The 115,343-nt window shown below is 49.6% G+C and carries 103 protein-coding genes and 1 tRNA gene (2 of these 104 cut by a window edge); 33 read left to right on the forward strand and 71 right to left on the reverse strand.

Annotated elements, in window-relative coordinates; genetic code table 11:
• A protein-coding gene (gene metG / locus NDA01_RS10195; protein ID WP_348227862.1) for a methionine--tRNA ligase crosses the window boundary here: on the reverse strand, positions 1-547 show its start. Its footprint begins 1,055 nt before the window's first position; the window shows 547 of its 1,602 coding nt (coding positions 1-547); it begins with the start codon at positions 545-547; the stop codon falls past the left edge of the window.
• Positions 548-978: 431 nt separating this feature from the next.
• Here metG and NDA01_RS10200 point away from each other — a divergent pair, with 431 nt between their 5' ends.
• The 3 genes from NDA01_RS10200 (at position 979) to NDA01_RS10210 (ending at position 3,696) form a co-directional block, all read left to right on the forward strand.
• On the forward strand, positions 979-1,701 hold the full coding sequence (locus NDA01_RS10200; protein WP_348227863.1) for a lysophospholipid acyltransferase family protein: 723 nt from the start codon (positions 979-981) through the stop codon (positions 1,699-1,701).
• A 65-nt stretch (positions 1,702-1,766) separates the two neighbouring features.
• A complete protein-coding gene (locus NDA01_RS10205; protein ID WP_348227864.1) occupies positions 1,767-2,606 on the forward strand; it encodes an alpha/beta fold hydrolase in 840 nt (279 codons plus the stop codon).
• A gap of 781 nt (positions 2,607-3,387) precedes the next feature.
• Positions 3,388-3,696, forward strand: coding sequence for a DUF6679 family protein (locus NDA01_RS10210; RefSeq protein WP_190438310.1), 309 nt, complete (start codon positions 3,388-3,390; stop codon positions 3,694-3,696).
• Between the two features lie 129 nt (positions 3,697-3,825).
• Here NDA01_RS10210 and NDA01_RS10215 read toward each other — a convergent pair whose 3' ends face one another.
• Both NDA01_RS10215 and NDA01_RS32205 read right to left on the reverse strand, forming a co-directional pair.
• Entirely contained in the window at positions 3,826-5,619 is a 1,794-nt protein-coding gene (locus tag NDA01_RS10215) for an MBL fold metallo-hydrolase (protein WP_348227865.1), read from the reverse strand.
• A 267-nt stretch (positions 5,620-5,886) separates the two neighbouring features.
• Complete coding sequence (locus NDA01_RS32205) at positions 5,887-6,009, reverse strand: DUF8629 family protein (protein ID WP_255527350.1); 123 nt, start codon at positions 6,007-6,009, stop codon at positions 5,887-5,889.
• Positions 6,010-6,080: 71 nt separating this feature from the next.
• On the opposite strand from NDA01_RS32205, the gene NDA01_RS10220 reads away from it, so the two are divergent.
• Positions 6,081-6,773: a DNA-3-methyladenine glycosylase gene (locus tag NDA01_RS10220; protein WP_431193363.1), complete on the forward strand. Its 693-nt coding sequence runs from the start codon at positions 6,081-6,083 to the stop codon at positions 6,771-6,773.
• A gap of 12 nt (positions 6,774-6,785) precedes the next feature.
• Here the strand turns inward: NDA01_RS10220 and NDA01_RS10225 are convergent, their stop codons facing one another.
• On the reverse strand, positions 6,786-7,427 hold the full coding sequence (locus NDA01_RS10225) for a sporulation/spore germination protein (protein WP_348227866.1): 642 nt from the start codon (positions 7,425-7,427) through the stop codon (positions 6,786-6,788).
• 205 nt (positions 7,428-7,632) lie between these two features.
• Between NDA01_RS10225 and mgtE the strand changes: the two genes are divergently transcribed.
• On the forward strand, positions 7,633-8,979 hold the full coding sequence (gene mgtE / locus NDA01_RS10230) for a magnesium transporter (protein WP_190438307.1): 1,347 nt from the start codon (positions 7,633-7,635) through the stop codon (positions 8,977-8,979).
• Between the two features lie 98 nt (positions 8,980-9,077).
• Here mgtE and NDA01_RS10235 read toward each other — a convergent pair whose 3' ends face one another.
• The gene (locus tag NDA01_RS10235) at positions 9,078-12,614 is read right to left on the reverse strand and encodes a PAS domain S-box protein (RefSeq protein ID WP_348227867.1); all 3,537 of its coding nucleotides are present in this window, start codon (positions 12,612-12,614) and stop codon (positions 9,078-9,080) included.
• 404 nt (positions 12,615-13,018) lie between these two features.
• On the opposite strand from NDA01_RS10235, the gene NDA01_RS10240 reads away from it, so the two are divergent.
• On the forward strand, positions 13,019-14,008 hold the full coding sequence (locus tag NDA01_RS10240) for an aspartate carbamoyltransferase catalytic subunit (protein WP_190438303.1): 990 nt from the start codon (positions 13,019-13,021) through the stop codon (positions 14,006-14,008).
• Positions 14,009-14,090: 82 nt separating this feature from the next.
• Entirely contained in the window at positions 14,091-14,621 is a 531-nt protein-coding gene (locus tag NDA01_RS10245) for a molybdenum cofactor biosynthesis protein MoaE (RefSeq protein ID WP_431193364.1), read from the forward strand.
• 147 nt (positions 14,622-14,768) lie between these two features.
• Here the strand turns inward: NDA01_RS10245 and NDA01_RS10250 are convergent, their stop codons facing one another.
• Positions 14,769-15,908, reverse strand: coding sequence for a class I SAM-dependent methyltransferase (locus NDA01_RS10250; RefSeq protein WP_348227868.1), 1,140 nt, complete (start codon positions 15,906-15,908; stop codon positions 14,769-14,771).
• Positions 15,909-16,128: 220 nt separating this feature from the next.
• On the opposite strand from NDA01_RS10250, the gene NDA01_RS10255 reads away from it, so the two are divergent.
• The gene (locus NDA01_RS10255; protein WP_242016994.1) at positions 16,129-16,452 is read left to right on the forward strand and encodes a hypothetical protein; all 324 of its coding nucleotides are present in this window, start codon (positions 16,129-16,131) and stop codon (positions 16,450-16,452) included.
• 36 nt (positions 16,453-16,488) lie between these two features.
• Here NDA01_RS10255 and NDA01_RS10260 read toward each other — a convergent pair whose 3' ends face one another.
• From NDA01_RS10260 to NDA01_RS10270, 3 genes are all read right to left on the reverse strand, one after another.
• The gene (locus NDA01_RS10260) at positions 16,489-16,782 is read right to left on the reverse strand and encodes a DUF2103 domain-containing protein (RefSeq protein ID WP_190438647.1); all 294 of its coding nucleotides are present in this window, start codon (positions 16,780-16,782) and stop codon (positions 16,489-16,491) included.
• Between the two features lie 85 nt (positions 16,783-16,867).
• The gene (clpS, locus tag NDA01_RS10265) at positions 16,868-17,194 is read right to left on the reverse strand and encodes an ATP-dependent Clp protease adapter ClpS (RefSeq protein ID WP_190438295.1); all 327 of its coding nucleotides are present in this window, start codon (positions 17,192-17,194) and stop codon (positions 16,868-16,870) included.
• 94 nt (positions 17,195-17,288) lie between these two features.
• A complete protein-coding gene (locus tag NDA01_RS10270; RefSeq protein WP_348227869.1) occupies positions 17,289-19,316 on the reverse strand; it encodes an FAD-dependent oxidoreductase in 2,028 nt (675 codons plus the stop codon).
• A gap of 381 nt (positions 19,317-19,697) precedes the next feature.
• Here NDA01_RS10270 and NDA01_RS10275 point away from each other — a divergent pair, with 381 nt between their 5' ends.
• Together NDA01_RS10275 and NDA01_RS10280 are read left to right on the forward strand one after the other, a co-directional pair.
• Positions 19,698-20,267, forward strand: coding sequence for an NUDIX hydrolase (locus tag NDA01_RS10275; protein ID WP_348227870.1), 570 nt, complete (start codon positions 19,698-19,700; stop codon positions 20,265-20,267).
• Positions 20,268-20,484: 217 nt separating this feature from the next.
• Positions 20,485-20,862: a hypothetical protein gene (locus NDA01_RS10280; protein WP_190555362.1), complete on the forward strand. Its 378-nt coding sequence runs from the start codon at positions 20,485-20,487 to the stop codon at positions 20,860-20,862.
• Here the strand turns inward: NDA01_RS10280 and NDA01_RS10285 are convergent.
• From NDA01_RS10285 to NDA01_RS10310, 6 genes are all read right to left on the reverse strand, one after another.
• Entirely contained in the window at positions 20,859-22,961 is a 2,103-nt protein-coding gene (locus NDA01_RS10285) for a cation:proton antiporter domain-containing protein (protein WP_348227871.1), read from the reverse strand. The genes NDA01_RS10280 and NDA01_RS10285 overlap by 4 nt on opposite strands.
• A 125-nt stretch (positions 22,962-23,086) precedes the next feature.
• Positions 23,087-23,755 (reverse strand): HAS-barrel domain-containing protein, encoded by a 669-nt coding sequence (locus NDA01_RS10290; protein WP_348227872.1) that lies wholly within the window; start codon positions 23,753-23,755, stop codon positions 23,087-23,089.
• Between the two features lie 5 nt (positions 23,756-23,760).
• Positions 23,761-23,958 carry an NAD(P)H dehydrogenase subunit NdhS gene (locus NDA01_RS10295; protein WP_190438286.1) on the reverse strand — a complete coding sequence of 66 codons (198 nt, stop codon included), beginning with the start codon at positions 23,956-23,958 and terminating at the stop codon, positions 23,761-23,763.
• Between the two features lie 169 nt (positions 23,959-24,127).
• On the reverse strand, positions 24,128-25,396 hold the full coding sequence (gene rodA, locus NDA01_RS10300; protein ID WP_348227873.1) for a rod shape-determining protein RodA: 1,269 nt from the start codon (positions 25,394-25,396) through the stop codon (positions 24,128-24,130).
• A gap of 77 nt (positions 25,397-25,473) precedes the next feature.
• A complete protein-coding gene (locus NDA01_RS10305; RefSeq protein ID WP_348227874.1) occupies positions 25,474-26,541 on the reverse strand; it encodes an Mrp/NBP35 family ATP-binding protein in 1,068 nt (355 codons plus the stop codon).
• Positions 26,542-26,673: 132 nt separating this feature from the next.
• Positions 26,674-27,207, reverse strand: a complete 534-nt coding sequence (locus tag NDA01_RS10310) for an SRPBCC family protein (RefSeq protein ID WP_190438268.1) — start codon at positions 27,205-27,207, stop codon at positions 26,674-26,676.
• Positions 27,208-27,730: 523 nt separating this feature from the next.
• On the opposite strand from NDA01_RS10310, the gene hemF reads away from it, so the two are divergent.
• The 3 genes from hemF to psb29 all read left to right on the forward strand — a co-directional run bounded on the left by hemF (position 27,731) and on the right by psb29 (position 30,392).
• Positions 27,731-28,777: an oxygen-dependent coproporphyrinogen oxidase gene (gene hemF / locus NDA01_RS10315; protein WP_190438266.1), complete on the forward strand. Its 1,047-nt coding sequence runs from the start codon at positions 27,731-27,733 to the stop codon at positions 28,775-28,777.
• A 269-nt stretch (positions 28,778-29,046) separates the two neighbouring features.
• Positions 29,047-29,406, forward strand: coding sequence for an STAS domain-containing protein (locus NDA01_RS10320; RefSeq protein WP_190438263.1), 360 nt, complete (start codon positions 29,047-29,049; stop codon positions 29,404-29,406).
• A gap of 263 nt (positions 29,407-29,669) precedes the next feature.
• Positions 29,670-30,392: a photosystem II biogenesis protein Psp29 gene (psb29, locus tag NDA01_RS10325; RefSeq protein WP_190555357.1), complete on the forward strand. Its 723-nt coding sequence runs from the start codon at positions 29,670-29,672 to the stop codon at positions 30,390-30,392.
• Positions 30,393-30,440: 48 nt separating this feature from the next.
• On the opposite strand, the gene NDA01_RS10330 is transcribed toward psb29, so the two are convergent.
• The 17 genes from NDA01_RS10330 to NDA01_RS10410 all read right to left on the reverse strand — a co-directional run bounded on the left by NDA01_RS10330 (position 30,441) and on the right by NDA01_RS10410 (position 45,587).
• A complete protein-coding gene (locus NDA01_RS10330) occupies positions 30,441-31,436 on the reverse strand; it encodes a CBASS cGAMP-activated phospholipase (RefSeq protein WP_348227875.1) in 996 nt (331 codons plus the stop codon).
• Positions 31,437-31,634: 198 nt separating this feature from the next.
• Positions 31,635-32,393 carry a phycobilisome rod-core linker protein CpcG4 gene (gene cpcG4, locus NDA01_RS10335; RefSeq protein WP_190438259.1) on the reverse strand — a complete coding sequence of 253 codons (759 nt, stop codon included), beginning with the start codon at positions 32,391-32,393 and terminating at the stop codon, positions 31,635-31,637.
• Positions 32,394-32,518: 125 nt separating this feature from the next.
• Positions 32,519-33,262 carry a phycobilisome rod-core linker protein CpcG2 gene (cpcG2, locus tag NDA01_RS10340; RefSeq protein WP_348227876.1) on the reverse strand — a complete coding sequence of 248 codons (744 nt, stop codon included), beginning with the start codon at positions 33,260-33,262 and terminating at the stop codon, positions 32,519-32,521.
• A 65-nt stretch (positions 33,263-33,327) separates the two neighbouring features.
• The gene (locus NDA01_RS10345; RefSeq protein WP_348227877.1) at positions 33,328-34,173 is read right to left on the reverse strand and encodes a phycobilisome rod-core linker polypeptide; all 846 of its coding nucleotides are present in this window, start codon (positions 34,171-34,173) and stop codon (positions 33,328-33,330) included.
• Positions 34,174-34,235: 62 nt separating this feature from the next.
• Entirely contained in the window at positions 34,236-34,904 is a 669-nt protein-coding gene (gene cpcF, locus NDA01_RS10350) for a C-phycocyanin alpha-cysteine-84 phycocyanobilin lyase subunit CpcF (RefSeq protein WP_348227878.1), read from the reverse strand.
• An 86-nt stretch (positions 34,905-34,990) separates the two neighbouring features.
• Positions 34,991-35,845, reverse strand: a complete 855-nt coding sequence (cpcE, locus tag NDA01_RS10355) for a C-phycocyanin alpha-cysteine-84 phycocyanobilin lyase subunit CpcE (RefSeq protein ID WP_348227879.1) — start codon at positions 35,843-35,845, stop codon at positions 34,991-34,993.
• Positions 35,846-35,895: 50 nt separating this feature from the next.
• Positions 35,896-36,231 carry a rod-capping linker protein CpcD gene (cpcD, locus tag NDA01_RS10360; RefSeq protein ID WP_190555351.1) on the reverse strand — a complete coding sequence of 112 codons (336 nt, stop codon included), beginning with the start codon at positions 36,229-36,231 and terminating at the stop codon, positions 35,896-35,898.
• Positions 36,232-36,358: 127 nt separating this feature from the next.
• Positions 36,359-36,592: a rod-capping linker protein CpcD gene (gene cpcD / locus NDA01_RS10365; RefSeq protein WP_190438242.1), complete on the reverse strand. Its 234-nt coding sequence runs from the start codon at positions 36,590-36,592 to the stop codon at positions 36,359-36,361.
• A 126-nt stretch (positions 36,593-36,718) separates the two neighbouring features.
• Complete coding sequence (locus NDA01_RS10370) at positions 36,719-37,591, reverse strand: phycobilisome rod-core linker polypeptide (RefSeq protein WP_348227880.1); 873 nt, start codon at positions 37,589-37,591, stop codon at positions 36,719-36,721.
• 128 nt (positions 37,592-37,719) lie between these two features.
• Positions 37,720-38,208, reverse strand: coding sequence for a C-phycocyanin subunit alpha (gene cpcA, locus NDA01_RS10375; RefSeq protein ID WP_190438238.1), 489 nt, complete (start codon positions 38,206-38,208; stop codon positions 37,720-37,722).
• Positions 38,209-38,291: 83 nt separating this feature from the next.
• Positions 38,292-38,810 (reverse strand): C-phycocyanin subunit beta, encoded by a 519-nt coding sequence (gene cpcB / locus NDA01_RS10380; protein WP_190438236.1) that lies wholly within the window; start codon positions 38,808-38,810, stop codon positions 38,292-38,294.
• Positions 38,811-39,376: 566 nt separating this feature from the next.
• Positions 39,377-40,342: an RluA family pseudouridine synthase gene (locus NDA01_RS10385; RefSeq protein WP_348227881.1), complete on the reverse strand. Its 966-nt coding sequence runs from the start codon at positions 40,340-40,342 to the stop codon at positions 39,377-39,379.
• Positions 40,343-40,472: 130 nt separating this feature from the next.
• Positions 40,473-41,288, reverse strand: a complete 816-nt coding sequence (gene cobA / locus NDA01_RS10390; RefSeq protein WP_348227882.1) for a uroporphyrinogen-III C-methyltransferase — start codon at positions 41,286-41,288, stop codon at positions 40,473-40,475.
• Positions 41,289-41,452: 164 nt separating this feature from the next.
• Positions 41,453-42,334, reverse strand: coding sequence for a sirohydrochlorin chelatase (locus tag NDA01_RS10395; RefSeq protein WP_348227883.1), 882 nt, complete (start codon positions 42,332-42,334; stop codon positions 41,453-41,455).
• Between the two features lie 330 nt (positions 42,335-42,664).
• Positions 42,665-43,225 carry a DNA starvation/stress protection protein DpsA gene (gene dpsA, locus NDA01_RS10400; RefSeq protein ID WP_190555347.1) on the reverse strand — a complete coding sequence of 187 codons (561 nt, stop codon included), beginning with the start codon at positions 43,223-43,225 and terminating at the stop codon, positions 42,665-42,667.
• A 252-nt stretch (positions 43,226-43,477) separates the two neighbouring features.
• A complete protein-coding gene (locus tag NDA01_RS10405; RefSeq protein WP_348227884.1) occupies positions 43,478-45,037 on the reverse strand; it encodes a GUN4 domain-containing protein in 1,560 nt (519 codons plus the stop codon).
• A gap of 139 nt (positions 45,038-45,176) precedes the next feature.
• Positions 45,177-45,587 (reverse strand): DUF4359 domain-containing protein, encoded by a 411-nt coding sequence (locus tag NDA01_RS10410; protein WP_190438220.1) that lies wholly within the window; start codon positions 45,585-45,587, stop codon positions 45,177-45,179.
• Positions 45,588-45,736: 149 nt separating this feature from the next.
• Here NDA01_RS10410 and NDA01_RS10415 point away from each other — a divergent pair.
• A tRNA-His gene (locus NDA01_RS10415) sits at positions 45,737-45,809 on the forward strand.
• A gap of 92 nt (positions 45,810-45,901) precedes the next feature.
• On the opposite strand, the gene NDA01_RS10420 is transcribed toward NDA01_RS10415, so the two are convergent.
• The 8 genes from NDA01_RS10420 to NDA01_RS10455 form a co-directional block, all read right to left on the reverse strand.
• Positions 45,902-46,468, reverse strand: a complete 567-nt coding sequence (locus NDA01_RS10420) for a hypothetical protein (RefSeq protein ID WP_348227885.1) — start codon at positions 46,466-46,468, stop codon at positions 45,902-45,904.
• A 222-nt stretch (positions 46,469-46,690) separates the two neighbouring features.
• A complete protein-coding gene (locus tag NDA01_RS10425) occupies positions 46,691-47,284 on the reverse strand; it encodes a hypothetical protein (protein WP_348227886.1) in 594 nt (197 codons plus the stop codon).
• 325 nt (positions 47,285-47,609) lie between these two features.
• Positions 47,610-48,110: a hypothetical protein gene (locus NDA01_RS10430; RefSeq protein WP_348227887.1), complete on the reverse strand. Its 501-nt coding sequence runs from the start codon at positions 48,108-48,110 to the stop codon at positions 47,610-47,612.
• A 61-nt stretch (positions 48,111-48,171) separates the two neighbouring features.
• Positions 48,172-48,903, reverse strand: a complete 732-nt coding sequence (locus NDA01_RS10435) for a hypothetical protein (RefSeq protein WP_348227888.1) — start codon at positions 48,901-48,903, stop codon at positions 48,172-48,174.
• Between the two features lie 797 nt (positions 48,904-49,700).
• Positions 49,701-50,024 carry a thioredoxin gene (trxA, locus tag NDA01_RS10440; RefSeq protein ID WP_348227889.1) on the reverse strand — a complete coding sequence of 108 codons (324 nt, stop codon included), beginning with the start codon at positions 50,022-50,024 and terminating at the stop codon, positions 49,701-49,703.
• 184 nt (positions 50,025-50,208) lie between these two features.
• Positions 50,209-50,655, reverse strand: coding sequence for a response regulator (locus NDA01_RS10445; RefSeq protein WP_190562637.1), 447 nt, complete (start codon positions 50,653-50,655; stop codon positions 50,209-50,211).
• Positions 50,656-50,831: 176 nt separating this feature from the next.
• A complete protein-coding gene (locus tag NDA01_RS10450) occupies positions 50,832-53,528 on the reverse strand; it encodes an ATP-binding protein (RefSeq protein WP_348227890.1) in 2,697 nt (898 codons plus the stop codon).
• A 271-nt stretch (positions 53,529-53,799) separates the two neighbouring features.
• Positions 53,800-54,129 carry a YkvA family protein gene (locus NDA01_RS10455; protein WP_190438198.1) on the reverse strand — a complete coding sequence of 110 codons (330 nt, stop codon included), beginning with the start codon at positions 54,127-54,129 and terminating at the stop codon, positions 53,800-53,802.
• A 217-nt stretch (positions 54,130-54,346) separates the two neighbouring features.
• Here NDA01_RS10455 and NDA01_RS10460 point away from each other — a divergent pair, with 217 nt between their 5' ends.
• Both NDA01_RS10460 and NDA01_RS10465 read left to right on the forward strand, forming a co-directional pair.
• Positions 54,347-55,063 (forward strand): MotA/TolQ/ExbB proton channel family protein, encoded by a 717-nt coding sequence (locus NDA01_RS10460; RefSeq protein WP_190555340.1) that lies wholly within the window; start codon positions 54,347-54,349, stop codon positions 55,061-55,063.
• Between the two features lie 27 nt (positions 55,064-55,090).
• Entirely contained in the window at positions 55,091-55,795 is a 705-nt protein-coding gene (locus NDA01_RS10465) for an ExbD/TolR family protein (protein ID WP_348227891.1), read from the forward strand.
• A gap of 63 nt (positions 55,796-55,858) precedes the next feature.
• Here NDA01_RS10465 and NDA01_RS10470 read toward each other — a convergent pair whose 3' ends face one another.
• Positions 55,859-57,676 carry an aspartate kinase gene (locus NDA01_RS10470; protein ID WP_190438188.1) on the reverse strand — a complete coding sequence of 606 codons (1,818 nt, stop codon included), beginning with the start codon at positions 57,674-57,676 and terminating at the stop codon, positions 55,859-55,861.
• Positions 57,677-57,963: 287 nt separating this feature from the next.
• Here NDA01_RS10470 and NDA01_RS10475 point away from each other — a divergent pair, with 287 nt between their 5' ends.
• Both NDA01_RS10475 and NDA01_RS10480 read left to right on the forward strand, forming a co-directional pair.
• The gene (locus tag NDA01_RS10475; protein ID WP_190438185.1) at positions 57,964-58,614 is read left to right on the forward strand and encodes a ParA family protein; all 651 of its coding nucleotides are present in this window, start codon (positions 57,964-57,966) and stop codon (positions 58,612-58,614) included.
• Positions 58,614-59,432 (forward strand): hypothetical protein, encoded by an 819-nt coding sequence (locus NDA01_RS10480; RefSeq protein WP_348227892.1) that lies wholly within the window; start codon positions 58,614-58,616, stop codon positions 59,430-59,432. Before NDA01_RS10475 ends, NDA01_RS10480 begins: the two co-directional genes overlap by 1 nt.
• Before the next feature lie 288 nt (positions 59,433-59,720).
• Here NDA01_RS10480 and NDA01_RS10485 read toward each other — a convergent pair whose 3' ends face one another.
• Together NDA01_RS10485 and NDA01_RS10490 are read right to left on the reverse strand one after the other, a co-directional pair.
• Positions 59,721-61,280 (reverse strand): NAD(P)H-hydrate dehydratase, encoded by a 1,560-nt coding sequence (locus tag NDA01_RS10485; protein ID WP_348227893.1) that lies wholly within the window; start codon positions 61,278-61,280, stop codon positions 59,721-59,723.
• Positions 61,281-61,325: 45 nt separating this feature from the next.
• Positions 61,326-62,150, reverse strand: a complete 825-nt coding sequence (locus NDA01_RS10490; protein WP_348227894.1) for an SPOR domain-containing protein — start codon at positions 62,148-62,150, stop codon at positions 61,326-61,328.
• A 153-nt stretch (positions 62,151-62,303) separates the two neighbouring features.
• Between NDA01_RS10490 and mnmA the strand changes: the two genes are divergently transcribed.
• Positions 62,304-63,380: a tRNA 2-thiouridine(34) synthase MnmA gene (gene mnmA, locus NDA01_RS10495; RefSeq protein ID WP_190562621.1), complete on the forward strand. Its 1,077-nt coding sequence runs from the start codon at positions 62,304-62,306 to the stop codon at positions 63,378-63,380.
• 71 nt (positions 63,381-63,451) lie between these two features.
• On the opposite strand, the gene ndk is transcribed toward mnmA, so the two are convergent.
• Positions 63,452-63,922: a nucleoside-diphosphate kinase gene (gene ndk, locus NDA01_RS10500; RefSeq protein ID WP_242016992.1), complete on the reverse strand. Its 471-nt coding sequence runs from the start codon at positions 63,920-63,922 to the stop codon at positions 63,452-63,454.
• A gap of 190 nt (positions 63,923-64,112) precedes the next feature.
• On the opposite strand from ndk, the gene speA reads away from it, so the two are divergent.
• The 3 genes from speA (at position 64,113) to NDA01_RS10515 (ending at position 68,231) form a co-directional block, all read left to right on the forward strand.
• Entirely contained in the window at positions 64,113-66,140 is a 2,028-nt protein-coding gene (gene speA / locus NDA01_RS10505; RefSeq protein WP_348227895.1) for a biosynthetic arginine decarboxylase, read from the forward strand.
• 214 nt (positions 66,141-66,354) lie between these two features.
• Positions 66,355-67,344, forward strand: coding sequence for a metal ABC transporter substrate-binding protein (locus NDA01_RS10510; RefSeq protein ID WP_431193365.1), 990 nt, complete (start codon positions 66,355-66,357; stop codon positions 67,342-67,344).
• Positions 67,345-67,349: 5 nt separating this feature from the next.
• A complete protein-coding gene (locus NDA01_RS10515; RefSeq protein WP_431193366.1) occupies positions 67,350-68,231 on the forward strand; it encodes a metal ABC transporter ATP-binding protein in 882 nt (293 codons plus the stop codon).
• Between the two features lie 346 nt (positions 68,232-68,577).
• Here the strand turns inward: NDA01_RS10515 and NDA01_RS10520 are convergent, their stop codons facing one another.
• Positions 68,578-69,600, reverse strand: coding sequence for an Npun_R2821/Npun_R2822 family protein (locus tag NDA01_RS10520; protein WP_348227896.1), 1,023 nt, complete (start codon positions 69,598-69,600; stop codon positions 68,578-68,580).
• A 356-nt stretch (positions 69,601-69,956) separates the two neighbouring features.
• On the opposite strand from NDA01_RS10520, the gene NDA01_RS10525 reads away from it, so the two are divergent.
• Positions 69,957-71,321 (forward strand): cytochrome P450, encoded by a 1,365-nt coding sequence (locus tag NDA01_RS10525; RefSeq protein WP_348227897.1) that lies wholly within the window; start codon positions 69,957-69,959, stop codon positions 71,319-71,321.
• Positions 71,321-72,085 (forward strand): DUF429 domain-containing protein, encoded by a 765-nt coding sequence (locus NDA01_RS10530; RefSeq protein ID WP_431193367.1) that lies wholly within the window; start codon positions 71,321-71,323, stop codon positions 72,083-72,085. The genes NDA01_RS10525 and NDA01_RS10530 overlap by 1 nt, the downstream gene beginning before the upstream one ends.
• On the opposite strand, the gene glgP is transcribed toward NDA01_RS10530, so the two are convergent.
• The 3 genes from glgP to NDA01_RS10545 form a co-directional block, all read right to left on the reverse strand.
• Entirely contained in the window at positions 72,039-74,606 is a 2,568-nt protein-coding gene (gene glgP / locus NDA01_RS10535) for an alpha-glucan family phosphorylase (RefSeq protein WP_348227898.1), read from the reverse strand. The two genes, NDA01_RS10530 and glgP, sit on opposite strands and share 47 nt — an antisense overlap.
• Positions 74,607-74,766: 160 nt before the next feature.
• On the reverse strand, positions 74,767-75,000 hold the full coding sequence (locus NDA01_RS10540; protein WP_190438167.1) for a hypothetical protein: 234 nt from the start codon (positions 74,998-75,000) through the stop codon (positions 74,767-74,769).
• A 266-nt stretch (positions 75,001-75,266) separates the two neighbouring features.
• Entirely contained in the window at positions 75,267-77,081 is a 1,815-nt protein-coding gene (locus NDA01_RS10545) for a mechanosensitive ion channel family protein (protein WP_348227899.1), read from the reverse strand.
• 259 nt (positions 77,082-77,340) lie between these two features.
• Here NDA01_RS10545 and ribD point away from each other — a divergent pair, with 259 nt between their 5' ends.
• A complete protein-coding gene (gene ribD, locus NDA01_RS10550; protein ID WP_431193368.1) occupies positions 77,341-78,537 on the forward strand; it encodes a bifunctional diaminohydroxyphosphoribosylaminopyrimidine deaminase/5-amino-6-(5-phosphoribosylamino)uracil reductase RibD in 1,197 nt (398 codons plus the stop codon).
• A gap of 194 nt (positions 78,538-78,731) precedes the next feature.
• Positions 78,732-79,394 carry a hypothetical protein gene (locus NDA01_RS10555; RefSeq protein WP_348227900.1) on the forward strand — a complete coding sequence of 221 codons (663 nt, stop codon included), beginning with the start codon at positions 78,732-78,734 and terminating at the stop codon, positions 79,392-79,394.
• An 18-nt stretch (positions 79,395-79,412) separates the two neighbouring features.
• Here the strand turns inward: NDA01_RS10555 and NDA01_RS10560 are convergent, their stop codons facing one another.
• The gene (locus NDA01_RS10560) at positions 79,413-80,141 is read right to left on the reverse strand and encodes an amino acid ABC transporter ATP-binding protein (RefSeq protein WP_304940951.1); all 729 of its coding nucleotides are present in this window, start codon (positions 80,139-80,141) and stop codon (positions 79,413-79,415) included.
• Positions 80,142-81,434: 1,293 nt separating this feature from the next.
• On the opposite strand from NDA01_RS10560, the gene psaX reads away from it, so the two are divergent.
• Entirely contained in the window at positions 81,435-81,647 is a 213-nt protein-coding gene (gene psaX / locus NDA01_RS10565; protein ID WP_190438157.1) for a photosystem I protein PsaX, read from the forward strand.
• Here psaX and NDA01_RS10570 read toward each other — a convergent pair.
• The 7 genes from NDA01_RS10570 to NDA01_RS10600 form a co-directional block, all read right to left on the reverse strand.
• On the reverse strand, positions 81,644-82,840 hold the full coding sequence (locus NDA01_RS10570) for an amino acid ABC transporter permease (RefSeq protein ID WP_348227901.1): 1,197 nt from the start codon (positions 82,838-82,840) through the stop codon (positions 81,644-81,646). The genes psaX and NDA01_RS10570 overlap by 4 nt on opposite strands.
• Positions 82,841-82,848: 8 nt before the next feature.
• Positions 82,849-84,009, reverse strand: a complete 1,161-nt coding sequence (locus tag NDA01_RS10575; protein ID WP_348227902.1) for an amino acid ABC transporter permease — start codon at positions 84,007-84,009, stop codon at positions 82,849-82,851.
• Between the two features lie 9 nt (positions 84,010-84,018).
• A complete protein-coding gene (locus NDA01_RS10580; protein ID WP_348227903.1) occupies positions 84,019-85,050 on the reverse strand; it encodes an amino acid ABC transporter substrate-binding protein in 1,032 nt (343 codons plus the stop codon).
• Between the two features lie 191 nt (positions 85,051-85,241).
• Positions 85,242-85,466, reverse strand: a complete 225-nt coding sequence (locus NDA01_RS10585; RefSeq protein WP_190438140.1) for a hypothetical protein — start codon at positions 85,464-85,466, stop codon at positions 85,242-85,244.
• Positions 85,467-85,598: 132 nt separating this feature from the next.
• Complete coding sequence (locus NDA01_RS10590) at positions 85,599-88,067, reverse strand: caspase family protein (RefSeq protein WP_348227904.1); 2,469 nt, start codon at positions 88,065-88,067, stop codon at positions 85,599-85,601.
• Positions 88,068-88,247: 180 nt separating this feature from the next.
• Positions 88,248-89,426, reverse strand: coding sequence for a sulfate adenylyltransferase (gene sat / locus NDA01_RS10595; RefSeq protein ID WP_348227905.1), 1,179 nt, complete (start codon positions 89,424-89,426; stop codon positions 88,248-88,250).
• A gap of 180 nt (positions 89,427-89,606) precedes the next feature.
• The gene (locus NDA01_RS10600) at positions 89,607-90,341 is read right to left on the reverse strand and encodes a TerC family protein (protein WP_348227906.1); all 735 of its coding nucleotides are present in this window, start codon (positions 90,339-90,341) and stop codon (positions 89,607-89,609) included.
• A gap of 217 nt (positions 90,342-90,558) precedes the next feature.
• Between NDA01_RS10600 and NDA01_RS10605 the strand changes: the two genes are divergently transcribed.
• Complete coding sequence (locus NDA01_RS10605; RefSeq protein ID WP_348227907.1) at positions 90,559-91,680, forward strand: hypothetical protein; 1,122 nt, start codon at positions 90,559-90,561, stop codon at positions 91,678-91,680.
• Between the two features lie 94 nt (positions 91,681-91,774).
• On the opposite strand, the gene clpP is transcribed toward NDA01_RS10605, so the two are convergent.
• Positions 91,775-92,404: an ATP-dependent Clp endopeptidase proteolytic subunit ClpP gene (gene clpP, locus NDA01_RS10610; protein ID WP_348227908.1), complete on the reverse strand. Its 630-nt coding sequence runs from the start codon at positions 92,402-92,404 to the stop codon at positions 91,775-91,777.
• A gap of 145 nt (positions 92,405-92,549) precedes the next feature.
• On the opposite strand from clpP, the gene NDA01_RS10615 reads away from it, so the two are divergent.
• Positions 92,550-94,625 carry a thioredoxin domain-containing protein gene (locus NDA01_RS10615; RefSeq protein ID WP_348227909.1) on the forward strand — a complete coding sequence of 692 codons (2,076 nt, stop codon included), beginning with the start codon at positions 92,550-92,552 and terminating at the stop codon, positions 94,623-94,625.
• A gap of 150 nt (positions 94,626-94,775) precedes the next feature.
• Here NDA01_RS10615 and NDA01_RS10620 read toward each other — a convergent pair whose 3' ends face one another.
• Together NDA01_RS10620 and NDA01_RS10625 are read right to left on the reverse strand one after the other, a co-directional pair.
• Positions 94,776-96,707: a peptidoglycan D,D-transpeptidase FtsI family protein gene (locus NDA01_RS10620; protein WP_431193369.1), complete on the reverse strand. Its 1,932-nt coding sequence runs from the start codon at positions 96,705-96,707 to the stop codon at positions 94,776-94,778.
• A 54-nt stretch (positions 96,708-96,761) separates the two neighbouring features.
• A complete protein-coding gene (locus NDA01_RS10625) occupies positions 96,762-97,307 on the reverse strand; it encodes a hypothetical protein (RefSeq protein WP_348227910.1) in 546 nt (181 codons plus the stop codon).
• 416 nt (positions 97,308-97,723) lie between these two features.
• Between NDA01_RS10625 and NDA01_RS10630 the strand changes: the two genes are divergently transcribed.
• A complete protein-coding gene (locus NDA01_RS10630) occupies positions 97,724-98,017 on the forward strand; it encodes a DUF3288 family protein (RefSeq protein ID WP_348227911.1) in 294 nt (97 codons plus the stop codon).
• Between the two features lie 39 nt (positions 98,018-98,056).
• Here the strand turns inward: NDA01_RS10630 and NDA01_RS10635 are convergent, their stop codons facing one another.
• The 3 genes from NDA01_RS10635 to NDA01_RS10645 all read right to left on the reverse strand — a co-directional run bounded on the left by NDA01_RS10635 (position 98,057) and on the right by NDA01_RS10645 (position 100,950).
• Positions 98,057-98,743 carry a cadmium resistance transporter gene (locus tag NDA01_RS10635; protein WP_348227912.1) on the reverse strand — a complete coding sequence of 229 codons (687 nt, stop codon included), beginning with the start codon at positions 98,741-98,743 and terminating at the stop codon, positions 98,057-98,059.
• Positions 98,740-100,053: an MlaD family protein gene (locus NDA01_RS10640; RefSeq protein WP_348227913.1), complete on the reverse strand. Its 1,314-nt coding sequence runs from the start codon at positions 100,051-100,053 to the stop codon at positions 98,740-98,742. Before NDA01_RS10640 ends, NDA01_RS10635 begins: the two co-directional genes overlap by 4 nt.
• A gap of 66 nt (positions 100,054-100,119) precedes the next feature.
• Complete coding sequence (locus NDA01_RS10645) at positions 100,120-100,950, reverse strand: ABC transporter ATP-binding protein (protein ID WP_399314951.1); 831 nt, start codon at positions 100,948-100,950, stop codon at positions 100,120-100,122.
• Between the two features lie 482 nt (positions 100,951-101,432).
• Here NDA01_RS10645 and NDA01_RS10650 point away from each other — a divergent pair, with 482 nt between their 5' ends.
• On the forward strand, positions 101,433-102,800 hold the full coding sequence (locus NDA01_RS10650) for a gluconeogenesis factor YvcK family protein (RefSeq protein WP_190438105.1): 1,368 nt from the start codon (positions 101,433-101,435) through the stop codon (positions 102,798-102,800).
• A gap of 24 nt (positions 102,801-102,824) precedes the next feature.
• On the forward strand, positions 102,825-103,346 hold the full coding sequence (tsaE, locus tag NDA01_RS10655) for a tRNA (adenosine(37)-N6)-threonylcarbamoyltransferase complex ATPase subunit type 1 TsaE (RefSeq protein ID WP_348227914.1): 522 nt from the start codon (positions 102,825-102,827) through the stop codon (positions 103,344-103,346).
• Between the two features lie 63 nt (positions 103,347-103,409).
• Here the strand turns inward: tsaE and gyrA are convergent, their stop codons facing one another.
• Positions 103,410-105,977 (reverse strand): DNA topoisomerase (ATP-hydrolyzing) subunit A, encoded by a 2,568-nt coding sequence (gene gyrA / locus NDA01_RS10660; protein WP_190555310.1) that lies wholly within the window; start codon positions 105,975-105,977, stop codon positions 103,410-103,412.
• A 282-nt stretch (positions 105,978-106,259) separates the two neighbouring features.
• Here gyrA and NDA01_RS10665 point away from each other — a divergent pair, with 282 nt between their 5' ends.
• Positions 106,260-107,183, forward strand: coding sequence for a histone deacetylase family protein (locus NDA01_RS10665; RefSeq protein WP_348227915.1), 924 nt, complete (start codon positions 106,260-106,262; stop codon positions 107,181-107,183).
• Positions 107,184-107,280: 97 nt separating this feature from the next.
• On the opposite strand, the gene NDA01_RS10670 is transcribed toward NDA01_RS10665, so the two are convergent.
• From NDA01_RS10670 to NDA01_RS10705, 8 genes are all read right to left on the reverse strand, one after another.
• Positions 107,281-108,153: an alpha/beta fold hydrolase gene (locus tag NDA01_RS10670; protein ID WP_348227916.1), complete on the reverse strand. Its 873-nt coding sequence runs from the start codon at positions 108,151-108,153 to the stop codon at positions 107,281-107,283.
• Positions 108,154-108,418: 265 nt separating this feature from the next.
• Positions 108,419-110,236: a hypothetical protein gene (locus NDA01_RS10675; RefSeq protein ID WP_348227917.1), complete on the reverse strand. Its 1,818-nt coding sequence runs from the start codon at positions 110,234-110,236 to the stop codon at positions 108,419-108,421.
• 363 nt (positions 110,237-110,599) lie between these two features.
• Positions 110,600-112,117 (reverse strand): apolipoprotein N-acyltransferase, encoded by a 1,518-nt coding sequence (gene lnt / locus NDA01_RS10680; protein WP_431193370.1) that lies wholly within the window; start codon positions 112,115-112,117, stop codon positions 110,600-110,602.
• A 144-nt stretch (positions 112,118-112,261) separates the two neighbouring features.
• On the reverse strand, positions 112,262-113,233 hold the full coding sequence (mdh, locus tag NDA01_RS10685; protein ID WP_348227919.1) for a malate dehydrogenase: 972 nt from the start codon (positions 113,231-113,233) through the stop codon (positions 112,262-112,264).
• Positions 113,234-113,309: 76 nt separating this feature from the next.
• On the reverse strand, positions 113,310-113,567 hold the full coding sequence (gene ndhO, locus NDA01_RS10690; RefSeq protein WP_399314945.1) for an NAD(P)H-quinone oxidoreductase subunit O: 258 nt from the start codon (positions 113,565-113,567) through the stop codon (positions 113,310-113,312).
• 63 nt (positions 113,568-113,630) lie between these two features.
• On the reverse strand, positions 113,631-114,524 hold the full coding sequence (locus NDA01_RS10695; RefSeq protein WP_348227920.1) for a DNA-formamidopyrimidine glycosylase: 894 nt from the start codon (positions 114,522-114,524) through the stop codon (positions 113,631-113,633).
• 26 nt (positions 114,525-114,550) lie between these two features.
• On the reverse strand, positions 114,551-114,925 hold the full coding sequence (locus NDA01_RS10700) for a photosystem I reaction center subunit IV (protein WP_190438065.1): 375 nt from the start codon (positions 114,923-114,925) through the stop codon (positions 114,551-114,553).
• 104 nt (positions 114,926-115,029) lie between these two features.
• Positions 115,030-115,343: the 3' portion of a DUF6391 domain-containing protein gene (locus tag NDA01_RS10705; protein WP_348227921.1), read on the reverse strand. 337 nt of this gene lie beyond the right edge of the window; the window shows 314 of its 651 coding nt (coding positions 338-651); its start codon lies off the right edge, out of view; it ends in the stop codon at positions 115,030-115,032.

Raw genomic sequence — 115,343 nt, forward strand, 5'->3', positions numbered from 1 at the left:
GTTGGTAAAGCTCTTCTAATTTTGTTTGATAGTTCGATAGCCGAAAAAAGTAGTTTTGCTCGTCGCGCCACTCTGTTTCGCGTTGGTGAATGGAACAACGATGACCTTCTAATAAATCTCGCTCTTCTTTGAATTCTTCGCAGGAGACGCAGTACCAACCTTTCTGTTGGCCTAAATAGATGTCGCCGCGCTCCCACACCCGTTGAAAGAACTCTTTGACAATGGCGGCGTGACGTGGGTCAGTGGTACGAATAAAGCGATCGCACTGGACATTGAGTTGCTGCCAGAGCTGAGAGAACCCAGCTGAAACTTCATCACAATGTGCTTGCGGCGATCGCCCTAGCGCTTCAGCCGTACGCTGGATTTTCTGCCCATGTTCATCAGTACCTGTAATTAGTAAAACTGATTTACCTTGCAATCTTTGAAAGCGCGCAATTACATCTGCGGCGATCGTGGTGTAAGCGCTGCCAATATGCGGTAAATCATTTACATAATAAAGAGGTGTTGTAAGAGCAAATTTTTCTTTATTCGTATCGATAGAAATCATGGAAGAGAAAAATACAATACACTAAAGCCGTTTTTAATCATACATGAGCACCTGCAAATAAGTCCTTTATTTGCTCTTTGATCTAGGCTAATTAGCTTTAATTAATAAGTCTAGAATCAAACAAAAATATAATTAAGGTGACAAAGCTGAAGTTACTTACTATCTTAACCGTAAACTTTACTTAAAATAGGTTACAGAACCTTAAATCAATCGAAACAAAGCAACTATACCTTGCCACTTTACGCGACAAGGAGTTCTAGCTCGTAAGCGGATTAAGTTTTCAGTCTGCCTCGTTGGGTAGAAGCAGCAGGGCTAGCCGCAACTCTTTACTTAACTAGACTCGTTAGTTTCTACTCTAAGACATGTGTCAAGTCGAGTAAAGCAATGTTAACACTGTCATTAAGTAAGGATTGAGGCGTTTATTTTCTCCGATGTCTTCAGATAGCCCACTGCAAATTTCTCGCTGGCTGCTAACTGCCTTAGGAACTCGCATGTTTCTCTACCATGAGAATTTGGTTCCTCGGAATAGCGCTGTCTTGGTAGTGAGCAACCACCGTAGTTTTATGGATGCTCCGATCCTGATGGCCGCAGTTAATCGCCCCATTCGGTTTGCTTGCCATCACTATATGGACCAAGTGCCAGTGATGCGGGAGATCGTCAAACTATTAGGCTGTTTTCCTTTAGATTCGCTGGAACATCGACAACAGAGTTTCTTTCGGCAGGCTAGTCAACTACTCCAGTCCCCTCAAATGATTGGTGTGTTTCCTGAAGGAGGAGAGCCTATGGTGCAAGAGACTCATCCCCAAAAAACTGGAGAGTTCCATCGAGGCTTTGCTCACCTGGCTTTGCGGGCTCCGATTCAGAATTTGGCCGTGTTGCCTGTCGCGATCGCTTCCTGCGAGGAAAGCAATGGTGCAGGGGTTCCGCTGAAATTATTAAGCCTGATCGATCCGTCAGAGCCTTTATTTGACCAAAATGGTTGGCATCCTTTGGTAATCTACCATCGGGTCAACGTCTTCATTGGTCGGCCACACTGGGTCAAAACCTCCGAACGCCAACATTACCGAGGCAAGGATGCCAAAACAGTTGTTGCTGACTTAACCAACTACTGTCACACCGAAATTGACCAGTTACTTGCTCAAGGCTGCTATTAGAGCCGCCTACCTGAGGCTGCTCAACGCTCCAGCTTGAATTTACTGATTCTCATCTCCCTCAGAAAATGCAGGAAGTCAAGAGCCAAATCTGTTTTCTCACGCCCAGGCGGCTGAATCCTCACCATTCCCTGTTTGTGTTCCTACCGGGTATGGATGGGACTGGGCAACTTTTGCGATCGCAGACTTCAGGGCTAGAAACCAGCTTTGATATCCGCTGCTTAGCCATTCCTCCCGATGACTTAACCAACTGGGATGTCTTAGCCACCAAAGTCATCAATTTGATTCAAGAAGAAATTGCCAAACAGGAGCAACCACGCGCGGTCTATCTCTGTGGCGAATCCTTCGGTGGCTGTCTAGCGCTTCGAGTTGCCACTCAAGCTCCTCACCTTTTTGATCGGTTCGTGCTCGTCAATCCAGCTTCGTCCTTTAAACGGCGGCCTTGGATTCAGTGGGGTTCATCTTTGACCCGTTGGCTGCCAGAAACTTGGTACCAAATCTCATCGGTAGGATTGCTGCCGTTTCTAGCATCCTTTGGGCGCATACTACCGGAAGATCGCCAAGCGCTGCTCACGGCGGTGCAGTCAGTCCCACAAAAAACTTCCATCTGGCGTCTCTCTCTGCTCAATGAGTTTGACATTGCCGATGACCAACTGCGTTGTCTCACGCAACCTGTTTTACTTTTAGCCAGTGCCGCCGATCGCCTGCTACCTTCCTTAGCCGAGGCAGAGCGCTTAGCAGCAGTTTTGCCAAACGTCACAACGGTGGTTCTACCCGATAGTGGTCACGCCTGCCTTTTAGAAGCAAATGTCAATCTTTACGAGATTATGCGTCAGCATAATTTTTTGATGTATCAAGATGACCTGACTTTACCAGCCTCTATTTCAGGTTTGGGTGTGCAGTCCTAACTTTTAAGCTAAAAATCTGGATCTGCTTGGCAGTAGACTGAAGTTCATATTATGCGAGGATTGAGGCAGGTTAGTCTGCTACTACCTCAACTAGGGTGTATTGCTGGACTTCAAAGCGCAAGCTCAAGTGTCGGTCATGGCGATCGCATCAACCTCTTAAAGCTTGGTGTGGCTCTCGAATTCACCTCATTCCTGAAGGGAGAAAATATTCATGAAACCAATTCACTTTTCGCCTAAAGTGCAATTTTTTGGTAAATCCCTTCTGGAAACCGCAAACTCTGCTCAACAGTCGCTAGAATGATGGAAACTCAGTGCTCCAGATCACTGGCCAAGTTGCTGGTAAGAAGTTACGTTTGCCCCTCAGCAGCATTGACGGTTGAAACCATGATGTCTTTCAGCAGCTCCTCCACACCTCCTGGCAAACGGCTTCATTCGCGCTCTCGCTGAATTATTCCTTAACAACCTTGGATAATGACTGTAACAGGTACCATCCATCTCCAAGAACGTTTCCAAACTACTCTCTTCCATTTGATTCAGGCTCAACTTGCTAAATTTTCAAATCACATCAATCAAGGGCTACCTGCTATTAACTGCACTTTACAAGCAGGCAGGCAATAACTCAGAAATGCTCACTTCCAATTACCCATTGGACGCCTTCAAAGTCAGCCAGAACCGCTGTTAGGTTTGGGTGCTTCACGTTGAAGGCGACAGCATTGATTCGGGTAAAGCTACGGCAATTGATTAAGTATTCGAAGAGTTAGGTGCTCAGGAGAAACCAAACATGCTACACCGCAAGATCTATCAGCTCTGTTCAGATGGTCGCGAAGTCTGGATCTTCTTGCGGGACCAGCAGCGCTGGATTGAACGCGCACGCATTCTTGACATTGAGGGAGATTTGGTTACGCTCCGCTACGAAACTGAAGAAGAGGATGAAATGTGCTCCTGGGAGGAGATGGTGCGGCTAGAAAGCATTGGTGCTGTGACCCAGAAGCTAGCCACAGTCCCCAGAGGCGATGTCGAACCTTTAGTTTCCGATGACTGTCCTGAAGCGGAACAAATTCGTAATCATCCTGATTCCAACCCAGACTAGGACCTAACCTGATGTAGGTTTCTGATCAACTTTAAAACAGACTTTAAGGCAGGCTCCTCAGCCTGTCTTTTGCTTTAAACCACTGCTAATCCCTGGTTGCCAGCTTACCTGCGCACCTGATATATCGCCTTAGTTGAGTTCTGGTTCGTCGTCACTGTTTGGCCCTTCTAGATCTCCTGTCAAGGTGTTGCTCAGAGGCGAGCTAGAGCTAGGGGACTCAGGGTGAATGGGCTCAAAAACAGGGCAGTACCCTTCAGGGGCAACTTTGAAGTCGAACAGAGGCGAAGTTTGATTCCAGCACCGCTGACCTCGGTAGTGCTGACAGTTGCCACAACAATCTAGCGTCACTGGAGCAGGGCGATCGCTACCTTGGGTCAGCAGCTCCCATTGAGGCAAACCACGTAGTACGAGTTCCTCCCCCTGCCAACGAGCTTCAATCAGACCCGTATCGGCAAAATTGTGCCATCGAGTATCCACCGTGATGGCATCGGGTAGCGTAATAGTAACTACAGTGCCTAGCTCGGTTAGCTCACCCTCGTAACTGGTTTCGGGTGCGGCAGGTTGCAAAAACGTTTCGCCGACTGGCAACTCAACTACCGTGCCTGATGCGGGGGAATGTAGGTGATAGCGGTTATGCAGTTCATCCAGACTAGTCAGATCAGATAAATAAGTAGGAGAACTGTGTACAAACACCACATGCTGGGGCCGTAAATTGTGGATTAGCTGGGTAGTGCCTGGTCCATCGCAGTGGTCAGCCAGCAGGTAGGTTTCTACGGCTAGGCGACCCGCTCGGATCTCGGCTTGCAGTTTTTTTTCGACTGCCCTCGACTGCGACAATACCAATTGACGATGACGCTGCGATCGCTCAGCTAAGGATGGCTCGTCTGACGATGAGTGAATTGTGACTAACTGTTGGGGCAGCATTAGTAGCCAAGGGCCATTTCCAGGACGGCAGTACTGGCTTAAATCGGCAGTTGCGTCGGTGAGAATAATACAAGGAGGTTGTAAATCCCCGGTTCTCAACTCCTCAGCGGTGCCGATAGGATCGGTGTGCAGGCGTCGTACTCGTGGACGAACTCGCTCATCCCAAAACAAAGGTTGATGTTGAGCAAAATTCTGCACAGTCGTAGGCAGATGGGGCAGCAATTGAATATAAGCATCACAAGCCGCCGCCACAGTGCCACTGACCCAAATATTGAGGTCACGCCCCGTGAAGTGGTGATGGCTCCGTAGCAACATCAGCAACTCTTGCCCTAAGCCTAAAGTAGGCGTAGGCAGCAACACAGAATAGCCCTCTGTAATGGCTTGGCTGACTCGTTCGGCTAACTGATTTTCTTGCTGACGCCGACGTGGATGCCGCGAAGTTCCATAACTACCTTCAACAATCAACACGTCAGGCCGCAACCCCCGTAACTCTTCCAGCGGAAACCCTTCGACTAAACGAGAATTAGAGAGGAAGCAGTCTCCTGTGTAAAAAACCGTGTAGGTACGCTGTAGTGTGGTGTAGGTGAGTAAGAATGCTGCGGCTCCTGGAAGATGACCTGCGGGCCATAACTCAGCCGTCAGCCCTTCTTGAAACTCAATCGGCGATCGCCACGGCAAGGCTTGGCAGAAAGGTGGAATCTGAGCTGGATCTAGCTCTGGCCAGTTGAAGGGCAACAATTCGGTAGTAACTTCGCTAGCATAGATAGGAAGTTGTGGAAACGCCTGATGCAGCGCTAAGAGACCTCTGGCATGGTCTAGGTGGGCATGTGTGCATAACACCAAATCGGCAGGCAGCGAGCGAGCGGCATCTACGACCAGAGGCGAAACATCTTGCAGACCGCAATCTAGCAAAATCCGATAAGGTCCCATCCGTACTAGTAAGCAGACGCCTTCACCTGCTTGACCAGCACCATAGGGCAAACATTCCAGCTCAACCACGTCCGTATTACATCTCCGTAGAACCCAAAATCAGAGAAGTGTGCCGGATTGTCCGAGGGCAACCACTATTTCTTTAGCCACAAAAAATTAGCATGGTTGCAAACGTAGGGCAGATATAGCAAAACCTGGGTACTAACTAGGGAACGCTAAAAACCCCAATTCCATACTTCTACCCTCAGCTTAGGGCAACACACTCTGCCCTTACCTTGATGCTATCTCGTGCCAGTAAAACGTGAATTAAACCAACTTTATAGCAGCTAGCCGCTATTAGTGAGCGGAGCCATTCCCATGGTAGTCGTCTGAATCGTAAAAGCCGTTTTGGGTGCCAAAAAATAGGCAGGAAATGGTAAATACAACGGTGAGAACGGCCAAAATTAATTTAACGTCCATATTTATAAACCAGGTAAACAGCAATATCAGGCTTAAATTCAGTAACTTATGGAATGTGAAGTAGGAATTCAGTGACCAAACTTGACGGCATTGTAGAACAAACCAATCAAGATCTTAGCGATCGCAACATTTTTGACACAATCTCCCCAAGTTCGATTTCCACTGCCCAGTTTATTCAGCCTGCTTGGCTGGCTCGTCCTTCTACAGAGGTAGCCCCCGATCTCTTAGGCTGCACCTTGGTTAGACAAACTGCGGATGGTACCGTGTTGCGTGGCTTGATTGTAGAAACAGAAGCTTATGCACCCGGAGATCCTGCTTGTCATGCCTACCGACGACAGACCACTCGGAATTCTGTGATGTTTGGTCCCGCAGGGCTGAGCTATGTTTATCTGATTTACGGCATGTATCACTGTCTGAATGTGGTCACTGATCTAGATGGCGTCCCTAGCGCTGTATTAATCCGGGCTTTGCAGTTGGATGCTATGCCCCCGGGAATCAACCCGCTCAAAGAACGCAAACTAGATCGAGTAGCCGCCGGACCCGGAAAACTTTGCCGTGCCTTCCAAATTGACTTAAGTTTGACGGCTTTGCCATTCGCCCTAGGGCAACCCCTCTGGCTGGAGCATCGTCACCCTAACTGGCAACAAGATTTTGAGCAAGGGGCGATCGCGTTGGTACAAACCACCCGGATTGGCTTAACTCAAGGGATTGATCTCCCGTGGCGCTGGTATGTCAAACAGTGCCCTGCCGTCTCCAAACTCTAGAGTTTGCGCCTTCTAAAGCACCACTTCTTCTCCTTGCTCTGTAAAACGAACAGACTCAATTTTCCACTGCGGATTGGTAGTCAAGGTTTTATTGACTGCCCCCAGTAAGGCCAATTGCTCACAGCTAGAGAGCGACTCTAGTTGCCGTTTCGAGCTTGGGCTGACGCGCAGATCCACAGTCGCAACCCGACTGTCTGGATCAACGCTGACCCGGTAGCCTGTCAAACTAAAATCAGCAGTATCCCATTGCGCTAGGGTTTTACTAACTGCTGCCTCCATCGATTTCTGAGCTGACACCGTTACTTTTTGCGGCACCAAGTTTTGGCATTGACCATCCACCTTGTAGATTGTCACAGGGACTGTATTTTGAGTCTGAGCCGTTGTGGTTGCCGCCACGGTTTTAGTGGGTGCATTTAGCGGTTGGCTGCGAGCGGCTAGAGATGGAGTTGCTGAGGAAGGGCTAATTGTGGGGGTTGGCGTCGCTCTTGGAACGGAGGCGGCTGGTTGAATGGTTGAGTTCGCTGCGGTGGAGTTGGGCAGAGATGATCGGGTGCGATCGCCTTCTTCGCTGGGATGCGTGTCACAACTGCTGATGCCTAAACACAAACTACCAGCCAGCAAAAATATTAAAGATACTTTATAAAATTTCATCATCTTCTTACCTGTGATTCCATAAACTTCAACCGGACTCTACCGCCAGAAGCAGGAGAGGGTTAGCATAGAACGTAGCGATACCTGGTTTGGGTGTCGATGTTGAGTTTTATTGATTCCATGGACTCTAGTCCATTCCCTGGTAGTAGATATCTCCTCTAGCCTGGTGGCGTAAGTCTCCCAGCGCGGGGGAGACGTAGGAGGTTGTATGCTAACTCAGGAAAACCGTGCCTTGCTGTCCGATATTGCGGACTTAAACCAGCTCAAGTCTGAGCTGAATCAGTTACCTGCTGTGGATGTGGGGGACTACATTGTTGAACTCCCTCCTGAGCGGCGAGCGATCGCGTTTCGGTTGCTGAGGAAAGATCAAGCCACCGATGTTTTTGAATATCTCCCCTCTGAAGTGCAGGAAGAGTTGATTAATTCCATGCACGGTACCCAGGTCTGCCAGATCGTTGAATCGATGCGACCCGACGATCGAGCCGAGTTGTTTGACGAGTTGCCTGCTGGCGTGGTCAAGCGGCTCTTGCAACAGCTCAGCCCTACGGAACGCCAAGCAACAGCGACGATTCTAGGCTATCCCGAAGGCACTGCTGGACGGGTGATGACCACCGAGTATGTGCGGTTACGCCAAGGATTAACCGTCGAAGAAGCCATTCGCAAAATCCGCCTGACTGACCAAGACAAAGAAACGATTTACTACGCTTATGTGACTGACAACAACCGCAAACTGGTGCAGGTTGTGTCACTGCGCCAACTTCTCTTTTCACTGCCCAATGTCCTGATTCAGGATATTGCTAGCGATCGCGTCCTCAAAGCTCGCACCGAAATGCCTCAAGAAGAAGTGGCGCAGTTGATGAAGCGCTACGACCTGCTAGCTGTGCCTGTAGTCGATCGAGAAGACCGCTTAGTAGGCATTGTCACGATTGACGACGTGGTCGATATTTTGGAAGAAGAAGCCACGGAAGATATTCAAAAGCTGGCTGGGGTAAGTGGCGGAGATGAAGCAGCCTTGTCGGCTCCCCATGTCACAATTCGCAAGCGCTTGCCTTGGTTAATGGGCAACATTGTGCTTTACGTAGGTGCAGCCAGTGCGATCGCTCCTTTCCAAAAGACGATTGCGCTGGTGCCTGTTCTGGCTGTGATTATGCCAATTTTGTCTAACGCTAGCGGCAACGTAGCAATTCAAGCTTTGTCGGTTACCGTTCGAGGTTTAGGGGTGGGTGAGGTCACACCAGATGACACATTGCAAATTCTACGCAAAGAAGTTTTAGCTGGCTTGGGCACTGCTGTAGGCTTAGGTCTATCCCTCAGCCTCCTCTCCCTGATTTGGTCTCCCCCAGATGAACGCTGGGTGGCTTTGGTGGCAGGAACGGTAATGGCGATTAATGTTTTCATTGCCGCCAGCTTAGGAACAGTGCTGCCAATGGGCTTGAAACGGCTAAATCTAGATCCCGCCTTGATCAGTGGGCCACTGCTCACTACCCTGCTAGATGCAGTCGGCTTTCTCACCTTCCTGACCCTAATTTCCATCGCTCTACAAGTTTTCAAGTAAAGCTGGATACGCAAAGCTCTTAAAGTTTTGAAGCAGGACAAGCACGAGAATCGTCCTGATTGGTCTGCCGATGTAGCTCTAGCTCCAGCTAAGGGAGTTTAGGTGTGCAACAACTGATCGAGGGTTTGGAGTAGCTCTTTAGCAGTAAAGGGTTTGTTTAAAAAGGTTTTAACCCCAGCCTTGGCTGCCGCAACTAACTTATCACTGGTCACCAAACCGCTCACCGCGATGGTTTTGAGCTGGGGGTTAATCTTCTGGAGGGTCCGGATGGTAGTGGGACCGTCCATAGAGGGCATCATCATGTCTACTAAAGCAGCGCTGAGGTCATCCTTGTGTTGAGCATAAAGAGCGATCGCCTCAATGCCGTCATTAGCCACCAGTACTCGGTAACCAAACGCTTCTAGCGAAGTTTTGGTAATATCCCGAATCGCTGCTTCGTCATCCACCACTAAAATTTGCTCACCCCTGCCCCAAGGTAGGTCAGAGGCTTCAGCTATCGGTTGGGGTACCGTCGCTTCTGTGGCTGGCAAGAACACCTTAAAGTGAGTTTCTTGGTTGAGCTTGCTAGAAACATGCACAAAGCCCCCATGACTCTTAATAATCCCCATCACCGTTGACAGCCCTAGACCCGTACCTTTGCCCAACTCTTTGGTCGTAAAGAAGGGTTCAAAAATGCGATCGAGAATTTCTGGTGGAATTCCGGCTCCTGTATCCGATACCGTCACAACAATATAGGAGCCTGCTTGAGCATCAAGGTGCATCTGAGCATAATTTTCGTCAATCAACAAATTCTCGGCCGTAATGCTCAGCGTGCCTCCCTCACTCATGGCATCTCTAGCATTCACACAGAGATTCATCAGTACTTGGTGGAGTTGGGTGGCATCTCCCGAAACTGGCCACAATTCCTGCGGAATATCTGTGTAGATCTCAATCGACTTGGGAAATGTCTCCTTGGCGATCTTGGCAATCTCTAGAATTAGATGCCTAATTTGGAGTAAAGTTCTTTCTCCTTCTAGACCTCGGGCAAAGGATAGAACTTGTCTAACTAAATCTGCTCCTCGTTTAGCATTCAACTCAACGGTGTTCAGTAAGCGTTGGCTTTGTTCATCTTTGATTTTGCGCTCCAACAATTGAGTAGACATCAAAATCGGAGCCAACACATTGTTCAAGTCATGGGCAATACCGCCTGCCAAGGTGCCGATACTCTCCATGCGCTGCGCTCGGAGAAACTGAGCCTCGATTTGCTTCTTCTGAGTGATATCGGTATTCACGACCAAAATCGATTTAGGCTGACTTTGCTCATCTCGCAATAAAGTCCAGCGGCTAGACACCACGACCTCGGGGCCATCGTGGGTAGCCTGGTGTAGCTCGCCATACCACTCCCCCTTCGCTAGAGTTTGCTGCCAAGCTGTTTCTAGCTGCAAGGAAGTCTCTTTAGCCAAGAACTGGTTGGCAGGTTGTCCTATCGCTTCTGCCGCTGTCCAACCGTACAGAGTCTCAGCGCCTCGGTTCCAGACTAAAATTTCACTGTTGAGGTCTTGCACCCAAATGGCATCGGTTGCAACTTCTAAAAATGCTGCCTGTTCTCGGAGTTTGTGCTCGGCTTGTTTGCGAGCGGTGATGTCCTGGAAATAGACCGACAAACCATCTTGAGTCGGGTAGGCATGCACCTCAAACCATGCCCCTAGAGCGGGGCAGAGTCCCTCAAACTCAACACTCACTCCCCTCGTCATTGCTAGCTGATACTGCTGTTGAAAGGTTGAATCAACGGCTTCAGGAAACTCATCCCACAAACGCTGCCCTAATAGTTGGTGCTGAGCCTTTTGCAATAAGCGTTCTGCGTGCGGGTTGATGTAAGTAAATCGCCACTCATGATCAACGGCGAAGAAAGCATCTGTAATGCTCTCTAGAATATTGGTCATTCGCTCACGCGCTATTTCTGCTTCTGCTCGCGCTGTCTGTTCGCGGGCCAAGAAGCAACGCCGCTCTTCCTCCGCTTGCTTACGTGGTGTTACATCCGTTTGAACCCCCACGAAGTAAAGCAGTTCTCCTAACTCCGAGAAAATGGGCGAGATGCGGAGTTCGCTCCAGAAGGGCTGTCCATCTTTGCGATAGTTCAACAAAGTAGTCTGCGCTTCTTTGCCTGCTGCGATCGCCTGACGAATTTTTTCCACCTCTTGCAAGTCAGTCTCTGGACCTTGCAAAAACCGACAGTTCTGTCCGATCACTTCTTCGGGTTCATACCCCGTCATGCGACTGAAAGCAGAGTTGACATAAATGATCGGATTGTCTACTTGATGCGGGTCAGTAATCAGTACTCCATCAGTCACCGCCGCGATCGCCCTAGCTAAACGCAAATTTTCGACCGCTGCTTGGCGTAGAGCTTGTTCCTGCTGCTTATGAGCCGCGATCGCCGCTTGCTGCTGTACCCAATTTTGTTGTTCTTGTTGCACCCGTTCTCGGTAGTGCTCAAAGAAATCTGCTAAGTTAGGCGCTTCTTCCAAAAGAGCCTGAAAATGCCCCAAAACCCGCGCATCACTGGTGTAAGCCACCTCAGGATGGGCCTCCATCCACATGTGGCAGGTTTTGACATAGGCGATAAAGGTAATTAAGTGCTGGTACATCTCCAGCCCTAACATCCGACGTAGCTCCTGCCGACAAAACTCTGCTTCCTCGGAATTGAGAAAAATAAAGATAGAACAATACAGCAAACTTGTTTCTACAGCTCTGTCGCCTTCGGATAGAGCCCTCAGCACTTCGGGATGAGCTGACAACAAGGCGAGGTGGTCGTCTACCTCTAGCTCCGTAGGAGGTGGCGCTTCCAACAAAGCTAAGACCTCCTGAGCTTCTACTCCCAAAGGACGCAAAGAGCAGCTATGGCAGATCATGCAGTAAGGAATCGCGCAGTAACGAGAAAGATAGGCAGAAAGCTTTTCTTTGAATACTGGCGATAAAGGATTACCTAGATAAGCTAGCTGAGTCTGGTGCCATAGGTTTTCTAGGACTTGAGGATAGGTCTGAGCGGGACCAAAAAAAGGTGGTACAAAGCCTAGTTGCTTTTGAATATGAGTTTGGATGTCTTCACTGGGCCGCAACCCTAGAGATTCGCTCGCCTGCAGCAGTTGATTGGCCTGACTCAAACTTAAGCGCTGACGTCTGAGTTCTAGCTGAGCTACTACTTGATGGCTCAGAACCCGCAGGGCTTCGATCTGATCAACGTTTATCTCTCTAGGAACATAATCAATGACACAAAGTGTTCCTAAGTTAAAGCCTTCAGGAGTCGTTAACGGCACCCCAGCGTAGAAGCGAATGTAGGGTTCCGTAATCACTAAAAGATTTTGAGCAAAGCGGACATCTGACAAAGCGTTGGGGACGACCAAGATGTCATTTTGCAAAATTGCGTGAGCGCAAAATGCCAGATCTCGCGGAGTTTCGCTAATGGACAAACCAATCTTTGACTTAAACCACTGGCGATCGCGATCAATGAGACTAATGAGAGCAACTGGCGTACTGCATATGCGGGCAGCTAAGCTAGTTAGTTCATCAAAAGTAGATTCAGATTCTGTATCCAAAATCTGATATTGCTGAAGAGACTGTAGTCTCTCTGTCTCATGATCTGGACAAGCAGCTTTCATGAATTTTTATGGTTCCTGAAGAAGTAGTGCTTTGCTAAAGCCGTGGGATTGGTTGTCTTGAGCCAAGCCCTAGATCTCACCAACATATCTAGCGGACCTGTCTATCCAACCTAGATCAATAAAGGCTGAACAAATGGCATGCCACCCATCGGTTTAAACCTGTAGCGACTCCGTACATACCCGTATATAGTGCCCATTTAGGGGGAGAGTTACCTTAGCTAGATGGCTGAATCTAATCCGCTAAAGTGCAATGGTCGAAGCTCGAAGCTTACAAGACCAATTTGGAAGGCTGTGCTCGTTGACTTTGAGTAACTCAATTGAGTCTGATTTATCAGCTGATTGGTCTAATGGTTCCGTAAAAGTTTTAAAGTTGGAACCTGAGACTATCGGGCTAAATCACCAGCATGGCTACTACAGCTTGGACTCGCCGTCACGTCATTTCTTTGATTGATTTTTTTCCCGCAGAGTACGACACAGTCTTACAAACTGCTGCCAGTTTTCGAGAGGTTTTATCTCGGCGAACCAAGAAAGTTCCAACTCTTCAGGGGCAGGTAGTTGCTAACCTGTTTTTCGAGCCGTCTACACGCACTCGAAGCAGTTTTGAACTTGCGGCCAAACGTTTATCCGCCGATACTCTTAATTTTACTCCGGGAAATTCTTCTTTAACAAAAGGAGAAACGATTCTCGATACGGCCAAAACCTACTTGGCGATGGGTACCGATTTGATGGTAATTCGTCATCAGCAGGCAGGAGTACCCCAAGCGATCGCCGATGAGATGGACCGTTTAGCCTCGCTAGTTGGGGTGCTAAATGCCGGAGATGGGCAACATGAGCATCCCTCCCAAGCTCTGCTCGATCTATTCACAATTTGTACCCTGCTCGACCCAGAACGACCCCGCTTAGATTTATTGGCTGACAAAAAAATCGCGATTGTCGGAGATATTTTGCATTCACGGGTGGCGCGATCGAACATCTGGAGCTTGACGGCCAGTGGCGCGGAAGTACATTTGGCTGGACCTCCGACGCTTCTGCCCCAACTGTTTGCTGACTGTGGCAAAGACCGAGCGGGCAAGCTATTTTTGCACTGGAATCTAGAGCCCGCTTTGCAAGATGCTGATTTTGTCATGACGCTACGGCTGCAAAAAGAACGCATGACCCAGCATTTGTTGCCTAGCTTGCGAGAGTACCATCAACAATTCGGCATTACTCGCGATCGCCTCAAGCTCTGCAAGCCAAATGTCAAAGTCCTTCATCCTGGCCCTGTGAATCGAGGGGTAGAAATTAGCTCCGACTTGATGGACGACCCAGAGTTCAGCTTAATTTCGCAACAAGTCACCAGTGGCGTGGCTGTCCGAATGGCTTTGTTGTACTTGATGGGCAGCGGCAAAGCTTAAGACGTTTGGATTGGAGAGAGCGGCGGAGAAATTCTGCAATCTCAATCCAAAACTTTCTCTGTTTCACGCAAAGATCCGCACAATGGAGGCAGGACGTTCTACAAAGCTCATGCCAATGGATGCCGCTACCACCCTAGCCATTTCTGCCCCCACTTCCCTAGACGAGCGAGACAGTTTTGCTATGACGTTTGCACCACTCTCGTTGGATGAGGTGTATCAGTTAGCGGACGATGCTGCCAACGGAGCGATCGTGGTGATGAGTGGGATGGTGCGTAACCAAACCGATGGCAAACCTGTGGTTGCATTGGAATATCAAGCATATGAGCCAATGGCGATCGAGGTTTTTAAGCAAATTGCCACCCAGATTCGGCAGAAGTGGACAGACGTAACGCGGGTGGTGATTCATCACCGCACTGGGAAGCTAGGAATTGGAGAAATCAGCGTTCTTGTTGCTGTAGGCTGTCCGCACCGCACTGAGGCATTTGAGGCATGTCAGTTTGCGATCGACACGCTGAAGCACAACGCCCCCATCTGGAAAAAAGAACATTGGGCCGATGGTTCTACCAGTTGGGTGAGCATTGGTGCTTGTGAACAACCTGGTTCAGATTGCTAAAACACTCATCTCTTAATGTCCACTGCATGGCGATCGCATTTTCCTTTTATTGCAGCGTGTCCGACAGGTCCTATTGCCTCTCTGTCTTGCAGCATAGTTGCGATCGGCATAAAGCGAACAAGCGATCGCATCTATTTTGTTTTAATTCTAGGAGCTAGAACTAGTGGCAGATTGGCATTGCCTGGCTAGTTCAATACAAGTGGCGATCGCGGCGTTGGTTTTGATGGCTTGAGCATTAATGTGAGTGGGGCTGGCTTGGTAGCCCTCAGCCTGAAGTAGCTGGATCAGGCGATCGCGAGGCGGCGGGTCCATTTTGCCGCGCCGACCAATTTCTCCCAAGCCAAAAAAGTAGGGAGGTAGGTCTGCTTCAGCCTGCATAGTTTGTAGCAGTTGCACTCGTTCTGGCCAATTCCACTGTTGGGCTAACTGCTCCATTCGTTGCAACATGGGGCGCTCGTGTAGGGAACCGAGCCACATTGGGCCACTGAGTGTGAGTGGCTCTGGTGAAGCGTGGTGGTGGCAAACAGCACGGCTGAGTTGACGCCAAGACACCGTTTCATAGTGGCCGCAATGATGGCAGTAACCCAGAAATCCATAGTGTTTTAGCTCAGAACTAGGATGGGCTAGAACTCGCACCATCACCCGGTAAACCTGACCATTAAACAGCGAAAAAATTGGTTGAATACTTAAGCCCTTGTTATTGGCTTGTTGTAGAACACTACCAAGTAACAGCCGCAATCCCTGTTCATGCAAAGCAGGATGCCAGCGGGCGTAAGCCCCATATACTTGCAGGCTTTTTTCAGGTTCATGGCCCGAACTGGTGCGTCCATCGGTACTCGTTAGATAGAGCAATCCACCAATTTTTGTTGCCCAGAGACTAGTGCTGAAGTGGGGTGCAGGACTGCCAAAACTATCTACATCTACTAAGTCGTAGTAGTCTTGCCGTTGATAGCAATTAAAAAAGACGCGATTGGCATCTTGATAGGTGATTTGATAAGAACTTGGCTCTAAATAGCTAGCTAGATTTTGGCTTAAAGTCACGTTTACTTCTGGGTTGGCATCATTCGCCCAAACCCAATCTGCTTGGCTCTCTAGCACATACCGTAGAGACCGCACGCCACAGGCGGTCATAACGTCCAGAACTCGCAGTTTTCCAGTATCAGCTTTATAAATCGCAGCGGCTAACAACCCTAGGTCTCGGCCAATTTTGCTCTGAGAGCGATAGAAAGTATTGCCGATTTGAAATTTGACTTTACCCTCCTGCTGCCAAAGTGAATTTAGATTCATTTTTCTTGATTAACTTTAATTAACTAAAAAATTGATCCCAAATCAGAAAAGAGTGGTTAAAGCTTTAATCTGCTTTAGTTCTCACAGTTAATAGGGAATTATAAAAGTGCGAAACAGGATTTTTTCTCGCACAAATTCATTGCAGTTTGTAATATTTTCGTGAGTTAAAAGCCCTAATCTTTTAGACTAATTTTCGATTCAATGCGTAATCAAGGACACAATGATGCCAACGCTCCTCTGGCATGACTGGTTGGTTTTGCTATCATTTTTTGCTTGTCTGGCTGGTCTCGGCTTGCTGGTTGGCATGCCTCAAGATCAAGGGGAAGATTTCGAACAAGCTGAAAGCATGCTGATGCTGATGATCTTTACCTACTGGGCTGTTCACTGCGTCGCTTTGGGCGTGCAGAAATTTGCCTTGCCTGACTGGGAAGTTCTGTTGCTAAGCCTGAAATTCACTGCAATTATTTCTTACTTACTCACTTTTGCCTGCATGATTAGCTTGCCGCTGAATCGTTTGGCCGTCGTACTGCGTCAAGTTGAGTAGTGCCAGCTCAGTAGAATAATGGCTTTGTTAAGGCTGTTACTTCGCTAAAACCGTAGCGATCGCACTTTCCAAAACTTCCTGACTTAAGCTCGTCAAAATAAACACTTCCTGTACCGTCTTACCTTGTCGGGCGAGCACCTTAAAACCGCCGCGAATCGGGACAGAAATCTTAAGCCTGAGCTTTGGAGAGTGCGCTCGTACGGCACCAATTACACCAGGAGTAATCGTTTGAATCCCCTCTTGCTGAAGCAGCCGTTCCAACAACGGAATCAAGCCCGGAATGTGGGTGGAGTGGTTGAGAACAAGCCTGCCGCGAGAGGGGTTACCCATTGTTTTGCCAGTTGAGGTGTGCTGCGATCGCCGAGTTCAAGCACTTTTCAGCATAGAGGAAATCGCAGCGACCGGAGAGTTTGAGTTAGGCCGCTTCTAGAGGAGCCATCGTCAAACCAGCGCGGCTTAGTTGCGTGTGATAAAGTTCCGCCTGCTCTTGCGGCCCTACCCAAACCACTGCCTGACCTTCAAAGTGAATTTGATTGGTCAATTCCCAAGCGCGATCGCTAGTCATAAACGGGATGTACTTAATCAAACACTCGGTGACATGCTGAAACGTGTTGAAGTCGTCATTCAGCACAATGATTTTGTAATTCGGGTAAGTTTGACGGGTAACTTGACCAGCCTTTTCAGGCGCTACCGTAGGCGCAACGGCTGCAAAATGGGAAGCTGCCGTAAGTACCAGATTCATAGGCCGTTACCGGAAACACTTTTAACAAAACTACGTATTTTATCCTAGTGCAATTCTAGCGACTTACCATCGCTTCAGCCTCCGGGGCAAAAATCTATTTCCAATCCTCCCATTTTTCATTGAAGATCGAAGTATCAGGGAACGTAATTGGATTGCCATTTTCCGCCAGCCGACGTTGCAAAAGTTCGAGTTGTGGCTCTGCTCGCGGTAATTGGTCAACCAGCTGATAAGGCATGATGCCCTTTTCGAGCGCAAAGGCGGCTGTCGTGCCTGCTGCTGCGCCTGAAGACCACTCAAATGAATGTACCCGGTAAGCTGCTGCGGCAACGTGGCTAGTCGCAATGCTCTTACCCGCCACCAGCATGTTGTCAATTTTTTGTGGAATCATGGCTCGTAGCGGCACTTGGAAGGGGTAGGCATTACCCGCCCCGCGTCGTTCTCCTGCTCGCTCAGTATTACCAGGTTGCTCAGGCGGACTCTGAGTCATGCAGGGATGGAAATCGATCGCATAGTGCCCAATCCCAACCGCGTCTGGATAAATGGTCGATCGCGTCCGGCGGGTCACTTTTTCAGACGGCAATTTGCTACCTACAAAAGACGTAGCTTCTAGGCCTGCCAAAGTTGCTTGCAAGCTGCGATACATCTGGGGTGACAGTGTTTTGCGGTAGTACTCATCTTTGAAATAATCCTGTCGAGAAATATCTACCTCCCAAACCGTAAAGCCTTGAGGCTGCCCCCAAGACGGACGCCCAATAATCCGGCGACCCTCGCGGATGTAAGGATACTTAGACAGACCATGAGCAGTCCCCATGGGGGTATCAAATCCTGTCAGGTAACGGTGATTGGGTTGCGGTTCTTTTACGCCTGCTCCGAGTTGAGAGTCGGTTGTACCTGCGACTAACCAATGGAAATATCCTTGAGACAATTCCTCAGCTCGCTGGAGGCTTTCAGTTCGTAAGCCACCCATCCACGCTCCTGGTTGCAATTGCCCCGTACTGGCAAGTTGATCGCGGGTGTAGACAAAGTTATCGGTTGCGGTGCCAGGGCGATAATCGTTCCCCCAAGTCCAGTTCTGCATGGAAATATCACCAGGGGTAACCGCGCCAGTGTTCGACTGAACCTTCACTTCTTGGCGAGTGGGGTTTTGGTTCAGAATCCGGCGGTAGGTGAAGACAAGCGGGAAGCTAGCCAACCGGGGCAATTCGTAGCTGTAGTACCCGGCGTAATTGGGGTAAAACGCAGGCTCAGTATGCCGTTGGGGTTGCTCCGTAGCCTGCATAGCAAAGGTGTAGGTAAAGCCTTGAGTGCAATACGGGTCACCCGCTTCACTAGAGGAAGACGGTTCTAGATAAGAGCGAGGATCGATGCCCAAGCGATAAGGCACATCAGCTAGTGCCACCAGTTCTCCGGTTTCGGTGGCATCTACCACATACCATTGCGGAGCATTAGCCGGGGATTGAGTGGTTTGAGATTTAGACGGTTTTGCTGGAGCTGGCACAAACCGCACGATCGCTTTTTGAAACTGGGCTGAGTTTTCGTAGCGATAGGCATCTTCAATCGTTTGGGAAAGGGGCAAGGCATTGAGCGGACTTGCACCAGGAGCAGGCCGATGCTGAATGGCGATCGCTCCTTGAATCTGTTGTCCAGCTCCGACAGGAGTTGTGTTTAGCTCCTTAATTACAGTGGAGGGAAACCACTTCAGCGTCCCCTTCCCACGCTTAGCAGCACTCTGCAACTCATCGAACAAAACTTTGTGGCCGTCCCGTGGCAAGAAACAAGACTCGCTGACCCAACAATCACCCGGATTGAGATCGCCCTTGTAATAACGCTCTAGACGTTGCCGCAGTTCTAGATAGCCGCGCGGATAGAACAAGAGCGATCGCTGAGTCTGCCGTTCATCCAGCGCTGAGGTGCCTTGAGCTGAAATTTGCCCGCCGACCCAATCTGTAATCTCGGTCATGCAGACAGTGCGTCCTGCCAACAAAGCTTCGTAAGCCGTTGCTACACCCGCCAAGCCACCTCCTGCAACTAACACTTCGCAGGTCACAGTTTGGTCAGGAGTTCGAGGAGGAGCCGCGATCGCAGAAGGGGGCAAGAGTTGTAGGGCTAGGGTAGCACCCATTAAAACTTTGCTAATGGAAGAAAGACGACGTTGCATCACGAGAAAACTGTAGGGGACATGTAGGGGGTTAGCGATTCGCAGCAGCCAGCGCATTTAGCAACCCATCTAGGGGAGCTTTGCGACTAACACTCAAGGCACTGCTGCTTAAACCTGACTACAAGGCAACACCTTAAGTTTCGGAGTCTGAGCAGAATCCCTACAACTCTACTGCGGACTCACTAATCACTCAGACGCAGCCCCTGGTTTTACCTGAAACTGAATCAAGCGTATTCATGGCTTGCCAATGGGCAGATTTTATTGCAGCAGAAGATCTAGTCCAGATTTGCTTATTCTCTTTGCCTACATTTTTTCTCTTCTAGAACTACCAAAAAAATTAAAGTTATGCAGCCGATTCGCAAATGGCAGACCTTAACTTCACGCATGGTCTTTGAGCACAAATGGTGCCGAGTCCGCCAAGACACCGTGAGACTAGCCAATCAACAACTAATTGATGACTATTTTGTGGTGGTTCGGCCTGATGTGGCTTTGGTGCTCGCGATCACTCCGAACCAAGAAGTTGTGTTTGTGCGGCAATATCGCCACGGGGTGGGGGAAATCTTATTAGAACTCCCAGCGGGCACGTTTGACCCCGAAACTGAAAGCCCAGAAGTTGCTGCCGAGAGAGAGCTGCAAGAAGAAACAGGTTATAAAGCTGAGCATTTGGTAAAGCTGGCGACGCTCCATGACAACCCCGTCAAAGATACTAACCAAATTCACTTATTTCTCGCGCAAAATGCTTTTGTTTTTGCTGAGCAAAACCTTGATATGACTGAAGCCATTGAAGTTGTTTTAATCCCGGTGGAAGAATTATCAGGAAGGATATGGAATGGAGAAATTTGCGTTTCTGGAACGATCGCCGCTTTATTTTTGGGTCTGCAATTTCTCAAGTCTTCAACTCCACTTGGACCATAGTTTTTATTTCTTTACAAACTCAGCTATTTTTCCTAAAAAGCAGTCTCAGCAATTCTCCTAGAAACTGAACAGCTACTTCTAGAGATTTCTTTTTTAGAGAAATAAAAACAGGTTAAGAAATACTAGTATCTGCGTCTATCTTGGGAGTTATTTTCTCTCTACCTTCAGGTATACTTGGCAAAATCACAATTCCTTAAGAATTGACTTAGTGCCCAACATGAGCGACTTGAAGTTAGAGCAAGAAATCGAAAGAATGGCTTTGGCTATGATGATCCGCAACACTCACGTCGGTAGAGATCTCATAGCCAATCTCAAAAGCCAATTAACTCTTGTAGAGGTAGCAGGAGTATTGCTCGTCAGTTTTGAGCGTTTAATTAGTTTTGACACTGATTCCTTTTTTTGGGCAGTTGAACACTTAGTTCCTGCCGATGTGATGGCAGAAATCCGCAGCATCACCTCTCCTGCGATCTACCAACGGCTAATCGGTAAAGGCTTTTTGCCCGGTAGAGATATCAGTGTGAGCGAAAACGGCCAATTACTTCTCAACGAGCGGGCCAAGACTGTATTAAGCCCTTGTTGTCTCGTGTTGATCTAAGCCTGGGTAGCCAACTGGTCCCGAGTTGGATTCACTAGTACACCAGGTTGCGATCGCTGAGGTTCTCCTAACAGCACCACGGAACAGGCCAATTGTTGAGCGACTTGAGTGGTGACATCACTGATGTCAAGTCCAGCGTTAGTCCGACGGCGGAGCGATCGCAACACCACCAAATCGCAAGATTTAGCAGCCTGCACAATTGCCGTCACGACATTATCACTACTCACCACCTGAATCTCTGGCTTCAGTTGGGGTGCCCATTTCGCTACGGACATCGCTAATTGTGATTCAGTCCAAGCTCTTTTGCCCGCCGAAGCTCGGCGATCGGTGATATGGAGCAGCGTCACGGTGGCTTGATTGGCGGCGGCTAGCATTTGAGCAAATTGCACCGTTCTGCTAGACGCAGATCCCAAGTTATCAATCGGCACCAAAATACGCTGCATGGTGCTGGGAGAGTTTAACAGGCGGGTAATTGCGACTGGACAGTGGGACGACCAAAGCACGCTGTCTAGCACATTCCCGAATAGACGAGCCCGGAACCCAGTGCGCCGTCCCCAACCCATGACGATGAGGCTGGCATCTTGTTCTCGGCTAGCACGACTAATTCCTTGAGCGATTCCATCATCAATTCGCAATAATGGCTCTGCCTCAACTCCGATCTCTCGGCTGACAGCTTTAGCATTAGCTAGTAAGGCTTCACTGCGCTCCATTGCTGCACCGATGGTGGGAGTATCCATGTTGACTTGAGCCGTGGCGATCGCTAGAGGGACAATCCGCCCCGACTCATAGAGAGCTAGCATCGCTGCCATCTCAATTAAATACTGCTCGGTTTTAGGGTTATAAACCGGAACCACCACCGTAAAAGGATGATCGGTTGTGCCAGCACCCCAATTACTGGGCGTAGTATCAGGCTCCAATGTCGTGTCTGAAGTAATCAGCTTGGGAGCAACCCGACTCGTAATTAATGGACCCAACGTAGCAGTTACTAGCATCAACACAATGACGCTATTCAGCACGCCTTCAGTCAACATGCCAGCTCGATAGCCTACCAAAGTTGCAGCCAAAGTTGCCCCTACTTGAGGCATCGACATCGACCACATCGTGAGCAATTCGTCTTGGTTATAGTGATATAACAGTTTTGCGCCATAGGCAGCCAAGAACTTGCTAATGATTAAGCCAGTGACGATCGCTAGAGTTAACCAAATCGAGGAGATGCTGGCGATGAAAGCAGGAATATCAATCAGCAGACCCAAGTTAACAAAGAAAATTGGAATAAATAAAACGCTACCGACAAATACCACTTTTTCTTTAACGGGGCTTTGACCGACAGCATCATTGACTGCCAAACCTGCGAGGAAAGCCCCCACAATCTTCTCGACTCCAATTAATTGTGCGCCCAATGAAGCTAGGAAGATGGCTAACAAGACGAATAAAAACTGATTGCCTTCGTCATCTCCAGTGCGTTTAAAGAATTGACGACCTGCCCAATCAAACCCAAACAGCACCACTACTGAGTAAATTGCTAGAGAGCCGAGTAAGATTGCTAGTTTGGTAGCGGTAAAATCACCCGCATTAATCCCAATACAAATTGCCAGAACTAATAGTGACCCGACATCGGTAAAAATAGTCGCTCCAATCGTCACCGTCACTGCCTCATTGGACACCACCCCTAAGCGGCTGACCATTGGGTAAGCTAGCAAAGTGTGAGAAGCAAACAACGAACCGATCAAGACCGAAGCGTTCCAGTCAAACCCAAATAGGCGACCTACAACCGTGCCAAATATTAGGGGTATCGCAAAAGTCAGGCTACCATACCCAATCGAACGATATTTTTTGCGGCGGAACTCTTCAATATCGACTTCCAGACCCGACACAAACATTAAATAGAGCAACCCAATTTCCGCCAGCAGGCTGAGCGTTTCTGACTCTTTTTGCAGCAAGTGCAAGCCATTCGGCCCTAAAACCACCCCTGCTGCTAACAACCCTACTAAGCCTGGTATCCGGAACCGCTCTACTAGGATAGGTACAGTCAGAATTACTGCTAGGAGAACCGCAAACGAAACGATGGGTTCCTCAAAAAATTTCAAAATCGATTCCATAGAGCGTCCATTAAAGTGAATGAGTGCCAGCAGCTTCCAGGCATTACGCGGAAAGCCTTGCTTGAGTGCTAACTTGTCCGCATCATTCCAAACCTTAAGGCTCTAAAGGAAGAAGAAGTAAATACCTATAGGTGGATCTGGCTCAAGATTACTCGCAGGCGATCGTAATCATCTTTGAGTAACACACTCAAAGTGCGTCCCGCATTCACTAGCCAAGTGCGATCGGCTTGGCGTAATTGATAAATCTCTCGAATGGCTGCCGCAGTTAACGCATCGACTGGGGCTCCATTTACTTGTAGCAAAGCTCGCAAAAAATCTAGCTTTTCACTAAAGTGCAGCACTTCCTCTGATTCACAAACATATACTGCTTGGTGAATTTGTGGCGGTCGAGGCGGCAAGTGCTGATAAATCGTTTCACTCAGGCGTTGTGTCCCAGCTACTCCAGGTTCGCAGGGCCGAAATCCAACGATCGCAGCCCGAAACTCTGTCTTCAGCATGGCAAAAATCTGGGGTTGCTGCTCGCGTAAATCTTGTAACGACAACCCTAAAGCCCGAGCCCGATGCACTGAATCAATCGGGCTCGTCGTGGCATGATACACCACAGCATAAACGTGATTCCCCGACTCTTCATCAATAGAGCGTACCCAACTGCCAAAAGGCGGCATGACCGGAAAACTTAAGTCCTCCGGTTCCAAGCACTGCGCCAAAAACTCCGTCGTTGCCGTCTCAATCACTTCAGCAATGTGATTCGGTGGACGATTTTGGTGAGCAAATTGGGGTAGGGGCAACCGCATAAGTGCTACTTCGCTTTCTTGCGGCCCGCAGTTGCGTCTACCAACTCTAACTGCGATAAACGAAACGTAACCAACTTGTCCCAGTTACCTCCTTCAAACAAGACGGCTGCCTTGCCATCGGTTACACGCTGCACAAGACCTTGGAAGCCGTAGTAAATATCAGAGGTGCTGGTCACACGAACTGCTGAGCCAGGCAAAATCATAGTGTTCAGTGAATAGGTGTTCAGTGAATAGGATGGAGTGACTGGAGTCGCTTCTCTTCTAAATAGCTTACTAGTATTTCACCGTGTTAGTTTTGGTTGTTGGTTAGGCGAGGCCCACTCAACAAATCCAATTGAGTAAAGTACTAGCAGCTAGCCTAATTCTGCCGCTCTAGAACTTTAGCCTTTGGCGGTAATTTGCCACCGATTGCACCAAGCCGATCGCGACGAAGTTGGTTAAGAGTGCCGATCGCCCATAACTCATCCAAGGCAGGGGAATTCCAGTTACGGGAGCCAAGCCAATAGTCATCCCGACGTTCACGACAACCTGGAACACTAGCATGGAAAACACACCCACTGCTAGCAACGAGCCGAAGTTGTCCTTAGCATTCTGCGCCACCATAATCAGCCGCAGGCAGACCAACCAAAAAGCGAGCAACACCAGAAAAGAACCAATAAAACCAAGTTCCTCACCAATGGCGGAAAAGATAAAGTCGGTATGTTGCTCTGGGATAAAGTTGAGCTGCGTCTGAGTGCCTTTCATGAACCCTCGGCCCCACCACTCGCCCGCTCCGATCGCAATCCGAGATTGAATCAAGTGATAGCCGCCGCCCAAGGGGTCTTTGTCTGGATCTAAGAACAAAATTAGGCGGTCTTTCTGGTAATCCTTGAGCAATCCCCAGAGAACATGCCCTAGCGCTCCAGAGATCAGGTTAACAGCCACTGCCCCTAGCGCTCCGAGCCTAGGCCAAGGCAAGGTCATCCAGGCGATCGCCCCCATCGCCACCACCCAGATAAGCTCCAAACCCAGCAACCAACTAGAGAAAAAGACATTAAACAGGATGGCTGAAACAATTGGAGAAATCAGCAGCACCAGCCAACCAGGATTGGCGTTTCCCCAATAGAGCATGCCAATGGTAATTGCCCCAAAGACCAGCGACGTACCCAAATCTGGCTGCAAAAAGACTAAGCCCCAAGGCAGCGCCGTCACTGCTAAAGTCTGAATCGCCGCAGTCAGGGTGGAAGCAGTCTGCCCGTGCAACATGGCCGCCAAGGTGATAATCATGCCTAACTTGGCAAACTCAGACGGCTGAATGTTAAAACCAGCAATTGTAATCCAGCGCTGGGCTCCCAGAGCCGTGGTGCCGATAAACATAACGGCTAGCAGAGATGCATTGGTGATGCCATAAATTACCCAACGCCACTGCAATAAGTTTTCGTAGCGGCACCTAGAGATTATTAATGCCAGCACTAACCCAATGCCGCCGATCAGCCAGTGTTGCCACCAGTCTGTCCAGCCTTGATTCAACTCGGTACTATAAATCATCACGCCACCGAGGAACGTGAGACCAATAGGGAGAAAAAACAACCAGCCGTCAGTCTCTTGCCAAGGTTGAATTAAAGATTTCCAGCGAATTCGGGCTAGCGATTTCTGCAACATGTTCTAGCAAATGGTCAAGTTTAAGTCGAAGGCTGTTAGGGAGGTAACTGGGTTGTCCCAATCACCATAAACATCTATTACGCTGATGCCAGCGCGGCGACAGAAACTTTTGCCGCAATTTGTTGAGCAATTGCCTTTAAAGCTTTGGCTGAGGCTGAATCAGGCTCACCAATTGTAATCGGTAGGCCGCGATCGCCTCCTTGTCGGAGCGGAATTTCTAGCGGCACGCATCCTAGCAAAGGTACACCCAGCTCCTGAGCCGCCTTCGCTCCACCTTCTGAACCAAAAATGTCATATTGGCGATCGGGCATGTCAGGAGGAATAAAGTAGCTCATGTTCTCTACAATGCCCAAGACAGGCACTCCCATTTGCTGGAACATCTTTAAGCCCCGGCGGGAGTCTAACAGCGCGACCGTTTGCGGGGTAGTGACAATCACCGCTCCAGCCATCGGTACTGCTTGCGCCAGCGTCAGTTGAGCATCTCCCGTCCCAGGTGGCATATCCACAATCAGGTAGTCTAGGTCACCCCACTGCGTCTGATAGAGAAACTGCCGAATGATGCCATTCAGCATTGGCCCCCGCCAGATTACAGGCTGGTCAGGGTCAATCAAAAAGCCCATTGAAACCAGCTTAACGCCGTGGTTAAAGGCAGGCTCCAGAATATCTCCTTGAGGGCCTTTAGAGACCATCACTTGGGCATCAGCTAGACCTAGCATCGTCGGAGCGTTGGGACCATAAATATCTGCATCGATCAGTCCTACTTTGGCTCCCGCTTGGGCCAGGGCTACTGCCACGTTCACTGCCACAGTGCTTTTGCCAACACCACCCTTACCGCTAGAAATCGCAACAATATTTTTCACACCTTCAATGCCAGTGCGATCGGGCAAAGCCTTCTGGTGGGGAGTTTCGGCAGTTACCTCGACTTCAACTCGCTCAACTCCAGGTAGAGTTTTGACTGCTCTCTGACAATCTTCCACAATAAATTCGCGCAAAGGGCAAGCAGGTGTTGTGAGCACCAAGGTAAAGCTAACGGTGCCATCTGCGATCGCGACGTTGCGAATCATATTCAATTCCACCAAACTCTTGCGAAGTTCGGGGTCTTGAACGGGGCGTAGAACTTCTAGAACTGAATCAGCATTAAGCATACGAGATTATAAATTCTCCACCCTAACTGCAACGGGAGGATATAAGGTAAATGGCTTTGTCCTCTAGTGCAATCTTACCGTTACCGAGGGTGGATTCGTGTCTGTAGGCGATCGCGACTGCCGAATCGCCTATCAAAAATCAAAACAACTATTTCCGGGCGATCGCGTCCTGGCATCGACTGGCACTGTGGATAGGGCTGCTTGCTCTGCCGCTTGCACCAATTTTGTTGCCACCCTAGCTGCGTAAGGTTGAGTCAAGGACCAAATTAAAGGGGAAAGCCAACCGCGCAACGTCACTGAATAAGATACGCGAGTCCCACAAACCGTTGATTCAACCTGGTAAGTAACACGTTCTTCCACCCCAGGAATTGCTAAAATTCGGACGCTGAGTAATTCTCCTGGATTCACCCGCTCCACAAAAATCCGAACTGGAATCGGACTCAAGCGCGTCACGGCCCGATAAATTAGCCCTGGTTTCACGACCAAGCCATGCGGGACATCAGTGCTAGCCAGTAAAGGATGCCAAGACACATCGGTGAGGTCACCAATCTTGCACCATAAGTCTTCTACAGAAGCCGTACTGAGCGCTTGATAAGTTCTCACTAAAGAATACTGAAACCTGATCCGATGACGCCGAAGTCGCAGTTTAGTTAAAAATTTTGCCATTTTCGTTCCCGCATCGAGTCACTTCAACAGGTTGGGATAGCGCGATCGCTGCCTAGCTCGATCCTAACAATTGCGATCGCTCATCTCGGATCAGCCATCATAGCGATTGTCACAATCAGGTGCGATCGCACTAAAGATAGATCAACGACGCCACGGATTTTGTGTGTTATTAAGCCATTTAAGCTGAGGTCTAGCAGGCAAGATCAACGACCTTCGCGCCCCCACATTAATCCAACCGCAGAGAATAAGTTTCAGGGTAATCCAGGGAAAAGTTAGACTGCTAGATAATGTTGTAAAAACGTATCAAGTTCGCCAATTTTGTGCGGCTATCTGTTAAGCTTTTTGCGATTCTCTCGATAAAACTCTATAGAAGTTTACGCACTGAAAGGCCTTGAAACTGGGTCTTGATGCATTTCACTCAGCCTAACTAAGCCCAGCTAAACTTCGGGCTGCGATCATTTTTAACTTCTGTTGAGATTCCAGCACGCCAGCCAAAATTTTTAACGGTATTGCACTGAAGGTTATGACTACTTCTTCCACTCCTGAGGCAACTGCATCTAAACTGACCCTTCCTACTGACTCACGGCAGCAGGTCAGCCAATTCTTGAAAGACCTGCAAGATCAAATTTGCCAAGGTTTGGAACAGCTAGACGGGCAAGCAACATTTCAGGAAGATGCCTGGGAACGGCCCGAAGGCGGTGGCGGGCGATCGCGGGTGATGCGAGAAGGCAGAGTGTTTGAGCAGGGAGGCGTAAACTTTTCTGAAGTTTGGGGTACTCATCTTCCTCCCTCCGTGCTGGTTCAACGACCAGAAGCGGCGGGTCACAAGTTTTATGCCACGGGCACTTCCATGGTGCTGCACCCCCGAAATCCCTACATCCCCACGGTGCATCTCAACTACCGTTATTTTGAAGCGGGTCCCGTTTGGTGGTTCGGTGGTGGCATTGACCTAACCCCTTACTATCCTTTTGCTGAAGATGTGGTGCATTTTCACCAAACTCTGAAGCAAGCTTGTGATGCTCACCATCCTGAGTACTACCCCACCTTTAAGCTGTGGTGTGACGAATACTTCTACTTAAACCATCGCCAAGAAACGCGAGGCGTTGGCGGCATCTTCTTCGACTATCAAGATGGACTCACTAATCACTTGTATCGCGGTCCAGCGGCAGACGGCCCAGCGGCACTCCATAGCAATCAAGTAGGTCAGATCGGTAGCCGTAGCTGGGAGGAAATTTTTAGCTTCATTCAGTCCTGCGGTCAGGCTTTCTTGCCCGCCTACGTACCCATTGCCGAACGCAGACAAGGTACTGAGTATGGCGATCGCGAACGGAATTTCCAGCTTTATCGTCGGGGTCGTTACGTCGAGTTCAACTTAGTCTACGACCGAGGCACCATTTTTGGTCTACAAACCAATGGCCGCACCGAATCGATTTTGATGTCTCTCCCGCCCCTCGTACGTTGGGAGTATGGTTACGAACCAGAACCCAACACCCCTGAAGCCGAGCTGTACCAAACCTTTCTTAAGCCGCAAGACTGGGTTAACTGGTTTTCTCCCGCCTCTGAGAGCTGAGGTAAACTACGGGAGGTAGGACTGCGATCGCCAGGAATTTTTCTGCCCGATCTGTTATAAACCTCTGCCACCTGCCAACTATAGATAAGGCGCAACTCGTGTCTAACTCGGGGAGTCTACAGACTTAATAATGGGTGGTACCCATTAATCTACTGATCAGTAGCTCAATTTTTATTGAAGTTGCGGCTGCTCCTGATCTTCTCAGTTATTGCCAGCACCAGTTCATTTCCCAAATACCCATTATTGCTAGGGGAGGATCAGCGATCCCAATGGAGCAGAGAACTTACACAACCCAAGACGGTACTACAGTCATTGTCTTAACCCCCACCGGACGCTTAGACATTACAACCGCCTGGCAGTTTCGCTTAAAGTTACAGGAATGTATTTCCAAATTGAGCCGCCATGTAGTGGTGAACTTAGGCCAGGTCAATTTTATTGACAGTTCTGGTCTCACCTCTCTGGTTGCAGGGATGCGTGATGCGGAAAAAGTCAAAGGCAGCTTCCGTATTTGTAACGTCCATCCAGAAGCCAAGCTAGTCTTTGAAGTCACCATGATGGACTCAGTTTTCGAAATTTTTGAAACTGAGGAAGAGGCTTTAGAAGGCGTACCTAGAGGCATTGCTAGCTAAATATATTGATTTAATTGAACTTTGCCATAGCCGCAGATGCACAAATCAAGTTGCCTCAGCGATCGCTTGGTCGTGGTGCTCAAATTCACCACCAAGGTAGTAGGCTAAGGCCACTCATTCAGGTGAAAATTTCAGAGTAGGCGAGTCTCTGCAATCTCAAATTGTAGAATACAGAGACAGCCCTCCTTGATTGGCGTGCTGTTGCCTTGGCAAACCTCCCGCCAAGCGAGACAATGAAGTTACTGATCCCCTGAATGCTTCCTGTGAATAACGTTCGCACCGTCTCCGATACTAAGCGCAACTTCTATACGGTTCATACCCGTCCCATCAACTCGATCTATCGACGAGTGGTGGAAGAGTTGATGGTAGAAATGCACTTGCTTTCGGTCAATGTTGACTTTCACTACGACCCAATTTACGCGTTGGGGGTTGTGTCTTCCTTTGACCGTTTTATGCAAGGCTATCGCCCTGAGCAAGATAAAGTCTCAATTTTTAATGCCCTTTGTCAAGCTTTAGGAGCCGATCCTCAAAAGTATCGTCAAGATGCTGAACAATTAAAAACTTTAGCGACTCAGGTGTCGGCACAAGAGCTGATTTCCCCCACTGGGCAACTTAGCAGCCTAGAAGGTGGTCAAGCGCTCCAAGAGACCCTGCAAGCGATCGCTGCCAGTTCTAAGTTCAAATATAGTCGCTTGTTTGCCATTGGCTTATTCACGATTCTGGAGTTAGCTGACCCAGAAATGGTGAAGGATGAAAAGCAGCGCACTGAGTTCCTGAAGCAAGTAGGAGCCACACTGCACTTGCCAGAGGATAAAGTGCAAAAAGATCTGGAACTCTACCGCAGCAATTTGGAGAAAATGGCTCAGGCGCAAGCAGCGATGGAAGATATCCTCAACGCCGATCGCAAGCAACGTGAGCAAAGAGCACAGGCCAAGAGTGAAGCAGCCATTGCTGATGCTCCTAGAGACGAAGCTCCCTCCGCTTAAGGCAACCTCAACTAACCCTCAGCTAGCTTGTTCGATTGGTGAAGCAGGCTAGCTAATGACTAGTCCAGCAACTAGCTGCTGACAGAGTGAGTTCAGTTCCTGCTCGTTGTTGTGAATCGTGTTTTGAGCGATTCGCTTAAGGAAAGCAATATTTTCGGGGCTGGCATTATCGATGTGGTTACCGCGATCGAGCTTACCGAGAGCATGGAGTGAAGCCTGAAAACGGTAGTAGCGCTGTGGGTTTTTCTCGCTAGCTAGCAACTCTTGCAACTGATAGTCTACGGTGTCACTGACGCCATCTGAAACAATATTAAAAATAGGGCGTGCCCACTCCAGTAAGCCCCAATTTTTGATCTGAGCGTAGTTGAAACTGGTGGTTAGTTCACCTGTGCCGAGTGAAACCACCAAAAAATCATGGGCTTCTGGGTGATTTTTTCTGGCTTCCACGTAAGCACACATTGCGGGATTGTTAGCAAACACGCCACCATCAATGAAGGTAGAGGGCAGTAAACCCTGGCTCGATTTAGCTTGTAGCGGCTCAAAGTAAGTCGGAGCAGCAGAGGTGGCGCGAGCGACAGTTGCCATAGGGAAATTGCGATCGCTATCTGCCTTCGCTTTGCGACTTTTGAAAAAATAAGGACGCCGCAACTCAGTATCGTAGCTGGGCACCAAAACAGTCTTTAGCGCTTGGCTCAGCATGGTGTCGCCAAAGTACTGCCTGAGGACGGTTTCGATACCAATTGCTGGATATTTTTGATTCACTAAGCCGCGTATTTTACTCAGCGAAGACTTGGGGAAAATCCGTGCTCCTTCGGCTTCGTATAAATGTACGAGATTATCTGCCGAATAGGCAGGTTTGCCGCTGGCGTTGGGCTTAGTTAAACCTAAAGCTAGGATGCCCCCGGTCGAGGTTCCAGCAATGACATCGAATAGCTCAGCGATCGCTTGGCCTGTGCGTTTCTCAATCTCGGCTAGGAGCATCGCCGGAATCACACCCCGGATACCACCGCCATCAATCGCTAAAACTTTAATCAGGCGAGACATAGAGTTTCCCTAGAAATAACTAATGCGAACAAGTGCAACACTTTACACCCATGGATTTATAAAACTACTGGGTCTACCTACTGTTGTATCTAGAGAACTTACGGAACCGCGATCGCGATTCGCCAAGTTTTTAGTCAACAGTAACTAGACCCAGTTAAGAATTACTCGTTAGCCACTCCAAGGAGCGGGCTGTAAAGTTTAGCGTCTACCGCGTACAGGTACCTTGTTCAGGTAGTCAATGTCAAAAGCAGAAATCCGCTGTGCATAATTCCCTTTGGGTGCGATCGCAGCTGCAACATCCCGGAAGCGACGAGGATCGCCTTCAGGCAACTGCCGATCTTGGAACTTGCGAGTGTAGAATTTCTCCAAGGTGATGCGCCAGTCGGTGGTAGCAGTTCCAGCCACTTCCTGATAGTCTTCGCCGTAGCGAGGCAGGAAGGTAAAGGGCCGATTCTGCATCCGCTTCCGCTGATAAGGGACGGTGCTGTCCCCAAAGTTTTGGGTGTACTCTTCGCTATCTACTAAGGCATCAACGAAGCCGTGGAAGCCTAGAGTACCAATCTTGATCGACCAAGCGATCTTTTCATCTTGGTTGTAAGGTTCACGACCTAGCAAGCGCTTTAAGCAAACTTCTACCAAGCGATAATTATCATTCACGCCTACCACTAAGGTGTAGAAGCGCTCTGATTTCGCCAATTCTCGGATGAAGTCACGAACCGTAATGGAGCCGTTTGCCAAGCGAGTTTCTAGAGTCACTTGACGGTTAAATCTCAGAACTAACTGTTCGTTAAAGACTTGACGATAAGCTGCCCAAATCAACTGGCGCAGTTCTTCGGGAGAGCTGACGTTCTCCGTCCGATAGATGTAAGGGGTGTCCTCGTTTTGGTCAGAAATACCAAAGCTACGAACCCGGTGATTTGGGGCAGTTGGTTTGTATGCAAGTAACGGCAATGCCATGCCAGAATCTCCCTTATGAAAATAGTTAAAAACTTACAATGCCTAGAGCGTGCAAACTGGATCACCCGCAAACTGCGTCGCCAGAGGAATTTGCCAATTCCACGCCTCTCTTGGATTGTACGCTTTTAGCGGATCGGAAAACCAGCGGATGTATTGATCGAAGCGAGGGTGCCTGTGGGCTGCGCGTCGCGAGTGGTATTCGGAATCTGGATGTTAGCGGTTTTTACGGTCACAAACTTGGCTTGAGGCAGCTTGAGCGAGCGTGCCATCTCCAAGAAGTTATTCACATCGCCCCACTTGTAGCGATCGCCTTCTTCCTTATCGCGCCAGTAGCTGTTGTAGCGTGGCGTGACTAAATTGAACGGGCGATCTTTATAACGACGACGCTGATAAGGCACCGTGTTGTCGCCAAAGTTTTGGGTGTACTCTTCGCTATCTACCAAAGCATCCACAAAGCCGCTCAGGCCTTGGGTCGCAATCTTGATGGACCAAGCGATTTCTTCGTCTTTGTTGTAGGGAGCACGGCCCAACAAGCGCTTGAGGGTCAACTCCACCACGCGATAGTTGGAATTGGTTTCTACCACTAGCCGCCAATACACATCGGACTTAGCCAAGCCCCGAATAAAATCGCGGACTGTAATCGCCCGATTTTTCAGTTGAGACTCTAAAGCGGTTTGGCGGTGGTTACGGAGGGTTTCGTGCTCACTAAACACCTGACGATAAGCAGCCCAAATGATTGCTTGAATATCATCGCTGGCGCTACCGCTATCTAGCTTATAGATATCGGAATTATCTTCGTTTGGCACTTCATAACCAGCAACGCGCTGATTTTGTGAAGAGGGTTTGTACTCTAGTAGAGGAATTGACATCAGTAAACTCCTGAATAGTCCTGTAAGCGATCGCCCCGATTCATCAGTTTGAAACGTGGACTGAGTTAGACCTTGGGTTGAGTCGGAATGTAACGATAGGGCAGTGCTACATTCGTCCGCTTCACAGTGGGGGGGGGTGGCACATCATGGGTAGAAGCAGTCTGACCGGAGGTATAGGCCGCTGCGACACCCCGAGCCTGGTCAGTTGTCCGCTGATAGTTCACTTGAGGCACCAAGATACCTTGAGCCATATTCAAGAAGCTTGCCGGAATCCCTCTGCGAATGACTTGCAGATCGCGATCGCCCGCTTGGTACTGCCGACCTTGAGCAAACGCACTACTGCTACCTGAAGTAGACTTCTGAATCCGCCAGTAGTCGCTGTAACGAGGAGTCACTAAGTTGAAGGGTCTCCCCTCCATGCGTCGGCGCTGATAAGGCACGATGGAGTCACCAAAGTTTTGCTGATACTCATCGCTATCTACGACAGCGTCAATGAAGCCGTGCAAACCTCGTGTGGCAATCACAATTGACCAAGCGATTTGCTCATCTTTGCCGTAGGTAGCCCGCCCTAAGAAGCGCTTGAAGGTAATATCAACCAAGCGATAGTTCGAGTTGGTGTCGGCAACTTCGCGACGGTAGACATCCGACTTTCCGAGGGCACGGATGAACTCCCGCACAGAAAGCTGACGGTTGCGTAGTTGCGACTCTAAGGCGAGTTGACGGTACTCTTCTAGAATTAAGTGCTCACTGAAGATTTGGCGATAGGCCGACCAAATCAACTCTTGCACATCAGACTGGGAAGCAGGTTCCCTAAAGCGGTAAGGCTGAGGGGCATCTTCATTGGGCACCTCGAAACCAGGAACCCGTTGATTCTGGGTTTTGGGTGCAACTTCAAGGAGTGGAATAGACATAGGTAACGTTTACCACTGTATCGAGGAACAGGTATCGAGTAACAAAAAATGACAGCCGATCGCTAGCCGATCGCTGCCAACTGATTGCTCAATGCGTTTAGCTGTTGCTGAGCCATTTCAGCTCTAGCACGCACAGCTAAGTCGGCATCGGTTTGAGCAATGTGATTGAACTGGGCTAAGATTCGTGCAGCCAGCTCCACTTCAGTTGCCTCTCCGGAGGAGGCTAAAGCTTGGAGACCCACTACCGCTGCATAACGAATGTCCCAATCTGGATGCTGGGCTAAAGCCAACAGTGACTGCAATGCTCGCTCTTGAGCTGCTTGGCGTTGTTCATCTGGAAGTTGAAACCAGTGAAGTTGCCCAATTCCCTTAGTCGCTGCTCGACGTACACTCGGAGCAAAGTCAGTTTCTGCGGCATTAATGAGAACGTCTAAAGCTTGAGGGTCTGCGATCGCGGCTAAAGCTCGAAACGAGTAAGCCCTAGCACCATAATTGTAATCATCTAACCGCTCAATTAAAGGTTGAACTGCTACCGTTCCTAACTCAACCAACCCTGCTACCGCAATCACTGCCGCTTCGGGATTGTTGTAGCCCAGCGCTGAAATAAGAGTGGGAATGCCTGCCTCTAGACGAGCTTCTGCCAAAGCTTGAACTGCCGCCACTAAACTAGCGGGAGTAGCCGCTTGTTCGATAGCAAAAATCAGATCAGAAGCACAAGCAGAATGGGTCATGGCTGTATCAAGTTCAAGAAGATGGGCAATGGATTGTGAGGGAGATCAATGAACTAAGTGCTGATGACCTCAAAATCCGTAACCGCCTACAGCAATGAGTCCAGCAAATTCATGACTCGCTCAGTAGACGGTGAAACCAAGACAGCCTCTGGCTGCTGCTTAAGATGGTTTTCTAGCAAGCTTTTGAGGGCCATTACTTTAAAGCTATTTTCGACAGAAGCTTGGGCGATCGCTTCGGCTCCTGACAAATAACCACTCGCGCCAATATCTAGCAAAATCATGCGACGCATTTTCAGATCGCTATTGCCTAACTCTTGAACCAACCGTTCTCCATAAACTGGATCCTGAGTGAGCACATATAAAGCTCTTGCCGCTCCATGCCGTACTCGATCCAGCGAATGCTCTAAGAAGGGTTTGATCAGCGGCACCGCCTCTGTTACTTTTAAGGCTTCTAAGGTTTCCATTGCTGCCTCAGCAGGTTGCGTCAGGTGAGGTCGCCCTGGAAATAGCTGCACCGCTGCCACACCGCCTTCTAGCCAAGACATCAAAACCGGAATGCAGGTGCGATCGCCCAACATGCCTAAAGACTGAGCCGCAGCCTCGCGGACATAATAGTCAGGGCAGTCTAGACAACCTAACAATCCTGGTACGGCCCGGTCGTCCGCCAGTTTCCCCAATGCCCGAACCGCATTTCGCCGCAGTGGATAGCCTCCTAGCTCAGTGCGATCGGCTTCATCCTCTAGGGCGGCAATCAGAGCTTCCACTACTCCAGGTTCGCTTTTGGCAAACTTTCCCAGCCACCAAGCAGCATAATAACGGAGACTCAAGTCCTCATGAGTTAAGTTAGCGATCGCTTGCTCAACAGTTAAAGCTTCGCCGCCAGAAGACTCAGTGGGTTGTGACTCAGATTCAAAAGACTGCTGTAGGCTGGTTTCGGACATGAATCTAACAGGTTCAGCACAGGAACAGGGAACAGACAATGGCACCCAAGTTAACCTTTAGCAACGGGTGCGGCTGTCACGTTATCAGCTTCTGCGGTCGCCTCAATATTCTGATGCGCTGCTGTCGCCTCTGCTTTTGCTTGAGGATGATCAGCAGTCAAAGGCTGAATGCTGACAATTTTGCCGCCCAAACGATTAATTCGCTGCATCTCTTCGCTCATGCGACCGTAAGGCACAGTCACGTAAGTGCTGCCACTACGGCGAATCGGATAGCTGAGCTTATTAGAACGATAGGTTTGACGCAAACCCCGCACTTCAACCCGAAACATGCGGCTAGCAGAATCGTCCACCGAGGTATTGCTTCCTAAGGAACTTTGACCAAACATAATTGCAACAACTCCCTCATCAAAACTTAGAGGATTAGCTCTGGGACGAAATCAACCCAGTGTGAATCGAACCAGTGTGAATCGAATGGGAGCAAAAAGCTTCACTCCCTAATGCCATAGACACTAACTAAGCAGAGACTGAGGTGATGTTGACAATCTTGCCGCCCAAACGGCTAATCCGCTGCATTTCTTCATTCATGCGACCGTAGGGCACAGTTACATAGGTGCTACCGCTGCGACGAATCGAGTAGTTGAGCTTGTCAGCTTCTTCGTTTTGACGCAAGCCTTGAACTTCGAAGCGAAACATGCGGCTAGCGGAATCGCTTAAAGAAGCTTTTCCTAAAGCAGTTTGACCAAACATCGTTACAATAGCTCCTATGAAGTTGAACTAGATGATTGCAGGCAGTAATGGCAAGCTCATTAAATTGATGCCTGCCATTACCGTCTTTTCTTAAAGACTTAATTCAGTAAGATGCGATCAGCAGCCTTAAGCAGGCGTAACGCTGACAATTGTGCCGCCCATGCGATGAATCTGCTGCATCTTCGGGAGCATCTGCTCGTAGGGAATGAGATAAGCAACACTGCTGCGACGAACTTTGGGATATCCAGGATTGCGAATTCCTATCACCTCTAGACGATAAATCCGTCCGCCTTCGCCCCAAGAGCCACCCAATGCCTTGTTGGGAGTGTCATCACCAACGCTGCTATGGAAGCTACGGCTACCTTCACCCGTAGGCTTCACGATGCTAGAAGCGCGGTTCTGAGCCAACTCGCGGAACACGTGAGGAGCTTTACCTGCAACTTGAGCGCGATCGCTATTGGCATAACCCCGATAAAGGCGGAACATGCGGGTAAAGCCCGTGGTTCTAACACCAGGATCAACCGAAAAGCCACGGTAGTAAGGAACTACGTTGTTGCCAAAGTTATCTTCGTATTCAGCGCTGTCGATGTAAGAGTCGATTTCAGCGTCGTAACCTTTTTCGTTGTAAAGGTTAAGGTGGAAATTGATTTCGTCTTCTGAATAGGGAGCACGACCGAGCAAGTGCTTGTAATTCAGTTCAATAAAGCGCGTATTGGAATTAGGAAAAAGAAATTTGTTTTTATAAAGGTCGGACTTCGCGATCGCCCGGACAAACTCCCGCACCGTGATGTTGCCTTGACGGAGTTGAGACTCGCTATTACTGAGGCGCTCAGACTTCATCACGTAGTCATTGCCTAAAACTTGGCGATAGGCAACCCGGATTACGGCCCGGAGATCATCTTCTGACCAGTCTGGACGTAATTCTACTCTGGTCGCATCAAAAGCAGAAACACCGAGCTTCCCTGCTGCCGCCAAATTGGACGCTGCTAAACCGCTCATGCATGCCCTCCCAACACAAAAGATTTTCGAAGATTCTTATATTCAAATTGAGAAAAACAATGCCCGGGAAGATAAACAACTGCTAACACTCGCCAGCACTTGCATATCTTTCCGGGCCATGCGTTCAATTAGCTTAGAGCGTTGATCGCGTAGTCGATGTAAGCGTTAGCTTCTACAGCAGCTTGTCCGGTGATACCGTGGTTAGCTTTGATGTGCTTCAGAGCTTCAACGTACCAGCTGTTGGAGAGGTCGAAGGTCCGGTGCATTTCATCTAGACCAGCGAGGAGGTACTCATCCAAAGGACCTGTGCCACCAGCTACCAAGCTGTAAGTGATGATGCGCACGTAGTAACCGATGTCACGAGCACACTTGGACTTACCACGAGCATCAGAAGCCATGTTGTTGCCAGCTTGCTGAGTGGTGTAAGGGAATTTCTGGTAAACAGCATTAGCTGCACCATCAACCAACTTTTGAGCATTGCTGGTCAAAGCACGAGCAGCTTCCATAGCAGCAGCGGCACGCTCATAGCGACCATAAACTTGGTGCATCTCAGCGTTGCTGAGGAAACGGCCTTGAGTATCTGCTGCGGCGATCGCTTCGGTAATGGGGGTCTTCATAGTTACGGTATCTCCCTAAATATCCTGTTCTGCAAAGTTTTTGTAGAAACGTATTCCGTGACTTGGTTGAAACAGAGGCTTAATTAGCCAACTGCAGCAGCAGCGCGGTCGAAGTAGCTAGCGAGTTCGGAGACCAACGCACTGCAATCGCCCTTGGTGATACCGTTGGGGTCGTTAGCAACTGCGATCGCAGCATCTTTCATTTTTTGAACGCCAGAAGCCACAGAACCACCAGGTACACCTAGAGCTTGGTAGGTCTCGCGGAGGCCATTCAAGCAGCGATCGTCAAGAACACTGGAATCACCAGCGATGGTTGCGTAGGTTACATAACGCAAGATGATTTCCATGTCGCGGAGGCAAGCAGCCATCCGACGGTTGGTGTATGCGTTACCGCCGGGTTGGATCAACTGAGGCTGTTCTTCGAACAAAGCGCGAGCTGCATTAGCAACGATGGTGGAAGCGTTGCCAGTGATGCGGTTAACAACATCCAGGCGCTTGTTGCCTTCTTTAACCATGTTGGTCAAAGCATCGAGCTGAGAGGTGCTGAGGAATTCACCCTTAGCATCAGCCTGAGAAACAACCTTGGCGAATGCATCTAACATGGACTTTTTCTCCTAATTTTGACTTGAGTTTGAATCTGGATTCAGAGCTGGGATGTTAGTTCAGCCACTTGAAGCTGCTCAGGTAGCCCAGAAAGGTTGCAACAGACATCAACCAAAACTATTTAGCTCTCCCACCCTCTAACTCGTTACCGACGGTAAAAGTAAAGGCAATTTAAGAAATCTGAGAAAATTTCATATTTGTATGAGAGAACTCAAAACTCAATAACTCGGCGCTTTGGTCAACTTTTGCCTGTTGTTTATACCCTTCAGGTTATTTTTATACACCGCGGTAAAGGCTTTATTTATTACAAGTTATTAAAACCAGCGAATCTATGCGAACGATTAATTCAAATCCTTATCAATCAAAGGCTTCAGCCGACCATTAACCAGAAAATTCAAAACATTTCGTTACATTTTTGCAGGGTATTTATACTTAGTTACTGCTAATTAGTAGTTTTATAGATTCTTAATAAAACCTCAAAACCAGATATAGCAAAGGATCTAAATTTCGAGTTGTTTCTCGCAAACTCGGCTCTTGTGTAGATATGTGTAACGCAAATTTTCGACTAAATCTTTAAGTTTGGTAAAGCAATTCGTTTCTTTAAGACTTCTAAGAGCGTCTTAAAAACGGGCGGAGGAGGGGCTGTCGCTTCGATCCAGTCATTTGAGACAGGGTGCTGCAATCGGAGTTTCCAAGCATGTAGTGCTTGACCTGGCAGGTTTACACCGATAGGGCGCTGGGAACTATAAACCGGATCTCCGACGATGGGATGACCTATATGGCCACTGTGGACCCGAATTTGATGAGTGCGGCCAGTTTCTAGCTGAAAGTGCATCAGCGTGTAGTTCCCCAAGCGCTCCAATACTCGCCAATGGGTCACAGCTCGGCGTCCTCCCTTTGCTTCCGCAACGATCGCCATTTTTTTACGGTCTACCGGATGCCGACCGATGGGCAGGTCAATGGTGCCACTTTCGGCGTTGGGGGAACCGTAAACCACAGCTAGATATTCCCGGCGAGCCGTTTTTGCTTTTAGTTGGGCTTGTAAATGGTGATGGGCTTGGTCAGTTTTAGCGATCGCGATCGCCCCACTGGTGTCTTTATCGAGACGATGGACAATTCCTGGTCGCTGCACGCCGCCAATTCCAGGCAGAGTATTTAATCCAGACAAAGTTTGACAGTGAGCCAGCAACGCGTGTACCAGCGTGCCTGATTCATGCCCCGGTGCGGGATGGACCACTAGCCCAGCAGGCTTATTCACAATCAGCAGATGGTCGTCTTCATAGAGAATATCAAGGGGGATGGCTTCAGGTTGCAACTCCAGCGGTTGTGCCTCAGGAATCTCAACCTGTACGCGATCGCCCATCTGCACCGTGGCTTTCTTGGAGGTGCAAACTTGACCATTCACCTGCACTTGGCCTTGCTCAATCAGTTTTTGCAACCGAGAACGAGACAAGTCAGGCAGTTGCTCCGATAGCCAGCGATCGAGCCGTTCCCCAGCCTGTTCAACCTGTAAATTAACTTCTGAAGCCAAAGTAACCAGCCCTCAAAACCGAATCATGGATGCGCTTCTTCCATTGTCGGTTGTGCAGCTGCTCCAAGACTATTTGCAGTTGCTATTTACTAGAACGAGGAATAAGTTCTCACTTCTCACTCATTACTCATTACAGCCCACGCCTTACCCCCAACTCCGAAGGTCGAGAACCAGAAAGCAGCCCATGTAAATTAACGACCGAGCCAATCACCGCGATCGCCGGAGCACTAAACTCAGCGGATTCCATCTGGGCCACGATGGTGCTGAAGGTGCCAATCAGCTCTTCTTGGTCGGGACGAGTGCCCCAGCGGATTAAGGCGATTGGAGTTTCTGGCCCTAGCCCAGCGGATTGCAGCTCACTCAAGATATGGGGCAAGTTGTGAATGCCCATATAGACCACGATTGTTTCTGAGCCGTGGGCGAGCGCAGCCCAATTTACCTCTGGACGGTACTTACCAGCGGATTCGTGACCTGTGACAAAGGTGACAGAAGAACTATGCGATCGATGGGTGAGGGGAATTCCGGCATAGGCAGGCGCAGCAATTCCAGAGGTTACCCCTGGCACCACTTCTACTGGCACTCCTGCCTGGATTAAGTCTTCCATTTCCTCACCGCCACGCCCGAACACAAACGGGTCGCCTCCCTTCAAACGCACGATCACAGCTTGAGTTTGAGCTTTCTCAATGAGTAATTGCGTAGTTTCTTCCTGAACTAAGGAGTGCCGCCCTCGCCGCTTGCCTGCATTGATTTTCTCAGCGCGGGGATTAATCAAGTCCAAAATCTGCGGACTAACCAACGCATCGTAGATGACGACATCGGCGCACTCCAGCAAGGTCTTGCCTTTTACCGTCAGCAATCCGGGGTCTCCTGGCCCTGCCCCAACTAGATACACTTTACCGAGGCAGGTTCGAGTCAGAGCAGGCGCAAGGTTAGCTTCAGCAGTCATAGAAGTTTTGAGGCAAGCGGGGAGAGGAGGAACCGAAAATCGTGCACCAACTGAATTGGCAATGTTTCAGCCTAAGAGAGTTGGTTTCACAAAACTGAAAGATTTGATACAAAAAATACCCAATTTTGACCTGCTATTTGCTAGCAAGTTGCATAGGGCGATCGCTAGCTGGGGACAGCACTCAAGGCAAGGTCTAAAACCAGGGAGGCTAAAGCTGGGCTGGTTCCTATTGGCTCGGCCAACGTGAGTTCTATCTCTGGAAATTGCCAAGACAGCCGAGTCACTAACTGAGCGATCGCATCTGTGATTCCCCCAGCGAACAAGAAGTAAGGCAGGATGCCAACTCGGTGATGTCCCATCTGCATCAAGTCAGCCACAGTGGATTCCAGATTGGGTGGAACTGACCAATAAGCTGGCACAGCTTTCAGTTGCGTGGCGATCGCCTCAATGGGCGCATTTGCCTCAGGGCGGCGACTCCCATGCGACAGCAAAATCCAAGCATCCACGCTAGCCGCAGCCATCTGATTTGCTAAGAGTTGCACCAAGTTCGGGTGCGTGCCCAGGTAAGGGCAAATCTGTAAATTAAGGTGTGAATCTAAAGCGGTTTGAGCCAATTCCACTTCGGTAGGAATGTCTTCCATCACATGCACCCCAGGCAACAAAAATAGGGGAACTAATTGCATGAGTGAAGATTCAATCTGAAGCACTTGCTGCCGCTTTAAGGCCAAAATGCGATCGCCAAATTGTTGAATTTGTTGATGTAGAGGCTGAGGGCCTAGCTCTAGGCAAGCAGTTCCAACTAAAGGCAATCGTGGATTACAAATAGTTGCTGGAGTTGAAGCAACAGTCGGTGTGAGCCAGCCTTCTGCTGAGTAAGGGCTACCAACATAACTTAAGCGCGGTGCCACATCTTGGCCCTCATCCCATAAGTGATAGCGCTGTTGAATCTCTTTGCTGACCAATAGCGCTAACTGTTCCACCGCGATCGCAGGCCGAGGATCACGGCTACCATGAAACACCAATAAATAGGCAGAGGGTAAGTTCAAGAGTGCGCCGAAAAGATAGAGGTCTTCTTTGTAAATTGTATCTTTACAATCTCAATACTTTGTATAAATAGTCGCTGTTTATCTCACAAATCTGCAATTTCTACCACTCAAATAGAACGGCGAGTAAAACAATTTAGCGCAGCCTAATTTCTTAGGGTTGTGACTGAAATGGATGAGCTGAAGAAAACAACAAGCTAAAATGCAAAATTCTAGTCAAAGTTACAACTTTTTTAGATTTAGAACTTCTGGCCAAAAAGAAAGGTGCCTAATGGCACCTCAGCGAAGTTTAGCGAAGAGTGTAATTGGGTTTACAACCTTTTGGCAAAACCTTTAATTACTCGAATTAGCTGCCTGAACAAAGGCCAAAGTTAGGCTGTCGTGAGTCAAGAAGTGAGCCAAGTGGAACGCTCGGTCTTCCGTCTTCAGCAGGATTTGCTCATAGAGGTAGCGGGTAGCGCGATCGCCTAGGCTTTCAGCTTGACCTGCTTGACGACGTAATAGCTTGATTAGGGCTTGCTCCGCTTGCAAGTCGTTCTCTACCATTTGACGGCAAGAGAAAACCCCATCCGGCTCTGGAGTAAAGCAGCACAACTCTGCCAGCTTCGTAAAGCTAGCCACTGGCACACCACCCAAACCATCTAAGCGTTCGCCCACATCATGAGCATGGCCTTGGACAGCTTCGTAACCTTCCGAGAAAAATTCGTGTAGGGAATAAAATTCTGCACCTTCAACAACAAAATGGTGCTTTTGATATTGCAGATAGAGCGCCTGGAAACTTGCGAGGGCAATATTTAGCCCTTCACAGACAGGAACAGTTACACTCCGCTCCAGCAAAATTGGATTATCGTAAACCTGGTCAACAGAACGTAATAAGTTTTGAGTTTCAGACATTGTTTCCCCTCCCGTGTCACTGTCTTCAAGACTGTGAATAAGCCCAATTTACCATGCTGATTCTGATAGTCAACACAGAGATTTATTTCTATTAGGAATGATTGTCAATACACTTAGGAATTCTGCTGGAGAAAACTTTACTCAGATCGCGATCGCCCTTATTTTCGTAGACCTTCAGCTTCAATTAAGTGAGATTGATTCACATAAATAAAATTTGGAATTTTATAATCTCTACAACTTTCCTGGTGGATCTCAAGCTGGGTTTACTCCAGTTTTCTTCACAGGATGCGGGCTACATTCAGTTAATTTTGTCGCGATCGCTTCCATATGTCGCCACCAGTAGGAGCCTCCTACCCAAACTCGTGAAGGTAAATGGCCGATCGGCGCGGAACGGTTGAATTTGAGGCTGCTATAGCTAGAAGTGGAGTTGTGCAGAGGCCAGCACACTCGTTGGCAAAAGCTGCCGTAATCTCCACCGACACTTTGATAGACCTGGACTTGCACCGTCCAACCAAACCGCCTCTGGCTGTGTTTCATCCACAAGCCATCGATCGACTGCAAGTCTTCACAGGGCAATTTGCTCAGGTCACCGGGCAGCAAATAGCGACCCAACGGCTTACCTAATGCTTGACAAAGCACAGCCCAAGTCTCTTGGTCAGCTTCTTTCCAATGGGCTGCGGCTAATAAATCTCGCAACTTTGTATAGTCCACTCCGATGGCTGAGCTTAACTGACCAGGGCAATGAGCTGGAGTAACCGCAGAGGATCGCGCTGAGGCCGAGGTGAGTGGCGATAGATGCAGAGCCCGAGCCTGAACCGAGGTAAGCTGACTCGTGATTTGACTGGCATTGATAGCTTGCAACACTTCATCCACTGACTGATAGCGCTGGCTGATAGCCTCTTGGAGAAGTTTGTCTAGAATCTGCCCCAAGCGATCGCTAATTTTGGTTCCCTTGAGCAAAAAATCGCGCCACGCCCAGTGGTTGTTGGCAATGTCGAACATATCTAACGCAGGTACTTGGGTCAGCAGATGAATGCAGGTGACTCCCAAACTGTAAAGATCGCTGGCAGGCACAACCTTACCTTTGATTTGCTCCGGTGGCATATACTCTGGGCTGCCAATAATCGTGCCAGTGCAAGGCGTAGGGCTAGCTAGAGATTTTGCCACGCCAAAATCAATCAACACTAATTTGCGATCGCTCAATGACTCCACCAGCGATCGAGCTGCTGGATCGATTCCTGAAGCAGATAAACCAGACCAGCCTGAGCTTCCCTGTGGCAACGTTGGAGTCCGGCTGTAGCGAATAATATTGGCAGGCTTAATGTCTCGATGAATGACTTGGTGCTGATGGATAAACTGCAACACAGGCAGCAAGTCTTGCAGCAATTCCCAAATCTTGCCCTCGCTAAATCTGCCTTGCTCGTGCAGTTCTTGAGCCAAGGTCTGCCCACTAATCCAGGCTTGCACCAAGTACAGCCGTTTTTCTTGCTCAAAATGGGCGAGTAATCTGGGAATTTGAGGATATTCCCCTAACTCTTGCAAGCGCATTGCTTCCCGGTGAAACAGCTCCACTGCTTTTGTGAAGTGGCTGCCTGTATGTCTTGGCACATGCAGTTGCTTAATAACACAAAGCGGCTTGAAGGGGAGATCCTCATCTATTGCTAAAAAGGTTCTACCAAACCCGCCTCGGCCTAACGGTTGGAGGGGCCGATAACGCTCTCTGAGTAACAGGCGACCTCCACAATGCTGACAAAACTGAGTAGCACTGGGGTTGGTCGGTCGTTGGCAATCCGGATTCAGGCAGTAGCTCATGGGCGATCGCGGATTAGGTAATGTTCTATACCTAAAGGATTTTTGAGCTGCTAGAACAATTTCTCACAATTCTTGAATATTGCTTCAGCCACTAAGCACTACAAGCGTTAAACGCAACCCGCTAGCTGACGCGATCGCCCTACCGTCTTTGGGCTTTGTGAATATAGAAAGTATTAAATGCCCCGACCGTCTCAAAACGGTAAGCGGGCAAAAAAGAGCCACCAAGCGAGAGATAAGGCGGCAGGAGTGAATTGATCGACAAATCAGTTTGGTAAGTACTAAAGAAGATATAGTCTTGGCGCTGGGTATTTTCAGCGATTAGTTGCTCCATCTCGCCACGATTGTTGGCGGCTAAGGAGAGACAGCGCTTTTGCAAGCCGAAGGCAGTGGGAGCTTGAGAGCAAATATTATCTTTTAAGTATGCGCCTAGCTGCTCAGCCGCATACTTGTTGTAAGCCGCTTCACTCGGATTGGTCACTGCTGAGCCAACTCCTACGCCTAGCAGAGCCACCAACCCGGTTAACAATGCGGCTGTCCTGACACCTTTCATAAAACCCTGCTAAGAATTGCTCTGCCGTGATCTGTGCTGAGTGAATCGCTCGATTTACCCATTACAGATTAACTGATTGCAAATCCAGTTTTTTTGCTCCCAGATCTGGAGAATTTTCTCAAAGGGGTGCTATACTTAGAAACGCAATGGCGAGCGTGGCCAAGAGGTTAAGGCAGTGGATTGTGGTTCCACTACTCGCGGGTTCGAGTCCCGTCGTTCGCCCTTATTTCAGCGACCAACGTAAATAGCTGATATAGATTTGATCTAAAAAGCACCTGCTTTAAGTTAAAGGGGTGCTTTTTTAATTAGGACGACTACGCTTGCAATTTCACGGGAGCTTGCAGGAGTTCGATATTCCTAATCTCAAGAATGCCGCTACTTTCAAATTCGATAATCACCTGAACTTTAGCAGGGGTAGTGTCTTGCTTGAAATGAGCGCGAATTTCAAACGAATGGAAATCTTCAGTTGGTGAAACGCTTTTCGACCAGGCTTTTGCCGTTGTTCCTACTTGCCTCTGCTTACACAAACCCAACTTCACTGTGATTGCTTTTTCGGTATGTAGTGCCTTTGCTTGAAATCGGCAGGCAAGAACACATTCTGGGTCAGTCGGTTCGGCGATTTCGAACAAAATGACTTTCCGTAGAGGCTCGTTGTCAATTAGGCGTAGAGAATTATCGTCATAAGCTTCAACCTTCCAGCTTTCCCCAACGATCGCAATGCCTCCTTTTGTGATGGTTGGGTCAGCCATCGTGAATTGGCAAATGAGGGTAAATGGTTCTGCGGGTTCAGGAACAGCGAGACGTTTTTCAAGCTCTTTGGCAGCTTCCTGCACTTTAGAACCAATCAAGCCTGTCAAATTCTTGAACAGTTCATCAAACATACGAATGATTCTAAAGACACAACGCTTTTATCATTCCCAAATTTAAATTATAGGCTCCTAATAAGTCAGCTTTTGCAGGGTTATAGACTAAAAGTAATGCGATCGCTCAGGCTTGACACTGTTATTTCCACTTCAGGTTTTATCTAAACTTTTTTCAAACAAAAATAGAGGCTTCTCTAGAATTTAAGAAACCTCTACTCATCAAGTTAAGAATTTAACGTTTTAGAAAACTTTGGCGACAGGTACGTTTTTATGGCTGTTTTCTTGACTTGAATCTTGAGCAGCTTCTAAAGCCTCAACACGATTTTTTAATAGAGCGATCGCTTGAGAGTTTCCTCCTACCGATCTGGGCACCACTCTAAATCTAACTAATAAGCTTTCCACTAACTTAGTGCGATTTTCTAAAACTGTAATTAGCTGGGTATTTAGTTCTGCCTTTTCTAAAGAAGGTGTAATTTGTTGTGTCAAAGTTTCCACACAATCAAGGCGGCTCTCTAGAGCAGCGATCGCCTGACGAGAGTCTTTCATATGCTGTCCCAAAGCACCTTTTTCTCCCAGATATTGCTCGATCGAATTAATCCGCTTTTCTAAAGCTGCCATTGCTTGATCGCGTTCACACAATCGTTCTACTAGGGTGCTAAGTTTCAGCAATAATTGCTCTGTCTCACTAGCGTTATTGACCACAGGTTGTTCTTCAACTTTGGGTTGAGGAGCAGGCTTAGGCTGTAAGCTACGATTCACGACAGCGGTTAACCAGTGTGCTACAGCCATAATTACTTCTTCTGCCACGACTTGCACCATCTTAGAATCTCGCATTCTGGAATCAGTAGATGGCTGTTCTTGCTCTTGCAGTTGTTTTTTCAGAAAAAGCTTTTGTAACCAGCCCATAATAATTAATGTGATACTGCTATGTCTCTACTAAACATTTAGAACATTTAAAAAATCTATGTTCATCAATCCTAGGATTGAATAAAATCACAATTTCCTATAAGTTTTTAGATTCAACTTCGTATTTTTTCTTACAAAAACCACCTACCAACTTAGTGTTAGCAGGCAGTTTTTTAAAGCAGATTAAAACGCAAAGCTCAAAAAAGTGTTTTAGCCAAAATAGGAATCTGGCAGAAATTGCAAGATTCAAGACTTACGACTCTGGTTTACTTGGGCTAACGGGTACTAGCTTATAAAGCATTTCCTCAGCTGGCACATCAATACTATCTTTGGGAGATTCCATGATGTCTTCAGACTGGTGCTTGATACTGTCTAAAGTACTTTTGACGGTGGTGTTAACATCTTCTGCCGTGCTTTTGACAGAATAAAATGTGTCTTTCACAGTACCGTTTACACCCTCAGCCGCATCTTTAACTGCATCTCCAACATCGCTGACCGTATCATTCACGCCCATAGCAACTGACTGCACGGCATCGCCAACTCCTTTAACCGTATCGTTGACCCCTCTAGCCGCATCTTTAGCGGCATCGCCAACATCTTTAACGGTCTGATTGATTCGACTGACTACACGCTTATTAGTTAAAGCACCAGCAATGCCGCCTACTGTAGCGCCTATTAAGGCTCCAATCATCACTTTTACTAAGCTACTAGTGCTGTCTTCCTCTTCAGTTAAAAGCTGATCGCTATTAGTCACTGTTATCACCTCCTTGGTTGCTCATTACAACGGTTTACTATTAGATCTCAGATGAATTCTTCTAAATACCAGTTGAACTAATGCTGGAATCAAAAGCATCAGTTGAACTAGCAGTGGGGTCAAATACTGGGTCAATGGGGCTAACATATCCACTTTCAATGCTGTCAAACTTTTGACTTGTGGATATTGCGTTGTCCTTAACCATCTCTTTACTTTGCTCTGCTACATCAGTAATTGATTGCTTAGCAGATTCACTAGAAACTTCAATGGAATGTGCTGCGCGTTGGATCGTTTCGTTAACGCCTTCGGCTGTTGCTTGCACTACATTTGCTGTCGCCATTCCTGCTTGCTTAGCGCCTTCAACAATACCTTTGGCTGCATCGGAACTACCACCAACCACAGCATAAGTTACACCTTCACCGACGCTCTTGGCTGCGTCTCCTACGCCTCTCGCAGTTTGACCTAAGCCTTCACCGATTGTCCTAAAAGCATTACTAACGCCTTTGATGGCATGATTAACACCTTCAGAGGTTTTTCTACCCGCTAGAGCGCCAGCCAATGTGCCTAGTGTGGCACCAATTAGTCCGCCTACTAAGGCTCTAGACAAGGCGGGGCTCATTGCTTTATCTACAGATTTGGCTTCCGTGGAAGGGCTATAGGTGACTGGCTCTTTTGGCACTTCAACTGCTCTATAATCTGCGCTTCTTTCTGTTGTGCCAGCGTAGGGTTGTGCGGTGCTTACAGAAGAAATATTCTCCTCAGGCTGAATTACAGATTGATAATTGTCTGCCATTACAACTGCTTCCTTTTTGGTGTCAAAAACTGTATAAAATTCGTTTAACGCCTGCCTAGAAGATGCACCCAAAATATTGCTTTATACAGCTTTAAGCAAAACTTTTTACACCTTCTAAAACCAAGCGTTGTTAGCGACAATTTAACAATAAGCAGTAAGTACTTAACTAATCTGCAGGGATAGATAGTATGGGCGGCAGCCTATCTACAGGCATAGATAGTGACTGTGATTAACGATGCAGCCTGACTTAACTCAGTTCTAGAATCAGCCAAAATGAAGTTGTCAAATTAGTGTAGGTAACCATTAATAATGAGGTTTGATTATTTCTAGCCTGCTGCTCTTAATGCCAATTCCGGAAATCAGGCTACAAATGATTGGCTGTAGGCGAACGGCCGTTCGCCCCTACGAATATCTGTAAATAGAATTCGGAGAATTGGTATTAGTACGTCTATTACTCTGATGAGATACTAAAAGATTGCCCTTGAAGCTATACTCAGAAGGTACTTTTAGCCATCTTCAATAGCTGAAATTAGGAGTATTTCAATTACTTCAATCAATATCGGCTTAGCAAAGCAGAGAAGTTTTACCTCACCCTCAATCTGCTAATTTAAGCACCAAGGCGATCGCTAAAATCTAGTTATGTTTAGCTACCTGTAAAGTGATCGCTGTTCAAATAAAAAGTTTCTGTGACATTTTAATGAAGGGAAGTAGAGAGTTTTAAGCTTTCCCTCTACTTCTAAATACGTCTTCTGTGGTTACACAAAAGTGCTTATCTTTTTAAGATTAAGCTTTTAAGATTAAGCAAGGTATTTATCTAGAGCGTTGGTGAACTCTGCATAGGGTTTAGCGCCTACTAGCGTTTCTGCTAATTCGCCTTGCTTAAAGATCATGATGGCAGGAATACTGCGGATGCCAAACCGCTTAGCCACGTCCTTGTTGGAGTCAAGATCTAGTTTGCAGACCTTCGCGCGATCGCTATAATCTATTGCCAGTTGATCGACTAAAGGGGCAACTAGTTTACAAGGACCGCACCAAGTAGCTGTACAGTCTACTACCAACAGTGGCTCGCTCTCTAAAAGCGTATTGAACTCAGTTTCGCCTTGAATATACGCAGCAGTCATAAGATTCTTGCAAAGATATGATTGTCCCACAGTTACGCTACGAAAAGCGAACCTGATCTATGGTTGGTATTTCTTGGTCTACGCTGATTTTGGTGGCAATTTTAATTGGGTTGGGGATTGCTTTAGTGATTTGGTTCTTGGGCAGACAATGACGAAACGCGATCGCATTAGTAAGCCTAAGGTTCTAGTAGGACTGACGTTGAGCTAACTCAGCCACAGCCATCACAAATTCATTAAACTCTAGCGGCTTGGAAAAGTACTTCTGAAACCCGACAGCTAACGCTTTGCTGTTTACTTGTTGGTCTAATAGCTTGGTGCTGTAATTAGTGATGGCGATCGCAGGAACAGCTTGTATCCTTTTTTGGTTCCCTAAAGCTCTTACCTCGGCTAAGAGCGACCAGCCATCTGTATCAGGCAACCGAATATCAGTAATGAGCACGTTGGGAACAAAGCATTCCATTGTTTTGAGCGCTTCGTAGCCCGACTTCACAGTGATGACTTGAGCCCCATACTGTTCCAGGACAAAAGTTAGCAACTCAGCAGTATCTGGCTCATCTTCTATCAGCAGCAACCATAAATCTGCTAACGGTAATGGCTGCTCAATTGTTTTTTGGTCTGCGGATCTGGACATAGCAGAACTGAAAAGCCCCTACTGACGCTGATTAGGAGCTATGAGAATAACTCCTGCTAAATTAATGGATTGCGATGTTATCCAGGAAGCCCCTAAGGAGTGGAAATACCATGAAGTTGGAAAGTGATATATATCACTCTTATGACCTGTGTGATTCAATCCACTTGTCCGACCAGTTACCGTGAAGTTTTTGGTTTTACCAGGGTTGCGATCGCTTGAATGAGTTCATCCGGTTCCACAGGTTTAGCCAAATGCTTTTGGAAGCCAGCTGACAGGGCTTGTTTTTGGTCAGAATCAGCAGCGTAAGCGGTGAGGGCGATCGCGGGAATGGGTTCCTCCAGATCTTGATCAATGGTTCTGACTTGGCGAATCAGCCGATAGCCATCCATTTCGGACATACCAATATCACTCACCAACACATCTGCTCCTGACTGGCGCAAAACCGCCAATGCCTCACTTGCGGAGGCAGCTAGCTTCACCTCAGCCCCTGCTTGCTTGAGGACTGTGCTGGCTAAGGTTCTCATATCGGCCTCGTCATCTACCACCAGGACTCTAATGCCCTCTAAGCTCGTTTCTTCTGAAACTAAGAATGGCTGAGGCTCTGTTTCGGTCGCGGCTTGCATCATGGGTAGTCGCACAGTGAAAGTTGCTCCCAATCCTTCGCCCAGGCTGTCTACTTGTACTGTACCGCCATGCAACTCAACGACTTGACGCACGATCGCAAGACCTAGACCCAAGCCACCAAACTGCCGAGTCGTGCTACTGTCCGCCTGCCGAAAATGATCGAATACATGAGGTAGAAATTCTGGGCGAATGCCTCGGCCTGTATCAATCACTTGAATCTGGGCATAAGGCGCGATCGCCTCTAAGCGCACTTCTACGTTGCCGCCAGCAGGCGTAAACTTGACCGCATTCGATAATAAGTTCCACACGACTTGCTGAAGTCGGTTGGCATCTCCCGCCACCAACCCCACCCATTGATCTAGCTCCGCGTGAATCTGAATCGACTTTGCCGTTGCGGCTAACCGCACTGTTTCGATCGCCGATTGAATGGTTGTCGCTAGGTTCACGGTGGCGACATTTAAGCTCAACTTACCTTGCAGAATCCGAGAGACATCGAGCAAATCTTCTACAAGTTGGGCTTGTAGCTTAGCGTTACGTTCAATCGTTTCTAGAGCTTGATCCGTTGTTTCTGGGTCAAATTGGCGAGTGCGTAGTAACTTGGCCCATCCCAAAATTGGGTTCAGGGGCGATCGCAACTCGTGGGACAACACCGCCAGAAACTCGTCTTTGAGCTGGTTAGCCGTTTCTGCTTGTTCGCGGGCGGTTTTTTCTCGATTCAGTAGTTCGGTTCGTTCCACCTCCACTCGCTTACGAGCTTCAATGTCAATGGCCGTGCCCACCCATTTGATAATGCGTCCTGCTTGGTCATGGGCTGGGCCTAGGGAAGCCAGATACCAGCGATATTCTCCGGTGGCTGAGCGCATTCGGTACTCAATCTCGCAGGGAGCGCCTGTTTTGCTTGCTTGCCGCCACTGTCGTCTTGTGTGAGCGTAATCCTCTGGGTGTAGCGCTACTTCCCAGCCGCAGCCTAGAGTTTGGGCTTCACTCAAGCCAGTGTAGTTGTACCAATAGCGATTGCAGTATTCAACTTGTCCTTCTGGGTCTAGAAGCCAAACAAACTGTGGCAGCGCTTCTGAGAGTAATCGATATTGCTCTTCACTTTGGTACAACGCCTCTTGTTGTCCGTTCAGCGTTGAAACCAAGTAGCGCAGAGATTGCGATAGTTTGGCTAGCTCGTCTCGCCCCTCCAAGAGCGGAATTGGTACTCGTTGGTCTCCTTGTCGCATCCGATTGGCGATCGCGGCAATTTCCAACATCGGATCAACAATGCGGCTGGCACTGAGCCAACTGAGGAGCGCAAACCCAACGCCACAGATTAACCCCAGTCCCAAAATTTGCCTTTGCAGTTTGCGAGCAGGGGCTAGCGCTACCTCTGCTTTTTGCCTCACTAGCACGAGCCAGTCCAAACCGGGGTAATCTCGATACCCTTGAGCGCGAGCAAATCCAGTTAGAAATTTTCCTTCCCCTGCCCAAGATTCAAGCAGATAGTCATTCTGGTTCGCTTGCACCTTCTGCACACTCGGTACGGTGAGGGTTTTGCCTTGCAAAGCATCTGGTCCCAGTAAGACTTTGCCGTCAGTACTCAGCACAAAAATTTCGACTTGGCTATGCTGTCCCAGCGGCTCCAGCAAAGACTTCTTCACTTCCTCAGCCCAGGCCCAACTAAGATGCGCTGCAATCACGCCTTGAAACTGCCCCTGCTCACTGAGCACCGGAGCTGCTAAGTCGAGAAATCTTAAAGGTTCGCCATTCGGATGTGGCAGCAGCTTAGCCAGCATGACGGCATCGTGAACATCGCCCACAAAAGTTTTGTTGCGTCCCTGCTGAAACACATCCCTCGAAGCAACACTAACCCCTTCGAGAATGCCGCCTGTGCTTGTAAGTACGTTGCCCTGAGGATCGATCAGCGCAATCCAGGCGTAGTCAGAAAAGGTGGATTGCAACTTTTCTAGTAGCGATCGCCGAGCTGGTTGCGAATAAGTTGCCTCTCGAATGGGTGGCAGAGCCGCCAAAATTTGGATCTCGCGGTAGCGCTCAAACATGCCGCGATCAAGCTTGTCGGCCATTTGATAAGCCAACTCGGCCAGAGATTGCCCCTGAGTATTTTGTAGCTGCACACTCGTGGTATACCCTACCAACCAGCTCAGCAAGATTGATAGCAGCAGCACAATGCCACCTGTTGCTAACCCCAATCGAGCTTGAAGGCTACGAGAAGGATTCAATTGAACCCAGCGGCTAGGAAAAGTCATCTAAAACCACAGCTATCAACAGCAATGTACCTACTAGGCTAATGAAGATTAGCTGAGTTAGCAGAAATCCAGCTAGATCTCTTTATCTCAAAAAAAGGCCATAAATCTGCCCCAAAGCCAAAAAGCACAGCAAAATCCCCTCTAGTCTGGTCATCAACGAGCACCAATCCGGAGGGGCAATAGAAGTTATGCAGTTGTAAGTGATGCAGGAGTATTAGTGATGGCATGGGGCGATCGCGACTTCCCCATCATTTAGCGGCACTATGCAGCACTATTTAACGGAAACAGCATCTACATCAACTGTGCTGGAACCACCAGAACCAGTCGCAGAAGCATTATTGGTGTACTCGAAAGCTTCATCTGACTCAGTAGGCTTAGAGGCAGACTTCAAGCGGGCGGTTAGCATCTGGGAGACTTCACCGATTAGGAGGGTCAGAATGACGGTATCGTCAATCCAACCAATCACGGGGATAAAATCGGGCGCAATATCAATCGGGCTGAATAAATACAGCAACGAGCCGAGAATAATCCACCAACGATATTTGGGGTTCCGGATGGTGTCGCGGTACCAGTTGTAAACGGATTGAATAGAGAAGTTCATAAGCTTGCCTTTGAAGTTATCTTGATTTTGGCAAATTTTGCATAGAATTTCTGGTGTGGATATCTGGTGCATCCGGTCGGCAAGCTCTACTTAAAAACTCTTTTAATTTTCTAGAAACTATTTCAGCGGGCGATCGCTCTTTACTTCTTGGCACCAATTGCAGGTACCCTGTAGAGAAAATGCTGGCTTGAGGAATGCACGGAGGCAGGAAATAACTGTGAATATTGCAGAGCTATTTCAGAAGGGCGGAATCGCAATGTGGCCGTTGCTGGTCTTGTCGATCATTGCTCTGAGTGCCATTATTGAACGCTTGTGGTTTTGGTCTCGCATCTTGACCCAAGAGAAAGAAATAGTAGAACGGGTGATGGATGCAGCACCGCATGATTGGGGTAAAGCTGCCGACTTAGCTAGAAGAGCTGACGACCAACCCGTTGGGCGTTTTCTCTACGCGCCTCTAAAACTACAAAACCCTGACCCAGAGTTATTTAAGCTGGCGTTGGAAGCCTCTGCTGATGAAGAATTGGCCTCCATGCGTCGCGGTGACAAAGCGTTGGAAGCAGTGATTGCGCTCTCTCCGCTCTTAGGACTTTTAGGGACAGTCGTGGGCTTGATCCAATCGCTACGATCGATTCGGATTGGTGACATTGGTACTGCTTCTACAGCAGGGGTTACCAGTGGTATTGGTGAAGCGTTGATTAGTACAGCCGCTGGCCTAATTGTGGCAATTTTGGCGTTGGCATTCTATCGACTATTTCAAGGTCTGCTGTTTAATCAAGTGAAACTATTTCGAAAAGCTGGTAACGATTTAGAACTCCTCCACCGCCAGCAATGGCTGGAAAGAAAAGGAGTTTCGCCTTTGGTAGGTAGTGGGACTCCCACCTATCCTTCTACTGCGGAGACAAGAACGGATACTCCTAACCTGACTGACTATTAAGTTTGCTGCCCCTATTTTCACAAGGTCATGAAAATTAACCTGGAGTCTCCCAGCGAAGAAGTTCAAATCCAGATTATTCCGCTGATTGATGTCATCTTCTGTATCCTGACATTTTTCATCTTGGCAGCTCTGCAACTGACGCGACAGCAAGCTATCAACGTGGACCTACCCCAAGCGGGTACTGCTGCTACCCAAATGCGTCAGATGTTGGTGGTCAGTATCGATTCGGTCGGGCAGACTTACATCGACCAAAATCCGGTGACGGAGGCTGTACTTTATCAGCAACTTTTGGGCTATCAACAAACCAATCCTGACGGCATGATTGTGCTGTATGCGCCCAAAACCGCAATTTATGATGATGTGGTGCGGGTGCTGGATTTGCTGCGCTCGGTGGGGGGCGATCGCGTGGCTTTAGCGACCTTACCTGGTACTCCAAATCCTGCTGGAAATCAGACAAACCCTGCCAGTCCTACTTTGCCTGGTGTTGCTCCACTTCCCGGTGGAGCGCCGTTGCCTGGTGCCTCACCCTATCCATTAAATCTAGAGCCGCCAGGAGCTAATCCATCTCCCACGTTTAATCCCAATGTGCAGCTATTCCCCACTCCGGGGCAGGTGCCCAATGGTGCTGGGTCCAATGGTGCTGCGCCAAGTGGTACTGGAGCGAATGGCGCTGGGCCAAACTCAACAGGTACCTTGACTCAACCGATCGCACCTGAAGCGGCTCCCCAGTAAAACGCCCAAAGCATCTTTGCTTCCCCTTCCCTATTAAGGAAGGGGACTGAGCGGTTAGGTGCTCTAAGCAGGAACTTGGATTTTTTGGCTACCAGAGAGGTTGAAAGCGGCGTGGATGGCTTGGAGAGCAGTCGTGCCTTGGTCTTGAGCCACAACACAACTGACTTTGATCTCGGAGGTGGCGATCATTTGGATATTGATTTGGTGCTGAGATAGCGCCTCAAACATCTGGGCGGCGATGCCTGGTTTGCCCACCATGCCAGTCCCGACAATGCTGACTTTAGCGATCGCAGAGTCTACGACAATCTCACCACAACCTAGCTCAGGAGCAGCTTTCTCTAGAACAGCGCGGGCAGCCTCGGCATCAATTTGCGCCACAGTGCAGGCAATATCGCGGGTGCTGGCTCCGTTGACCACTCGACAGCGCTGAGACTGGATGATCATGTCTACACTGATGTTTTGCTCAGCCAAGATTTGGAAGATTTTTGCGGCCATGCCAGGGCGATCGGGGACGTGTCGGATGGCGAGACGCGCTTGATTCAGGTCTAGAGCCACACCCCGCACTGGGGGTTCGTCGGGAGTATGAACTTCCACGGCTGGCGTGAGCTTGGCGGAGGAACTATGAACTTCAAAGGTTTCGCATAGAGCGGCAATGGCGCGATCGCAATCCTCCGCATCGATCACGCAGCTCACTTTCACCTCTGAGGTGGAAATCATCTGAATGTTGACGCCTGCGGCGGCCAAGGTAGAAAACATTTGCGCCGCAACCCCAGGCCGACCAATCATCCCTGCTCCAGCGATACTGACTTTGGCAATTTGGCGTTGCACCATGACATCGGCAGCATCCGGCCCTAGGCCAAGTTGTGCGCCCAAAGCGGGTACGATCGCGGCGGCTACAGCTTCAGCTCGGTTTAAAGAGTTCTTGGTGACAGTGAAGGCGATGTCGTTGGAGTTGCCCTCATGAATAGATTGAATAATCAGGTCTACATCTAGGTCTTGGGTAGCAATCTCGCCAAACAAACGGGCTGCAACTCCAGGGCGATCGGGAATGTGCAGCAAAGCTACCTTAGCTTGGTCGGTGTCGAACTCCACGCCATCCACGGGACGAGCCAGTTCTAAGTTTTCCAGGGGGCGAGGTTGCGGTGTGGGTGAAACAACTTTGGTGCCAGGCTCCTCTGTCCAGCTAGAGCGCACGACCAAAGGCACGCCATAATTTCGGGCAATTTCTACTGCGCGAGGATGTAGAACCTTGGCTCCTAAACTTGCCAGTTCCAACATTTCGTCGCAGGTAATTTCAGTCATCAGTTGCGCGTCTGGCACCAAGCGCGGATCGGTGGTCAAAATGCCAGGGACATCGGTGTAAATTTCGCAGACATCGGCTCGGAGGGCTGCCGCTAAGGCCACCGCTGAGGTGTCGGAACCACCCCGACCCAAGGTCGTAATTTCTAGTTCTTCGCGACTAGCAACCCCCTGGAACCCTGCCACAACCACAACTTTTCCTGCTTCTAGTTGGCGTTGGACGCGATCGGGCTGAATGTGTAGAATCCGGGCACGACTATGTTCGGCTTCGGTGACAATGCCCACTTGTGCCCCCGTCATGGAAATGGCAGGCTGACCGAGTTCTTGAATCGCCATACTAAGCAGGGCGATCGAAACTTGCTCCCCAGTCGAGAGCAGCATATCCATCTCCCGCCGATTGGGTTGAGTCGAAATTTCGTGGGCTAACTTGACCAAACCATCGGTGGTTTTTCCCATTGCTGAAACCACCACCACCAAGGAGTTGCCAGCTTTAACTGCCTTTACCACTCGCTGAGCAACTGCTTGAATGCGTTCTACCGAACCAACAGACGTTCCACCGTACTTCTGGACAATCAGCGCCATGACCCTTCCCCTACAACCCTCCCACTCTGCTGTGAACAGTTGTAGCGTCAAATCTGTCAGGGAGCAGGCAGGTACTAATAATTAAATTAACCTAATAAACTTATCAGAATGGACTGGGCCGAAACAGCAAGATTGAGAATAAACCTTACAAGTTTTTCGGCAACGCTAGCCAATAAGAATCGAAACCAAACAATTTTTACTCCTAGGAACGATGTATATTCGACCTCAGAGGTGCTTAGATAGCATTCAACTAGCCAACTTCTAGACCGCATTAAAGGAGATCATCTTTGAAGTCAGCGTCCTCGCCACAAAAGATCCTCGCTGTACTGAATGGGAAGGGCGGAGTTGGCAAGACGACTACAGCAGTTAATCTGGCAGCAGCATTCTCAGACAAGTATCGGGTGTTGCTAGTGGACTCAGACCCGCAACATTCTGCCAGTTGGTGGGTGGAGCGGAGTGAAAAGGGCATTGGCTTTGATTTAAGACGCGAGACAGATGCCACGCGCCTCGCAGACCTGCGAAAAGTAAAAGGTTACGAGTTAATTGTGGTTGATACGCCACCTGCGCTTGGTTCGGATGCTTTAGCAGCAGTGGTGCCAGCGGCAGATTATCTTGTACTTCCGAGCCCTCCTGCGCCAATGGATTTAACGGTGTTGATTGAAACAGTGAAAACGGCGGTGATACCTACGGGCGTAATGCACCGAGTGCTGTTGACCAGAGTTGATCCGCGCAGTTTGGCAGAAGCGCTAGAAGCTCAAAATACCTTGCTAGAGTTAGGCATCCCTGCTTGTAATGCTTTCATTCGAGCGTATAAAGCTCATGAGCGCGCAGCTTTAGATGGGGCATCTATTATGCAATGGCGGGGCAAAAATGCTCGTGAGGCTGAGGCAGACTACCGTCGAGTTGCAGAAGAGATACAGAGAGACTGGAGGAAGTGATGGTGAAGAAAGGCTTGGGCGATTTGCTGCGAGAGGAGGCTCAGAAGTCCCTAGAATCAGAAGTAGTTGGAACTGTTGAAAGGAGTCAGGAGTTGGTGCAAACGTCCCACGATACCCCTAATAATGCCGAGCCCGCCTCAGCACAGACTGTAGATGTCAAGGCTCAACCTGTTGCCGCTCCTGAGCAGCCTGAAGATACGGCGGCTAAATCTAAGCGTGGTTCTAGTGCAGGTGGCAAATCCACCCCTGCTAAAGCTGCTGCTACAAAGCAGGCTACTAGTAAGGCGAATCACAGTGATGATGATGCTAGCCCGAAGCCAGCTACAGGTAGCACTTCAAGCTTAGAAGCCACGATCGCAGAGTTACGCAAAGATTTAGAAGCGGCTCGGAAAACTGAAAAGTCCTTATTAGACAAAATTACTGCCATCCAAACAGATTTGGATGAGCAAAAGTCGTTGTCTCATAAGTTGCAGACCGAAGTGAAGCACAGCAAGAAGCTGGAGTCTGAGTTGGAGGAAGCCAAGAAGGTGATTCTGCAACTGACTGAATCCAACGCCAAGCCAGAACCCGCAGCTAAGTCAGAACCCCCAGCTAGGGCAGCACTCGTACCAGCACATAGGGCAGCAGCGAAGAAGGAACCTGCTAAACCCCAAAGTGTACAGTTGGCAAGGGTGCCTCAGTCTCCTGCACCTGATTCAGGCAACCGAGACTACCGATCGCACCGCATTGTGCTGCAAGAGCGCATTCCTCAACACTCGATGCACAAGCACTATCCTAGCAAAACCACTTCTGATGCTGACCTTGGTTGGTTTGACTAAAAGCTAATTCGTAATTGAATTAATCACAGGCGATCGCTCTTTAAACAGGGGCGATCGTTTTTTATTGAATCTCCTGGGCGATCGCCGTAGTCTTCTCAAGGTGCTCAGTTAGGCGATCGCGAACTTCCAAGAAATCCTGCCTAGATAGGTTTTTTGGTGTTCATCCAAGTAGCGAATGAGGGGCGAACGGGCAACAGACCTCTCCCTAAATCCCTCTCCTAAGAGGCGAGGGACTTTGAAACTCCAGCTACCCTTCCCTGTAAGGAAGGGGCTGGGGGTTAGGTTTTGCTAATGTAAATGCGATCGCAAAGCTGGCATCAAATATTGGGTCAGCGTAAACGCATCAACCCCTAACTCTGTGCGTTCCTGAGCCGCGAGAATGCCTGCCTCGGCGTGCCACCAAACCCCCGTTTGCACTGCTGCCTCGACCGGGGCTGACTGCAACACATCTTGCGCCAATAGTCCTCCAATTAAGCCTGTCAGCACATCACCACTACCACCCCGTGCTAAGGCAGGTGTACTGGCTGGGTTGATCCAGACTGTGCCAGTTGGATTCGCGATCGCCACTCGCGCACCTTTCAGCAACACCACCGCTCCAGTTTGCTGAGCTGCTTCTCGAACTGCGATCGCTCGATTCGTCATTTCTTCAGCAATGGCTGGAAATAGCCGCTTAAATTCTCCTAAGTGTGGCGTAAGAACGGTGGGAGCTTGACGTTGAGTCAGCGTTGGGATGGTGCCTGCTTGAGCCAAGACATTCAAGGCATCGGCATCTAAAACTAAAGGGCGATCGCTAGCTATGACTCGCTCAACTACAGCACTGGCATCCATTGTTAAACCGGGACCACAAGCGATCGCATTGTAAGAGTTCAGTTCTACGCTTTCAGGTAGCTGAGCGATCGCGCCACTGCTAGTTTCAGGACAATCAATAATTAGGGCTTCGGGTAACTGAGCGGAGAGCAATGGCTTAATTGACTCTGGGACTGCGACAGAGAGCATGCCCACACCACTAGCTCGTGCTCCTAATGCCGTCAGAATCGCTCCGCCTGTATAACGACGGGAGCCGCAGATGGCTAGTAAGTGCCCCATTTTGTATTTGTGACTGGTGGCGGAGCGAGGTAGCGGTAAATTGGCGATCGCGGTCTGCGGGGTAATTCGATGGATGCGCGGAGAATTGGTCAGTACTGCCTCAATATTCGCTAGAGGCAAACCAAAATCAATTAGCTCCGCAGTCCCGACATACTCCAAGGCGTTGTCTTGCAGTAACCCTAGCTTCCATAACCCCAAACACAGCGTTTGGGTAGCCCGAATCGCGGTGCCTAAAACGGCTCCTGTATCGGTGTGCAGACCAGAAGGTAAATCAATGCTCACGACTGGCACTGACCACTGGTTGATCTGATTCACGACCTCAGCGATGGAGTCCGAAAGCGATCGCTCTAGCCCAAATCCAAACAAGCCATCAATCAACCAATCACAGGATTGCAGTGCTTCTATCTGGTCTACCAGGGCAATGCCCAAACTCTCGGCATACTGAGCGTGCTGCTGGGTTAACTCTTTCAGCTTGGAAAATGGGCGATAAACGACCACTGCATAGCCTTGCAAGTGCAGCTCCCGCGCTACGACTAGGGCATCTCCGCCGTTATGCCCTGGCCCCACCAGCACCCCAACTTTTTGATGACTAGAGAGTGGATATAGCGCTTGCACTCGTCGCGTGATCAAGCCAGCTACTTTTTCCATCAGTGCCGCCACAGGCATACCCGCCGCAAATACCCGTCCCTCGATCGCCCGCATTTGCTCGGCAGTCACGACAAACTGCTGAATTTGCTCTAGCCTGTTTTGTCCTGGAACCACAGTGCTATTCCCCCACCCACTGATTCAAGCGATCGCTAGCCAGCTTTAGCGTCCGTAGTAAACTCGCGCATTGTTAATGCCGAAATCTTTGACATAACGGTTCCAAGAATTGGCAGCATCCCAATTGGTGAAAGGCCCCACCGCAATGTGCTGCCCTCTCGGCTTTTCTCGGGGAATCACGTTCACCCGTAGGTCGCCTGCTAGCCGTTTCACTTGATCTCGAATGGCGGCAAGTTCTCTATTTCCCGCTGGAACCACCACATAATAGCCCTTCGGCTTGGCTGATGCTGAATTGCCACTACCACTGCCAGAAACTTGGGCAACTTCAGCGCGAATGCCTTGGTCTTGCAATGCCTCGGCTCGCCGTCTAGCGTTCGATTGGTCGATAAATTGTCCCACTTGGATGACTGTACGGCCTCGATATTCTTTGCGAAAAGCCTCTGGCTCGACTCGTCTCACTTGGTCCAGCATTAAGGGGCTATTGCCATTCACAAAAACTAGATAAGTTTCTGAGGGCAGCGCACGGATGCTAGGCGATGGCGCGGTGACTGGAGCAGCGCTATTTGGAAAAGGAGCGGGGGCTGGCTCTAAGGTGGGTAGGGTAGGATCACGGGGCACAATCACCGAAGGAAACTGATCAGAGGGTGCGGGTGGGGCTTCAAAATTAAATTCCTGCGCCACCACACTGGCTTTCGGTTCAGCCGCGATCGCCCCATTAACTACCAGCGCTAGTCCACCTTGGCATAGCAACATTGCTAAGGGTGCCGCCGCCCAACTCCATCGGGGTTGGGTTCCAGGTTTTAATTCACCCACAGATAACCGCAGTTCTTGAGTAGATTTCTTAGATCTGTTGCCTGAATGAATGGTCATAGCGATCGCAACCCTAGTGATATTTCCTAATACTTTTGACGATAAAAATTTGCGGTTAGTGTAACACGGAAAAAGCGCTATCTCTTGACAAGCTCTGGGCAAGAGAATGTTAGCCTAGGAGAGTTAGCTTACTCTCAGCAGTATTGGCAGTCCATGAATAAAGTTGTGGTAGGACTCTCCGGTGGAGTTGATAGTTCCGTTACAGCCGCCATCCTCCACCAGCAAGGCTACGAAGTCGTTGGCATGACCCTATGGCTGATGAAAGGGAAAGGCCAATGCTGCTCCGAGGGCATGGTGGACGCTGCCCGAATTTGCGAGCAATTAGAAATTCCTCACCACATCGTCGATATCCGAGACACCTTCCAAACCTACATTATTGATTACTTGGTGTCGGGTTATAGCGCTGGAATCACACCACTACCTTGCTCTCAATGCAACAAAGCCGTGAAGTTTGGGCCGATGCTACAGTACGCCCGCGAGAACTTCGGCATCGATCGCATTGCCACCGGGCACTATGCGCGGATCACCGTTGATGAAGCCACTGGACGTTACCAACTGCGCCGAGCGGTCGATCGCAGCAAAGACCAAACCTATTTCTTATACGACCTGAGCCAAGAAATTCTGGCTGGGGTGTTGTTTCCGCTGGGTGAGCATCCCAAAACTGAAACCCGCCGTATCGCCGCAGAACTGGGTCTCTACACCGCTGAAAAGCCCGAAAGCCAAGACCTCTGCCTGATTGAAGCCCACGGTTCTATGCAGAAGTTTTTGGATCAGTACATCACGCCGCAAAAAGGCGACATTGTCGATCAAGCAGGGCGGGTACTGGGCCAGCATGAAGGCGTACATCACTACACCATCGGTCAACGCAAAGGCTTGGGGATTGCTGCGGCTCAACCCCTCTATGTGATTGGCCTAGATGCAGGACGAAATCGGGTGATTGTGGGTGAGCGCACAGAGGCACAGCATGCAGAATGCACTGTGCAGCGGGTGAATTGGGTCGCGATCGCCGCCCCGACCACTCCGATTCGTGCAGAAGTTCAGATTCGCTATCGCTCGCCTGCGGTCCCTGTGACGGTGATTCCGCTGGATCAGGATGGTAGCGATCGCGTCAAGCTGGTGTTTGATGAACCTCAGTTCAGCGTCACCCCTGGTCAAGCCGCAGTTTGGTACGACGGAGATGTGGTACTCGGTGGCGGCATCATCGAACCCCTAGAAGCTCCAAATTCATAACGGCCTACCAACTGCACTCCGCCTTCTGGCTCCCCTCTCCTGCTGGAGAGGGGGCGGGGGAGAGGTCCGATTTACTCGCGGGTCCAAGCCATCAGCGTGGGTTCCCAGTTAGCAATTTCTTCCTCTTTGAACCAGAGGGCAATTTCCCGCTGAGCGGTTTCGATCGCGTCAGAACCGTGGATCAGGTTACGGCCAATGTTGATCCCGAAGTCACCGCGAATCGTACCAGGCTCAGCGGCGAGGGGGTTGGTTGCACCAATAATCTTCCGAGCAGAGGACACTACGCCTTCGCCTTCCCACACCATTGCCACAACGGGTCCAGAAGTGATGAACTCGACAAGACCAGCGAAGAAGGGTCTTTCCTTGTGGACATCGTAGTGCTGCTCGGCCAACTCGCGGCTCACATTGAGGATCTTGAGGCCAACTAAGGTAAAGCCTTTGGTTTCAAAGCGACGAATGATTTCACCGACTAATTTCCGCTGCACACCATCGGGCTTAATCGCCAAAAATGTCCGTTCCAAGGGGTACTCCTGATATTTCATCAACTGTTACAACGTCCAGATTACCCCAGAAAGTCTCTGCCAGAAGGTGAGGCTGAAAGTGCGCTAGATGATCATTTAGCATCAGATGAATGCGCTAGACTGGCATTCGAAGTTAAGTCTGATTTTGCCAGCAGCGAGTCAAAATCAGGCTTTTCTTTTGTCTAGGAGGATACTCAGAGGGTAAGACAGGATGGGTGGACGGCCAGCAGCAAAATCCGGAATGGGGAAAGCCGCTAACGATGGCGCTAACAAAACTCAGCTAGACAAAAGCCACGCTGAACCAGAACCATTGAGTTTAGCGAAGCCAACAGAAACTTTGAATCTCCGTAAATCCTGGACGATTGAAGATAGCGAAGAACTCTATCGCATCCAGGGTTGGGGAGAGCCTTATTTTTCCATCAATGCTGCGGGCCACATTACGGTGTCTCCCAAAGGCGATCGCGGCGGTTCTCTGGATTTGTTTGAGTTGGTGACTGCGCTTAAACTCCGAAACCTAGGCTTACCGCTACTGATTCGCTTTTCTGATATTTTGGAAGACCGCATTGAGCGCCTGAATGCTGCTTTTGGCAGGGCGATCGCGCGGTACAACTACCCCGGTACTTACCGGGGTGTGTTTCCGGTCAAGTGCAACCAACAACGGCACTTAGTTGAGAGCTTGGTCAAGTTTGGTAAGCCGCATCAGTTTGGTTTAGAGGCAGGTTCCAAGCCAGAACTGATGATTGCCCTGGCAACCCTGGATACACCCGGAGCTTTGCTGATTTGCAACGGCTACAAAGACCGCGAGTATATTGAAACGGCGATTCTAGCGCAACGCTTGGGCCAAACCCCGATCATCGTGCTGGAGCAAGTCGAAGAAGTGGCGTTGGCGATCGCAGCAGGACGCAAGCTGGGCATTCAACCGATTCTGGGCGTGCGGGCCAAGCTGAGTGCCAAAGGGATTGGACGCTGGGGCAGTTCGGCGGGCGATCGCGCCAAGTTTGGCCTCACCATTCCGGAAATTCTCCATGCGGTTGAGCAACTAAAAGCTGCTGATATGTTGGGTTCCCTGCAACTGCTGCATTTCCACATCGGCTCCCAGATTTCTTCGATCAATGTCGTCAAAGATGCGATTCGCGAAGCCAGCCAAATCTATGTGGAACTGGCGCAGCTCGGAGCCGACATGAAATATATTGACGTGGGCGGCGGTCTGGGTGTGGACTATGACGGGTCCAAAACCAACTTCTACGCCTCCAAAAACTACAACATGCAGAACTATGCCAATGATGTTGTAGCCGAGATCAAAGAAACCTGTGCCGAACGTAACCTGCCTGTACCCACGATTGTGAGTGAAAGTGGTCGAGCGATCGCCTCTCACCAATCTGTCTTAGTCTTTGATGTTTTGGGCACCAGCGAACCGCCGTCAGAAACGCCAGAACCCGCCCGCGAAGATGAGCATTTGATCATTCGCAATCTGTACGACACTTACGCCTCTATTACTGCTGAGAATTACCAAGAGGCTTACCACGACGCCACGCAGTTCAAAGAAGAAGCGGTGAGCTTGTTTGGCTTTGGCTACGTCAGCTTGACCGAGCGAGCGAGAGCTGAGCGCTTGTACTGGGCCTGCTGCGAAAAGATTTTGGAAGTTGCTCGCCAGCAAGATTATGTACCGGATGATCTCGAAGATCTAGAGAAAATCATGGCCTCGATCTATTACATCAACTTGTCGGTGTTTCAGTCAGCTCCCGATAGTTGGGCGATCGATCAACTCTTTCCGATCATGCCGATTCACCGCTTAAACGAGGAACCGACTCGACGGGCCACGTTGGCTGATTTGACTTGTGACAGTGATGGCAAAATCGACCAGTTTATTGACTTGCGTGATGTCAAATCTGTTTTGGAGCTACATGCCCTCAAACCAGAGGAGCCGTATTACTTAGCCATGTTTCTGGGTGGGGCGTACCAAGAAATTATGGGCAATCTGCACAATTTGTTTGGCGACACGAACGCTGTGCATATCAGCCTCACACCCAAAGGCTACCGGATCGAGCATGTGGTGAAGGGTGACACGATGCACGAAGTTTTGGGCTATGTCCAGTACGATGCCGAGGACTTAATCGAAAACATTCGCCAGCAAACCGAACACGCCCTGCAAGAAAAGCGCATCACGTTAGCAGAGTCGCAACTGCTGCTACAAAACTACGAGCGCAGCTTGAGCGGCTACACTTACCTTTCTTCGTAGTTTGGTGTAACTGGCTCATTCATCTTCAGGAGTTTGAAGTGGGGCACTCTTTAGGGGTGCCCTCACTTTTGGGCGATCGCCTGCCCAACGTAACCCCACACCAATTTAGTGAAGTACTAGAATAAGATTCATTCTCAATCGATTAGAATAAGATCGATTCTCATTTTCTTGGGGCTACCTGCTCTATCACTGCTGTCTCTGAGGAGAAGCTGTCTTGCATATCACCATGCGATCGCTTTTACAAAGTCTGCCACTGCTGCCTTTGTTGGTGCTTATGGGCTGTAGTCAAACTACCTCAAGCTCTCCTGGCGCTGAGCTATCCCAAGGTGAGGGGCAGTCGGATCGGGTGCAGGTGATGACCACCTTTTTGCCCATGTACTTGTTTACCAAGGCAGTCACAGGGGATGCGGCAGATGTAAAAGTCTTGATTCCTCCTGGGACTGAAGTGCATGAATACCAGTCGAAACCGGGGGATGTGCAGGCGATCGCGCAGGCAGATGTGCTGGTCGAGAATGGCTTAGGGCTGGAATCTTTCTTACGAGATACCATCAAAAGTGCTCAGAATTCTAAGCTAGTAGTGGTTGACACAAGCCAGGGGATTCAACCCATTGGTGCAGCGCCTACAGAGGAGCATGGACATACAGAGGCAGAGCCTGGAGAGTCCAATTCAGCAGGCACAGCCGCTCATGCTCATGCAGAAGGTAATCCGCATGTTTGGCTCGATCCGGTTTTGGTAAAGCAGCAAATTACAAATATTCGCGATCAGTTAATTAAGGTTGATCCACCCAATCAACCCACCTACACAGCCAATGCCGCGGCCTATCTCCAGCAACTTGATACGCTTCATGGGGAGTTTCAGCAAACTTTACAAAAGTATCCCAACTGCACTTTTGTCACGTTTCATAATGCTTATCCCTACTTGGCACAGCGGTATCAGTTGCAGCAAGTCGCAGTGGTGGAGTTACCCGAAGATAACCTTTCGCCCAGGGAAGTGCAAAATGCGATCGCAACGGTGAAGCAGTACAAAGTAAAAGCATTATTTGGTGAACCGGGAACTGACAACAAGCTGCTGCAAAGCTTGGCCCAAGACTTAAATCTCACTTTGCAGCCCCTCGATTCCCTAGAAGCTGGATCCTTGGACCCACAGTATTACTTCACCGCGATGAAGAAGAATCTCCAAACTCTCGAAGCTGCATGTCAGTAGTATTGATGAATTCCGATCAACCTCATTTCGACTTTGAGCAACAGTATCACCCAGATCTGTCCCAGGCTGAAGGGAGCTGGAGCGGCCCCATCTTGCAGATTGAGCACTTGATGGTATATCAGGGACAACATCCAGCGGTGCAAGATGTCTCCTTTGAGTTGCAACCTGGAACGGATACGGCTGTAGTAGGGCCAAATGGGGCAGGGAAGAGTACTTTAATTCAAGCCATTTTGGGCCTGTTACCTCGTAAGCAAGGCACGATTCAGATTTTTGGGCGTCCGTTATCTCGCTTAGGAAATTTACGGCATCAAATTGGCTATGTGCCTCAAAACTTTGTGTTCGATCGCAGTTTCCCGATCTCGGTGCATGAGTTAGTCGGGTTAGGCTGGGTAGATCTGCAAACGTCAGCTTCCCCAACTGCAACGCCCATAGAAACTTGGTTGCGGAGTCTGCAAACTTTAGCGAGCAGAGGCGATCGCCATCAAAGACGACAAAGCGCGATCGCTCAAGCGTTACAACGAGTGGATGCGTATCACCTACGCCATCGGCCGATTGGCACCCTAAGCACCGGACAACTGAAGCGAGTGTTGCTGGCGTACTGCCTCGTGATGCCTCGCAAACTTTTGGTCTTGGATGAAGCTTTTGCTGGCGTAGATGCTCAAGGAGAGGCAGACTTTTATGCCTTGTTACACCAACTCAAGCAAGAACAACAGTGGACTGTGCTGCAAGTGTCTCACGATCTAGATATGGTTAGTCGCCACTGCGATCGCGTGTTATGTGTCAATCAACGGCTGATCTGTCATGGGCAGCCAGAGGTCGCCTTATCTCCACAAAATCTCCTGGCTGCCTATGGACCCGCTTTCAGTCGATACCAGCATAATCATTAGGTTTTTCCGGCGATCGCTCACCTAAATAGGATCTTCTAAATATGTAATATTAATTACAACCTATCAACTGTAGGCCCTTTATTGTTGAACTCATAGGTGGACGTCAAACTCCTAAACTTAGGGTTTGCTCCTAATTCCTTAAGCCGGGTATGACTGGGACATGGCTTTGCTATGTCCTTCAATTATTATTTTTAGTTTTCGCTTCGGTAGCAGCTCGCAGGCGATCTCCCTCCAAAAATCTGATTAGCTAACCAGCCGCTTCATGGTTCAGATTTTTAGCACTTCTACTGAGATCAAGAATCCTGCCTGGAAAACCACACAGGATTGAGGACTGCTATATAAGCAATTATTTGATTAATTTCTGTGCCGCTTTGCGAACAAAACGCTGAATTTTAGCAGCCGGGCTAGGAGGCTTTAATTGAGTAGGTTTTTGCTCTGGCTCTTGGAGAAAGCGGTAGTGCAAAAAGATATCCTTGTAGGGAATATCTGCATCTTCTCCCTTGGCTAAACGGGCAAAGTCAGAGGACGCATAACCCATGTAATGAATCCGGTGAATCGGCTTAAGTCCTTGCTCGTTGTAGAGAACATTGTCCACATTAGTAAATGGGTCAACATTGGCGCAGTTACCTGTGCGGTCTTGCCCATTTTGACTGAGCGTGAAATTAAATAATGGGCGATCGCATCGTAGCGTCATGTAGTTAAACAAAAAGGCATCGTCCCACCAGCCTTGACCGTTCACCCAAGCGGCTTCGCCTTGATTCACCAAGCGGTCCTGCAGGATGGCGAGTTCTTCAGCGCCAAAGATGCCATATTTCGACCCCCAGAAACTGGAACAGTGTAGTTTCGGTCGAATATCTGCTGCTGTAAATAAACCCGTTTGCTCGATCAAAGAAATATCTAGAGCTGTATGAGGAGCTGATTTGGCATGTTCCCAGTCATCAAACACAAAATCATAAGTCTCTAGCTGCTGCCAAACATTCGTGAGCGGCTTCATGGCTAAGCTATCGCCGTCAAAGAAGACAAATTTATCAAAAATTCCTTCAAAGGCGACAAACTTACGGTGTAGCCCTCCGCCATACCAACGAGAATGCTTTTGCTGGGTGCGTTGAGCTTCTGGATGCACCCTAACAAACTCTTGAGCAAATTTTTCCCAGCGAGCAATGGCTAACTCATCGGTAAACAAAGTCACATTGGGGCGGCTGGCGATCGCTTGTTGACAACGCTCCAAACGCTGGTCAAATGGAATCACACAGATGGGAATGTCGGAACCTACATTAGCGTCAATGCTGTTTAGCAACGCAATGAGCTGGTCATAGACCACATCATTGGCAAGCGTATAAATTCCAAAGGGTTGTCTTTGCTGGCTCATATTTCTGTATAGAGAGGTAGCAACAGTCACTCTTGGCAAATTTAGGCTTTTTAACCGAAGTTAGTTAATTCTACTTACGACTTCCCAAACATTTGTTAAGTTCCGGATATAAATATCGAACAATCAAGCCTGATGATGAAGTTTCTAGGAATTGATTTGGGGTGGCGATCGCCTTCCACAAGCCGTACCTCTTCTATAGCTACATGATTGTATTGGGGCAGATGAGCACTTATTTAGCTATTGCCATGATTAACCTAGTTCCCTAAACCGATTTAGCGCATTACAGTTTAGACCCTTCTCAAGTGTTATGACAGAAAGAGGTCTAACGATCGCTGGTTTAGAGAGAGCTGAGTGCCATGAAACTTCCTGATGGTCCTAAAGGTCCGAAGCTATTTCTGACGCTGCAAGGTGTGTTGTGGCCATTGGAGTTTTTAGAAGATTGTGCGCGGCGCTATGGTGATCCGTTCACTTCCCGCTTCGCTAGCTTTCCGCCGTTTGTAGTTTTCAGCAACCCCCAAGCCATCCAAGAGATCTTTACCGCCGACCCCAAGCTATTTGACTCTGGTCGCTCTAATACCGTATTTCGTCCCTCACTAGGGGACAACTCGCTTATTTTGCTAGACGGCGATCGCCACGCTCGACAACGACGCTTACTCACGCCTCCGTTTCATGGCGATCGCATGCGGGCTTACGGTCAGTTGATCTGTGATGCGGCAGAAAAAGTGATCAGCGACTACTCCATTGGTGAAACAGTGGTGGCTCGGACGGCAATGCAAGAAATTTCCTTGAGGGTGATTTTACGAGCGGTGTTTGGCTTGGATGAAGGACCGAGACTGGAGCAACTGCGGCAACTTTTGAGTGCTTTACTCGAAGGCTTTAACTCGCCACTCAAATCTCTCATTGTGTTTGTGCCAGCCCTACAGCAAGACTTAGGGGCTTGGAGTCCTTGGGGTCAATTTCTCCGCCGTCGGCAAAAGATTGATCAACTCATCTATGCCGAAATTGAGCAACGTCGAGCTGAACCAGATGCAACCAGAGAAGACATCCTCAGTTTGATGATGGCCGCACGAGATGAAGCAGGCCAACCGATGACAGATGTGGAGCTGCGAGATGAGTTGATGACTTTGCTGATTGCAGGGCATGAAACCACCGCTTCGTCGCTGTCTTGGGCGCTTTACTGGGTACATGCTATACCTGAAGTCCGCGATCGCCTCTTACAGGAACTAGAAACAGTAGGGCCAGAAGCAGATCCCAGCGCGATCGCTCGTCTACCTTACTTAAATGCAGTTTGCCAAGAAACGCTACGACTTTACCCAGTGGTGCTGTTCACGTTTCTCCGCATAGCCAAGGCTCCAGTCAAAATTATGGGGCTCGAGTTTGAGCCAGGAACTTACCTCTCACCCTGCATTTATTTGACTCATCACCGTCCAGATCTCTACCCAGAACCCAATCAGTTCCGACCAGAACGCTTTTTAGAACGGCAGTTTTCGCCCTACGAGTATTTACCCTTCGGTGGTGGCAATCGTCGCTGCATTGGGATGGCGTTCGCTCAATACGAAATGAAACTGGTTCTAGCTACTTTGCTCTCCCGCTGGCAGTTCAACCTGGTTGATCACCGCCCCGTGCGTCCCCTCCGCCGTGGAGCTACTTTCACGCCTCAAGGCGGTATCCCTCTGGTACTTCAAAGCGATCGCCCATTAAACAGTTTGACAGTAGTTTGATGATGAGATTTCTGGGGATTGATTTGGGGTGGCGATCGCAACCTAGCGGACTCTGCTGTTTAGAGTGGCAAGAGAACAAGTTACATTTGTTGAATTTGGAGCGGTTAGAAGCGATCGCCGACATTCTGGCTTGGATAGATAGCTGCGTACCTGCTGAAGCGTCGGCAGTGATTGCGGTAGATGCGCCAACCTTAATTCCCAACGCAACGGGGATGCGATTGCCCGATCGCCTCACTCACAAACATTTTGGGCGGTATCATGCAGGCTGCTACCCTGCCAACTTAGGTTTGCCATTCGCTGAACGGACTGTAGCTTTTGGTCTGAGTTTGGAAGCGCGAGGGTTTGCTCATGCGCCAGTATTAGCAGCGCAACAACCAGGACGCTACCAAATTGAGGTGTTTCCCCATCCAGCGATGATTCATCTGTTTGGGTTGCCGCAGATTTTGAAATATAAAAAAGGCAAGCTGAGCGCCCGCCGATTGGAACTGTTGAAGCTACGTCAGCACATTCTGCAAGACTTGACGCAGTTGGAGCCAAGCTTATTTCTTCCAGACGCAACCTTAGTTCCGGAAATCCCCACCAAAGGGACAGAGATGAAAGCCGTTGAAGATCAACTGGATGCTTTAATCTGTGCCTATGTCGCCGCGCATTGGTGGTACTGGGGACTAGAGCGCAACTTGGTTTTAGGCGATCGCGAGACAGGCTACATTGTCGTCCCTACGCTTCTGCCCAAAGAATCAACCCAGGCTCATATGGACTGCTGAGGTACTCATTTTTGGGTAACACGCGCAAGGATAGCCCTTGGAGACCGCTACTGGTATAACTGATGTCGATTGTGTAAATACTGTGCTGGTTCGGGTCTTGACCTTGGTACTCCATCTCCACAGACACACCATCGGCAATCTCACCTTCGGCATTGACTGAGCCTTGATACAGTTCTACCTGCACATCAGCAGGAGTTAAAGCTCCCAGTTTGAGGCGGGCTTTAACACTAATGGTTTCGTTGACTTGAATATCCGCAGGTTGAGAGATATCAATATCCTGAATCTTCATGTCGTACCAATGCTCAAACAGATGCGCTTTCCAATGGGATAGCTCCTTGGCAGCCGCGTACTGGTTGTTGACCATCGCCTGATAGCGATCGCTAGCGGGGAAGTAAGCTTGCATGGCATAATCTCGCACCATCCGAGCCGTGTTAAACCGAGGACAGTTGAGGTGGGTCGCATGTTTCATCTTGGCAATCCAACCACGCGGCAATCCCTCGGCATCGCGATCGTAGAACAGTGGCACAATCTGTTGCTCTAGCAGGTCGTACAGCGCATTGGCCTCTACCTCATCTTGGTAGTTGGGGTCTTCGTAGTCTTCCCCATGCCCAATCGGCCAACCTGTTTTCACGTAGTCAGCTTCATCCCACCAACCATCAAGGATGCTTAAGTTGGGCAAACCATTCATTGCTGCCTTCATGCCGCTAGTGCCAGAAGCTTCGCGGGGTCGGCGGGGAGTATTCAGCCACACATCACAACCAGCCACCATCAACCGCGCTACATGGATGTCGTAGTCTGGGATGAACACGACATGGCGGCTCAAGCCTTCTGCACGAATAAAGTGGACAATTTGCCGAATCAGTTCTTTGCCCGGAATATCTCTGGGATGAGCTTTACCTGCAATCACGAATTGCACCGCTCGATGCCTAGAGCCACCTTGCAGAATTTCTTTGATTCGCTCCAGATTGCGGAGGAATAAACTGGCGCGCTTGTAGGTGGCAAAGCGACGCGCAAAGCCAATGGTTAAGACAGTCGGATCGAGCACCTCTTGGACTTGCGCCAACTCGCTCAAAGAGCCACCGCGATCGCGCACATTCTTTTGCAGGCGATCGCGCACAAACACCACCAGTGCCGAGCGGCAGCGTTCATGGTTGCGCCAGAGTTCTTCATCAGGAATCGATTCCACCCGTTCCCACAACGGATGATCTGGGGCTGCATCCGACCAATTGGGACCAAGGTAGCGATCGTACAGCTCCTGAGTTGACTTGGCGACACAACTACGGGCATGCACCCCATTGGTAATGGCGGTAATGGGCACTTCATTTAACGGAAAATTGGACCACAAGCTTTGGAACATGTGGCGAGAAACTTCCCCGTGCAACTGACTGACGCCATTGATAAAGGTCGCCATCTTAATGGCCAGAATCGCCATACTAAAGGGTGAGGAGAAATCGCCTGTATTCTCCCGACCAAGCGCCAAAAACTCTTCTCTAGGGAAGCCAAAAGTTTCAGCGTAGTGCCCCAGGTAATGCATGATTTTGTCTGGGGGAAACAGGTCGATTCCTGCGGCAACCGGCGTGTGTGTCGTAAACACCTGAGTAGACTGGGCCACTTGGCTCGCTTCGGTGAAGGTCAAGCCATCTTCTTGGATCATCTTGCGAATCCGCTCTAGAGCTAGAAACGCTGAGTGTCCCTCGTTCATGTGATAAACGGTCGGCTTCAGCCCCAAGGCTTCTAGCATGCGGACGCCACCAATTCCCAGCATCATTTCCTGGTGAATCCGCATGTCAATGTCACCACCATACAACTCGTCGGTGATGTCGTGGTCGTAGGGGCTGTTGGGTTCAATGTTGGTGTCGAGCAGATACAACGGCACGGTACCCACCTGCACGCGCCACACTCTGGCATAGACTGTCCGACCCGGATATTCTACAGAAATTCTGATCTCTGAGCCATCTGGATGCCGTTCTGCCTCCAGCGGCATGTTGTAAAAGTCGTTGATGGGATAGCGCTCTTGTTGCCAGCCATCCGCATTGAGGTATTGAGCAAAGTAACCTTCTTGATAAAGCAAACCCACTGCAACCAGCGGCAAACCCAGATCACTCGCAGATTTAAGATGATCTCCTGCGAGAACACCCAAACCACCTGAATAGATGGGTAGGCTATCGGTGAGGCCAAACTCTGCTGAGAAGTAGGCGTAGCAAGCTTGTTGATCTTTGGCTTTTTGCTTGCGATACCAAGTCCGCTCTGCCAAATAGCCATCGAGTTGCCGCACGGCCCGCTCCATGTGAGCCAGAAAACCTTCATCTTCGGCTACTTCTCGCAAGCGCTCTTGGCTAATGGTGCCCAACATGAGCACGGGGTTGTGGCGGCTCGATTCCCAGAGGTCTCGGTCTAAGCGGTGGAATAAATCTTTCGTTTCAAAGTTCCAATCCCAATGGAGGTTGTAGGCCAACTTCCGGAGGGGTTCCAAGCGGGGGGGCAAGGAGGGAGAGACGTTGAAAGTACGAATTGGCCGCATGATCGAGCAAACTCCAAGTCCAGCTAGGGCTATTGTCTCCCCAGTTTCCCTAAAAGTCTGGCACTCTTAACACTCTCTTGAGATAGGTGACAATCTGTTGCGATCGCTCCTTCTCATTAATTTGAGCTTTGGGGTTGGGCTGAGAAGTTTGTCTGGACTCCTAGAACCGCAACGACTCAAAGATAATCGCACTAGCCATAAAGCATAGAGCGATCGCGGCCACGCGCAAAAACCACTGACCTACGACAGCCAACAAAACTGTAACGAGCGAGCTAGCCCCCAACCCTGCCAAGACAATGCAAAGAATAGAGAAGCCGAACAAGCTGATAAAGAAGTATTTGACAGTTTCGCAGGCCAATTTGAACATCAGGCTGTAGCGCTCTGTTGTCTTCATGATTTCTATTCCTGTTGATCTAAAAGTTGCTTAATTTAGCGTTCTACGTGAAATGACGGAACTCGCTATATTTTGTTCATGAAGTGCGAGGAGCGATCGCAACTAAGCGAATCAGTGAATTAGCCAGAAAATTAGCGGTTGCACTTCCCTTCCTGACTCCGAACCTCGCTTTCATGAATCCGGATTTTTACTGAGGAAGTTTTGAGTTAAATAAAGGGCACCCAAAGGCTGCCCGCCAATCTCATTCCAGATAATGTCTTTAGCTTTTAATAGGACCGATTGCGACCTGATCCGGTAGATTGCAGTTGTTGGGGTTGCCCATCGGTGGCAATAAAAGCTGGATCAGCTAAGTCATGGGAGCTTCTAAACCACAGGGCTTGCTGTGGCGAACCGAGTTCAATCTTGGCTTCGTCCAGTGCGTACTTGAGGCGGCGGCGAAATTCTCTAGCGACCTTCCACTGTTGCAGCGGTTCGGTTTTAATCCAAACTCGAATCAAAATCCCGGTGTGGTCTAGCTCATCAATGCCTAATACTTCAGGCGGTTCAGGCAGCTTCCCTCGCCAGTCGCGATCGCGATACATTTCCTGACCCACTTCGCCAATCACCTCTAGGGCGCGATCGGGGTCAGTACCGTAAGCAACATCAATGGCGATATCTACACGCGACCAATCCTTCGAGAGGTTTTGCACAACGGCGATCGCACTGTTGGGGATGGTAATCAAGCGGCCCTCGTTGTTGCGCAACTGAGTGATCCGCAGATTCATGTTCTCTACAAAGCCTGAGACTTCCCCGACGGTAATCACGTCCCCTACGGCGTATTGATCTTCTAGCAAAATCAAGAAGCCGTTGATCATGTCTTTAATAATGCTTTGGGATGCAAAGGAGATGGCTAAACCGATGATCCCCGCGCCAGCCAAGAGGGGGACCAAATCAACCCCAACCACTGAGAGCGCAACCAGCCCACCCGCAAACGTAAAAACAATAGTGGCAACACTCTTGAGTACGCGAGAGAAAGTGGAAACCCGTAAAGCTAAACGCTGTGAGGCTTCGGGAGCGAGCAATTCACCCTCGGCGATCGCATCAAAAAACTGATCGATCAAGACTTCACTCGTGCGAATCACCACGTAGGTCAGTAACCCTACCCCCAAGACTTGCAGGGGAGCCGAGAATAGCAACGGTTGCAACCAGCGGCTATAAGGAAATAAGCCCAAAATAATATAGGTACTGCCACCCCACAAACCGACTTGAGTTGCGTCTACCAGTCGGTGCTTAATGTCATAGACATTGCGTTGTTGGCGAGTCGCAAATTGGTGCTGCACCGTGGCAACTGTTTCGATCTGCTCGCCTTCCGATGAGGTGGGATCAGCCGCACTCACTGCCTCTGACAACACCTCTGCTTGGGTGGGAATCTGCGCTTGCAATCGGATTTGCTTCGCTCTAAAGCGGCGTTGCAGACGATTTAGGCCGTAGCTGCTGATAATTACCGCAAACCCAATGCCATCAGCAATGAGAGCTTGCCGCAGGAGAAATTGGGGTTGCCGTTCTTGCTGTGCCTGAATCAGGGCATTGCGAATAATGGCAGTCAGTCGATTAGCCCAGCGTTCTGGGTCACGACCTTGGAACTGAGCATCTAAAGTGGTGACCGTCATCAACCATTGATCGTTGACATAGATGACAGGCAAACCGCTCTGCTCGTCGATCGCGCTGGTGACTTGTAACTTATTTGAATCAAACCGACTATTGGCGATCCGTTGCAGAATCGTTTCGATGTCTTGCCCACGTCGCTTGATCGGAATAGGTTGTCCTGGTTTCTGACCTACAACAGGTAGCGCGATCGAGAAGAGGGTTCTGCCATCTAAACGCACCTCACTTGTCGCCACCTCAGCGCTGTCACCCTGAGTCCCTAGCTGAGTGAGGAGACTATCCAGCTTTTGGACATTGGGACTGAGGGTTTGGGTAAGTGGAGTAGTCGTAGGTTGAGTGGTAACAGGTTGAGTCGTGGCAGGCTGAGCGGTAACAGACTGAGCGCTGGCAGGTAATAGAGAGATCGGCAACACACTCAGCACGATCGCTCCCGCCATAACTTCCCTGAAGTGACTAGATCGGGCGCAGCCCCGGAGTTTGGTATCTATGTTCCATTGAAAAAAGCTCATATGGAAACCGACTGAAATAGGACAGAACAGAATTTAGGGTTTGCGAATTTGTAACGACTAGTTACAATACGACTCTCCCAGTCTAACGACGCGATCGCCCCAGAACTTTATCCCTAGAGGTAGTAAGGACAATGTCAAACTAAGGGAAGATTTTTCCCTGAATACTGAACGCGCTTCGGAGGCAGCTTTGGATTCTGGACGTTTCGACTCGATTGACTCAACTGGCCAGCAGGATCAGGTGTCTGCCTCGGTTACAGCCATAGACGACCATGCCACCATCGGGACTGTCTTCGATCGCGCCATGATGCAGCGATGTCTAGAGTTAGCTCGACGCGCGTTAGGCCGTACTGCTCCCAATCCTTTAGTGGGAGCTGTCATTGTTAAAGATGGTGCAATTATTGGTGAGGGTTTTCACCCCCAGGCAGGGCAGCCTCATGCCGAAGTATTTGCCTTGCGTGAAGCAGGCGATCGCGCGCGAGGAGCCACCCTTTATGTCAATCTAGAGCCTTGCAACCATCACGGACGAACTCCGCCCTGTTCTGAAGCAGTAGTGGCAGCGGGTCTCGCTAAAGTCGTCGTCGGGATGGTAGACCCCAACCCCAAAGTCGCGGGAGGTGGCATTGCCCGCTTGCAAGCCGCAGGCATCGAAGTGGTGACGGGAGTAGAAGCAGCGGCCTGTCAGGAGCTAAACGAAGCTTTTGTGCATCGGATTCTTTACCATCGGCCTTTTGGCATTTTGAAATACGCCATGACCCTAGATGGCAAAATCGCCACTAATAGTGGGCACAGCGCCTGGATTACAGGACAGGCAGCGCGGGCAGAAGTGTTTCAACTACGAGCGACTTGCGATGCCGTGATTGTAGGCGGCAATACTGTACGGCTAGACAATCCACTGCTCACTAGCCGCCAAGTTGATGGCCCTCATCCATTGCGAGTTGTGATGAGCCGCACCTTAAATTTGCCAGAACAAGCTCATCTGTGGCAAACCACCGCCGCCCCTACCCTGGTAATCACAGAGCCAGGAGTCAAGCCTGAGTTTCAAGCATTGCTCAGACAACTAGGGGTAGAGGTGGTAGAGCTTTCCCCGCTTATGCCTGCCCAAGTCATGACCTACCTTTACGATCGCGGCTTTTTGTCAGTGCTATGGGAATGCGGCGGTACCTTGGCAGCGCAGGCGATCGCAGATGGTGCAGTACAAAAAGTCTTAGCCTTTATTGCACCCAAAATTGTTGGCGGCAGCACAGCCCCCTCTCCCGTCGGCGATTTAGGCTTTCTCACCATGCCGCAGGCTTTGCCGCTAGAAAAACTGCGCTGGCGACCGGTAGGGGCAGATTTGTTAGTAGAAGGATATTTGCCGCAAACCCAGGTTAGTTCCCTAGAGTAGCGATGAAGTAGGCGATCGCTCCGGATTCCATCTGTATTACAAATGTCAGAAAACTCTGACGCTCTCTGGCAATCTAAAACAGGTTTAAACTTCAGCAATATCTGCTATATTCGCGCTAACTCAGTTCAGCAATAACGCTTTCAAACAGGCTCAAATTCCGGATTTACCAATGAATCCAGGTAGGAAATAAAGATATGTTGGAAATCACGATTTTGAGCTTATTTGTTGGCAGTTTGGGAGCGCAGGCAACCCTCTTAGGAAATTGGTTGCGCTGGCAGCAAGTGGTTGTGGGACTGCAAAGTGAGGAGGAGGAAGAAATTTTGACCCGCTACGAGACGAAAGAAGATATTGCCAAAACAGGCCACGGGAACACCACTGCTCCACGCCAAACTGCAAATGGTCAAACTGCTAATGGTCAAACCGCTAATGGAGCCGCCAAAGAAGCTCAGCGTGACCCTCGCTTAATGGGGTGGGAATTCAAAATCGTTCGGGCCAACCGTGACCTGTTTCGTGATCCAGCCGTCTTTCAACGGATGTGCCAAGAAGAATCGGAATCAGGCTGGATCATGCTAGAAAAACTGGACGATCGCCGAGTCCGCTTCAAGCGCCCGATCGCCATGCGAGACATTGTCAAAGCGGAATTCCTCAACTATGACCCCTACCGCTGTCACTATGGCCCAACCCATAACTCAGTCACTTGGCTTGGCGCGATCGCAGCCCTGACTGCAATTTTGCTGCCTGCCTACTTGGGCTACGCCTTGGTGTCCGTGCGGTTTACTAAAACACCTGTCAAGCCTGCTGCCACTGCTGTTCCAGGAATACAAGCGTTACCTTCGGATCTGTTGTCCCAGCCCTAAGACAGGGATAGTTAAGCGCTACAAAATTTGAGCCAGAAATTGACGAGTGCGCTCCTCACGAGGATTTTGGAAAAACTCAGTGGGAGTGCCTGACTCGATCAACGTGCCGCCGTCCATCAAGATAATTCGGTCAGCGACTTCCCGCGCAAACCCCACTTCATGACTGACCACTACCATCGTCATGCCAGACTCGGCTAGCGATCGCATCACATCCAACACTTCCCGTACCATTTCGGGGTCGAGGGCGGAAGTGGGTTCATCAAACAGCATGATTTTAGGCTGCATGGCTAAGGCACGGGCGATCGCGACTCGTTGCTGTTGTCCTCCCGAAAGCTGACCCGGATACTTATGGGCTTGCTCCAGAATGCCGACTCGTTCTAGCAGTTGCATCGCCACATCTTCGGCTTTGGCTTTGGGCCACTTGCGGACCCATTTCGGAGCTAGCGTAATATTCTGCACTACAGTCAAGTGTGGAAACAGATTGAATTGCTGAAACACCATCCCCACCTCCTGCCGAATCGTTTCAATATTCCGCAGGTCGTGGGATAGTTCAATTCCATCAATTTCAATCCGCCCTTTCTGATAGTCTTCTAGCGCATTGAAGGTGCGGATAAAAGTGGATTTGCCAGAGCCAGAAGGCCCCATAATCACGACAACTTCTCCCCGCTCTACAGTCAGGCTAGCGCCCCGCAGCACATGAAACTTGCCGTACCACTTATGTACCCCTTCCGCCACAATCATGCTCATTACTTCTGAATCAGCTCCTTGTGTGTCCTAGAACTTCCTAACTTTTTCATTGTTAGTCAGGTCATCTCTAACTTCGACTGCCGCACTAGAAGCAAAATAGCATTTCCTAAGCTAATTCGAGGGACGCGATCGCAATTGTCCTTTTAATCCTATTTCTTAACTATCTGTCCTCTCCTGCTGGAGCGCGATCGCCTCTGAAAGGCTAATTTATAAAACACTAGACTTTCGAGAAGCACAAACACTCGTTGGTATTTAGTTGTTCTCATGCTGAAGGAGCGATCGCTCCCAGTACATAGCTTTTTCTAATTTACTTCTTAGATTCTATAGCGATGTAGCGAATTGAAATTGGAGTAATTCTTGAGAAGAACCAAAGCCCAAAACTTATAAAAATCCCAAAGAATACTGTAAAAACTATACTAATGAATAGACCAATAAATAGGGAGGCAACTAAGCCAGACAAACCAATTAAGGGTTGATCGTTCCATATTACAGTTGAAAAGCCAAAGAGGCTAAGTACTCCTGAAAAAATACAAAACGGAATTATAGAGAAGAATATTCCAAGTGCTACAAGCTTGAGGATTGTGTCTAGTGCTATGCACTTCACTCGAATCTCTCGTCCCATACCTGTACTCATGCTATTAACCAAATCCTAATTGCTTAATTTGTTTAATGGTTACGTTCTTATCCCAAGGTGTTCTAGGAGGACAGCAGCGTTATTCCTAGCGGTTTATCAGTCTATGTCCACACTACTTCTCTCTTTTGCAATAGTTCGTTACATCTACTTGTCATTATTGAAATTAAAAGTTTCTGGCTGTAGCAAAAGCTTCTTTCTGTCGCGCTCCTATTTAGAAATGGAGCAATGGAATATCTAATCGAGAACTCGCTTCCACTCTCTAATTACAAACTGTTTGTGAACACGCTCCCTCGATTGGGGGTTATGAAACGACAGACCTTGATCAGAAATGGTGACCATTTCTAGCTGCGTTTTGACCAATGTTTCAATGTTGTTCTAAGCTGTGGCTAGCGATCGCCTCTAACACTTCAACTTGCACTATTCAATTAACTGAAATTAAGAGAGATCTCGTAGAGCGATCGCTTCTGATCGCACTTAAATCAGATCAAACATTAAACACAGCTTGTATTAGCTAGTACAGCAAAACCAGTTCTGCTCTGCTCAGGACTACCTTTTAGCGTAGTTCAATGGATTGATGCAGGCTTTGCAGGAGCACGCGAACATAGGCAGTAGTTCAGTCTTAACAATTCTCAACAATTTACCAAAACAAACTTAGCCCTATGAGTACTCAAGCCAAGCAACGCAATAGCAGCCGCATCGATAAGACCAAGCCCTACGATGGAGCCGATGGTCCCAAGGTTACCAGACCTGCTGACAATGTGATGACCAAAGAAACCGAGCCTTCTTGGGCCTTTGGCTTAGCGCTGGGAACCGTCTTTTTAGCGATCAACTTTTTTGTTGCAGCCATCTACTTCGGCATCATTAATCCTTAAGTTCTTTTGGGGCCGACGCCGAGATGCTGCTCTAGGCGTCGGCTAGCGATCGACATGGAATAGCAAACGATCCAGTAGAGTAGACCGACAAAAAGATAAACCTCAGCGTAGCGGCCTAGAAATTGGGGTTGAGCCAAGATCGAGCGCGCAATTCCGGTGAGTTCTACTAGGGCAAAGATTGAGAGCAAAGAGGTGTCCTTAAACAAGGAAATAAACTGCCCTACGATCGCCGGAATCACGACTCGTAAGGCTTGCGGTAGCACAATTAGCCATAACACCCACAAGGGGTTGAGCCCCAAAGCTCGAGCCGCTTCACTCTGGCCTCTGGGCACTGCTTGGAGACCAGCCCGGACATTTTCTGCCAGGTAAGCCGCATTAAAGAGCACGAGTCCGGCGATCGCCCGTAACAATCGGTCTAGCCGTAACTCGACAGGCAGGATCAGCGGCAACATTACCTGAGCTAGAAACAAGATGCCGATTAAAGGCAGGCCGCGCACGATTTCCACAAACAGGGTGCAAAACCACCGCACCACAGGTAAATTACTTTGTCGCCCTAGCGCCAGCAACACACTAAAGGGAAAAGCCAGCACAATACTGGTGGTTGCCAGCAACATCGTCAGTAACAGACCATTCCAGAAATTCGTGCTGACGGATCTGAGTCCCAGCCCGCCGCCAATTAGCCACAGCAATATCGGAAAAGCGCCTAGCCAAACCCAAACGAGCTGAGGTTTCAGTAGAGTTGCGAAACGTTTTCCTAACCAAAAGCTGCCAAATAAAAGTAGCGCGATCGCGCCTAACCAGAGGCGAGGCGGTAGTGGCAAGGGCAACAGTATAGTTACGCCTAGGGCGATCGCTGTAACGATGCTGACTCCTCGTTTGAACCAAGGCGATCGCGGAGGTGCCAAGTTGCCCCAAGAAAGACCTGCTAAACCAACTACAATCCCCAACACCAACCATAACCGCCAAGCTAAGTTGGGTGGATAACGGCCAATGAAGAAGAGGCGTAAGTTGGTTTGCACCACCGTCCACTGAGCTTGAGTAAACACCCATCCCAGAACTGCTTGCAACACTTGGAAGAGCAGCCACAGACAAACCAGCGTCAGCAGGCTGTTGTACCAAGTGTTAAATAAATTGCGGCGTAGCCATTGCCACGGGGTGATAGATAAAATGGGTGGGGCATCATCTAGCGTCATAGTTTTGTTTAGCGCTCCACCAGTTGCACTGTGCGGTTATACCAATTAATCAAGCCAGAAATGACCAGGCTGATCGAAAGATAAGTCACTGAGATCAACACCATCACTTCCACGGCGCGACCCGTTTGGTTGTAGGTAGTCGAAGCCACCGCATACAGGTCCGAATAGCCAATCGCGATCGCCAAGCTAGAGTTTTTAGCAAGGTTGAGGTATTGGTTGCCCAAAGACGGCACGATCGATCGCAGCGCTTGCGGAAAAATCACGAGACGCAGAATATAGCTAGGCCTCAGTCCTAAAGCACGAGCCGCTTCCCATTGTCCTTGGGACACCGACTGTACCCCACCCCGGACAATCTCAGCGATAAAGGTGGCGGTGTATAAACTCAGGCCCACCAACAAAGCGGCAAATTCAGGTGAGAGTTGTAGGCCACCTTCAATGCTGTCGGCAACAATGCGCGGCGCATCCCAACCCAGAATCTCGGTTTCAAAGATAATCAGGGCGATCGCGACAGTCACAGCCAGGGTGCCTAACAGCTTCAGCAATAAAGGGACTGTAGGGGCGGCGGCTCTACTACCCCACCAATGCCAAGCCCATACCAGCAGCAAATTAGCTGACAACAGCAAGAGCCAGACATCCGTATCGCGGGTGACGTGAAACCACGGCAACGCCACAGTCTGCTGAGTTAAATAGATCGGTCCTGGCAACTGAATATGAGCTGGTAGACGCGGAAAACCCAGAAAAACTGCAAAGTACCAGAAAAACAGTTGCAAAAGCAAAGGTGTGTTGCGTAGCGTTTCCACATACACCAAAGCGAGTTGCCGCACTAACCAGTTGTCCGAGAGACGCGCAATGCCAGCCGTCACTCCCACCACCGTTGCTAAGACAATGCCAAAAACCGTGACTCGCAAAGAATTCGCCAGCCCAACTTGTAACGCTCGTGCGTAGTTATCTGAAGGGCGGTAGGAAATTGGGGTTTCACCAATATCAAAGGCGGCTTGCGAGTTGAGAAAACCGAAGCCAAATTGAATCCCCAACTGTTGTAAGTTGCGGCTGAGATTGCTCCAGAAAATGGCGATCACGATCGCGGTCAGGAGCACGACTAGCACTTGCCCAACAACCCACCAAAATCGCACATCTCGCCAGAGCGGAACGGAGCGTTGCGTTTTCATGCGATCGCCTTACCGGAATGGTGGAGCATAGAGCAGCCCCCCCTGATTCCACAATTGATTTTGGCCTCGTGGCAAATTTAGTTTCGTTTTTGGCCCTAAGTTGCGATCGTAAATCTCGCCGTAATTGCCCACATGCTTAATAATCCGCACCGTAAAGTCGTTGGGCAAGCCTGCACCTTCACCTAAGTTGCCTTCTGCCCCTAAAAAGCGACGCACTCCCGGATCTTTGCTGCTACTAGCGAGTTGCGTGACATTTTTGGAGTTAATCCCCATTTCTTCAGCATTAATCAAGGTGTAGATCGTCCAGCGCACCGCATCATTCCACTTGGCATCTCCCGCAGCCACCGCAGGAGCGAGGGGTTCTTTGGAAACTACGTCAGTCAAAATCACATGCTCTTCGGGCTTGGGTAAAGCGCTACGTCGGGAGAGTAATTGCGAGCGATCGGACGTCACCGCATCGCAACGGCCTTCTTGGTAAGTGGCAAACACGATATTGACATCTTCAAACACTACGGGAGTGTAGTTGATGTTGCGCTTCCGCATTTCATCAGCCAAGTTTTGCTCGTTAGTGGTTCCGGTTTGGGTGCAAATAGAGCGGCCTTTCAGGTCAGCCAAGGATTTGATGCCGCCATTTTGTTTCACCATCACCCCTTGCCCGTCATAAAACACTGTGGGGGCAAATTCTAGGCCGACGGAAGTATCCCGACTCATCGTCCAGGTAGTGTTGCGGCTGAGCACATCTACTTCGCCCGTCTGTACGGCGGTAAAGCGTTCCTTAGCGTTGAGGTTACGGAATTCTACAGCCTCTGGATTATCAAACAGAGCAGCGGCGATCGCTCGACACACATCTACATCGAGTCCGGAATACTTACCGTCTTGCCCTACAAAACTAAATCCTGGGAGTTCGCCACTGACACCACAGACGACATTACCCCGACTGATGATGGTGTCTAGTTGGCTTTGCCGCTGTTGTTGGCTACACCCTACTAGGGAAAGACCCATCAACACGGTTGTCACGATGAAAGAATGCCATTGACGCATAAATGCAGCTTTACTCTCTTTGAATAGGCTCCAAGGAGACAAGAGGTGCCACCAGAAATGCAAGGTACTACGTCTGGCTCTGGCCTCAAGCCTTCGATCGAGTCTTATCTTACAGGCTTCAAAGAGTCTATTGCTGACACTACGATACTAAGTTCCGCAATTATTACAGAGAGTTTCGAGAAGTTCACCCATTAAGAATGAGGCACCAAGCGCTCTTCGGCTAAGTCACGGATAAGAGGCATTTTGGTGTGAATATAGGCATTCAACATGTTAGTTTCATCAGAATCTAGCGATTGTTGAGCTTTTAATTGCCGTAGCAGCCATTGGGCTAAGCTAGAATCGTCCAAATTTAGCAATATTTGGGCTTGAGCTGACTCAACCACCGCCCATAGCTGGCGTAGCATTAAAGGAGTCATACGTTCTCTTCCTTAATTGTCTTTTCACTTTTCAACCATATCTTGATCTGTAAATACCAAACTTCGGCCCACACAAGAAGACACAAGAGTTACAAAACACTTAATAAAGCGATTTATAAGTTGATTTGCTTTTCACAATTGCTTATTCGGTTTTTCGACCACTTGATATAAAAAGCTGAGCGTGGCCCAATGCCTGACATCTAGCGCCCACATGTCAGTGGGAATGCTCAACGTTTGCGTCGGTACTGCACTGGCTTGATGCAGATCTTGCCAAATAGCTTCAGCAATTTCTAAAGGATTAGAAGGGGCACCCAATCGCTGCACTTCCCCCATTGGCCGCATTGCAGCTTCTAGAGCCGCCAAAGTTTGGGTAAAAGGTGCATCACTAAAAATCAGATGAGTTTCGGCAAAACCCGCTGGCCCTCTCACAATCCATTGCAGGGAGTTTTTCACTTGCGGCACGCTCAGAGTTTCCCCAGGCGCGATCGCTTCCTGCTTCAAACTAGATTTGGTTTCGCTCCCTTCTGTAGGAGGGGTGGCTTGGCTAGAGTAAAGCGCAATTAAGCTGCCGCTGCTGTCTAAACTTACAGCGACGAAATAAATGGGGCGATCGCTATAGTTGGTAACTTGGTAACGAATCTGGCTACCCATTGGTAAAGTAGGAACGCCTAACTCAGTAGGCGGGGTGGGAGTCGCCCGGTTGCCTGAGGGGGCACCATTCGCCCGCAGCGTGGATCGGGTGAGGAGAACCGCAGGTTCAGGAGTGACGAGTTCTAAAGCTGCTTTAACACCCAAGTGCGAAGATGCTTCGTTGACTGTTAATCGCAAAAGCTTAGCAGCCAAGCGGGTTTTCAGGTGAGGCAGGAGCCGCTGAATTGCTGACTTGACCGCTTCTCCACCTTCTCCCAAGCTGTTCGGAATTAACTCCCGACTGGCTGAAAACAAGCCATAGCTGCGCGGGGTGACACTGGATTCACTGCTGCGACTGCTGCTAGCCTCGGATGTAGCCACCTCAGCCGTTGCTGTAGCTGTAGGGGAGGGACGAATGGCTTCACTAACTCGACCTAACAACGTGTCCGCAGGTTGCTCCCCTGCCGTAACCACGGTGACATAAGGGGTGGCAGAAAATGCGCTGGTGGCATCCACTCGTTCGATCCGCTCCAGCGTCGGGTCCAGAGCGATCGCTAAATTAAGATTGCGCGGGATCACGCGAATGGCTTCTTGTAGCAGTTGCCCCACCTGAAGTTTGAGGTCAGCCGCCGCCTCACCCACTGTAGAAATGCGAGCTTTCGCAGTCAGCCCATTGCGAGCGTAAATCTGCATTTGTAGGGGTTGAGTGGTAGCAGTCTCCGAGGCGTTAGCAGTTTCAGAGATACCAGCGATCGCGCTCGACTCAACTTTTACAAGGGTAGCTGCCAAATCTGTAGGACTGGGCAGCGAGACCACGCTGAGCACAGAATTCAAACCGTAGGCTTCTAGACCAGGGCTAAACAACCCGCCGAGCCAAAGCTGACCTGATCTACCATCCTCATCCACGCTGATCACAATCCCTTCAGCTCCCAGGCGATCGCTGGGTGCTGTGTAGTAAGTGAGTAAAGCTTGGGATCGGCTTTGCAACCCCATCAAAGTGGGCTGCTCCTTGCCCACCCACTGAGCCACACTGGCGGTAGCACGATTGAAGCTGACTTGAATAGTAGGAGCAGGAGCCGCCGACCAAAGATACTGGGTCAAGGCGTAGGTCAGTAAGCCAGCACTAAAACCGCCCCACTGTGTTTCAAAGGCTTGCTCTTGAGCGGAACCAGAAATTGTCGAACTAGCTAATTCGTCTAAGCTGGCTGCGGCTAAAACCACCCCAGGAATCTGCCTAGAGCGTCGTTGCACGCCCACCTGCTCTCGCGATGCCTGGATGCGGCTCAGGAGTTGGTCTTGAAATGCTAATTCCTCTGGGCTGGGTCTGCCCAACTTAGGTTTGGGTCTAGCCCGTAGCCGCAAGTTTCCTTGTAAAGAACTGCCGGGGTAAAGATAGCTCGTATCTAAAATTGTGGTCACTCGGTCGGTTGCCAGCGATCGCAGCAGCAACAGCAGGGTTTCTTCTAGCAAGTCGTTGACAACACCCTCGGCATCGTCGCTTGATAAAACACCATCGACTGGGACCAGGCTGCTTTGTAGGGCTTCAGCGGCACCCCCTAGCTGCACTCGACTACCATAGCCGCTGAAATGGAACACCACTACATCTCCTGGCCGTGCTTGCTCGGTTAGATGCTCTAGAAAGGCGGACTCAATAGCTTGGCGAGTAGCTTGGCGATCGCTCAGCGTCAGGATGTCGCGATCGCTAAACCCAAACCGATGAATGAGTAATTCGCGCTGCAACTCCACATCAGTTACACATCCCGCCAAGGCGGAGTTGCGAGTGGCAGTTCGGTGAAACATGCTGTCGGGATATTGGTTAATGCCCACCAGCAAAGCTAGTTTTCGGGTGGTGGGTGCGGCTAAGACTTGAGAGTAGCGATCGCTCAGGCGCAACAACCCTGCTTCACTCATGCCTAAGGCCGCCAAGGTCAAGCTAGCTTGTTGCAAAAAAGCTCGCCGCTTCAGTCCCATGCCTTTGCTTTCCCCTACGGCTATCTAGATCTGAGATTTCTAGGCACTCAACTCCGCAGCCTCGCGGTTAACGTTGGCTCTAGCTGAGAAAATCCAGCCTTAACGACTGCCAGTATAGACGAAAAATAGGGACGCACCGTTGTCCGCCCCTACACAGGATGTAGAAATAGCCCTAAAAACTTACGCTTCGACCAGGACTCGCATCGCTCGTGCTAGCTCAGCCGCTACTTCGGGACGAGAGAACTCTGGAGGTGGCAATTCACCGCGACGCAGCATTTCTCGAACTTTGGTGCCAGAGAGGTGAATTCGCTCGGCGGGGCTGCTGGGGCTGGTTTTAGTCGTAGCCATGCCCTGTGTGCGAGTGCAGTAGAAAGCATGCTCAAACTTCATGGGAGTGATACCCAATTCCCCGGGTTCAAACTCATCGAAGATATGCTGAGCGTCGTAGGTGCCATAGTAGTCACCAACTCCAGCATGATCACGACCCACAATAAAATGGGTGCAACCATAGTTCTTCCGCAGCAGAGCGTGGAAAATCGCCTCGCGGGGGCCAGCATAACGCATAGCCGCTGGGTTGATTGCTAGAATCACCCGATCTTGAGGGTAGTAGTGCTCCAGAATAATTTCGTAGCAGCGCATCCGTACATCTGCGGCGATGTCATCTTCCTTGGTTGCGCCGACGAGGGGATGGAGAAATAGACCATCCACAGTTTCCATCGCGCACTTCTGAATGTATTCGTGAGCGCGGTGGATGGGGTTACGGGTTTGGAACCCAACGATGGTTTTCCAAGCCTTTTCCTTAAACATGGCCCGCGATGCCGCAGGGTCAATCTGATACTGGGGGAAAAGCGGATGAGACTGTCGTTGCAGCAACCAAACTGGACCTGCCAAATTAACTGGCCCTTGGTTGTAAACCACCTTCACGCCAGGATGCTTTTCGTCGTCGGTGCGGTAGACATTGATCGCTTCGTGGGCTTTGTCGTATTGATACTTCTGCGTCAGCTCCAACACACCAATGAACTGCCCCTGAGGGTTGTCTAGGCGTACCAAACTGCCCTCTTTCAGAGGCTCTGCGACTGCTTCTGTGACAGACAGAGTCACTGGAATAGACCAAGGCAGCCCATTCGCAAGGCGCATGTTCTCGACCACACTGATGTAGTCTGCCTGTTCCATGAAACCAGTCAGAGGGCTAAAGCCACCAATGGCAATCAATTCCAGATCAGAGGTGGCTCGCTCATCAAGCTGAACGCGAGGCAGAAGTTCCGCTTTGTCTAGAAAGGTTTGTTTTTGCTCTGGCGTAACGATGCGATTGATCAGTTGGCCGCCGTGGGGTGCAATGCCGTCTGAATGGTGACTCAAGGTAACTCCCTCTTCCTGATAGCGTGAACAGAAGATTGTTAATTTTTTCTAATTTTTATCCTACCTTTCCCCGGTACCTCTGTGGAAATTTAGGCAATGGTTATTCCGGCGATCGCGCTTCCGTTCAATTCAACTTGGAGATACGAATTTAAAGCATTCTCAGCAGATTTCCATCCCAAGCTATTTCTTGGCTTCGCTGGGTTCACGCACTTCACTCAACTCGCTACTTGCTTCCACTTCTAGCTCCGCTCGTTCCGAGAATCCCCACAGGAATAGCAAGCCGATCAAAGAAACCATCAGCCACTCTGGCGGCACCAAACCATCATTAATTACTCGCAGCAGCAATCGCAGACCCACCAAAGCCACGGTGACGTAGCCAGCATCTTCCAGATGCGTAAATTCATCTAACCAACGAATAAACAAGCCAGCCATAAACCGCAGCGCGATCACCCCAATTAACCCGCCAGTAATTACCAGCCAGGTTTCTTTAGAAATAGCGATCGCCGTAGTCACACTATCCAAAGAGAAAGCCAAATCAGTAAAGGCAATGACCGGGATCGCTTGCCAGAGTGTGGCAAAACGGGGGCCATGATGAGGATTGTCAGCATCTTCTTGAGCGCTGAAGTACTGAAGCACCAACCACAACAGATAAGCCGCGCCTGCCAACTCGAATTGCCAGTACTTGGTTACCCAGGTTGCGGTCAGAATCAAAACGACCCGTAACACAAAGGCACAGACCAAACCCAGGTTAAGCGCTCGACGTTGCAGGGTACTCCCCTCTAGTCCTTGGGCGATCGCAGCTAGGGCGATCGCGTTATCTGCTGAGAGGACTGCTTCTAGCGCCACCAAGACTGGCAGGAGCAAGAGGGTATCGTACCCAAAGTTCATCGGAGTGTCTAACAAGTGGTCTAGCATTAACAGATTTTTGCAAAAGTGTGCAGTTAAGGATACTTGCGGCCAAAGCCAAGCTATTAAAACAGGTTATTAAGAATTATTGCTTATTCTTTTAGCTTAGCGCTTAACTCGATCTGCTGTCGTAATCCAGTTGGGTTAAAGATTTGGTTCCATCCGCCACCCTCTATTCAGCCATCCCTCTGGCAGGTTACACTAAACCACCCAGACAGATCGGTGAATGGGTGAGATCGAAATCGCAAGTCAAAAGTTTTCTCAGAAAACCCCTGACGTTAATCAACCCACTCACTTAGTTTACCCAGATAAAGTTAAGGTGCAATTGAGGCAAACCACGCATAAAATGGACGTGTTTGGGGTTAATTTAGCCCTGCGATATCAGACTCCCGGTGCTGCGATGCATGACCCCAGGGATAAAAATGGAAGCGGTTCGGCAAATTCCCCACGCTTTGAACTTAGCCATGTTAATCAACCTAATGGTGCACCGCTAGCTGAGCAGTGTGGTCAGCCATTAGCGTTGGCGCAGTTTCAAGCTCGTTACCCGATGGGAAGTTTGACGGCTGACTTACTAGACATTCGCGGAGACAACTACATCGTCAAAGCCTCGGTTCAGGTGGGAGGCAACGTTTTAGCCACAGGAATGGCGGTAGCTACCAGCATTGAGGCGGCAGAAGACCGCGCCCGACTCCGTGCTTTAGAAGTGTTGGGCATCCAAGCGCCGCAGCCTCCACAACCAACTGCTTCTTCGGCTTATGAAGTGCAGGTTCAATTGATGACAAACCACCAAAGCGAAGCAGAGTTTTCGCCCCAAACTCGTTTAGCTCATGTAGGCAACCATCAAGAGGTTAAACAGCTTTCCGCTCAGCAACAAAGACCTTTATCTGTGGCAAGCACAGCACTGGAAATGCCGGCAATCGTTCCGGAACCTGCTTCCACCTTCTCAGGTGACTTTTCCGGTGAGCTATTCAATCATACCTACACTGACTCTTATACGGATATTGATATAGATACGGCGGCGATCGCTGAACCTGTAATTCCCAGCCATCCAGAAGTCCAGCCTACAAGCCTGAATAATGGTCGCAATGGCAAGAGTGCGGTCAAAGCTCGTGAGGTGGTGCCAGAACCAGCAACTCGCGAGCCTAGCCGAGAACCGATGGATCTGTCGGAAGCAATCGCTCAAACCAGTGTCGAAATTAAGCGCTTGGGCTGGACTGACGTGCAAGGTCGCACCCATCTGCAACGTACCTATGGCAAGCGATCGCGCCAGCATTTGACCGATGAAGAGTTGTTGGAATTTCTGGAATACTTGCGATCGCAACCTTCCCCTAACGAATCTCCGTTTTGATTCCTAGTTGGCAGAAGCTTTGTAGGGGCGGATGGCTATCCGCCCAATGCAGCATTTAAGTCATAGAAGGCATTGCGCCCCTACAGAACTAGTGTTAGTTCACCGCAGCGATCGGGTTTTGAGCCGAGGGGCGACGCTCGATTACTTGGTCAATTAAGCCGTACTCTTTGGACTCTTGCGCTGACATAAAGAAGTCACGCTCGGTGTCTTCCATGATCTTTTCTAGGGGTTGTCCGGTGTGCTCGGCTAGCATTTCGTTCAAGCGTTGCTTGTGGTAGAGGATTTCCTTGGCCTGAATTTCGATGTCAGTCGCTTGACCTTGAGCACCACCGAGGGGTTGGTGAATCATGATCCGGGAGTGGGGGAGGCTGACCCGCTTGCCCTTGGTGCCTGCACTGAGGAGAAACGCGCCCATACTAGCAGCCAAACCTAGACAGATGGTAGAAACATCGGCCCGGATGTGCTTGATGGTGTCGTAAATGCCCATACCAGCAGTAACGGAACCACCGGGGGAGTTGACGTAGAGGTAAATGTCTTTTTCTGGGTCTTCTGCGTCCAACAGGAGCAACTGAGCCACGATCAGGTTGGCAACATCAGAGTCGATGGCGGTGCCCAAGAAGATGATCCGATCCCGTAGTAGCCGAGAGTAGATGTCAAAGGCGCGATCGCCACGTCCAGAGGGTTCAATAACGGTAGGAATCATGCAGTTTGCCTGTTCACGCATTTTTCCCCATTCTACCGATTCAACTGATTTTGGTGGGGTTACGGTCGGTTTAAGCGTGCGATCGCCCGCAGGGTACAGCCCGTCTCAGCTTGGGCGCGATAAACTGTCGAAGGTATGCCCCTACTGAGTTCTAGAATCATCCCCTATGACCAATCGCCTGGCTCAAGCCCAAAGCCTCTACTTGCGGAAACATGCTGAGAACCCGATTGATTGGTGGCCTTGGTGTGATGAAGCCTTGGAAACAGCACGGCGAGGCAACAAACCCATCTTTTTGTCGGTGGGTTACTCCAGTTGCCACTGGTGCACCGTCATGGAAGGAGAAGCTTTTTCGGATCAGGCGATCGCGGACTACATGAACGCCAACTTTCTGCCGATCAAAGTCGATCGCGAGGAACGCCCAGACCTCGACAGCATCTATATGCAAACGGTTCAGATGATGACTGGACAAGGCGGCTGGCCCCTAAATGTGTTTCTGGCTCCCGACGACCTGATCCCTTTTTATGGCGGCACCTACTTCCCCCTCGAAGCGCGCTATGGTCGCCCCGGATTTATGCAAGTGTTGCAAGCGATCCGCCGTTACTACGACCACGAACCGGAGAAGGTGCAATCGCTCAAAGAAGAACTATTGGGGCATCTGCAAAGTTCTGCCTTGTTGAATCCAGGGCAAGAGCTGAGTGACGAGTTGTTGCGGCAAGGGTTGGAGTACAACGCAGGTGTCCTCACCTCGGAGGGACACGGCCCCAGCTTTCCGATGATTCCTTATGCGGATATGGCACTGCACGCGGTGCGGTTTCAGGCTCACCTCAAGTACGACGCCACCGAAAGTTGCACCAAGCGCGGTTTGAACTTGGCTCTCGGTGGGATTTATGACCATGTCGGGGGTGGCTTCCATCGCTACACTGTGGACCCCACATGGACTGTACCTCACTTTGAAAAGATGCTCTACGACAACGGGCAAATCGTGGAATATTTGGCGAATTTATGGAGTGCGGGGATGCACGAGCCTGCCTTTGAACGGGCGATCGCGGGCACAGTGCAATGGTTGAAGCGAGAAATGACCGCACCTCAAGGTTACTTCTACGCCGCTCAAGATGCCGATAGTTTTTCCACCCGCGATGAAGTGGAGCCAGAAGAAGGCGCTTTCTATGTGTGGGACTACAACGAACTTGAACAACTCCTCACGGCTGAAGAACTCACCGAACTGACCCAGCAGTTTACAGTGACGCGCAACGGTAACTTCGAGGGGCAAAACGTTTTGCAGCGTCGGCAGCAGGGAGCACTGAGCGAAACCGTAGAAGCTGCTTTAGATAAACTGTTTCAAGTACGCTACGGAGCCGATCCGCGATCGCTCACTACCTTTCCCCCCGCTCGCAATAACCAGGAAGCCAAAACCCAAGATTGGCCTGGTCGGATTCCTGCGGTCACAGATACTAAAATGATCGCAGCTTGGAATAGTTTGATGATCTCTGGTTTGGCTCGCGCTGCCACTGTATTCAATCAACCCGAATATTTGCAATTAGCGATTCAGGCAGCTGACTTTATTCGCCAACAGCAATGGGCCGAGGGACGCTTTCACCGCCTCAACTACGACGGGCAACCTCATGTCCCTGCTCAAGCGGAGGACTATGCCCTCTTTATCAAGGCGTTGCTAGACCTCCATCAAGCGCATCTCAGTGAGGCAAGACCAAGCCATGATCCTCAGGGTTGGTTAGAAGCTGCTGTGCAAGTGCAGCAAGAATTTGATGATCGCCTCTGGAGTAGCGACTTGGGTGGCTACTACAACACAGCCAGCGATGCCAGCCAAGACCTGTTGGTGCGAGAGCGCAGTTACGCCGACAATGCTACGCCTGCGGCCAATGGTGTATCGATCGCTAACCTGATTCGCCTCGCGCTATTAACTGAAAACTTGACGTATCTGAATCGGGCTGAGCAAGGACTACAAGCCTTTAGCAGCATTATGGAAAGTGCGCCTCAAGCTTGCCCCAGTTTGTTTGTCGCCCTTGACTGGTACCGCAACCAAACCTTAGTGCGAACCACAAGCGATCGCCTGGATCAGCTTGCCCTCCAGTATCTACCCACAGCAGTTTATCTAACGGAAGCCAATTTACCCGCAGCGACCATTGGCTTAGTGTGTCACGGGTTGAGTTGCAAAGAGCCTGCAACCAGCTTCGAGCAACTTTGGGAACAACTCCAGCAAAGCCAAATGCGAACCACTTTTTAATCCGTAAAAGGTGCCTCAGATCAGGGGCGACGCTATGTATAGGGCTTACAAACTCCCGCTTACAGAAAGAGCAAGCACTCGCACAGCGCCCATCCTAATAGAGAAAACACCATGATCTGGAGTTCCAAGGTAGGGCTACAGAGCCTCTCACTAGGGAGTTGGTTGCGGCGGGATAGCGGGGCTGGGAGGAGTAGGCGTGTTCCAGGCGGGAGGAGTGGCTGGCGATGTTGGCGCGATTGGGGTATTCCAAGGCTGATTCGCCACAGGCTGACTGGGCGGAATCCGCTCAATGGTAATCAAGGCTTCCATCACCGCTTTCACGATAGGCGCTGCCACCGTCGAGCCAAAGGCGTCATCCCCCTGCGGTTCATCGATCACGGCTACAACTACGTAGCGCGGGGCTTCGACGGGAAAAATGCCCACAAAGCTAGTGATTTTAGCGTACTCATGATAGCCACCGTTTGGATTCGCTTTTTGTGCGGTTCCTGTCTTACCTGCAATGCGATAACCGGGAATCTGAGCAGATTTACCCGTACCCTGAGCCACTACCGACTCCATCATGGCTAGTACCGATCGCGTCGTTTGTGGTGAGAAGATTTGCTGCGGTGCAGGCAGAGAAGGTTGCCAATAAGGTTGGCCATCCGTGTTGAATAAGCCACGCACTAGGTGAGGAGTGACTAATTTGCCACCGTTAGCTAAGGCTCCGTGTAGCTGCACTAACTGGATTGGGGTGAGAGAAAATCCTTGACCAAAAGAAGTCGTAGCTGGCTCAATCGGTGAGCTGACAAACTGCGCTCGTTTCTTCAGAGATCCCGCAATTTCAAACGGTAAATCAATGCCAACGGTTTGGCCCAAACCTAAGCGCTGCAACCAGCTATAGTAAACATCCGGTGGCATCTGCTGCACAATATGCACCATGCCCACGTTGCTGGAGTATTGCAGAATTTGCGCGATCGACAGTGGCCCTCTTGCTCCCACATAGTCGAAGTCATAGTCTGCGATCGGCCAACCATCCACATAAATTTGGCCTTCGTCATTAAACACACTGTTGGGTTGAATCGCCCCTGATTCTAAGGCGATCGCCACATTCAACGGTTTGAAGGTAGACCCAGGTTCGTACAGGTCGGTCAGCGCCCAGTTCTTAAACAGCTCTACATTGAACTTGAAGTATTGGTTGGGATCATAGGAAGGCTCAGAAACAAACGAGAGTAAAGAGCCATCCCGCGCATCCATGACAATGACGCTGCCCCGCTTGCCATTAAACTGCTTGATTTGCTGCTGGAGGGCAAACCTAGCGGCACGCTGCAAACGACTATCTAGAGTAAGTTGCAGCCGCAGATCATCAACATGGAGAAAACCGCCAGGGACTTGGTCGGGAATTAAAGCTCCGCTCCCAGTGCGGCTAAGGCGAACAGCTTGGACAGAGCGCTCCAATAATTTTTGCTGACTATATTCCACCCCCGCTTGACCCTTGCGATCGAGATTGACATAGCCAACCACATCAGCAAATAAGTTCTGTTGGGGGTAGAGCCGCTGCTGGTGACGAATCATCTCAACGCCATCAATCTGCAAATCTTTAATCTGATCGGCGATATCCTCAGTCAGGGAGTACTCTACCTGGATGCCGCTATCAGCTCGATTGAATTGTTGAATTAATTTAGCCGTCGATCGCTTGAGTAAAGGAGACAACTTGGCAGCGATCGCCTCTTTGGTCTCACTAAATAAGCGGGGATGGGCGTAGAGCGTGTAAACCGGTTGGTCGATCGCTAAGACATTACCACCGCGATCCACAATGGGACGACGGGGCACAAAGGGCCGCAAATAAATCATTTGTTGATCTTGCGCCCGAACCTTCAGCTTCTCAGCCTCAACCACCTGGAGGCGAAATAGATTTGCGACTAACCCCAAGCCACCCGTCATCAACACAATCCACACCAGCACCAAACGCCAGGGAGACGGCTGGGCATGAACAGGGGGAAGAGGACCCAAAGCACCTACTTCATTTTGCCAAGACTCATCTACCGCTTTCAAAGGGCGAGCTTGAGGAGAGTTGGGAGTGGAAGGAGGAACAGAAGAGGCCATAAATCCAACACATTAGCAGGACAGCACAGTCAGGGAAGAGGCTACAAATCGCTGCTAATAGCCCAGCGGCGAAAATGTTGTAGGCTTTGCATCCGCTGGCGCGATCGGCGTAGGGGCAGGGGCAGGCCGATGAGGCGCAGGTTGCAAGAAGATAGTATTCGCTGGGTTAGAAGGTACTAGTCCTGCTCTAGTCGTTTCTGCCTGTTGGGCAATTTGATTTTTCAGCACTTCGCTAGCTGCTGTCAACTGGCGCTCATTACGCTGCAAGTTTTCTAGGTTACGGTATTCCTGACTCCAGAGTTGCTGCGAGTATACCGTTTGCCCATACACAGAGAGCACAGCAATCGAGAGGGTTCCAGCCAAAATTGACAAACTGCGCTGGGCTCCAATCAGCGATCGCAACCACAGAGGTAGCTGGCGATTGTTGGGTAGGCGCTTAACATTAGTAGACTGAACCCGACGAGGAGCAACGGTTGGCTGTAGTTTCGTAATCGGGGTAACTTTCGTCCCACTCGGATAAATCGCGGTTTGACTAGTTTGACTGGTTTGACTGGGGGGCAAACGCCGAGGGGGAATTCTAGATTTTAGACCAACAGCCATAGACCTCACTCCTAAAGCAGCAACGCGGCAAAATTTGAGCAGTTTCGTACCGCCAAATTAAATTCATACACTCACACTCATCAGCCATCAGAACTCTACTGACCTCTTAGAACCTGTCCGCCACCGCTATCCAGATTTAGCAATCTAAAACCAGAGGTTTTCGGATAGATTCTTAGTAGAGTTCTGAAGTAGGGCTTAGCAACAGAATTGCTGTTATCTTAGCCTCATTACTTCCCATCAATTCACTAGAACGGTTTTAGTTTTCCCACTTTTCAGTTTGGCTTCTAAAGTCAACAAAATTACGAAGTATAAATATGCAATTGCTCAGTCTACTCTTTAATTGGAATTTCAAATAAATCTCAAGGAAGATTTTCAGAGTATCCGTTAAAGCTCTTCGCAATCCACTTCACAACTTTATGGCGTCAACCTCAGAAAACAAAGACCAGCAACACCCCCTATGGGGTCGCGATCGCCAACTGATCAACAGCCTCCTAGGAGCAGAAGCCAACGACTATAACTTGGTAGAGCTAGCACGGCTGCGCATCCGCTACAAAGGCTTCCCTGGCGCCCGAGATATCAAAGCAGACCTCGACAAAGCCTTGGCCCAGTGGCAATTGAGCGAGAGTGAGTTGTTTGCCAAAACCAGAGATATTCATGCCATCGCTCAGGTTTATAAGGGACGAGGCTCCCAACGCGATGATTGGAGTTAATTGCTGAGTTTCGACATCAATCAACCGCCGATTCACAACTTAGAGATTGGGCAAAAATAAGTTGAAGGTGCCACTTTCAAACATGATAAAAATGCCCAAACCAATCAAGACAATTGGAACAAATGTATTACCATAACGGGTGATTAATCTCGTAATTGTCGGGTGACGAGTTAACTGTTGTGCGATTAAACACCAAAGCCCTATTAGGCCAAAAAAGATTAAAAGTGTGATCCCCAAACGGTTGCGATCGCTACTGGCAAATAAGGGTACGTAGATGCCAATGTTGTCACCGCCATTCGCGATCGTCGTCATTGCTACAGCATAAATTTGTGGGTTAAACAAACTTCGCCAAATTCCTGGAACCGCTATCTCGGGTGCAGCAGCAGTAAGACTATCACTTGGGCTAAGCACTCCCTCGTTAACCGCTTGGACATCACTAGCTGTAGATTCACGATGCCAAAGCTGGTTGATCCCCAAGCCAATCGGCACTAGGCCCAATAACCCAATCCAAGCTGGGGAGATTACCAATCCACCTAAGAAACCAGGCAAGCTCGCTAAAATCAGCACCGTAAAACCTAGGTACTGCCCCAAAACCACATGCCGCTTGCGAAATGTTGAGTTAACCTGCGAGAAAAATATAGTCAGCAGCAGTAGGTCATCTATATTCGTGGCAATAAACGCCATCACCCCCGAAGTGGCTACGGCCCAAATTCCATGTTGAGTCACGGTGCTTTCGGTTTAGTCTGAGGAGTAGCGACTAGGGGAAGGGCAACTTGATCTAAAGCCTTGGCTGTCTCTTGCGCCGTGGTGGAACTTTGAGTCAGCCGCCTTAAATCTTCTTCGAGTTCATTAGAAACAGTTGCCATAGATTCTGGATGAAGTCGGCTGGGCGCATCTGCCTTGGTAGAAAGAGGCGCTAAAACCTGAGCCAGCTGGGCTTGCTGCTGAAGTTGCTCGGTAGAAGACACCAAGCCGCTCAACCCATTGACTAAATTTCGCAGATTGTTGCGGAAGGTGGGGTCCCCCGTCAACTCATCCAAGTCGGAGGTGATTTTTTGGGCGTTCTGAAAGGTGGCTCGCGCCGAATCTAAGGTTTGCTGGAGGACCAGTGTATTGGTGGGATTGTTGAGAGATTGAGAGACATCGCGCAAATTTACCGAAGCTTGGGCCGCGTTCGCGGAGAGTGCCTCTAGATTGTTTAACAAAGTGCTTTGCTCGACTCGACTCAATACTGGCGTAAAGCCTTGCACCGCCACCTGGAGTTGCTCACTGGTCTGCCGAATCGTACCTAAGGTTTCAGCTAACGTATTGCGATTAGTCGTGACTAGGCCACTGACCTGATTTGCCGTCAAGCCTACTTGAGTGGCTGCTTGGCTCAAGGCATCAGCAGTAACTACGGCTGAGGAAGAAACTGTATTCAGGTTTTGCTGGGTAGATTGGCTTAAAGTAGCAATTTCTTTGGACAACTGCGAAACCGCTACCGCAGCTTCAGCGGTATTTTTCGCAGCAGCATTGACGTTTCTAAAGAACGTGGGGTCACTGTACAAAGCAGCAAAGCGGATGCTGGCCCGAATCAGTTCGTCAACGCTAATGCCAATCTGACCTTTGAGCCGAGAGCCATCGCAGACGATCACCGCTGGATCGCAGTTAGCGGCTAATGGTTTGGCAGCGATCGCGCCTTGGGGTAGAACTTTGCGCGGCGATAAATCAATTGACGTTTCACTAATTAAGCCAGATTGATTCGCCTCGACAATCACGTCGCTAGGAATTACCAAATCAGATGAAGAAATCTCTAGAAAAACATCTACGCCATTGGGTCCTGGGCGCACTGCCTCAATTTTGCCAATCACCACGCCTCGATACCGCACCGGAGCCCCTTCCTGCAAGCCTGCTACATTGGCAAACTCGACAATTACTTGATAGGTGCGATTGCCCACACTGAGACCTCGGAGCCAAAGAATCAACGCTCCAAATAGACCCAGTCCTAACAAAATTAATAAGCCGACTGAGCCTTCTCGAACGGTTCTGGTACGCATGCCTCATGCCTCGTTGGTACTGCGATCGAATCGGTGTAGACCTGAGCAATTTTCACTTCGGAACACTTAACCAATCACTTGGATTGGTCCTTCTACACTGCCACTAAAAAATTGTCGAACTAAAGGGTGCTCTGTAGTATCAATATCATTGACGGTGCCTTGCCACTGCACTTTACCTTGGTAGAGAAACACAATCCGATCAGCGGTACGGCGAATGGTGCTGTCTTGGTGAGTCACCATGACATAAGAGCTACAACCTCCTTGGACCGACTGTAGTTGACGCACCAAATCTTCAATTACTGTGGAGGCGATCGGGTCCAGTCCCGCTGTGGGTTCGTCGTAGAGCAACACTTCTGGCGACCCATCCGGGTTGTCAGGATTTGCCATAATGGCGCGGGCAAAACTCACCCGCTTGCGCATGCCTCCAGAAAGCTCAGCAGGCAGGCGACTGCCAATTCCGGCCAATCCCACCATTTCCAGTTTTTGATTGACCAATTCCCGAATGCGGCGTCGCGGCAAATTGGAATGCTCATACAGCAAGAACCCGACATTCTCCTCCACGGTGAGGGAGTCAAACAAAGCTGCTTGTTGAAATACCATGCCAATACTAATTGGGTCAGCACTGTCTTCAATCAAACCTTTTCGCCGTTGCCCCTGCACATAAATTTCCCCTGCATCCGGTGCCAACAACCCAGCAATAATCCGGAGGATTGTAGACTTACCAGTTCCAGAAGGCCCAATCACTGCTAGGGCTTCTCCACGATGAATGGTTAGATCTGCATTATCCAACACCGCATTTTTGCCAAATGTTTTAGACACTCCTTTCAGTTCAATCAATGGCTCAGCCATAGGGTGCGAGTTAGAGATGTCTTGGAGTTCTGTCAGAGGCTCAGCCATAGGATGCACATGGAAGTTCTGTCAGTAAAATTAGTCGCGTTGCTCAAGTCCGTGTTGCCGTTTGTACCTTTAACTTCAACCCCAATCTCAGTAATCCAGATTTCTACTTTAGCCAACTCCTGCCCCTTGATTCCAGGCTAGGTCAAGTTGCGATCGCCCTAAACTGGCATTTTAGATTGGTTTCACGACGATTCATTGACGATGCCTTGGGGTTTTAAGTTCAGCCTCTACTATGGGCATTAACGGTATGAGTTTTCAAGTTGATGCAGGCTTACAGTCTCTATTACCTAGAGCGAGTCATTTTTTAATTTTGTTCCACCCAGGGCTACCAGATTTTGCAGCGGCCATTCTTATAAGACAAAGTAGCAACTTTCGGGACCTACCTACAGTCAAATCGCTTCTAGAAGTGTAGTTGTGCTGTTAGAGTCAGAAGCGGTTGCTGCATATTTACCTATCCAGATGTTTTACCTCCTCGCTCAGTAATGACAATTGGTTTATTAAAACAAGCCCTAAATGCCCTCACGCAGGAATCGCGCCAGCGCACACCTTTGCGAGTTAGCCGTTGGTTTAAGTGGTTGGCACCTGGATTACTCGTGAAACGCTGGTTACTGCTGAGTGCCGGAGGTGTCTTACTAACCAGCTTGGGCTTAGCAATTTGGATTAAGCTAACCCCAATTTTTACCTTGATTCAGCTAGTCCAGAGCTTTCTGGAATTTATTACAGAAATTATTCCGAGCTACATTAGCGGGCCGCTGGTAATCATCTTTGGTCTATTGCTGATTTTGTGGGGCCAAACCCGCACCCTTGGTTCCATTACCGAGGTATTGATGCCAGATGGCGATGAAGAGTTAGTCGATGTGCTGCTCAATCACCGTCGTCTTAATCGCGGTCCAAAAATTGTCACAGTGGGGGGCGGTACAGGTCTCTCGACGCTTTTGCGAGGTTTGAAAACTTACAGCGCCAATATTACTGCGATCGTGACTGTGGCCGATGATGGCGGTTCCTCCGGACGGTTGCGCCGGGAAATTGGGGTGTTGCCTCCTGGCGATATTCGCAATTGCCTCGCGGCTTTAGCCGATGAAGAAAGATTGGTGACGGAGCTATTTCAGTATCGGTTTCGGGCTGGCGATGGGCTAACCGGACACAGCTTTGGCAACCTGTTCTTAACGGCGATGAATGACATCACGGGGAACTTGGAGCAAGCGATCGCTGCTAGTTCTGAAGTTTTGGCGGTACGGGGCCGAGTCTTGCCTGCGACTCTGAGTGATGTGCGCCTATGGGCCGAGTTAGCCGATGGTCGCCGCATTGAGGGCGAGTCCAGCATTACCGCCGCTCAAGGCAGCATCGTCAAAATCGGCTGCACGCCAGAAAATCCTCCCGCTTTACCCCGCGTATTGCAAGCCATTCGGGAAGCAGACTACATCATTATTGGACCGGGTAGCCTCTACACCAGCGTCATTCCCAATTTGCTGGTTCCTGAAATTGCTGAGGCAATCGCTCAACGCAAAGTCCCCCGGATTTATGTCTGCAACATCATGACGCAACCGGGTGAAACACAGGGTTACAGCGTATCCGATCACATTCAGGCGATCGATGCGGCTTGCGGACAACGGCTGTTTGATGCGGTGTTGGTGCAGAGCAAAATTCCTTCGGCTAAAGCCCTGATTCGCTACGCTCAAGAAGATTCGAATCCGGTTGAACTCGATCGCCAAACTGTCAAGCTGTTGGGCTGTCGCATTGTCCTGGCCAATGTCATGGACGAAGATGAACGCACCGGACTCGTGCGGCATAACTCGCAACGGTTGGCTCAAATCCTGTTTCGTTGGTACACTCGCACTCACAGTTTGTAGCGCTTTTGGAGTGAGTGGGTTCTCATGGCAGTTGAGTCTCTGACGTTCATCCTTCCAGATGCCGCAGCCACGCGATCGCTCGGTCTGACGCTAGGACAAACCTTGCCCGCTGGTAGCACCCTCCTGCTAGAAGGTGATCTGGGCAGCGGCAAGACGACTTTGGTCCAAGGTTTAGGGGCAGGGTTAGGGATTCTAGAAGCCATTGATAGTCCTACCTTTACCCTGATTAACGAGTACATGGAAGGTCGGTTGCCGCTCTACCACTTGGATTTGTACCGTTTGCAGCCGACCGAGGTTACCGAGCTCAATTTGGAGAGTTACTGGGAGGGGGCCGATTACCCTCTAGGTATCATGGCGATCGAGTGGGCCGAGCGGTTGCCTTATCTGCCAGAGCGTTATTTACAGGTGCATTTGCGCTATCCAGGCGCGGCTGAGGGTGATGAGGCGATCGCTAATCAATCTGAGTTGGCTGGTCGTTACGTTGAATTAGTGGGAGTAGGCGGGTTTAGCCTAGATTTCTTGCAAGATGTACCAGCCAAGCAATAAAGAAGGGCAGGTCCAAGACCCGCCCCTACAGATAGAAAATTGAATACTTCCTGCTGTCAGGATTTACTCTTCAATTTCTTCATCCGTGCCTTCCGCAGAAGGGGGTACTAAAGCCACTGCGGCGATCGCGTCATCTTCATCTAGTCGCTGCACTCGCACCCCTGTAGCTGCCCGTGACTGCGAAGAAATAGCCTTGATCGCTTGGCGAATGATGATGCCACGGCTGGTAATAATCATCAGTTCGTCTTCTTCATTGACGACCCGTAGGGCCACCAGTTTGTCAGCCGCACGACGAGACTTAAACTTCGTCGCGATCGTGCCTTTGCCGGCTCGATTTTGCAATCGGAACTGAGATACAGGCACCCGCTTGCCGTAGCCTGAGCTAGTCACTACGAGCACCCACGGACCTTGAGTTTCTGCGAGGACTGCCTCTTCTGCTTCTAGTTCCTCTTCTTCCTCCACTTCAGGGCCAGAAGCAATATTGGCAACGACACTAGCAGGCAAGATGTCCATGCTGATCAGCTGATCACCAGAGCGTAGATTCATGGATTTGACTCCACGGGTAGCTCGGCCCAACGGACGCAGTTGGTCATTGTCAGCTCGGAAGTGAATCGCCATGCCTTGGCTAGAGCCGATAATGATGCTGTCTTCCACGCGGGCACGGCGTACCCAACGCAGTTGATCGCCTTCTTCTAGGGAAATAGCAATTAAGCCATTGGTGCGAATGTTGCTGAAGGCAGAGAGTGCTGTCTTCTTGACGAAGCCGCCACAAGTTAGCATCACCAAGTATTCATCGCTGCTAAATTCCGAAACTGGGACGATAGAGGTGATCTTCTCGTTTCTGGGAATGGGCAGCATTTGCACCACGGGCATCCCGCGAGAAGTTCGCGACCCAATTGGGATTTGGTAAGCCTTGAGGCAATAAACCACGCCGCGATCGCTAAAGAACAAGACGCTATCGTGGTCGCAGCAGGTGATGAAGTGTTCAACCCCGTCGTCTTCCTTCATCCGGGTGCCCGCCTTACCTCTAGTGGCTCGGCTTTGGGCTTCAAAAGTGTTGATGGGCATGCGTTTGATGTAGCCCTGTTCAGTGAGCAGAATCAGAGCTTTTTCGTTGGCAATCAGATCTATATCCCCAATTTCACCTTCTGCCTGCTCAATCACAGTGCGGCGAGGTGTTGCATGAGTCGCTTTAAGCTGAGTGACTTCAGTGCAAATAATTTCTAGAATTCGCTCTCGCCGAGCCAGAATATCTTGCAAGTTGGCAATTTGGGCTTGCAAATCATCATGCTCTTGCTGAATTTTTTCTGCTTCTAGCGCCGTTAAGCGACGCAGTTGCATTTGCAAGATGGCATCCGATTGCGCTTCGGAGAGACCGTAGATGTTGATCAACTCTTGCTTTGCGGTGGGCGCATCTGCCGCATGCCGAATCAAGTTAATAATGGCATCTAGATTGGTCAGTGCAATCAAGAGACCTTGCAACAAATGATCACGCTCTTCTGCCTTCCGCAACTCATAGCGAGTGCGCCGAATGATCGTCTCAATCCGGAAGTCGAGGAAGACTTGGAGACACTGCTTCAGCGACAGGGTTTGGGGTTCACCATTCACCAGCGCTAGCGTGTTCACTCCAAAGTTCGCCTGGATTGGCGTTTGCTTGTAGAGGTTGTTCAGCACGACGCGAGGATAAGCATCGCGCTTGAGTTCAATCACGATCCGCATACCATCGCGATCGCTCTCATCTCGAATGTCAGAAATGCCTTCCAAGCGCTTCTCGTTGACCATTTCCGCGATCTTTTCGATCAGCGCTGCCTTGTTGGTTTGGTAAGGCAGTTCGGTAATAATAATGGCTTCGCGATCGGGACGACCTCGATGCTCAATCGTCTCAATGCTTGCCACACCCCGCATGGTGATGGAGCCACGACCTGTCATGTAAGCTTCGCGAATCCCCGTTGTTCCTAGGACTTGTCCCCCCGTGGGGAAATCGGGGCCAGGAATCAGGCGGATGAGTTCGGCATCGCTCAACTCGGGATTTTGAATTAAGGCGGTTAAGCCATCAATTAGCTCTCCGAGGTTGTGGGGAGGAATGTTAGTTGCCATTCCCACCGCGATGCCAGAAGAGCCATTCAGCAGCAGTTGGGGAATCTGCGCTGGCAAGACCAAGGGTTCTTGCTGGGAGCCATCGAAGTTATCACCAAAGTCAACGGTGTCCGACTCAATGTCCCGCAGGAGGGCATTCATCGTCAGCGATTGCAAGCGACACTCGGTGTATCGCATGGCTGCGGGGGGGTCGTTGTCGATAGAGCCAAAGTTGCCGTGCCCGTTAATCAGGGGAGCGCGCATGGAAAAGTCTTGGGCCATGCGAACTAGGGCATCGTAAACGGCTGTATCACCGTGAGGGTGGTACTTACCTAGCACTTCCCCAACCACACGAGCACATTTACGGAAGGGGCGGTCTGCGGTTAGCCCCAGCTCATGCATGGCATAGAGAATTCGACGATGAACGGGTTTCAGACCATCCCTCGCATCTGGCAGTGCCCGACCTACAATCACGCTCATTGCGTATTCCAGGTAGGACCGGGACATTTCGTTCCGCAGATCCGTTGGAACAATCCGCTCTGGGGAGGTGCTCATACAGTGAAAAAAACTCCAAAAATGCAGAATTTTGGCAATTAAAGAGAAAAAAAGCCCAAAAAATGCCGATAGACTGCTCAATAACTGCCAAATACTCTCTAAATTTTAACACATCTTGATGTTTCCTGGTTTCTGTGATATGTGAGCATGACCCCAGTTAGGCTTGCGATCACCCTCTCCTTAGTCCTCTCCCAGCAGGAAAGGGAACAAGAAATCGCAGCGGCTCTCCTCGCCCAAATTGTGATTCAGTAAAATCGGGAGGTAGCGTGCGGTGGGGTGAAGATGCTGGCGGTAATTTACTCAGATGAGTTTTTGGAACACAAAACAGGGCGTTTCCATCTAGAGCGACCGGAACGATTAACGAGTATAGTGGCCGCGCTCAAGGCGGCGGCCTGGGCTGACCAGTTGCAGTGGCGATCGCCCACCCCTGTTAACCAACGCCCGCTCCTGACGGATTTGGGTCGAGTCCATCCGCCTACTTACATTGAACAAATTCAGCAATTAGCCCAACGAGGTGGGGGGTATTTAGATCCCGACACTCCCGTTTCCCCACGCAGTTATGATGTGGCTTTACTTGCCGTCAGCGCTTGGTTAGATGGCGTGGATCAAGTGCTGCAAACAGGCAATCCCGCATTTGTGCTAGCTCGTCCACCAGGACACCACGCCTTGAGTGATTGTGGGATGGGTTTTTGTTTGTTTTCCAATGCGGCGATCGCGGCTTATTACGCCCTAGAGCAACCAGGTATCAATCGCGTGGCGATTTTGGATTGGGATGTGCATCACGGCAACGGCACTCAGGCGCTCGTGGAAAAGCATCCTCGGATTGCTTATTGTTCGCTGCACGAGTCTCCCAATTACCCTGGTACAGGCTTGGCGACGGAACGCGGTTTGCATAATAATGTGTTGAATTTGCCGATGCCGATGGGTAGCACAATGGCAAATTATCAACCGTTGTTCGAGGAAAAAGTTCTGCCGTTTCTCGCTAGTTTTCAGCCTAATTTGTTAATTGTTAGCGCTGGTTATGATGCCAATCACGCTGATCCCTTATCTGGCATTTCACTTAAGCCAGAAGACTACGGCATCTTCACACAATACTGTTTGCAATTAACCCCAAAAGTTGTCTTTGGTTTAGAAGGTGGCTACGATTTGCCCACCCTTTCTCAATCTGTTGTGGAAACCATTAAGAGTTGCCTATTTAGACCATAGGGACGAAGCAGTCGGCAGATAATATTCGCTTGATTGGTCAGAATCATGACCAAATGCTTCGCCCCTACAAGGATGTCTCTTTAGCGGCTTAGTTCTCTTAGTCTTTTAGAAATTCGTATAAAGCCTTATAAGTTGCTTCTGGGGCTTCTTCAGGTAGAAAATGACCTGAAGCGATCGCTTCACCTATTACATTCTCGGCTCTGGTTCGCCAGGTTTCAAGAACATTATATTTGCGCCCAATAATGCCTTGGTTACCCCACAAAACAAGGAGAGGGCACATAATTTTTTGGTCTAAATCGGCTTGATCATAGACTAAATCAATCGAAGCCGCAGCGCGATAGTCTTCACAGGTTGCGTGAATTGTTTCAGGCTGACTAAAGCAACGGATATATTCGGCTAAAGCTTCAGGTGTAAACGCCGAAAAATTCTTGCTCCAGCTTTCTAAACAAGTGCGAAGAAAATATTCAGGATTGGCACCAATTAAAGTTTCTGGAAAAGGGTAGGGTTGAATCAGAAAAAACCAGTGATAGTAGGCTGTAGCAAATTCTTGATCGGTCGTAGCGTAGAGTTCGTAAGTTGGGACAATATCTAATACTGCCAACTTTTTAATACGTTGAGGATAGTCTAAGGCCATGCGGTGTGCCACTCTAGCTCCGCGATCGTGCCCTACCACATAAAACTCTTGATAGCCTAACTGCTGCATCATCTCAACCTGGTCTTGGGCCATGACTCGCTTGGCATAGCTGGCATGGTTAGCCTCTGCTTCCGGTTTAGCACTGTCTCCATAACCTCTTAAATCACTCACCACAACGGTAAAGTCTTGAGCCAGTTGGGGAGCCACTTTATGCCACATCACATGAGTTTGCGGGTAGCCATGTAGTAACAAAATGGGATAACCATTGCCACTTTTCAGCAAGTTGATAGTCGCGCTACTAGTCTGCATTTGTAGCCGCTGAAATTGAGCAAACATGTGCATTCCCTCAACTGCTCATTTTGCTGTAGTGAATTATTGCTGGAGTTGATTAATCCGCCTTCTCCAGTCTTTCTAAACTTGAGTCTAAGTGATAAGCCTGTAATTTCGTTTACTAAAGATTATTGCTTGTTCTCTAGCTCGATAGCCTAGCAACAACTGTTAAACCAGCGACAAAGCACGAGCGGTCGCGAAGTTTTGATTTCTGGGCGTTAGCGATCGCTTTTAGAGACGAGCTTTTAGACTTGCCAGGAGCGAGCACTATCTAGGCAATGACGACATTCTGAGCTGTGAGAGGCGCATCATGAAACACAGTGACCGTATTGCCAGGACTCAGCGCAATAATCGAGAACAATTCACCCGTGGCGGTGTTACCACTGCTGCTAATAGCACGTAGGACATCACTACCTGTAGTAAACCCTAAGCCCACGGCTATTTGTAGCGTGTCAGCAGCAGCCACAAAATCTCCGATCACATCAGCTCCATTGGCCGCTCCAAACCTAAAGACATCTCTGCCTGCTCCTCCAAACAGAGTGTCATTCCCCAACTCACCTAGGAGAAAATCGTCACCTGCTCCACCTACTAACTGATCATTGCCAGTTTGACCGACTAAAGTGTCATGATCTGCTTGGCCAAAAAGAATATCATCCCCAGATCCACCGCTTAGGAAGTCATTACCAGCATCACCTTGAATTCGATCATTGCCTTCTAAGCCATCAAGAGTATCAGCTAAAACGGTGCCGAAGACGAGGTCTGCTCCCGGAGTTGCGATCGCAGGCGTAAAGCCTTGAGTCTGGAATCCAGCAACTTGATAGCCAATATCCGCCAACATCGCTGCGTCTAAGCGGGTGATAGTTTGGCGTACTCCCGGATTTGTCGCTCCCATCAGTACAGGCTGGCCTCCGCTCAAAAAGCCATCCTGGATGTGGCCTAAATCCGGATCAAGAGGGATCGGCAATCCTCCATTCACATCTCTAGCATTAGGACCACTAAAAGCAGCACCCTGACCTGTGGCTTTAAACACTGGAGCAGTACCAATTCCCAGTACATGGCCAATTTCATGCAAGGCCGTACTCAGAAAGTCTGTTTGGTTCCAAGGAATATCGTTAGCTGTGTTGGGCGTTTGGTCAAAAAACCAAGGGGCAGGCGCTCCATTAGAAAAAGTCGGAGCTGAACTGAAGGAGATGCTGCCAACCCAAGGCTCAAAATTGGAGCCAGTATAGCGGTTGCTAAAAATGCTGCCAGCAATGTCTAAGCCGTCAGGTCCGCCTGCGGCCAGCGCGCCCTCAGCACTACCAAAAGGCAGGGTTTGCGCCCCAACAAAAATTAGTAGGTCGTCACTTTCAGTGTCCAGAACTACTGTTTCTAACTGACCTGTTTGGGGGTTTTGTACCCGAAATTTTACCCCGGATGGCAGATTGGCAAACTCATCTTGAATCACTGCTTCCCAATGGTCAGCAGCAGCTTCTAGAGTCGCTCGACGTTCTGGATTGGCAAAAAAACCGTTGGTATCAAACCGATAATCAAATTGAATTTGGAAGCTTGGTGGGGCACCCATTCGCTTCTCCTCCTGTCCGAACGCAAGGAAATGCTCGAAGCCGTCTCGAAACATACCTGCCGCAACAGCCTGAGCAACGTCAGGATACCTCAATAAGTAGTAGTTGTTATCAAATTGGGAGCTTGGAGATCGGCCTTCGCCATGCCCATATCGGAAGAAGTGCTCAAAGCCACTGGAAAACATGCCTGCTTTCACCGCCTGAGCGATATCGGCATATTTCGATAAATAGTGTTGAGTGTTAAACAATGCAAGCGGCGATCGCCCTTCAAACTGACCGTGGCTGAGGAAGTGCGCTAAACCGCTGCCCACGCTTCCTCGAGCAATCGCACCCGCTACATCGGGATATTGAGTCAGGTAATTGCTATTGCTAAACCAAGCGCTAGGATCACGTCCCTCACGTTCACCAAAGCGCTTAAAGTGATCAAATCCGCTGGTTAACTCTTTTCTAGCAACTGCTGTAGCAACATCTGGGTTGTGAGCGAGGTAAAACGATTCATCAAACAGGTCAAAAATCGACAGGGTCATGGAAGCCACCTGCACAGTGAAGCTTAGATGGAGTGATCCAGCTACATCGACAGACACTTCAATAGCTACATTTGGATCATCATCAGGCCAGTAGTATGACGGAGTAGTTTTCAGTCACATCCTACACAGTTAGTAATTTAACGCTTCTGATCTAACCTTTTGTCTTTCCTACTGGCAATCTTCGCTGAATCTTTAAACTAGGGCTAATTCAGTCTGAGTAACTACGTACAAATACGAGTATTAATAACTAAGTTTTTGCTGATTTTAGATTAAAGTCACCCTATAAACTCTCAGCGGTTTCAATTTGCTTTGTGATAAGTCATACTCTCGCTAACTCAAGACTTCTGAGTTACCACCCAGTCGCTAATGGCGGTACCAGCTATGCAGAGTCAAGACAATTGCCAACATGACTATGAGTGGGGTCAGCCAATCTCCCCAACGCACAAAAAGGGTTTGAGTCTGGCGACGGTAGATGGTGTCGCTATGAAGCTGGTAGATGTTTAGTCCTGATAGCCACTGGGTTCTACCGTGGGGATCAATGATGCCAGAGTACCCTGTGTTAGTAGCACGAGCAACCCAACGATCGGTTTCAATCGCTCGCATCACATCCTGAGCATGATGTTGTGCCGTCATAGACGGGCTGTAGTGAGCATCGTTGGAGGAACTCAGAATGAATTGCCCGCCTTGGGCTGCCTGTACCCGGAAGTGCTCAGCGAAAGCAGATTCATAACAAATGCCAGCGATCGCTCTGCCAAAAGGAGTTTCAAAGATCTGGCCTACCTGCCCAGGAATCATATGAGCATCTAAGGGTGATAGGCGATCGATTAAGCGCCCTAAAACATCCTCAAACGGGATGTATTCGCCTAAAGGCACCAATCTGATTTTGTCGTACTGACTAAAAATCTCTCCGTTGCCTAGCACTGTAAATAGACTATTCGTAATGCTGCCGCCTTTTTGCCCAAAGGCTCCGACCCAAGCCACAACTCCGCGATCGCGCACCGCTTGATAAAAAGAGCTTTGCGTCAAGTTGGCTCCAGTCCACAGAAACGGCAACGCCCCTTCGGGTGTGAGTACTGCTGCTACACCCTGATCGGTAAGCTGATTGTACCCAGTAGTATAGCCAGTCAAAGCCTGCCGCCAACCTTGCACGTCCAGCTTAATTTCGTTGGGAATATTACCTTGAATAATGCCAATCTTTAAGGCTGTGTCTGGCGGTGATACTAAAACCCGGTTGGACAAGTTCCAGCCTAGGAGATGCAGTCCTACGAACAGAACGCTTGCTGTGACCAATGGAGCGATCGCCAGCTTTCGGACTCGGTTCTCCGTCGGCTGACCTTGGCGCGATTGCCGATAGCTAATCCAAGCTTCGGCGAGTAAACCGTTGACAGCTACAATGGCAGCCGTAATCATCATGGGACCAGACAATTGCCCTAAGTGCAAAATGGCTAAGTTGTGAGGGCTTTGGGTATAGGACACCGAAGTCCACCACAAAGGCCCCCAACTCCAAAAGGATTCCAAACCACACCAAAGCGCTACTCCAGCCAATAACCGAATGCCAGTCGGCAGCTTAGCTCTTTGAACCAACCATCCCCAGCAGCCAGCCCAAACCGCAACCAGAACAGCTCCCCACAAAGTAAGGAATATCCAACAAAATAGGGCGATCGCTACGCTTGCTAGCCAAGGCACACCCATCCAAGTCATCGGGTGAACACCTGTAATCCAACTCACTGCTAGGCCGTGATAACCAATGCCCCAAGCCAAACCCAAGAGCGATCGTTCCCGATGGTTACCTCTAGCAACTTGTAAAGTCATAGCCCACAAAGGGACCAACGCAATCCAGGCTAGCGGCCAAGCATTCAGCGGGGCAGGCGTCAAACCCATCAGAAGGCCTCCTCCCAGCGCTATGCTCAACCGCCGCAGTTGGGGGGGCTTGAGTTCGATATTGAAAAATTTAGGCATGGCAAATCTGGTACGAACTAGTCCTTACCATTGAGTCAAACTGGAGATCAACTTTATTTCTTGAACTTAAGAAGCAATTGGGCTAGGGCTAGTTTCTAGCAGAGTTTGAGCCTGATTGATACTATCGCGTACCGAGCGAGCAGAGGCTTGTAAAGCAGTTCGCTCCGCATCGGTAAGGCTGAGTTGTAAGACCTCTTCCACTCCAGTGCAACCCAAGCGACAGGGCACACCAATGAAAATATCTTCTAAGCCGTATTCTCCCTGCAAGTGAGCGGCAACCGGAAGCAGCCGCGATTGATTCAATAACACAGCTTCTACCATCAAGCAGGCCGCCGAAGCAGGTGCAAAGTAGGCACTACCCGTTTTCATCAGTTCCACAATTTCGGCTCCACCATTCCGAGTCCGTTCGATCAGGCGATCGATCGTCGGCGCGTCCATCAGTTCTGTAATCGGCACACCATTGACTGTGGAGTAACGCGGCAATGGCACCATCAAATCTCCATGACTACCCAGAACTGTCGCCTTGACATCAGCAGTAGAAAGACCCGATTCCATCGCAATAAAGGTTTGAAACCGTGCTGAGTCCAGAATTCCTGCCATTCCCATGACCTGAGCAGGTGGTAAACCACTGGCCTGCCAAGCTAAGTAGGTCATCACATCTAACGGGTTCGTCACTACAATCAGCACCGTACCCGGTGAATAGATAACCACTTGACGAGTGACATCCAACACAATTTTGGCGTTAATTTTGAGTAAGTCTTCTCGGCTCATTCCTGGCTTGCGGGGAATGCCAGCCGTGATTACAACCACATCCGAATTAACAGTGTCGGCATAATTATTGGTACCCACAATCTCGCGATCGTGCCGCTCGATGCCTCGCGCTTCCATCAAGTCAAGCGCAATACCTTGAGGACGACCTTCCAAAACGTCTAACAGCACCACATCAGCTAGATTTTTTTCGGCAATCCGCTGTGCCAAGGTACTACCGACGTTACCAGCCCCAATGATGGATACGCGAGTTGGACGACAAACAGTCATAGGAAAGCCCCCGAAGACAAGCGCTATGCTGCCAGCCTAGCTTACTGCATACCCTGACTGGGGTGATTTGATGCGGTTACTTAACAGTCTCCAGTTGATCAGCCCGCAACCAAATATTGGGGGTTGGAACTTGACCAAACTTCACCAAGGCATAATCGCCTCGCATATCTACAACCTCTCCTTTCGTCTCAAATAGATAGGGAGGAAAGCGAGTATCGCTAGCCTGAGCTTCTAAACTGTTTTCCAATTTTTCTCGAATGGCACGGACCAAATCACCTTTTTTCACTGCCATAGCTTGCCCTACCGCATCTCTAGACTCCTCTTCAGCATTCATTGTAGAGCCTAACTGCGATCGCCTACAGCAACTCAAGCCTCAGTAAGACAAATGCTCTCTAATTTATTCTGGCTTAGTATAGGGTTGGCATTGCGAACAAAAGTGAGCAGAGCGACCTGCCAACTTTAACCGCTCGATCGGATTGTCACAAACTCGACAAGCCGTGCCCGTCCGGTTATAAACCCAAGCCGCTCGGCCATAGTTGCCATTCACGCCTTGGACGTTGAGGAAGTTGCTGAAGGTTGTCCCTCCAGCATCAATGCTTGTCTCTAGGACTTGGATTACGAACTTGCGGACTTGGCCAATTTGCACTGGCGTTAAGTCTGTACAGAGCGTTTGCGGATGAATATTGCTGAGAAATAAAGCTTCGTCTGCATAAATGTTGCCAACCCCTGCCACTAGGGTTTGGTCTAGCAAAGCATTTTTGATGGGACGTCGCCGATTACGCAACTGCTGCGCTAGGTATTCTACCGAAAACTCGTCTGAGAAGGGTTCAGGGCCGAGTGTTTGTAATCCTGTCATCACGCTTTCAGGCTGCTGTCCGGGTGGCACCCACCACATATGGCCGAAGGTCCGCTGGTCTACAAATCTGAGTTCGCGATCGCCCGCAAAAAATAGTCGCACTCGTGTGTGCTTTTGCAACGGCTCGCTCGGATCAAACCAAAGTAACTGCCCAGTCATCCGCAAATGAACGCCTAGCCAACCTCCAGATTGTGGGGATTGCGCTTCTGTAGGGGTAAAGCATTCGGTAGAGCGTTCAAGTTTTGCCAACAAGTACTTCCCTCGCCGCTGCCAAGCCGCGATCGCACTTCCCTTTAAGCCAGTCAAAAAATCAATATTAGAAACTGGGTGGGCAATGGCGCGATCCAGCAACACATCACCACCCAGAATAGTTCTGTTCAGGGTCACCTGTTGGAGACCCCGACGAACTGTTTCAACTTCAGGCAGTTCAGGCACAATCTAACCTTAGAATTCGGTTTACCCTAACGGGAATCCGTTCCCTGGTTAGCTCCGCCTTCCACAGTCGCATTCGCTTCACCAGCTTCCGGCTTAGCAGTTTGCTTCGCGTTAGTCTTGGTGTCTTGTCCAGTTCTACGCTTAGCAGCGTCGAGAGTCGTGTTTCCACCGCCGGGCGCAGCAGGTACTCCTTGCTTCGCCTTAGCTTTTGGAGCTTCGATCTCTACGACTTCCTCGGTCGCAAAGTTGTTGGTATTGACACCAGCGTAGTTAACCTTATCAAAGCGAACAATAACTGGATACTTAATACCACTCTGGTCAATTGAGGCAACAGTGCCTACATCTTGAAACCAGAAGGATTCTTTACGGAGGATACGGACTTTAGAACCACGTTGAACCATGAGTGTCTTTTTCCTTAACTAATTTTCAACACATATGGCTAATCGATCCTCAGAGTACTACTCCAGAAGGCCTCTCGGTTCGTTCTGCTCTTTAAGTTTTATTTCTACTCAATCCAGCGAACCCGCACAAAGTGGGCTGGTCGTCCCCAATCATCCCGAATTGCGGTTACCCCTGCGATCGCTAAATTGAAGGGAATCGCGGTCGTAACATACTGCTGGGCTACGCTCCCTAAGTCAGGTGCCAAGTGAGCTGCTGTGGTAGCAGCTAATCCCAGGCCTAGTAGCTGTTCAATTGGGCCTTTAGGCAGAAGCAAGTGAATACCAAGAGCTAATCCTGCCGTGAGTAGCACATTGACCGATAAATTAGTGCCACAACGAGGATGAACCGCTAAGTTCCACTCACCCTCCGTAATCCGCT

Source organism: Trichocoleus desertorum AS-A10 (assembly GCF_039962155.1).
Lineage (GTDB): Bacteria > Cyanobacteriota > Cyanobacteriia > FACHB-46 > FACHB-46 > Trichocoleus.

What these genes read in the sequence shown, in the direction of transcription:
- NDA01_RS10200 (WP_348227863.1), top strand. Translation starts at nt 979, where the DNA reads ATGTCTTCAGATAGCCCACTGCAAATTTCTCGCTGGCTGCTAACTGCC.
- NDA01_RS10205 (WP_348227864.1), top strand. Translation starts at nt 1,767, where the DNA reads ATGCAGGAAGTCAAGAGCCAAATCTGTTTTCTCACGCCCAGGCGGCTG.
- NDA01_RS10210 (WP_190438310.1), top strand. Translation starts at nt 3,388, where the DNA reads ATGCTACACCGCAAGATCTATCAGCTCTGTTCAGATGGTCGCGAAGTC.
- NDA01_RS32205 (WP_255527350.1), bottom strand. Translation starts at nt 6,009, where the DNA reads ATGGACGTTAAATTAATTTTGGCCGTTCTCACCGTTGTATTTACCATT.
- NDA01_RS10225 (WP_348227866.1), bottom strand. Translation starts at nt 7,427, where the DNA reads ATGATGAAATTTTATAAAGTATCTTTAATATTTTTGCTGGCTGGTAGT.
- mgtE (WP_190438307.1), top strand. Translation starts at nt 7,633, where the DNA reads ATGCTAACTCAGGAAAACCGTGCCTTGCTGTCCGATATTGCGGACTTA.
- NDA01_RS10235 (WP_348227867.1), bottom strand. Translation starts at nt 12,614, where the DNA reads ATGAAAGCTGCTTGTCCAGATCATGAGACAGAGAGACTACAGTCTCTT.
- NDA01_RS10240 (WP_190438303.1), top strand. Translation starts at nt 13,019, where the DNA reads ATGGCTACTACAGCTTGGACTCGCCGTCACGTCATTTCTTTGATTGAT.
- NDA01_RS10245 (WP_431193364.1), top strand. Translation starts at nt 14,091, where the DNA reads ATGGAGGCAGGACGTTCTACAAAGCTCATGCCAATGGATGCCGCTACC.
- NDA01_RS10250 (WP_348227868.1), bottom strand. Translation starts at nt 15,908, where the DNA reads ATGAATCTAAATTCACTTTGGCAGCAGGAGGGTAAAGTCAAATTTCAA.
- NDA01_RS10255 (WP_242016994.1), top strand. Translation starts at nt 16,129, where the DNA reads ATGATGCCAACGCTCCTCTGGCATGACTGGTTGGTTTTGCTATCATTT.
- NDA01_RS10260 (WP_190438647.1), bottom strand. Translation starts at nt 16,782, where the DNA reads ATGGGTAACCCCTCTCGCGGCAGGCTTGTTCTCAACCACTCCACCCAC.
- clpS (WP_190438295.1), bottom strand. Translation starts at nt 17,194, where the DNA reads ATGAATCTGGTACTTACGGCAGCTTCCCATTTTGCAGCCGTTGCGCCT.
- NDA01_RS10270 (WP_348227869.1), bottom strand. Translation starts at nt 19,316, where the DNA reads ATGGGTGCTACCCTAGCCCTACAACTCTTGCCCCCTTCTGCGATCGCG.
- NDA01_RS10275 (WP_348227870.1), top strand. Translation starts at nt 19,698, where the DNA reads ATGCAGCCGATTCGCAAATGGCAGACCTTAACTTCACGCATGGTCTTT.
- NDA01_RS10280 (WP_190555362.1), top strand. Translation starts at nt 20,485, where the DNA reads ATGAGCGACTTGAAGTTAGAGCAAGAAATCGAAAGAATGGCTTTGGCT.
- NDA01_RS10285 (WP_348227871.1), bottom strand. Translation starts at nt 22,961, where the DNA reads ATGGAATCGATTTTGAAATTTTTTGAGGAACCCATCGTTTCGTTTGCG.
- NDA01_RS10290 (WP_348227872.1), bottom strand. Translation starts at nt 23,755, where the DNA reads ATGCGGTTGCCCCTACCCCAATTTGCTCACCAAAATCGTCCACCGAAT.
- NDA01_RS10295 (WP_190438286.1), bottom strand. Translation starts at nt 23,958, where the DNA reads ATGATTTTGCCTGGCTCAGCAGTTCGTGTGACCAGCACCTCTGATATT.
- rodA (WP_348227873.1), bottom strand. Translation starts at nt 25,396, where the DNA reads ATGTTGCAGAAATCGCTAGCCCGAATTCGCTGGAAATCTTTAATTCAA.
- NDA01_RS10305 (WP_348227874.1), bottom strand. Translation starts at nt 26,541, where the DNA reads ATGCTTAATGCTGATTCAGTTCTAGAAGTTCTACGCCCCGTTCAAGAC.
- NDA01_RS10310 (WP_190438268.1), bottom strand. Translation starts at nt 27,207, where the DNA reads ATGGCAAAATTTTTAACTAAACTGCGACTTCGGCGTCATCGGATCAGG.
- hemF (WP_190438266.1), top strand. Translation starts at nt 27,731, where the DNA reads ATGACTACTTCTTCCACTCCTGAGGCAACTGCATCTAAACTGACCCTT.
- NDA01_RS10320 (WP_190438263.1), top strand. Translation starts at nt 29,047, where the DNA reads ATGGAGCAGAGAACTTACACAACCCAAGACGGTACTACAGTCATTGTC.
- NDA01_RS10330 (WP_348227875.1), bottom strand. Translation starts at nt 31,436, where the DNA reads ATGTCTCGCCTGATTAAAGTTTTAGCGATTGATGGCGGTGGTATCCGG.
- cpcG4 (WP_190438259.1), bottom strand. Translation starts at nt 32,393, where the DNA reads ATGGCATTGCCGTTACTTGCATACAAACCAACTGCCCCAAATCACCGG.
- cpcG2 (WP_348227876.1), bottom strand. Translation starts at nt 33,262, where the DNA reads ATGTCAATTCCTCTACTAGAGTACAAACCCTCTTCACAAAATCAGCGC.
- NDA01_RS10345 (WP_348227877.1), bottom strand. Translation starts at nt 34,173, where the DNA reads ATGTCTATTCCACTCCTTGAAGTTGCACCCAAAACCCAGAATCAACGG.
- cpcF (WP_348227878.1), bottom strand. Translation starts at nt 34,904, where the DNA reads ATGACCCATTCTGCTTGTGCTTCTGATCTGATTTTTGCTATCGAACAA.
- cpcE (WP_348227879.1), bottom strand. Translation starts at nt 35,845, where the DNA reads ATGTCCGAAACCAGCCTACAGCAGTCTTTTGAATCTGAGTCACAACCC.
- cpcD (WP_190555351.1), bottom strand. Translation starts at nt 36,231, where the DNA reads ATGTTTGGTCAAAGTTCCTTAGGAAGCAATACCTCGGTGGACGATTCT.
- cpcD (WP_190438242.1), bottom strand. Translation starts at nt 36,592, where the DNA reads ATGTTTGGTCAAACTGCTTTAGGAAAAGCTTCTTTAAGCGATTCCGCT.
- NDA01_RS10370 (WP_348227880.1), bottom strand. Translation starts at nt 37,591, where the DNA reads ATGAGCGGTTTAGCAGCGTCCAATTTGGCGGCAGCAGGGAAGCTCGGT.
- cpcA (WP_190438238.1), bottom strand. Translation starts at nt 38,208, where the DNA reads ATGAAGACCCCCATTACCGAAGCGATCGCCGCAGCAGATACTCAAGGC.
- cpcB (WP_190438236.1), bottom strand. Translation starts at nt 38,810, where the DNA reads ATGTTAGATGCATTCGCCAAGGTTGTTTCTCAGGCTGATGCTAAGGGT.
- cobA (WP_348227882.1), bottom strand. Translation starts at nt 41,288, where the DNA reads ATGACTGCTGAAGCTAACCTTGCGCCTGCTCTGACTCGAACCTGCCTC.
- dpsA (WP_190555347.1), bottom strand. Translation starts at nt 43,225, where the DNA reads ATGTCTGAAACTCAAAACTTATTACGTTCTGTTGACCAGGTTTACGAT.
- NDA01_RS10405 (WP_348227884.1), bottom strand. Translation starts at nt 45,037, where the DNA reads ATGAGCTACTGCCTGAATCCGGATTGCCAACGACCGACCAACCCCAGT.
- NDA01_RS10410 (WP_190438220.1), bottom strand. Translation starts at nt 45,587, where the DNA reads ATGAAAGGTGTCAGGACAGCCGCATTGTTAACCGGGTTGGTGGCTCTG.
- NDA01_RS10420 (WP_348227885.1), bottom strand. Translation starts at nt 46,468, where the DNA reads ATGTTTGATGAACTGTTCAAGAATTTGACAGGCTTGATTGGTTCTAAA.
- NDA01_RS10425 (WP_348227886.1), bottom strand. Translation starts at nt 47,284, where the DNA reads ATGCGAGATTCTAAGATGGTGCAAGTCGTGGCAGAAGAAGTAATTATG.
- NDA01_RS10435 (WP_348227888.1), bottom strand. Translation starts at nt 48,903, where the DNA reads ATGGCAGACAATTATCAATCTGTAATTCAGCCTGAGGAGAATATTTCT.
- trxA (WP_348227889.1), bottom strand. Translation starts at nt 50,024, where the DNA reads ATGACTGCTGCGTATATTCAAGGCGAAACTGAGTTCAATACGCTTTTA.
- NDA01_RS10445 (WP_190562637.1), bottom strand. Translation starts at nt 50,655, where the DNA reads ATGTCCAGATCCGCAGACCAAAAAACAATTGAGCAGCCATTACCGTTA.
- NDA01_RS10450 (WP_348227890.1), bottom strand. Translation starts at nt 53,528, where the DNA reads ATGACTTTTCCTAGCCGCTGGGTTCAATTGAATCCTTCTCGTAGCCTT.
- NDA01_RS10455 (WP_190438198.1), bottom strand. Translation starts at nt 54,129, where the DNA reads ATGAACTTCTCTATTCAATCCGTTTACAACTGGTACCGCGACACCATC.
- NDA01_RS10465 (WP_348227891.1), top strand. Translation starts at nt 55,091, where the DNA reads ATGAAAATTAACCTGGAGTCTCCCAGCGAAGAAGTTCAAATCCAGATT.
- NDA01_RS10470 (WP_190438188.1), bottom strand. Translation starts at nt 57,676, where the DNA reads ATGGCGCTGATTGTCCAGAAGTACGGTGGAACGTCTGTTGGTTCGGTA.
- NDA01_RS10480 (WP_348227892.1), top strand. Translation starts at nt 58,614, where the DNA reads ATGGTGAAGAAAGGCTTGGGCGATTTGCTGCGAGAGGAGGCTCAGAAG.
- NDA01_RS10490 (WP_348227894.1), bottom strand. Translation starts at nt 62,150, where the DNA reads ATGACCATTCATTCAGGCAACAGATCTAAGAAATCTACTCAAGAACTG.
- mnmA (WP_190562621.1), top strand. Translation starts at nt 62,304, where the DNA reads ATGAATAAAGTTGTGGTAGGACTCTCCGGTGGAGTTGATAGTTCCGTT.
- ndk (WP_242016992.1), bottom strand. Translation starts at nt 63,922, where the DNA reads ATGAAATATCAGGAGTACCCCTTGGAACGGACATTTTTGGCGATTAAG.
- speA (WP_348227895.1), top strand. Translation starts at nt 64,113, where the DNA reads ATGGGTGGACGGCCAGCAGCAAAATCCGGAATGGGGAAAGCCGCTAAC.
- NDA01_RS10515 (WP_431193366.1), top strand. Translation starts at nt 67,350, where the DNA reads ATGAATTCCGATCAACCTCATTTCGACTTTGAGCAACAGTATCACCCA.
- NDA01_RS10520 (WP_348227896.1), bottom strand. Translation starts at nt 69,600, where the DNA reads ATGAGCCAGCAAAGACAACCCTTTGGAATTTATACGCTTGCCAATGAT.
- NDA01_RS10525 (WP_348227897.1), top strand. Translation starts at nt 69,957, where the DNA reads ATGAAACTTCCTGATGGTCCTAAAGGTCCGAAGCTATTTCTGACGCTG.
- NDA01_RS10530 (WP_431193367.1), top strand. Translation starts at nt 71,321, where the DNA reads ATGATGAGATTTCTGGGGATTGATTTGGGGTGGCGATCGCAACCTAGC.
- glgP (WP_348227898.1), bottom strand. Translation starts at nt 74,606, where the DNA reads ATGCGGCCAATTCGTACTTTCAACGTCTCTCCCTCCTTGCCCCCCCGC.
- NDA01_RS10540 (WP_190438167.1), bottom strand. Translation starts at nt 75,000, where the DNA reads ATGAAGACAACAGAGCGCTACAGCCTGATGTTCAAATTGGCCTGCGAA.
- NDA01_RS10545 (WP_348227899.1), bottom strand. Translation starts at nt 77,081, where the DNA reads ATGGCGGGAGCGATCGTGCTGAGTGTGTTGCCGATCTCTCTATTACCT.
- NDA01_RS10555 (WP_348227900.1), top strand. Translation starts at nt 78,732, where the DNA reads ATGTTGGAAATCACGATTTTGAGCTTATTTGTTGGCAGTTTGGGAGCG.
- NDA01_RS10560 (WP_304940951.1), bottom strand. Translation starts at nt 80,141, where the DNA reads ATGAGCATGATTGTGGCGGAAGGGGTACATAAGTGGTACGGCAAGTTT.
- psaX (WP_190438157.1), top strand. Translation starts at nt 81,435, where the DNA reads ATGAGTACTCAAGCCAAGCAACGCAATAGCAGCCGCATCGATAAGACC.
- NDA01_RS10570 (WP_348227901.1), bottom strand. Translation starts at nt 82,840, where the DNA reads ATGACGCTAGATGATGCCCCACCCATTTTATCTATCACCCCGTGGCAA.
- NDA01_RS10575 (WP_348227902.1), bottom strand. Translation starts at nt 84,009, where the DNA reads ATGAAAACGCAACGCTCCGTTCCGCTCTGGCGAGATGTGCGATTTTGG.
- NDA01_RS10580 (WP_348227903.1), bottom strand. Translation starts at nt 85,050, where the DNA reads ATGCGTCAATGGCATTCTTTCATCGTGACAACCGTGTTGATGGGTCTT.
- NDA01_RS10585 (WP_190438140.1), bottom strand. Translation starts at nt 85,466, where the DNA reads ATGACTCCTTTAATGCTACGCCAGCTATGGGCGGTGGTTGAGTCAGCT.
- NDA01_RS10590 (WP_348227904.1), bottom strand. Translation starts at nt 88,067, where the DNA reads ATGGGACTGAAGCGGCGAGCTTTTTTGCAACAAGCTAGCTTGACCTTG.
- NDA01_RS10600 (WP_348227906.1), bottom strand. Translation starts at nt 90,341, where the DNA reads ATGCTAGACCACTTGTTAGACACTCCGATGAACTTTGGGTACGATACC.
- NDA01_RS10605 (WP_348227907.1), top strand. Translation starts at nt 90,559, where the DNA reads ATGGGTGAGATCGAAATCGCAAGTCAAAAGTTTTCTCAGAAAACCCCT.
- clpP (WP_348227908.1), bottom strand. Translation starts at nt 92,404, where the DNA reads ATGCGTGAACAGGCAAACTGCATGATTCCTACCGTTATTGAACCCTCT.
- NDA01_RS10615 (WP_348227909.1), top strand. Translation starts at nt 92,550, where the DNA reads ATGACCAATCGCCTGGCTCAAGCCCAAAGCCTCTACTTGCGGAAACAT.
- NDA01_RS10620 (WP_431193369.1), bottom strand. Translation starts at nt 96,707, where the DNA reads ATGGCCTCTTCTGTTCCTCCTTCCACTCCCAACTCTCCTCAAGCTCGC.
- NDA01_RS10625 (WP_348227910.1), bottom strand. Translation starts at nt 97,307, where the DNA reads ATGGCTGTTGGTCTAAAATCTAGAATTCCCCCTCGGCGTTTGCCCCCC.
- NDA01_RS10630 (WP_348227911.1), top strand. Translation starts at nt 97,724, where the DNA reads ATGGCGTCAACCTCAGAAAACAAAGACCAGCAACACCCCCTATGGGGT.
- NDA01_RS10640 (WP_348227913.1), bottom strand. Translation starts at nt 100,053, where the DNA reads ATGCGTACCAGAACCGTTCGAGAAGGCTCAGTCGGCTTATTAATTTTG.
- NDA01_RS10645 (WP_399314951.1), bottom strand. Translation starts at nt 100,950, where the DNA reads ATGGCTGAGCCTCTGACAGAACTCCAAGACATCTCTAACTCGCACCCT.
- NDA01_RS10650 (WP_190438105.1), top strand. Translation starts at nt 101,433, where the DNA reads ATGACAATTGGTTTATTAAAACAAGCCCTAAATGCCCTCACGCAGGAA.
- tsaE (WP_348227914.1), top strand. Translation starts at nt 102,825, where the DNA reads ATGGCAGTTGAGTCTCTGACGTTCATCCTTCCAGATGCCGCAGCCACG.
- gyrA (WP_190555310.1), bottom strand. Translation starts at nt 105,977, where the DNA reads ATGAGCACCTCCCCAGAGCGGATTGTTCCAACGGATCTGCGGAACGAA.
- NDA01_RS10665 (WP_348227915.1), top strand. Translation starts at nt 106,260, where the DNA reads ATGCTGGCGGTAATTTACTCAGATGAGTTTTTGGAACACAAAACAGGG.
- NDA01_RS10670 (WP_348227916.1), bottom strand. Translation starts at nt 108,153, where the DNA reads ATGTTTGCTCAATTTCAGCGGCTACAAATGCAGACTAGTAGCGCGACT.
- NDA01_RS10675 (WP_348227917.1), bottom strand. Translation starts at nt 110,236, where the DNA reads ATGACCCTGTCGATTTTTGACCTGTTTGATGAATCGTTTTACCTCGCT.
- lnt (WP_431193370.1), bottom strand. Translation starts at nt 112,117, where the DNA reads ATGGGTTTGACGCCTGCCCCGCTGAATGCTTGGCCGCTAGCCTGGATT.
- mdh (WP_348227919.1), bottom strand. Translation starts at nt 113,233, where the DNA reads ATGACTGTTTGTCGTCCAACTCGCGTATCCATCATTGGGGCTGGTAAC.
- ndhO (WP_399314945.1), bottom strand. Translation starts at nt 113,567, where the DNA reads ATGAATGCTGAAGAGGAGTCTAGAGATGCGGTAGGGCAAGCTATGGCA.
- NDA01_RS10700 (WP_190438065.1), bottom strand. Translation starts at nt 114,925, where the DNA reads ATGGTTCAACGTGGTTCTAAAGTCCGTATCCTCCGTAAAGAATCCTTC.